The sequence below is a fragment of the Acinetobacter thutiue genome (genome assembly GCF_030385805.1).
Classification (GTDB): Bacteria; Pseudomonadota; Gammaproteobacteria; order Pseudomonadales; family Moraxellaceae; genus Acinetobacter; species Acinetobacter corruptisaponis.
The window spans coordinates 342703-458045 of sequence record NZ_JAUDZE010000002.1 but is presented as its reverse complement, the minus strand read 5'-3'; the positions used below and the strand labels follow the sequence as shown (position 1 = coordinate 458045).

Genomic DNA, 115343 nt, shown 5'->3' with positions numbered 1-115343 from the left:
GTTGTTCCTGTCACATTGACAAAATTCTCAATCTTTCCTGCAATACTTTTATTAATTTTTACCTTAAATTCAATATAACCAATCGAATTTGCAGGAATACTGGTCAATACAGCAGTCACAACATTAGAACTTACATAATAATTAATACCAGTAGGATCATTTGCTCCTGTTGCAGGGTTGACGGTTGTGCCATTCCAGTTTTCACCACTATTGGACTGATACGTTAAGGTCGAATCCAGAGTATCCGTTAAAGTGATATTACCTGTAGCAACATTACTTGGATTTTGATAATCCAAACGTATTGTGACAATGTCTCCATTTGCAGCAGTGGTTTGGGAGAATTTTTTACGTACCATCAACGCGGATTGATCAGTTACAGTTGCCTTATCGACATTGCTGTTTGTTCCAGTTGCACCATTTATTGATGTCACAGCTAAAGTCAAGTTTGCAACTTTTCCTGTGGTAATCGTATTTGGTATGGTTGCCGCAACAACCAGTCCAACTGACTGACCTGCACCCAATGTATAACCTGTGATTGGCGATCCATCTGGGACACCATCATTATTGGCATCCAGATAAACCGTCAGGCTACTATTCACAAAATCAAAATCATCACCAGTGAGATTATTGCTTACAGCGAAAGTATATTGATCTGTATCGTTACTGGTATTGGTTAAGATATGGTTAAAATAAACAGTCTGTCCTGCCACTACTGTTTTGTTATTGGCTGCCACCAAATTTAATGAATACACAGGCAAAATCGTGGTTTGAACAAGATTTGAACGTGCCACCTGTACAACAGTTGAACCCTCTTCACTATATTCACCGACTGCCATGTTACTGATGATCGAGTTGGTTGCAGCCCAGGCCGATTGCTGGACCATCAACACGCACAGCAAGGTCAAGACCCAATTAAACAGTTTTGGGCGGTTATTATTTAATGTATTGATCATCTTCATGCTCTAATATCCGCTCTGTTTATGGGCTTACCCGAATAGAAAAGTACATGGCAGCCTGATCCTGTGGCGCAAGGGTGCCAACATTTCCTGAAATCTGCCCCGCATTGACTGCAACTGAACCCTGACTAATTGACGGTGGTAAACCAACACGCAATTGACTGTAAACAGGTACAACGTCATTGATCACGACATTACTGGCCGAGGTTATTCCCTCATTTTTAATGGTTAAACGGTAAGTCACACATTGATTTGGTTTTATCTGAAGCGGTGTACTTCCGTAAGTTGCATTGGTTACCGTAGCCAAAGTTAAGGCACAATTTTCATCCTTGGTCTGCTCTTTGGTCAAACGTAACTGGGTTGGATCTACCGTGGTCAAGTCAGTGTTTTGTAAATCAGCCAAAGCCAAACCCTGAATAACATTGTTTGTTTTTACAATAATATTGGCTGCACTGGACATACCATTGGTTGCGGTTGTCGGTGCCTGAACTTTTAAGAGAAGTTGAATTGAAGCTTGCGGCGCTAAACCACCCGTAACCGTAGATAAGTCATTAATGAGTGGATCAGTTGCATCAATCACACCATTGTTATTGGCATCATAGTACAACGTATAAATAAAATTATCGGCTGGTTTCTGCGATACAACACTTAGGCTAACCTGACCCGTGGCACTCCCCTCAACAATCGTACCCATGTTTTTCAAAGTATGCAGATAAACAACTGTTCCACCAACATTCACTCGTCCCTGTTGATCATTTGCCAATGTCATTTGTCGTTGAATAAGATCGACTTGATCTTTAATGCTATCTGCCTGAGCATTCATTGGAGATTTTATCGCAAACCAAATTGGCAAATTGGTCAAGTTGGTATTAGGTGGAACAGTGACTACCGCACAATATTGTTTGATTGCACCAGCAGCAACAACCCCTGTATTGCTAATTTCACTTGTTAATGTCTGGCAACTATCATTGGTATCATAAAATTTTACGATCCATTGCGGAGGCAAATTGGTGCTGATGTTATTCACATCAATCTCATTGGCTGAAGCATATAAATTATAATTATTGGCGACACTATTATAATTCTTAACCATTAAGGGAAATACTGCATTTCCGCCCTTAATTGCAACTTGCTTGAATAGTGCCTGTCCACCAGCTGCTGTGACATTTCCTATGCCAGTTCCTGAACCATCATTATTGTACAAGTCACTAGAACCGACAGAATTAGTATTGGTTAGTTGATCACGAGTCGCATTCTTAATTGCTGTATCTGTGGTAGAAATTGCTGTGATGTCAAAATTCAAAGTCTCTGTAGTGACACAATTGGCAGGAAAATAAACACCAAGCACAATTTTTTTCGATGCGCCTGCTGCCATCGAACCTGTATCTACCACACCGTCAGCATTACTATCGGTGAGCAAAGTTTTTCCATCAGAGTGATATAAACGTGTTATCGCACAACTTGGCACATTTACACTTTTATCAATTGTAAGATTATAGCTATCTGTTGCCTGCCCCGTATTCCAGACATAATTTTCAAACTGAACTTCTTTGGCGGCGCCAGTAAATGTGTTTGCTTTGGTGAGCAAGTCATTCGTGCCTCCATCAGTATTTCCAGCAGAAGAGTTATTCAGTATCACCCCTAAGCTTTGCTCTACATTAAAAATAACGGTGTTGGTGTTGGTGTCTTTCAATAAAGTAGTTGTATTGTTTTTATACTGTTTATAGTTCGCAGTGTTATTGATCTTTTCCGCTGCATTCGGATTAACTTTCACCTTAAAGCTCACCGTGCCCTTGCTTAATGCGGCAATCCCTGTCAGTTTAAACTCCACCTCACCATTTACATATTTATAATTCATGACTGATTCAGCAGTACTTCCTGCTTCATTGTCATTATCTATATCTGTCAGTGTAGCCGTGCCATTACTCCAAATTGCAGTTCCTACCTGATATGCAACATTACTCGGCAAGGTATCATGCACCAGCAACTGACCTGATGCAGTCCCTGTATTGCTATAGGTAAATGTATAGGTAACTTCTGTGCCTGTTTTACCTGTACTGATATTTTGAGATTTTGTGACCTGAATGACCGCATCATCAACCACTTTTGCAACATCTGAGACAGTGGCAGACACATTACCTGGATCAAGTTGACTGGTTGAAGTGAAACTAAAGTTTGCCACATTACCTGCGACAACATTTTTAGGAATACTGCCAACTACCACCAAAGCAACTGACTCGTCTGCCTCTAAGTGCAAGATTGCATTATTGAGTAAATTATTATTGTCATCAGGTTCACCATTTTGATCCCGATCCACATAAACTGCGATATTTTCCAGATCAAATTGATCATTTGTGAGCTGTGTCAGAGCAACCTTATAGTTATCTGCGATATTTCCCGTATTGGTGAGTACATGAGGGAAATTGAGTTTACTGCCAATTGTACCAATATTTTGCTGATTGCTTTGTAGACTCAATGAGTAAATGGGCTGAACTGTCAGAATAACAGGGTTGGAGTTAATTGTTTGTAGGTTACCCTGCTCATCATAAAAATCACCACTCGCAATATTGGTGATACTGCTACCTGCCTTAGGCTGAGCAAAAGCAATAGAGCTACAAGAAAAGATAAATAAACCAAGAAAAGAGGTAAACGAAATTTGTGAGATAGCACTTTTCTTGAACCGACCTATCATATCCAACAACCCACTAAAAAAATAAAAAATTATATTGACGATTTTTCAACCAGAATACTACAAAAAACCAACTTTTAACAGAAAAATGTAAAATAATAGTTATTTTTATTAAAAATAATAAATTCAGCAACATTTATTTTCAAATCAGAGACTACAAGCACATTATTTATTATTAGATATGGAATCAAATAAAAATTTAGGAGAACCCTATCACAATAAAAGCAAATATTTTTATGTCTTTCAACACAAAAAAATGACCTAGACGAATACTGTCAGTTTTAAGCATAAAACAAACATTCACTGCATAAAAACGTCATATCAATCATTGGGAAGATTATTTAATTTCTCTGCTATATCAATTTTGACTTCAATAATTCCTAAAAATTCTAAATGGCTTGAATTCTATAATCAGTAAAATTTTTATGTGGGGGTAAGTTGAGGGATAAATCTACAGACAAAAAAATAAGCCCTTGTAAAAACAAGGGCTTATTTAAGTATTTGGCGGAAGCGGTGATAGTCACACTCACAATTCAAGCTACTGAAAAATAATAATAAATAAAACATACATACAGTTTTTTACTACTATTTTTACTGCTTTAAAATTCCACCAATTTGTTTGTTCAATCCTTGTTCATACACACTGAATGCTGTACATCAAGCATCACTATCATCATTAAAGGATACATTTTCAGACAGCTCATGTAATTTTGCCTGAATCAATTTTTTATCAGGCAACTGCAATTCGTATTGAGCTACCATTGTCGGTGACAAATGGCGTGATAGTGCATACTCTACCACATCTTCATCTTTATCCCGACATAACAGCACTCCTATACTTGGGTTCTCATGAGGTTTCCTCACATCACGATCCAGGGCTTCAAGATAGAAACTAAGCTGTCCCAAATGTTCAGGGCTAAATTTGGCAATCTTTAATTCAAACGCAACCAAAGCTGCTAAACCACGATGGAAGAATAATAGATCAATAAAAAAATCCTGATTGCCAACCTGTAAGCGATATTCTTCACCAACAAAAATAAAGTCTTTCCCTAACTCAAGAATAAACTGCTTCATATTTTTAATTAGAGCTTTTTGCAAATGACTTTCATCATGCTGCATGGGCAAGCCTAGAAATTCCAATACATAGTTATCTTTAAACGTATTGTTAATGCTTGGATGCAATTCTCTCAGCACTGCTGAGAGTTTTTGATTACCTAGCATGGTACGTTCAAAATGTGATGTACTGATCTGACGCTCTAGCTCTCGTGTTGAATATCGTTCTTTAATACATAGTTTTAAATAATATTCACGTTCTTCTACAGTCTTGCAGCGTGAAAAAATAATCGTGTTATGTGTCCAAGATAATTCTCTCACCAGTGGTGAGAGTTTTTCATTTCCTTGATATGTCTCAAAAAACTGTTTCATACGCCACAGATTTTTATCACTAAATCCTTTAAGTTCAGGGTCTTGTTGTGCTATGTATTGTGCCAAATCTGTAACGACTTTTTTCCCCCATCCTTGAGAGTTGACTTTATAACTAATAATCTGACCAATGTGCCAATACAGCTCGATAAGAGCTGTATTAATCTGGGCAAAAATCTTCTGACGTGACCGTTGAATGTGTTGTAAAACATCAGAAAAATCTTTTGGGTTATCTACATCAGTCACTTTATTCGCCTCATTACCCTCAATCATCAATTTTAATCCAACGACTCCATTTTTTTAATTCATTGGATACTAAAGTTTGCAGTTTATCTTGAGGTAATAAATAAGAGCTGGTACTCGCTCCCTCATAGGCTTACCCTCATCCTGCAAAGCAATTTCCATATCTAAATAATCTTTATCAGCACAAAGAATACGGCAATTTTGCCACAGGCTGTGGCAAACTTTCATCTTATTGATATTTTTTACAGAAATCTAACATCCTACTCAGGTTTCGTTCTAAAAACCTTTTAGGCTAATCATCCATGATGAGATAAAAGCATAGCATACGTTGAACCAAAGGATTTTTACTGTCGCTTAATTTACAACCAAAGCATCATTTTCAAAAACAGCCTGTAAGACTTGGTATAAATATTCCACAGCAATTACTTTTATAGAATCTATAGGCTGTTTGGGCTGATTCACTTTAGGTACCACTACAGTTTTAAATCCGTTCTTTTGTGCTTCCTTTATACGTTCCTGTGCATTGGGTACAGACCGAATCTCGCCAGACAAGCCTACTTCACCAAACACAGCCATATCGTGAGGTAAGGGTTGATTTTTCAAGCTGGATACACAAGCCAATAGCACGGCTAAATCTGACGCTGTTTCTGTAATTTTCAATCCACCCACAATATTGACATAGACATTATGTTCAAGAATATCCACGTTGGCTTGTTCTTTCATAATGGTCAACAGGAAAGTAAGGCGATTATGCTCCAGACCTAAAATAAGTTGTCTAGGTGTAGTTTTTGTTTCACTCACTAAAGCCTGTACTTCGACTAAAAATGGTCGTACACCATTTCGACTAACCATGACAACAGACCCTGCGACTGCTTCGCCATAACGATCCAAAAAAATCGTTGCTGGGTTTATAACTTCCCTCAGCCCCTGATCAGTCATCTCAAAAACACTTAATTCATTTACAGCCCCAAAGCGGTTTTTAACAGCTCTCATCATTCGATACTGTAAGTCACTTTGTCCCTCAAAATATAATACGCAATCAACCATGTGTTCCAATACACGAGGACCAGCCAATACACCATCTTTAGTCACATGACCAACTATAAGTAAAGATATCCCCCTTTGTTTTGCAAGTCGGGTTAAGATTGCAGCAGATTCTTTAATTTGTGATGTGCTGCCTGATGCAGCAGGAATAGCCTCCGTATATAAGGTTTGAATGGAATCCAAAATTACCATAGAGGTTTTTTGTTCTGATAATATTTCACAAATACGCTCTACCTTTGTTTCTGCCATGACATCTAATTTGTCCAGTGGTAGACCCAATCGTTTAGCTCGCATGGCAACTTGTGACAGTGACTCCTCTCCTGTGATATATAAAACCGATTGATTTTCTGCAATATGAGTAGCTGTTTGTAAAAGTAGGGTTGATTTGCCGATGCCAGGATCACCGCCAATTAATACCACTGATCCAGTGACCAGACCACCACCTAATACACGATCAAATTCTCCTATACCTGTTGAACACCTAAGTTCCTGACTCACCTTAACTGCATTTAATTTAATAATGTGATGTTTCTGCCCTGCATAGCCAGAATGACTTAAACCTGCCGTAGCCCGATGTTTAGCCTTTCGTTCAACTGTTGTTTTGCTGAAACTATTGTATGCTCCACATTGAAGACACTGTCCAACCCAAATATCCTCCTCCTTGCCACAATTATGACATACATAAACTGTAATTTGAGCCATCGTAAAACCTCTATTTTTCCATCATCAAAAGCACCATATCAAGCCAGATTATCAATCTCAAGCAAGGCAGTGAAATAAGGGGAATTGGTTGAGAATAAAGGGAAAAAATATTTTCACTTGACCTGTAGTTGAGTATTTTTCAATCTTTCTTTGAGTAAAGGCATGTATATCATGTTGAATGATTTTTCATCTAAAAAAACGACTAAACTACATTAGAAATACACCTAAAAATATTAGGTACAAAAATAAGTATCTCAATAACTTAGCAATAAACACAATGATAAAGAATGTGATAAATTTTTCCTTTAAAACCCCACTCATTAAAGTAATCGGGTCACCAATTACAGGAATCCAGCTTAATAACAATATTGGTGAACCATATTGCTGATATAGCTTTTGTGCTTGAGACAATTTGGTTTCTGATACAGGAAACCATTTCTTATCTTTGTATTGCTCAATTCGAGTACCCAACCACCAATTTACACATGAACCCAAGACATTTCCAAATGTTGCAACAGCAATCAATAAAACGACTGAATATTTTCCAGTGCTAATAAGACCTACGAGTACAGCTTCTGATTGAAGCGGTAGTAAAGTAGCAGCTCCAAAAGCACTGAGAAATAAACTTAAATAGCCAAGCATTATTTCAACCATTTTTGATGATATTCATCAATGATATATTCATGGACATGCTGCCCATTGATTTGGTGTTCTTTCAAATGCTCATGATCTGATGGTAAATTATCATGGGTATGGACTTTGGCTTCTTCATCTGTTTGTGACCATAATAACGTTGCCATTATTAATGCCAGTACAGCGATAATTGCCATTGGTATAAATGTAAATAATGTTCCAAAGGTTGTACTCAACCAGCCTACCAATGGATATGTGATTAACCAGCAAGCATGAGAAAACGCAAATTGTGCGGCAAATAAAGCTGTTCTATTTTCACTGGATGCTGATTTACGGATTAATCGCCCTGTTGGTGTTTGAGCCACTGAATAGCCCACACCCAAAATAAACCACAATGCCAACAACCAAGCATAGGAATGAATGAAATAGCCTGTGAATAATCCAATTGTCAGTATGGTTGTGCCTGTTAGCATCACTGTTCTATCATTAAATTTATCAAGAACTTTAGGCAATATAAATGCTAAAAGCATAGAGCCAAGACCAAATAGACCAAAAGCCCAAGTCGTTGCATGTTCGGTCAGTTTAAAGGTTGATTGGACCAGTACCACTGTATTGACGATAACGACAGCACTTGCCGAAGCAATCGCTAGATTTAAGGCAAGTAAGGCTTTCAATCGTGGAGTATTAAAATATATTTTCGCCCCCTGTTTGATTCGACTATATATACCTTTAAATTCAGGAATTTTTGCGACAGGTAGTTTTGCACTGACAACAAATAATGCCGAACCAATGAAGCCAATGACTGTACCCAAGAATAAATTGTTATAACTAATCACTGTCAGTAGCAAGCCTGCCAACATCGGGCTGATAATATTTTCTAAATCATAAGCTAGACGAGAGAGTGATAAGGCATTGGTATAATCTTTTTCATCAGGCAATACATCTGGAATCGTTGCCTGAAATGTAGGGGTAAATGCTGCTGATGCGGATTGTAGAATAAAAATTAACAGGTAAATCTGCCAGATTTGGGTTACAAATGGTAAGCAAAGTGCTGTTAATGCCCGAATAATATCCAATCCAACCAAAACCTTTTTTCGGGGTAATCGTTCTGCAAAAGCCGAAGCGACAGGTGCAACAGCAATATAAGCAATCATTTTAATTGCCAGTGCGATGCCGAGAACCTGTGCCGCTTTTTCTCCAGCCATATCATAGGCAAGTAAAGCCAATGCAATCGTAATTAAGCCAGTACCAATTAATGCAATCACTTGTGCAAGAAATAGATGTCTATATGTTGTGTTTTTTAATACTGTAAACATTTTATCGGCTCTCCTGATTCATCTGCTTTATCCATAGGACACTTAAGAGCATTGCCCTTAAATGTCCCTGAATAGATTAAAAAATCCGTTTCATTTCACTAAACTGCCCTTCAACTGTTAAAGTCACAGTTACAGTTTCTTCAGTACGATTTCGCCAGAACCAGCCATGTCTACCATCAAACGCCGCAGTTAAAGTACCTGACTGCTGTGTTTCATTACGCCCTTTAGCGTAGCCATGATAAAAATCTTTAGGGGCATTCACTGGGTCACCATGTGTATCAAAATTCAAACCACCACCTGATGTTTTCCAGTCGAAATTAACACTTGCACCTTTAGGCATTGCCAATTTCACTTCTGTTGCCTGACCAGCCTTGAGGTCAATCGAAATGGATTCTTTGGTCACGGCAGGCATCATTGTGGTTGGTTCACTTAAAGCCGTTGTATTGGCTTCTGTTTGTCCGAGAGCTTGAGTTGCCTCTGAAACACCCGTATCTTGTCCAGAAATATCAAACTCTTCTGCAAAACCACCTGTGTTTTCGCCTAATCCCTGTTCAGCCTCTTCAGCCAAAGACTGTTTAATTTCTCCCATCTCAACCAAACCGATGGCTTTTCCTATACCTGTTGGGTCGATACCGTATTCAGCAGGCATCACACATGTCACCAATACAACTACCGCACTAACGGCTGCGATTGCTGTTGATTTAATCAGCTTCTTGGAAGATGGAAGTTGAATGTCTTTTGGAATTTCAGTGTTGTACATAATTCAATCCTTATTGTGTGATAAAGCCAGTAAGCTGATAGCCGACCAATAAAAAGCCCAGAAACATCAAAAAGACGTTACCTTGATAGGCTGTTTTAAAGAAGTAAGGGGTTTTTCGCCACATGGTCATAAATAGCAAAATAATGCACAGAGCCATGAACTGACCGAGTTCAACACCGACATTAAATGAAATTAAATTTGCCAATAGACCATCTTCAGGAACTTCATACTCCTGAATTTTGACGGCTAAACCAAAACCATGTATCAGACCAAAAATTAAGGTTGCAATTTTGGTATTGGGTTGATACCCAAACCATCTTTGATAAGCACCCAAATTATCTAAGGCTTTATAAACAATAGAGAAACCAATGATTGCATCAATAATGTAGGCATTCATTGAGATGTTGTAGTACACGCCAATCAGCATTGTGATTGAGTGACCAATGGCAAAAAGGCTGACATATAAGCCAATATCTTTCATTCGATATAGGAAGAAAATAATGCCAACCAGAAACAATAGGTGGTCGTATCCTGTGACCATGTGTTTCGCTCCCAAATAGATAAATGGGATGATATGGACACCGTAGATTTCCTGAATGTAACCTTTGTCACCTTCCGAAACGCCATGTGCAAATAACATTGGGCTAAACAGAAATAGACTTAATACTGCAATCAGTTTTAAGCGGCTTCTTGATTTCACCCACTGCAAGAAAGAACTTGTCATATAAATTAAACTCCAAAAATTAAATAATGATTTGATAAATCATTAATTTTTTGGTGGTTTAAAAATGCGACTCATCACAAGAAAGGTATAGTGTTTGATTCTGTCAATAATTTCAGAATTGAAAATCAGTACAGTAAAACTGATATTTTGACTGACATCATAACCAACAAAATGTTCATGATAAGTATCTTGATGATTATGCTTATGCAGTTGATTCACTTCGTGCTGATGTGGATGTGCTTCTGCATAAGGTGCGTTCTGAAATGAACTGGTTTCAGTGACATGTGTATTAGAATGCAGGCACAATGCAAGACTAAGGATGCAGACCAGCCACATCATTATTCCTTTAAACTTTTTATCTTGCACCATGCCCATCATTTCATTATTTCCCTAAACCTGTTGCTCAGAGAAATTTTCTACTTCTGCTTTACGCTTGGCTCTTTGATTGAACCAGACATACAGCGTAGGCAGAATAATCAATGTGAGTAAGGTGGAAGAAATAATCCCGCCAATCACCACTGTGGCGATTGGGCGTTGAACCTCCGAACCAATGCCGACATTTAATGCCATTGGAATAAAGCCCAGAGAAGCAACCAGAGCCGTAATTAAGACAGGTCTTAATCGTTCTACAGCACCATGTTTGACAGCATCAATCAGATTTTGACCTTGAGCTTGCAGGCGTTGAATGGCAGTGACCAGTACCAATCCATTGAGTACGGCTACACCCGATAGAGCAATAAAACCGACAGCAGCAGAAATGGAAAGTGGAATATCCCGTAACGCTAAAGCAATGACACCACCAGTTAATGCAAATGGCACACCCGTAAACACCAGTAAACTATTGCGGATATTACCCAATGCCATGTAAATCATGCTAAAGATTAATAACAATGCTACAGGTACAACCACCATCAAACGATTGGTAGCAGATTGCATCTGTTCAAATGTACCTCCCCAAGACATCCAGTAACCTTCTGGTAATTTGAATTGGGAATCGACTTTCGCTTGAGCTTCAGCAATATAACTACCTATATCTGTTCCACGCACATTCGCAGTGATAACAATTCGGCGTTTACCATTTTCACGAGAAATCTGGTTTGGCCCTTGAATGGTTTTTAGCTCAATCAAATCAGACAACAGTACATTTGAACCATCTGGCAACCGCATTGGAATTTGATAGAGTTTTTCCAGATTGCTCACCGAACTTTCCTCCATTCTGACGACAATGTCGAATTTTCTATCGCCTTCAAATACTTTGCCTGCGGTTTGTCCAGTGATCAAACTAGACACTTTATTTTGAACATCCTCCGCATCTAAACCATAATTAGCAATCATGTCCCTTTTAAGTTCAATCGAAACCATTGGCAAACCAGACATTTGCTCAACTTTTAAGTCGGCAGTTCCATTGACTGTTTCAAGAATATCTGCAACTTCATTGCCCAGCTCCAACAGTTGTTCCAAATCATCGCCTGAGATTTTTACAGCGACATCTGTACGAACACCAGAAATTAACTCATTAAAACGCATTTGAATTGGCTGAGTGAACTCGTAGTTATTGCCATAAACGCCTTTTGAAACTCGTTCAATTTCTGCCACGACATCAGCTTTTTCCTTATTTGGATTTGGCCATTCACTACGGGGTTTTAACATGACATAGTTATCTGCCACGTTTGGCGGTACAGGGTCAGTTGCTATCTCTGCCGTACCAATTTTGGCAAGAATGGTTTTGACCTCTGGAATCTTTTTAATCTCTCGTTCAAGTGCATATTGCATTTCGATTGCCTGAGTTAAAGACGTGCCAGGAATACGCAATGCGTGTAATGCCACATCCCCCTCATCCAGTGATGGAATAAACTCTGAACCAAGACGACTAGATAAGCTGGCACTAAAGACCAAGAAACCTGCGACAAAAGCAACCAGTACCATTCGATGATTAAGTGACCAGTTCAGAACAGGGTTATAAAACTTCTTAATGCCATGAATGATTTTAGATTCTTCATCTTTTACTTTGCCTGTAGTCACCAATGCAATCATGGCAGGAACAAAAGTAATCGAGAGAATCATTGCTGCAAGTAATGCCATCACCACTGTTGCTGCCATTGGCGTGAACATTTTTCCTTCAACACCTGTCAGTGTCATCACAGGTAGATAAACCAGAATAATAATGAGCTGACCATAAAGAATGGCTTTTCTGGATTCTTTGGTGGCATCAAATACTGTGGCAAATCGTTCCTGTCGAGTGAGTACTCTCCCTAACTCTTTCTGTTTTAAAGCAAGTTTTGCCAGAGATGCTTCTACAATCACCACAGCACCATCAACGATAATCCCGAAGTCCAATGCACCAAGACTCATGAGGTTGGCACTGATTTTCTGATTGACCATCCCTGTAATGGTCATCAACATGGATAATGGAATGACCATTGCAGTAATCAGTGCAGCACGGAAATGCCCCAGAAAGATAAATAGAACCACAATCACAAGGATTGCACCCTCTAACAGGTTCTTTTTAACTGTTTCAATCGTGGCATCAACCAGTGTAGTACGGTTATAAACCGCTTTTGCTTCAACACCTTCGGGTAGCGATTTTTGGACTTCCTGTAATTTTTGGTCTACAGCATGGGCAACATTACGGGAGTTCTCGCCAATCAACATGAATGCCGTACCCAGTACAATTTCCTGACCATTCTTGGTCGCTGCACCTGTACGCAATTCGTTTCCAATAGACACTTCTGCAACATCACTTAAACGCAGGATATAGCCGTTACTTGTGGTAATTGGAATATTTCTGATTTGCTCGATGGATGTAATTTGTGAATCCGAACGCAGAAGATATTGCTCACCATTTTTTTCAATATAACCAGAACCTTTGTTCATGCTATTTTTTGAAATGGCTTCAACAATCACCTGTTGGTCTAAGCCGATACTCCGCAGATAAGCATAATTAGGGCGTACCACAAATTGTTTTACATAGCCGCCAATGGTATTGATTTCATTGACGCCCTCAACATTTCGCAGTTGCGGCTTAATCACCCAGTCCTGCAATGTCCTTAAATCCGTAGCTGACATTGGATTTGGATTATTGGGTGCATTCTCAACAGTGTACATAAAGATTTCGCCAAGCCCTGTAGACACAGGTCCCATTGAAGTGGAAATACCACTTGGCAGACTTGGTACAACACCTTGAATCCTTTCATTCACCAATTGGCGGGCAAAATAAATATCTGTACCTTCTTTAAAGATAACAGTGACTTGTGATAATCCATATCTTGATACCGAACGCGTATAGTTAAGATTGGGGATACCTGCTAGGGCTGTTTCAATTGGAAAGGTCACCTGAGTTTCCATTTCCAGTGGCGAGAGTCCCTGAGCCTCGCTGTTAATTTGTACCTGAACATTGGTAATATCAGGGACTGCATCAATTGGCAGTTTGAAATAGTTATAGACACCAAATGCACCGATAAACAAAAATACAATCAATACCAACCAACGGTTCTTGATTGACAGTTTTACAATCTGGTCAAACATGTTCGCTACTCCTGCTTTTAATGGTCATGAGAAGCGCCAGATTTACCCAGCTCTGCTTTTATAAGATAAGAATTACCTGCTGCATATTTTTGTCCAACTTTTAAACCCGATTTGACTTCAACAAAGCCATTGAATTTTTCCCCCAATTCGAGTGGACGAACCTCAAAGTCATCACCAACACGAAGAAAAACTACATCCCAGTCACGATAGGTTTGTAGTGCATCTTCACGCACCACCATCGGTTTCATGGATTGACTTTCAAAGATTTGTGCTGAAATCAACTGACCTGAACGCCAGTTAAACTGATTGGGAATTTCAACAAAGGCTTGAGCGGTACGAGTTTTAGGGTCAATCACATCACTGATATATTTAATACGCCCCAGTGCTTCTTCTGAATCTGCTGTCTGTGACTTGATGGTGACTTTATTGCTTGCTTTCACCACATTCAATTGATCAGCAGGTATATTCACCACTGCCAAAAGCTGTGAGGTATTGGCAATTTTAAACATCGGGGTAGATGGATTAACATTTGTACCAATGGCACTGAGGATTTCCAACACTGTACCTGACATGCCAGCACGTACTTCAATCATTCCATTGCTAGAACCACCATATGAGCTAATCATGTTATTTAACTCATTGACACGGACCTGAGCATTATCAAATTCACGTTTGGCATTAATATAGTCAATTTCAGGGGAAACACGTTTTTGCCATAAAGCCCGTTCTTGCTCCATTTTTTTACGTGTAAATTGCAAGGTATCCTGAGCAATGGTACGTTCCGCATTTAAACGAATCACATCCTGACTTTGTACGGTTGCCAACAAGTCACCCTGACTGACCTTATCACCAATGGTACGATAGGTTTTAACCAGTGTACCGCTTGCTTTTGGGGTAATAAAACTCTCAAAATTGTCTGGAAATTTCAGCTCACCTTTAAGCTGTAAGCTATTTTCAAACATCATCGGTTGAACCGTTAATAATTCCAGTCCGCTACTTTTTAGACTGGCATCGGGAATATTGGCACGACCTTCTTTGGTGTCCCATTGCCATGTATGCTTTTTGCCTTGATATTCAACATTAATCATCATCAAGAATGAATGTGGTTCATAAATCACTTCATTTCCAATCAGATAGTCACTTTCAGGAACAAAGCGAATATTCTGTTCCGCATCAAGACGTTTGATGAAAATATTTGCTGTAAGTTCTTGAGGCTTTAAGGGCTTATCCTTGAAATAGCCATATACACGCAAATGAGGTTCAACACCTTCCTCAAAAATCTTAACTTCCGTAGAGAAATCGCCATCTCGATATAAGCGTCCACCATGTGGGCCTTTTTCATCACCTGCAACCGTAACGCTTTCCTCTACCGCTTCACCTGAACTCGCCTGTGGTTTATTACCTGTCTTATACCAAGCAATCGCACACAGGATAATCAGTAATGCAACAACACCTGTTGCAATTAAAGTATTGGTGGTTTTATTCATGTTGTTCCCCATATTCCTGCTCTAAATTGGTGACGTAGTTTTTTTCAATCTCTGCAATTTGATTTTGCAAAGCCAACCACAGGTCATAACGGGCTAACTGTTTATCCAACCAGATTTGCTTATTGCTATTAAATTCCAATAGAGAAATCTTGCCTGCCTGATAGCCCAGTTCAGCAATACGTAAACTTTCATTGGCTGCGGGTAATACCGTGCTGTCATATTGCTTGATTGCATCAATCAGGTTTGAAATCTCAACCGATTTATTTTCCAATTCAATTTTAGCGTTACGATTTGCCCAGACAGATTGAGTTTCCGCATTGGCTTGGGTTGCTTGAGCAATGGCAATATTGCCTTTATTACGATTGAAGACAGCGAGTGGAATTGAGGTGGAAACTAAAAATACCTTGTCACTGGTTTCCTGATAATTTCGGACACCAACACCCAATGTAATATCAGGTACAGCCTCTTTTTTTGCCAATTCAAGTTGCGTTTTTGCCAACTGTGTTTTTAAGACACTTTCCTGCTCCAATAAACTGACACGATTGGAAAAGTTACTATCCAAAGGCACTTCAATGGCTTGATTTGGCAAATCAGGAAGATACTTAGAGCAAAGATTTTTCTGATATTGAATCTTCTTTAACTCATTTTGATAACGTAAAGCTGATTCTGCTGACAACGCCGAACTTAACTGGACATCAGAGGGAATCACACGACCGTACTTTAACTTTTCAGTGAGTACATTCACTTGTCGTTTATACAAATTACTTTCGGTTGAAAAAATTTCAGCACGTTGAGTTGCAACATACCAGTTTGATAGACAAGTCCTTAATTCTGATTTAAGTTCTGCCTGACGTTTGACAATCTCAAACTGGTTATTGCTACCCTGAAACCCTGCCAGTTGTTTACGTAAATGTAGCTTATTATTCAAGGGAATATCTTGAGAAAGCCCAATCATGGTGGTAGGGCCATCAAGCTCTTTTAGCTTGGAATTTCCTAAATTATCCAACTCCACATTAAAAGTTGGATTGTTCAATCGCCCAGCATATTGTTGATTAACATCATACGCAGACTGCGATTGCTGCAAACTCTGAAGAATTGCATCGTTTGCTAATACCTGTTGTTGTAGTCGGGCATAATCTTGCTTTGCAAAAGCAGGTGCTGCCGTGACTACCAAACCACAGGTAAGAAATATCTGATAAATTTTAGACATGACTTTACCTATACAAAAAAATGAAGAATTATTTTTTGTATAGAAAAATCAATTTGTTAGAACGATAAGAGCTTTTGTATAGGTATAGGAATTACGTAAAATAAATATTCGTTTCCTAAAGTCAAATACCCGAATCCGATGTTCAGATAACTTTAGGAACAGAAAAATAAGAGCAGTGATAAAACTTAGAATAAACACAGGGTCTAAAGCCAATTCATCATCAGCATGAACAGGCTTTACGGAATGATGATAGGTAGGTTCATCATAACTTGTCCAATGATGGTTTTTACTGTCATCAGCGATGGCTTCATCATGGTCATGATGCTCTAACGACCACTGGCTTAAACTCTCTGATTGAACAGAAATATTTAATTGATGCTGATGGTCTATATTTTTAACAATAACAGGCAGCCACGCATACAAGCCCGTTGTTGTAAAAGTAAACAACAACAAGGTAAATGCGAGCATAAGTTTGAAATACTTACCTGTTAGCATGGTCATCAAGCAAAATCTTTGAACAAGGTTAAGATACAAGTAAAAAAATACAAAGCAAGTCCTATTTGTACTTTTTTAATAAATCCAGAAAAACTTCCAATTCAGTTTCATCCTAAATCTCCGATAAAAAATGAGTTATTAAATATTTTTCTAAAAATTGAACCAAGCCACTCTTACATTTACTTGATCATCTATAACCAATAAATCAGTTGCAGTGCCTGCTTTTAATTCTCTACAGCAATAACTTTTAACTACACCTTGTATTTTTTTATTTTTTATGTGTAATATAATTAACAAATATGTTGAGTATATTACATGAAAATATCCTTACTCATTTCTTCATTGCCTACACAAAACACCACGACTCGCATGAGAGTCTGGCGTTCACTTAAAGCAAGCGGTGCAGCAACCCTGAGAGATGGCGTTTATCTACTTCCTATTGCTCATAGTGAAAAGTTTGATTCTATTGCCAATGATGTTATTTCGGAACAAGGGTCAGCTTACGTTTTTCATGCTGAATCACCTTTTAACCTTGAGCTTGCACCTATTTTCAACCGAAAAGAAGAATACGATACCCTCTATAAACAGGTCACTGAGCTAAGAGATCATCAAACTAAAGATGAAAAAAAAGAGCTGCTGAAACAAGTTCGTAAATTAAGAAAAAGTATTGATGCACTGGTAGAAATTGACTATTTCCCTGATGAAACTCAAGCACAGGTTTTAAATGAACTTTCATTATTAGAACTTTCTATTGCTCGACTTGGCGAAGCAAACGAACCACAGGCCATACAGGCTCATGTCCAACTTTTGGATAAAACTCATTACCAAAATAGAACTTGGGCAACTCGTCAAAGACCGTGGATTGATCGTTTAGCCTCTGCATGGCTAATTAAAACTTTCATTGATAACACACCAACCTTTATTTGGTTAGAAACACCCCATGATTGCCCCAAAGAAGCACTAGGATTCGATTTTGATGGAGCAACTTTCAGCCATATCAATCACTGGGTAACATTTGAAGTTCTTTTACATAGCTTTAATTTAGAAACACCAGCACTAAAAAAAATCGCAGAAATTGTTCATTACCTTGATATAGGGGGAATAGAACCTCCTGAAGCTATTGGTATTGAAAAAATCATTCAAGGGCTGCGATGCCAAATAAGTAATGATGATCAGCTCCTTGAATTATCAAGTCACATTTTTGATGGCTTATATACCAACTTTTCAAGAGAATAATTATGGAACAAGAACTTGTTATAAAATCGGAGCAAGAAATACTGCCTATTTCATTTTGGCAAGCATTCTTATTTTGGCTTAAATTGGGATTTATCAGTTTTGGCGGGCCAGCAGGACAAATTGCTGTCATGCACCAAGAACTTGTTGAACAAAAACGCTGGATTTCTGAAAAACGTTTTTTACATGCCCTAAATTATTGCATGCTTTTGCCAGGTCCTGAAGCCCAACAGTTAGCAACCTATATTGGTTGGCTCATGCACAGAACCATTGGCGGAATTGTTGCAGGTGTATTATTTGTATTACCGTCATTATTTATCCTGATAGGTCTGTCATGGGTCTATGTCAAGTTTGGTGATGTGCCAATCATTGCAGGACTTTTTTATGGGATTAAACCAGCCGTTGTTGCGATAGTTTTTCATGCAACGTATCGCATTGGCAGTAAATCATTAAAGAATAAGTTCTTGTGGGTTATCGCTGCACTTGCATTTCTTGCTATTTTTTTCTTCAATTTACCTTTCCCTTTAATCGTTCTGACTGCTGCAATTATTGGTTACTTAGCAAGTAAAAAATATCCAACACTGTTTACAGGTGGTAGTACACATCAGCAAAGTAAAAAAGATTATGGATCAGCAATTATTGATGATGATACGCCTACACCAGCACATGCGGTATTTAGTTGGAAACATTTAGGGAAGATACTTTTTATCGGGGCGATATTATGGTTTGTCCCAATCATCAGTCTAAGTCTAATATTTGGATGGAATCATGCTTATACACAAATGGCATGGTTCTTTACTAAGGCGGCACTTCTGACCTTTGGCGGTGCATATGCAGTGTTACCTTATGTATATCAAGGTGCTGTTAATTTTTATGGTTGGTTAAATCCAACACAAATGATTGATGGTTTAGCTCTTGGGGAAAGTACCCCAGGCCCTCTGATCATGGTTGTCGCATTTGTAGGCTTCTTAGGCGGTTTTAACCATGCTTTATTTGGCAATGAACATTTATTTTTAGCAGGCGTATTCGGTGCTGTAATTGTTACTTGGGTTACATTCCTGTTTTCTTTTATTTTTATTTTAGCAGGTGCGCCAATTATTGAATCTACGCATAATGAATTAAGGTTTACTGCTCCCTTGACAACAATCACTGCTGCTGTTGTCGGTGTAATTTTAAATCTCGCACTCTTCTTTAGCTATCACGTATTATGGCCAAATGGGTTTAATCATCCTTTCAACTATGAAGCTGCCTTTATCGCACTTGCTGCGTTCATTGCCTTATTCCATTTTGAAGTCAAAGTCATATATGTCATTTGTGCCTCGGCATTCTTTGGTTTGATTTTATATATTGGTGCATAAAACCCAAGTAGAGCTTTGCAGCTCTACTTGATGGTAAAAAGAACCTAGAATTAAAAATACAAAGTAAATTCTTATTTGTACTTTTTTAATAAATCCAAAAAAACTTCCAACTCAGTTTCATCATAACTATCAGATAGAACATGATTTTTTAGATGGTCTTCTAATAGCTCGTTCATTAGCCCATGAACAGCCCCACGAATTGCAGCGACTTGCTGCAATACCTCTAGGCATGGTGTTTGACCTTCACTTACCGATTTATAGGTTGCATTCATTTGACCTTGCAAACGACTAATACGGTTCAGGACTTTCCTATTGTGCTGTAAATGCGCCATTGAAAGTTTACTCCAAATGGAAATATACTATATGGGGTATTTTAACATGGTAATAACAATATGCTCAATCTTTTATCAACCCAACACTCTCATCAATTTGATGAGGGTAACCCCTTAGCCCAGAAAAAAATCTTGATTGCAACGATATTTACAGGCGTGATGATGGTTGCCGAAATTTTTGGTGGGATTGTGTTTAACTCTATGGCACTGCTTGCTGATGGCTGGCACATGAGTTCACACATGGTTGCTTTGGGACTGGCATATGTTGCCTACCGTGCTGCTCGACACTATGCCAATGATGAAAGGTTTTGTTTTGGTACATGGAAAATTGAAATTCTTGCAGGCTACAGCAGTGCAATTTTATTGATAGTTGTTGCTGCTATGATGTGTTATAGCTCAATTGAACGATTATTTAACCCAGTACAGATTCATTATAATGAAGCGATCCTAATCGCCATTTTAGGTTTAATCGTGAATCTGATCTGTGCATGGTTACTACATGACAATCACCATCATAGCCACGATCATCATGATCACCACAACCACGACCATCATTCCCACCACCATGAACATGACCTGAATCAAAAGGCTGCTTTTCTGCATGTTATTGCAGATGCAACCACTTCAGTATTGGCAATCATTGCCCTTTTTGCAGCAAAATATTTTGGATGGAATTTCCTTGATGCCGTACTTGGTATTGTGGGGGCAATTTTAGTTTCCAAATGGGCATGGGGTTTAATTAAACAAACCAGTAAAACCCTTTTAGATGCTGAAATGAAAGAACCAGTAGTTGAGGAAATTCAGGAAGTTATTACTGAGTTAAATCCAACGATACAGATTACAGATTTGCATGTCTGGAAAGTAGGTAAAGGTAAATTTTCAAGTATTCTTGCACTTGATACGCAGGATCATAGTTTAACCCCAGAAATCGTAAAACGTGCTTTATCCGTACACGAAGAAATTGTACATGCCAGTGTGGAAATCAATTTTAGATAAATAACTGATAATTACGTTATTCATCATGTTTTTACAAACTAGATAAATGAAAGAAATTTTTTCGGCTAAGATTACATTTAAGAAATAATGTAATCTTAATTATTAAAATCATAAAACCTATCCTTTCCGAAAAAATTCCTTACAGATAAATCACTTATACAACCAATATCTTAGACTATAAAAACACATTTATTCTCAATTGATTTATCAATCTAAAAAAACTATCATTGCCTTGCTGACCCTCATGGTCAGTCGGTTTTAGCAGACCGATCCACACGAGAGCATTAAAGGGCTTATAGCCTTTTTTTGTTTGCCCTGTCGTACCCCTCTGCGGTGGAACGGGAGGGGGACGCATTCGTGCGTGCTGGGTACTTGTGTGACCAGTCTGCTAACCCTCTTTCGTTCTGCCACCATCATTTAGCAGTGATAGGCAGAACTTGTTTAACACGCAAGGACTCTATCATGACTCACTATTCTCTATTACACCCAATCCCCATTTGTTTTTTGATTGAATTTAGGCTTTTAACTTAGCCATCGGTTTTTCATTCAGCCAATCGTTATCATGTCTTAATACTCATCGGTATTGAGATGATTACGTCTGCCTGTTTAATCTGGCTGCATAAATTCGCTGAATCAAAAACATTACAACAATTCCAAAAATTAAATATCGGGGAAAAACATGAACATACTCTCATCTCTTCTTTTGATCAGTATTACTGCAATCACTTTAACAGGCTGTGCCAGCAAAGCTGAACGTGAGTTCGTTAAGGGCTGCAAAATGGGCGGTGCTGATAGCTCTACCTGTGAATGTGTCTATGAAAAAATTGAAGATAAATATGGCACAGATCGACTGGAAGAAAAATTTTACATCATTAGCCAAACAGAAGAATTTCAAAATGAAATTGTTCAATACGGTATGCAATGTATGAAGGAGTAAGCCATGCGAGCAATTGCAGGAATTATTGTTGTCATCATTGCCATTGCATTTCTGGGCTTACCATTTATTGGATTCATGATTTTACTTGGGCTGTTCATGCTACTGGTGAACTTTGCAACTGGGGGAGATAAATAATGAAAGAAAACATTAAGGCGTGGGCTATCGGTGGCTATTTTATTATTGGCTTCTTTTTTACGGTTTACCAGAACTTCTGGGGTCAATACAGCTACAAGTCATTCGCCTATCACATTGGTCGGGGAATTGTCTGGCCTGCGGTCATGTTCCCATCAGTAGGTAAATTTATTGGTGGTGTAATTATTCTGATTATTATTGCACTGATAACGCTTAACTCAAGAAAATAGGACGACTTATGGCAAATATAAAATTATTTTGTATGGGGGCGTTATCTGTTGTCTTGAGCTTAAATGCAGGTTGCAATCAAAAATCATCAACAGATAATCCACCAACTACTGATAAGAATGAACGCAATAAAAAAGTAGAAGTTCCTATCGTCACTGTAGGTCAAGGGGAGGATTTGGAAAAATTCAATGACCAGTTACCGACATCGCAAGGACTTTTATCATTAAAGAAAATTGGTAAGGAGAATTTTGAGCGACCTGACTTATATCTAGGCGATAAAATTATACTCGCTTCCAAAGATGTTGATGATGATCGTATCAGTTTAGTCCGTCGCTTTAAGCTCACTCAGGGAGAAGCAATCTTGGTGAGTACAGATGCAGGTGGTTCAGGCACTTTGCCATCCTACTCAATCTTGTTGCTACTCAAAGGTCAAGCACCTAAATGGCTGAATAAGGATGATTTTTATAGCGAGAATGGCGATATTACTTATGCACAAAAAGGTGATGTCATTACGATTGGCTTGGGAATCAACGATAAGGGCTTAAATAAAAGCATCGTGTTAGAAAATGGGCAGTTATTAACCAACTTATTAGAGACAGCCAAAGGTGGACTTCCTAATAACGACTGTAAATGGTTGCATGATGAGCTATTGCCTAATTGTGAACAACAGCCTCCCGAAGACTGCAATGAAAATGTGATTCCTGAATCTTCTATGTCTATGGCGATCACAAGAAGTTTGGGGCAAATCAGACTCAATCCTAATTTCAATGAACAATCCGTAGCAGAAGCTTGCTATCAGGCATGTATTAAACAACCTATCCCTGATTATAAAGACTTCAAAAAATCGGTATGTGGTGGATAACTTTCACCATCACTTATATTCAAGGAAAGACTTATGAAAAAATTAATCATGGCAATACTTTTAAGTATTGCAGTTCCAGCAATTGCACAAGCCAAACCAGCAACCTGTCAAATCGAAGATAGTGGCAAAACCATATATAAGGGTAAGTGTAATTTTGATCCACAAGGTAACGGCAGCTTTTATATTAGCCACCCTAGTTTTGCTAAAAAATTAAATTTTGAAGGCATCATGGTTTGGATTGAAAGTAAAGATCAAGCTGTTGTTCAAGCAACAAAATTGAGTGGTGGCGCATCTACATGGGGTGAGGCGACTCGCTCACAGAAAGAGAAAGCCTGCTGGGTTGGTGATTGGTTCAAAGTCTGTACTTGGGCGCAATAGCATATTAGCTACTGTCTATAATTATTTAAATTTTAAAGGAATATTAAATGAAAAAATTTATTATCGTTGCTTTAGTCACTGCTTGTACAACTTCTGTTTTTGCAGAAGATTATTTCCTGATTAATGGTAAAAAGATTGGATTACAGGAAAGCCAAAAATCTGTAATTGCCAAGCTAGGTAAACCTAAATTTGTAGATGGTGGTGGTAGTCTTAATTGGGGTAATTATGATGACCCTGAAATTACAGCATCTTTTAGCCAATATGGGCTGAATACCTTATCTACAAGTAAAGGTTCTGCCGTTATTAATGGTAAAACGATTACCATCGGTAAAGATACACCAAATACCAGTAAGTCTAAAGTGCAACATTATTGTGAGGGATTTGATGGTGGGAATAGCTTCCGCCAATATAATCAATCCACTCGTGTAGGAGCAGAAGGTGAAATCTATATTTCTTTTGGTACTTATGGTGATGGGAATACCAGTAATAAAGCCTTGATGAGTAAACCAATCGAATCTATTAGTCTTGGTTATGAAGACCCACTTACAGATTTTTCTTCACCAAAATGCAATCATTAATTAAGAGTAATTTAGTCTAAAAAATAATTGTTGCGTTAAAGTATGGCTACACCTATGACCAAAAAAATAAGGGAATCCATTTTCCCTTATTTTTATATTTCAATAAGTTGTTTTAACTTATCGCCTTAACACTTTGCCTAAGTCCATGTTGAATCTGCATGGCACTGTCTACGGTTTGACAGGTATTTGCTGCATGCTCAGGCTGTGTATCAACAGCATTTTGTTGATCACTATAAAACTCCTCCACAATATCCAGCCCCTCATCACCACCCACCTCAAAACTGGCATTGCCATAGCCTTGCCGTGCCACATGATCCAGAGCTTCCTGATAAAACCCTGCTGCCTTACTCACTTCATCAATCTGCTTGGCTGAAACAATCGCATCCTGTAAATTCACACCGTCACGTAAAGTTAAGTCCACGTAATAGATCGGAGTGCGATAGCTTTGCGTGGTACTTTTTCCTCGTAAGGTCAATTGCAAAGGCAAGCATGACAGTAAATTACCTGATGCCGCATGGTAATAACTCAGCCTTGCTGCCAGTGTCCGAATACTGTTAAAACCCGTGGTTCTAAAAATGAATGTGCCAAACTCATCCGATTCATCTAAATTCACGTAGAGTCTGCCATAGGGCTTACAGAGTCCACCTTGTGCCAGTGGGCATAAATCAGGCGACGGACAAGGATGTTGCTCAACGCCGTTCTGTCCGAGTCGCTGACAGGTTTCCCCATTGCCTGAGCAAATTAAACGTCCAGTCTGTCGATCAAATAAACTGTACTCTGCCCGAAGATTGAGTTCAGGCTCATTAAAGATCATCCGTACTGGAATGGTTCGGAGTTTTCCATTTTGTGCCTTTTCCCGAAGCTGCTCATCCAGTGGATGTTTAACCCAACCATCTTTATTTTGAATCTGGCTGGTAATAGTAAACTGGTCATCCTTTTCAGGTAGCCGCTTGCCATTCTTTTCAACAACCTTGCCAATACTAATACGCCCCAACACAGGTGGGGTAATTGCTAAACCTTTAATCATGGTGATTATCCTTTATTGCATTTATTTACGGATTCCCCAAATCCATTGAAGGCACTGTCTCCTACACCATATTGCTAACCCTCCTGAAAAAAACGACTTCCAATCACAGGTCATGGGAGAAAACATTGTGCGAACATAAAAAAATGCAAAGCTGCTCCACCGTCCTTTCCTTAGTATTGGGGAAAGGACAAGAGGGGCGACTTTGCACAAATTTTAAATTTGGGGAAATAAAATGGTTTGATGTGGTGTGTGATGGAAATAGGTCTCAAACGGTTTAGTCAGGTGATTTAGGTTGTTGCAGAATAAACATTAAACCGTCTGCTGCCCTGACGAGACTGTGGGTACTGTTGCAGGAGTTCAGGCTGTGCCTGTAACAATGCCTTTTGATCCAGTACCACACTGTCCTTTGATTTTTTCCATGTCACACTACCATTGGAAAATATGGCTTTCTCGGCATCTTTCATGAGTGCCTGAATCCGATGCTTGAGATAGTCATATTTGGTTTGATGGTCGGTCAGTTGTTTTTCCTCATGCAATAAGTCAGTAAACAGTTGATCGACTCCCTCCAGCGTAGAGAAATCAACGGATTGTAAAGGGGTATGTTGTGGGTAAAGCAGTTGCAAGGCTTTGGCGGCTGATTCACTGGCATCAACACTAGGCGGCGTGTCACTTTCCACACAGTTCCAGAATATCCGTTCAGAAGCCATGATTCGATTGATCACAATTTCATTGCGTTCGACCTTAAAGATTTTGGCTTCATGCCCACAGATCAATGCACAGATATGCGCTGCCTGTTTACCTGTCACTGCCAGTTGGTGCTGTACCTGAATAATCACGTATAAAGGCACACCATCACGCCAGAGTTTGGTTCCCCACTCACCAACAGATTTACATTCCAAAACCTGTACTTCATCACAGCCTACAACAGCATAGTCCAGATTTGCCAGCATAAAATGCTTGTCGGGATCAGGATGCTGTAACACCGCATTAACCTTACGCACTTTATGACCTGTCTTGTGCTGGTAGTAATTGGCAATCAGAGGTTCAAGCTGATTGCCCCAATATAAGGGTGAATAACTGTTTTGGGTGGGTTGATCAGGCTGTGTCTGCATCCGACCTGTTTTAATCATCCATAGTTCCAGCATCGACATGTGGGGATTAAGCCCACAAGCTGCGGCTGCATCACTGCTGCCAATACCCTGTTTTCTGACTTGTAGCCATTGTTCACGGCTCATGCCTTTGGTTTCAGCAAGCCGTTTGGCACGACTAGGATTAGGTTTAGCTAACGGTAAATGTGGTATGGATTTACTGGTTTGTGGTTCAACGATATGGTTCATGAGATACTCCATGTCTGTAAAAATTAAAATTGCGGCATAAAAAAAGCCACATCAGGGCGATGTGGCAAAAGGGAGTTTTTGGGTAGAGGGAAATAGAGGATTTAAGCAATGGGTATATTCCTTAGGCTAATTTGATTAGCTCAAATCCAATTCAAGTTAGACCACCATTCTGAGTGCCTGTTCCAGTCCTCGCTGTTTCATGGCTGCACCTGTACCAAACCATGCTGAATCCAGTCGGTGATCAGTACTCATGGCTCGACGTTCGTGATCGACAAACTCTGTGATGCTACACAGCAAACCATAGGCTGTCCCTTGGGCTGAACTGAGTTCTGCACCTCGTCCCTGACCATTAAACATATCCATGACTTTCGACATGGCTCGTCCATTCGGTTCGGTCTTATTGGTTGCATTGGCTTCATTTGCCACATTGCGGTAGAACTGGATAATGCTGTCATCCTGTTCAGCAATGCTGAGACTGGTATTGTTAAATACCGCATCAAAATAGGCTGCCGCTTCCTGTTGGGTGACTTTACGCTGACTCAGTTGCTTCATTTCATACATATGCTCATCCCATGCACGAACGGAAATACCCAGTTGCTGTTTGACCTTTTCCGCATCAAATCGGGTACTGTGCGGAACTTTCACTACGCCTGCACTGGTACTGCCATTACGTAAGGCAATCGCCAAAGTGTTATTACACACCACACGGATAGAGGTAAATTGTGCCGTTGTGGCAAGCGTCCCATCACAAGCTGTCGCAAGAAGAATATAGCCATTACTGACATCCTTACCTTTCAATGCTGTAGTCTGTCCTGTACGTGCCAAAGCCCAGAACTTTTTACCACCTTTAAGAACGCCTGCGGTTTCCAGTTCAAAGCCTGATTGTTCAGTCAAGTCCCGATAGAACTCAAGGATTTCTTTGGGCTGAACTTCCTGAAAGCGTTGACTGACTACTGATAAAGGTGCATGGGTATCAGAACGATACAAGACACGCTGTTCCTCATAAGGCAGAATGATGCTTTGTCCCCGATCATTCTTTGCCATGTAACTGACATCGGATGATTCAATACGCCAATCCATGCCTGCCTGCTGTGCCCAGACTTCAATCGGTTGATGTGGACTGAGTTGATTACCTAGACCATGCCACGGGGTTTCACCGACATACGCCATTTGTTCAAGTTGATGTGCCATGATGATTTCCTCCCATCCTTAGTTGAAATTGTGCTGGCAATTGTTGCAATGAAAATAAGCCGTAGGTTGTTGTGGCTGTGAGGGTTGAACCAGACTATCCAGCAAACCACCAACCACTGCACCAGCCAATCCACCGAGTAATGGTGAAAAAGGTGTAGGTAAACTCTTGGCAAGGCTTGCACCAATCCCTGCACCTGCCATCGAAGAAAAACTGTTATTGCCTGATGGCTGTGTAGTTGCACGGCTAACATTGGCTGAATAGCAATATGGACATGTAATATTCATAAGATAATCCTCATTAAATGAAAAAAGGCTTACCAATCGGCAAGCCTGTGTTTTTGAATGTAAGGGATAAAAGAAACATTCAATCTTCATGTTAATGATATATATCTGTGATTTTTTGGGATCAACGTTGTGACATAGCAAAGGTTTTCATCTTCTTGGTGGCTTTAATTCTAAGATATTGTTCCTTTTTAGGTCGTGCTAAATATAATAAAACAGAACGCATTATCTCCACTTGGTACTTTAAATTACTGTAAATGACTCCAATCCCAACCATTCCATTTTCTTCATATTGCTTTAAATAACGACGATCATGGCAGTTAAAATAACATCCATCTCCATCTGTAATATCTTGCCATAATTCACCCATATCATTCGCAATCGTCCATGCCCCTATACGGTCTCGTTCATCAAAAATAAATACAACATGGTAATGATAGCCTTTGCTCTTACTGCCTTGTTCCAAAGCCCATACCAGTAGTAATACATCATCTCCATATTTAGAGCGGTTTACTTTTCTAAGGAAACGCTCCAGATCATCTTGTACTCTCTGGATATTAACATTAGTGATATAACTTAACTCGATACTGACAACCAATAGGGCCTCATAGCTTTTGGTTAATTCAGTTAATCGCTTATCCAGATTTCCAGCATGCTGACTTTCATTGTAACGGTGTTGTCGTCTTTCGTTTAAATGAGCACTTTTCATGGTATTGAAATATCTTTGCCACTCATCAAATGATCTGCGTTTTAAACATCTCAATAAGTCTGTTGGTGAATCTAAATCAAGATGATATTCATATAATAAATTACAAAATAATTGCAATAAACTTGAATAGCTAAAATCAGGATTATACACTTGATCAAAATCAAGGAGTAATTCACAAAAGTTTTTATAAAAAGATCGAGGTTGTCTTTTTGCATGCAAACTGGATTTTATAAAGTCCTCTATTTCAATAGATAGATTTGCTTCACAGATTTTACTTGATGAGGTGTTTTCAAACTTCATGGTCACTTACCTATAGTTTAGAACTATATGAAGTGACAATTATTTTAATAATTAAATTTAAGATTAGAGATTATTGAATTAAGTTCTTTTAATGAATAGTTTAATAGGTTGATTATATATTTATAAACAAAGTCATTACACATAATTAAAAGTCAGATCAAAATATATTAAAGAACTATTCAAACACAATAATATCAAGGCTTTTAGTGTGATCAGCCTTTAAATAAATTAAGATAAATCGAGTTAAAGTTATCCGATGGTAAATATATAAAAAATTTGCTATCATTCATGAGTATTCTTTTATTGTCTCACTGATATTAGATACCTATCATTGTGGTTGTCTACAATATCTGGTGGTGCACTATTGCAGAAACGCCTTTTGTATAACTTCAATTTTGTCACTTCCATCATCTGAATGACAAAGCCAAATGATACAGGATTTCGTGATGTGTCATTGCAGGTAGTGGGTACAAAATTGTGCTTTGGTATACCTTCAATAGGCTATAAAAAAATTATTAAAAAATCACGCTAAATCGTGGCTAAACATAGGGAAAAACTCGTTGAAACTCATACTCACCTTTAATAAAGTTTATATAAATCTTAGTAAAGGAAAGCACCATGAGCTACACATCATGCAACGATGATCTAATCAAACTGGTTAAAGAGTTGAAAGTTGAAGATACTGTCTGGTTACTTCATGTGATCAATAAGGATGCTATTGAGTTTGAATCACGTATAGATATAGAGGATGAACATGATCCACAATTAATGGATAAGGACATTGATAAATTAAACTCAATCAAAGACCTTAATGAGTTGAAAAGCCATTTAATTTATGAGCTAAAGGATAAAACAGAGACTACTTCTGAAATTTTCATGGACTTGATTAACAGTTATAAAGAATCGCTCATGATTAGAAGTCGTGATTTTTCAAAATATAAAACAGATAGGCGATTATTGAGTTTTGCACTTTACAAAATATCATCTGATAATCGTGATATTTATCGCCAAACCCAATCCATCTCGAACACCTACGTTCGATTCCTTTATATTATTTTTACTTATAATCGCTATTACAGAAGTTTTAAAGAACTTGATCGTATAGAAAGAAAGTATAGTGAACTTATTAGTGCAAAGACTTTGCACTTTAAAAACTATGATCATCCTGAGTTCTATAAATGGGCAAAAACCTACATCGACAAAAATACATCAGACTTCAGGCAGTTTAATCAGATCGAATTTACGCCTTTACAAGATGTTGATTTTGGTGTTTGGGTTAATTCAATCTTTGATATTATGTATCATGCAAATCAACATGCTTATATCAACCTAAAAAAACAATTGTCTAATGCTTGGTATCAAAAATCTTATCAAAAAAATAGGAAAGGAAGAGAACATCATTATTTTCTAACAGATGAAGCTAAGAAATTACTAAAAATACTTGCAGCAAAACATAAGAAAACTGAAGATAGAATGATTGAACATTTAATTAATAAATGTGCAATTGAGGAAGGTATTACTATAAATGAAAAATTCTTATATTCCGTTTAACAATTAGTTTTGCATAATTCCACTTAGGGTTGTATTAATATTTTAATACAACCCAACTAATTATTTAAAAGTTTAATGACATTCTCATCCTGTCATAAAAACTATATAAATCAATATAGCGTGAATGTAAAGTTCTGTTCTTTAATTCAAAACCATATTTCAATATTTCTTCTAGTGCCTTATTATCACAAGGCTTCTTATGCGGTGACTTACCATCATATAGCTCATAATACGTTGGGCTATCTAGGTTACGCTCCTTAGTGTGAATTAAATGCCAACAGCCTATAAAACCAATACAATCTGGAATTTTTTTAAAAAATAAAGCTCCATGACCCAAAACCTCACTTAGGTTCAGTATATATTGTTCTACATCTTTTTTATTGTTTATATCAATATCTAAGATGCTGGTAAAATTAAAATTTTCTTTAAGTTGCATTTTTTTTACTGACCGAATAGCTAAAAAGATACGCTCTATTTCTTCTAGCGAACTATTCAAATCTATTTCTATTTTCCTATCTTTAAATTCTTTTTCAGTATCAAACTGTCTTTTTAAAATATCAAACTCAATAAACAACATTGATCGGATAAATGAATTTTTAAGAAAGTTTTCATCTATTGTCGATTTGTAAAATTTGTACTGTTGAGTAGTAAGTATGCCCAAATCTATAAATCTTTTATATGCCACAATAGAAACATTGTCATAATCGAAATAAAGACATTGTCTCACTACTTTATAAATTGTCCCCTTATCTAACCGTAATTTTTCAAAATGGTTAAATAAGTTTTCCATATCATCTAAAAACTCATCTTCACTAAAATCATATTGTGCAAAGTTCTTAATGATTTGACTGAAAATAAAATTTGCTTTATCGAATTGCTCTTGATCAGTTGGGTCTTCAATTTCAAATGGAAGATTTAGTTTCATCTCAAGACCGCATAATACATAGTGTTTATACAGCTCCGCTATTTTTCCCTCATTTCGTCTAACTGAATTGATGTGATCAATTATGGACAATAGATCAACATTGAAAGTATTTTTGGCATGATTAAAAGATGCAAGAGACTCAACATCATTAATGAATAAATAATCCATGATGTTAAGCGCAGCAGTTTGAGGATTGGTTCGTTTTGGCATTTGTAAAAAAAAGTTCCCTTGTTTTCTGCATTTTTACATACCTCATGCCGCATTACAATCCCCTCTGACAAAGCAACACAGAAAAGTGTCAGGCTGCACCTGCTGCATTTTTTCGCCTTGCTTAGGTTTGTCTCAAATCAAATTTAACGGAGTCGTTATGAATCACCTAAACACAATTGATTATTTATTTTTACAGTTCCGATCAATTCACATCAAACTGGAGGACATCAGAGCTGTGTATTACTCACATTTATGCCCAGAGAAAATGAAAGAAAAAGCTCGTCAGCAGCAATTGCCTTTCACATGCTTTCGGATTGATGAAGGCAGTCAAAAAGGTCATTTTTTTGTGGAAATTCATGAATTTTCTAAAGCTATAGATGAAATTTATTTAAAAAATCGTCAGAGCTTTACATCAGCCGTGCAAAAATCAACCAAGCCTAAAGAATAATACACGGACGAGGGAGATTAAAATGTTAGAAGCTCGCTATCGTGTCAAGGATTTGGTGAACTATCCTGAACGCCCAGCAAAGGACTATGTAGATCGTAGTGGTCGCAGACGTCGGCTGTCTCACAAGCCTGCAACCAAAGGCTTGCTGAATGTTGCGGAATCAACTTTCTGGAAGATGATCCGTCGGGGTGATTTTCCTGAACCGACATACTTAACCGCCAGTATGCCAACGTGGACGGAAAGCCAAATCAATGCTTGGCTTGAACAAAAGACATTGAAAGCTGCATAAATTGAAATAGCCTGTCTCACATGACAGGCTTTCTTCTTGCTGATTATCATATAGGCTCAAGCAGGGACTCCAAATAATCAGCCCATTCCTGCATCATCTCTTGGCGTTTATTCAGAAACTTGGTTCGGTTGTAAGCTGTACCATTGTTGTCTTTTACCTTATGCGCCAGTTGATGTTCAATAAAGTCCACACGCTGCTCCAGAATCTCATCCAGCATGGTACGTGCGGTTGCTCTAAAACCATGTGCCGTCTGCTCACCACCATAGCCCAAGCGTTTTAAAGCAGAGTTGATAGTATTGTCAGAAATACAGGTTTTACCATCCCGACCTACAAAAATATATTCACTGTATGGATGTAAATCAATGATTGACTCAATCAACTCAAATGCCTGATCTGACAATGGCACAATATGAAGTTGCTTGGTTTTACTAGCAGTAAATTTAAAACAGCGTTCTTGGGGGTAGTAATACTCTTTTTTAAGCTGACGTATTTCGCCAGGTCGCTGAAAGGTCAGTACAGATATTTTCAAAGCAACCTGTGTGGTGAGCAAACAGCGTGCATGTATCTGTGAGTAATTCCAGACTTTGTTTAGCATTGGTGCTAAATCCTGTTCTTCAGTCACGGCTGCAAAATTACCACCTTGCGGTTTAGGTAGGTCAATATCTTCAATCGGGTTATATTGAATCAGCTTCTTTTTACGTGCCGATTTAAAAATTTGGTTGAGGTCCGACTTAAGGCGTTTGGCAACAGACAAAGCACCACGCTCAATAATGCGCTTAAAGATCTTAATCTCAAGAATTTCTAAGGTAAGTTGTGGAAAGGTTAAATCACCAACGTAGGGATAGACATCATGCTTTAAACGACGGATCGTCTCTTCATCTTGTTTTTGCTCTAGCTCACGTTTATAGAGCCATGCTTCAGCAACGATACGAAAGGTGTTTTCTGCTTCTTTCTGTTTCTGAGACTTGGTTTCAATCCGCTCCATTGCTGGATCAATACCCTGCTTGATAAGTTTCTTATATTCATCACGAATAGTACGAGCATCATCTAACGAAACTTCAGGGTAAGTCCCCAAAGATAAATCATTACGCTTGCCTAAGAATGGACGTGTGTAATTGAAGATCCAGTACTTGCTACCGCTCTGATCAATACGCAGATACAGATTTCCCCCATCTGACAGCTTATACATCTTGTCAGGATCGGGTTTAGCTTTTTTAACCTGTAAAGCACTAAGCTTGTTAATTCCACGAGTCGCCATAATTCAGACATAAAAAAATGCAGTAGAGAATAATCTTACTGCATTTTTTACTACTTTATAACTGCCGATTGGTATAGTGCGTCACGGCTTGTCATATTGTAAATTTCCAACTTTAACCTTACAAATCAGTAACTTATACAGTGTTAAACAGTGTCAGAAACTTGAATTTGGCGGAAGCGGTGTCCGTATAACACCTGTATTATGCGATCCAAACCAATCCATTATAAATTTATTTTTCAACAACTTAAATAAAAACCTTTCCAACCCCATCTTGTCTAATCTGACTATTTCCAATATTCTATGTGGGTTATTATGTGGGACAAAAAAAGCCTATGCCTAAGAAAGCCAAAGAACTCTCTGCACTCAGTGTAGCAAAAATCAAAGGAAATGGCAGGCATGCTGTAGGCGGTGTCAATGGTTTGCACCTGCGTATTGTGAATGGCTCTCGTGCTTGGGTTCTACGTGTTGTTGTAGGTCAGCGCTTTGATGAAAATGGAAAACAGCAACTTCATCGCCGTGATATTGGATTGGGCTCTTACCCAGAGGTGTCACTAGCCGAAGCAAGGGCTAAAGCCCATGAAATGAAAGCCCAAATCCGAAATGGGATTGATCCTATTGCACATAAACAGGAACAGCTTGAAAAGCTTCATATCCAGCAGTTACGGAACAAAACATTCACGGAATGTGCGAAAGTTGTTATTGCCAATAAAACTCGTGAACTCAAAAATGAAAAGCATATTGGGCAATGGTCATCAACACTGGAAACCTATATTTATCCCACTCTGGGTGATCTCACCATTGGCACCATTACCAAAGTCGATATTGCTGAGGCTCTCAAACCTATCTGGATTGAGAAGAATGAAACAGCCAGACGTATTCGTGGTCGTATAGAAACCATTTTTGATTATGCCAAGGCTATGGGATATTTTGAGGGTGACAACCCTGCCGAATGGAAAGGCAATCTTGAACCTATATTAGGTAACTTAAAGCAGGAATCACGTCCACATCCATCCCTGCCTTATGAACAGGTTGCTGAGTTTATCCATCATCTAAGACAAAAAAAGGGAATTTCGCCTAAAGCGCTGGAATTTGCAATTTTAACTGCTTGTCGTTCTGGTGAAATTTTCGGAGCTAAATGGCAGGAAATTGATTTTAAGAATAGGGTTTGGATCATTCCCAAAGAGCGGATGAAAGCGGAAAAGGAACATCGTGTACCATTGTCTCAACAGGCACTTAATTTGCTTGAATCAATCCAAAATCATACTCAAACACAAGATTTCATATTTCCAGCTCCACGTACTGGTGAAATGCTTTCTGATATGTCATTAACCACATTAATCAAACGTATGCATGAACAAAAGCTAAAAGAAAATAGCTTAGGCTATATTGATCCAAAACAGAATCGGGTGGTTACCACACATGGATTTCGATCTACTTTCCGTGACTGGTCGGCTGATAAAACTGATTATCCACGAGAGGTCTGTGAGCATGTACTCGCTCACAAACTACCTGATGAAGTTGAAGCTGCTTACTTACGAGGAGGTTATCTTGAAAAAAGGAAAAGTTTGATGAGCGATTGGGCTGAATTTTGTAATTTTATCGACTTGTAGAAATTTTAATAAATTACATAAAGCTAGACTTTCACTCTATATGAGAAAACATCAGATTAAACAGGATTCAGATTAATTAAAATAGCTTGATCATTCGAATTCCCTTTATGACATTAGTCGTTGGGGACGATTTCAGGATGCAGATGAAAGTGCTTATTATGAACATACTTGTCGTCGTGCTGGAATAGATATCATCTATTGTGCCGAACAATTTGCTAATGATGGTTCAATTGCATCTAATTTATTGAAAAGTACATTAAGAACAATGGCTAGTGCATATAGCAGTCATTTATCCACTAAGGTTTTTGCAGGTCAAAGACGTTTAGTCGAATTAGGATATAGACAAGGAGGAACTACTGGCTTTGGGTTAAAGTCGAAACCCACAGAAAGAACAAAGCGAGTACTATTCAATTAGTAGTCGCTTTTCCACCTATTTTGTCTTATGATGAGTGGGAAGCTATTGCTGTACCAGATCAACAACAATTAGTTGATGATACTAGAACTTAAAATCTATTTCTCCAAATTTAAACTTAGGGAAATCGTGTAAAGATTTCTCTTTATCTAAAACCCTTATAGGTGTTTCATCAACATCAAGTTTCCACCAACTACCATTTTCACTAACGGTTAAGCCCTTAACCAGCTTACCATTAAATCTTTTATAAATAATTGGTTTTGCCACACCTCTATCACCCTCAGAATTACACTTTTCAATAATAGCTTCTATACAATTTAACATCCCTAATGAAATTTTAGATGGCGTAGCAAGAAGTTTTTGATACTCCGCATTTAAATCATTTATATAAGATTTCATACCAATTACTCCAATGCTCCCCTTAGGAATCTGAGTAATTATAGGTACTGCCTTGATACCCGTATCCGTCTGTTCTTCAGTTAATTTAACCTGATAAAGAAAATTTTCTCTTGTATGTGGGCAAGATAAAGCAAATAGATACTCATTATTAATCACTCTTTTCCAACTGTCAGGACCTAAAACATGTTTAGATGCTGAACTAAGAGCTTCTTTTATTGAATATTCAATAATCTGCTTAATATTATCAATAGTTATAGAATTAAAAATATCCCTATCTAAATATACATCATCATCATATTCTGTATATGCAGGTCCATATAATTGGTTATCTCGTGTATTACAATGTCTGATTAATGAATATTTAATACCATTTTCATCGTAATCATGTTTTACCCTTATCTTATCTAAATGCCCAACAACACTATTTATCACATGCTGTGCTATCAATGTACTCCCAGCTAAAGCTATTACACATTCACCTTGATAACCTCTAAAAGGCACATAATTTTTAAATGTTCTTAAGAAATATGGTGCATGAACTACGATAGGAACAGCGTATATTTTTTTAAAACCAGAAAGTAACGTCACATTATCTGAAGTAATTGCAGAATCACCTATAAAAAAGATCTCGTCACTTTCATAACCTGCTACAACTAACGTCATAAATTACCCCAAATTTCCTACGACTAATGCTAAAGCCTTTGCCCCTAATAATTTAACTGCATCAAAAGTTAGCTCTAAACCTTTATCTAAAGCAGTACTCTTAATCTTATCCCACACAGGTTTACTTCTTATTGTATCTAACAACTCATGTCCTTGCCATGTTAAGCATTTCACATGCACATCTTCGTCAGTATCCAAATTACTCAGTATATTTCCATCAATAAAATTAGCATTTATTAAAAGCACAGTATTACCTATTACTATTTTTTGATTTTCGGCATTATCTAGATATTCATCAAATCTATCTTCTTCAACAGCAATAAGAACCTGTCTAATAATTTCCCAATCTCTTTTCATCACTCCCCCTACTTTAGATTACTTTTAATCTTCTCTACTAAATCTGCTTCAATTAACCCTTTTGATAAGCAACTTAGCGTCACATCAAAAGTTGTGCTTCCAACTTTATATTCACCTTGAATATTACTTTTAATACTTAAAGAATTGTCATCAATAATAATATTCTATGCTACTGTGGTTTTTGTTCGCTTATCTTTAAGGTAATCAATACCCATTACCTTACCACAATCAGCATAGCTTGGGTCGATTCTATAATCCTTAGAAGCTGTGGTTATTACACCTGCACCCAAGTCCGAACTTGTAATCTGGTATCCCTCTAAAGCTAAAGCACGTTTAGACGCTTTAAAAATTTCTTCCTTAGTTGCTTGTACTCCCACCGAAACACTCTTACTCTCACCTACTGATGGTTTATAAGCCATTGATAAAGTTGAAATGGAGAAAGTTAAAATACTAACAATTATTTTTTTCATATCATTTTCTTTAGTCTAAGAAATATACAAAGTAAATTACCACAGAGAAGAACTTCAATATACTGATTTAACGAAAGATATTTATTTTTAATTTTGTTTTTTGCTTACTACAGGCTTACGTTGCATAACCCTAGAAATAACAAAGCCCTGAGAATGTCAGGGCTAAGTCGTTGATATCTGGCGGAAGCAATGACAGTCAAATCAAAAACATAAACTAATGACAAATATAAATAAAATATTTTAAATTTAAATTTTTACTACTATTTCTACTACTTAAAAATTCCGAAAATTATTTTTTAAACCATGTTCAAAGTTTTAGGGCTTTAAAGGTAACTATTCAACAAGGCCTTTCGCTCACACCATTGAGGACGACACTGATCCCAAATATAGGCAAAAGACTAGGATTGAGATTTAATTTAATCATAGGAATCTACAACAGCGAATTTAGTGAAAAATGATTTATGAAAGAAGTCTATTGTTTATTATTAATAAATTAGTATAATTACATATAAAATCATTAAAGTTAAAATTATGTTTTCTAAAAACAGATTCGAATCAATAGCACGCCAAAAATCTGCTTCAAATTACACATCAACAATTCTTAATGAAAATAGAAAATTTAGCAGATCAGCTTCTACAACCAGCATTTTTTTGTCACATTCTCATAAGGATAAAGAGTTTGTTAAATTTGCAAAAGTTTTCTTTGAAAATTTAGGAATGAATATTTATGTAGATTGGGCAGATGAAACAATGCCTGAAAGTACAAATGGCATTACAGCTCAAAAAATTAAAAATCAAATCATTTCGGTAAATGATAAATTCATTTTACTCGCTACAAATGAAGCATTAGCATCAAGATGGTGTAACTGGGAGGTTGGTATAGCTGATCCATTCAAGTTACCAAATGATAAAATTGCTTTATTACCATTGATTGAAACTTCAGGAGCCTGGAATGGAAATGAATATCTACAGATTTATCCCTATATTAAGGAAAGTTTAACCTCAACTGGTGAATATTATATTTGGTATCCTAATAGTAATTGTAAAAATTTAAAAACATGGTTAAAAGGTTAATTAGTAATGGGTTTTACCAAAGCAAAAGAAAAATTTATAAGTGAATACGTTAATGCCATTCAAGATGGTAATGCAGCAATTTTTGCTGGAGCTGGTCTATCTGCATCTTTAGGATTTGTTAATTGGAAAGAACTTTTGAGGGATCTAGCTGATGATCTTGATCTTGATATTGATAAAGAAACGGACCTTGTCTCGATAGCTCAATATCATTCCAATAAATTTAACAGAACTCGTATTAACGAGAAAATTATTAATGAATTTACAACTTTAGAAAAAGGTAGTGAAAATCATCAGATTTTAAGCAGATTAGATATAGATACCTATTGGACAACAAATTATGATCAACTTCTTGAAAAAACTTTAGAAAATAATGGAAAGAAAGTTGATAAAAAAGTTACCAATGAAGATTTTTCGAGATATATAAAGAGAAAAGATGCTACAGTTTATAAAATGCATGGCGATAAAGATGCACCACACAATGCGGTTTTAACAAAAAATGATTATGAAGATTACCATGATAGTAGAGAGTTATTTTCAACAGTATTAAGAGGAGACCTACTTTCGAAAGTTTTTTTATTCATAGGCTTTAGTTTTGATGACCCTAACATAGACTACATTTTAAGTAGAATTAGGATTTTGTTAAAAGATAACACTCCTAAACACTATTGTTTTTTTAAAGAGATTGATAAAAATAGCTTTGCAGAAGAACAAGACTACTTATATGCAAAAATAAGACAAGATTTAAAAATCCAAGATCTCATGAGATATGGTATTCATGCTGTCCTAGTAGAAGATTATCCAACTATTACTGAAATACTTAAAGTAATTGAAAATCGTGTAAAGCGGAAAAACATTTTTATTTCAGGTGCTGTGGAAGATTATGAACCATTTGGAAAAGAAAAAGCTGAAAATTTAATTTTTAAACTAAGCTATAAATTAGCGGAGAAAAATTACAAAATTATCTCAGGTTATGGCTTGGGTATAGGAAGCTTAGTGATTAACGGTGCTTTAGAATTTAAAGTAAATTCAGCGTATAGAAAACTTGATGATTTACTTATTTTAAGGCCATTTCCTCAAATCAACCCGACTGCTGAAAAACATACGATATATAGAGAAGAAATGATAGCCCAAGCTGGGATAGCCCTCTTCTTTTTTGGAAATAAAAAAGACAATGTGTCCGATAAAATTGTAGATTCAAAAGGTATGAATGAGGAGTTTAATTTGTGTCTCAAAAATAATGTAATTCCAATACCAATAGGTGTAACTGGCTATGTTGCTAAAAAATTATGGGAAAGAGTTAGTATAAACTATAGTCAATACTATTCTGATAATACTGAATTCAGGAATACTTTAAATAAAATTAATGAAATTGATAATTCAATTGATGATTTAATTTCAAATATTTTAAAAGCAATTAGTTTACTTCAAAAGGTTTGAATATTTATGAAAAGACAGGTTTTTTATAGTTTCCACTATGAAAATGATGTAATGAGAGTCCAACAAATCCGAAATATTGGGAGTTTAGAAGGTAATACACCCGTTTCTGCTAATGACTGGGAAACTCTAAAACGTAGCGGTGATACAGCAATAAAAAATTGGATTGATAATCAATTTAAATACAAAAATTGTTTAATAGTTCTTATCGGCTCTGATACAGCAAATAGAAAATGGGTTAAATATGAAATTGAAAGAGCTTGGCAGTTAGGTAAAGCTGTTTTGGGTATATATATACACAATATCAAATGCCCACGAAGTGGCACATCAGTTAAAGGAAACAATCCATTTTCTGATTTTACAATAAATGGAAATAATTTTTCGAATTACGTAGATTGCTATGATCCTAACCCTTCAGATGCTTATAATGACATTAGATTGAATATTGAAAGTTGGATTGAGAGAGCAATTCAAAGAAGAAAGACTGCATAAGCGGTCTTTTTTTATATTATGTGTACTAGCTCAAACCTGATCTGACAATTACCGATATTTGATTTAGGCCGTCAGGCTAAATTTGAGCTAAATTCTTTTCAGCCCAAATATGTTTTCCATCAAGTAAAGAAAGAGCTTTCCTAATTTGCTCAAATTTAAGTGACAACTTGGGTATGAGGTCGGCCTAATTCTGTAAATATATTTAACACGGCTATTCTAGTTTTAAAGATTAAACCTGTTTTATTAACTCCCGTTGTTCCTTAAGAAATTTTTAATACTTGTATCATGGAAGCTGGTACCCTAGTTGAATAGCTACTAATTTTTATAGATATATTTAAGTTAGATAATCTTAAAAAATAAAATTGCCTCTTGAAATATTGCATCCTATCAGAATTAACTTTATTCCTTATTTTTCAAAATGTTATAATAAAGATAAGTTTAATGTTTCCGTAGAATAAAATGATCAAGAAATATTCAATAGCATTGCTGTGTCTCATCATTACGTTACTGATAATTTTCTATGTGACCTACTTTAATCAGCAACGGTATTACGATATTCAGGAAAAAAATAGGATTGGTGGATTTGAACTTTTACTGGAAGCCAAATCTGAAACAAATAAAGTTTGTCTTAAATATTCCACCCAACAGGACTGTTATCAAAATTTCGTTAAAAGCCTTGAACATCTAAATCCAAGAGGCTCTGTTCAACTTACAAATTCCGAACATCAAGTTATTCAGGTCTGGGACAATGAAAGACATAAAGATGATAGGGAAAATGTCTCTGTGTCCAAAACTTTTACTGAGTTTGATAGCAAGCCTGTAGTTACCCTGTCTAAGCTGACGCGCCACCAGAATCTATATAAGTCTTCCTTTAATGCCATGTTCTTCTCGGTACTTGATTATTCTGAAGCACTCCATGCACGTATTAATGGTCTACCCTCCACCTTTGGTGAAATGACTCCATACACTTTTGCCAAGTATGTGGCATGGGGGCGTTTTTATCCGATACTCCCTATCTGGATAATTGCCTTAGGTTTAATGGGCTATATCCTTACCCTTCTGTTTAAAAATATTGGATTCAACCATTCAATTAAAAATCTTCAAGAGGAAATCATCAATAAAGAAAAAACTCTTAGAAGCATGCATGATGAAAGTGAGTTGATAAAAGCAGACTTCAGCAAACTTCATAAGGAATCCACTGAAAATCTTAAAATTCTTAATAATGAAAAGCTAGAATACACAAACAAGATCAATGCCCTGGGGTTGGAACTAAATGAAATCCATCAAGATAGGATTACTTTGTTAAATAAAATCCAGTCTTTTGAAACGCAAAACAGAATTAACACTGAAGAAAAAGAAAGGCTACAAAAGTCCCTGGAGCATCAAAGAAATATTCTAGAAAAATTAGACCAGCAAAATAAGGACTTAGAGCAGAATATCTCTAACAACAGTAGCTTTATGGAAGAGTTTAACTTAGCAAAAAATGAGTTGGCTGCTTTGGAAAGTCTTTATGCTGCCAGTAAAAATACAGAACGAGACCTTTCTAAAAAACTGGATGGTCTAAATCAGGAAATGTCTAATTTAAACAATAAGCTGGTTACTTCAGAATCCCAGAAAGATGCGATGATGAGTAAGGTGGATAACAAAGAGTCTGAGTTAAAAGATTATCTGGAATATGTTTCAGATATGGAAAACCAATTCAAACTACAACTGGAAACAAAAAATCAGGAAGTGGAAGTGTTAAAGTCTGGAATACTTGATCTACAGTCTCATAAAGCAGATTTGCAATATGAGCTTGATAAACTTTCAGGTACAGATACTTCATCCAGAAAAATCTACAATATCCTGATCAGTAATCCTGATCTGCCTAAAAGCAAAAGTTATGAGTACTCTGAGCCTGAACATCATTCCAAAGCATATCTGAAATCCATACAGAGTTCTTTTAATAGTCAAAAAAATAATAAAATTGGCAACTTAATTACAGATCTACGGGGCACAAAATTTAACTCTAAAACGCCTAATACGCTACGTATCGTTTATAACTACGCTGTCAGTCCTGATATTACCCGTTCTGGATATGGCCTAGTTGCTGTAGAAAAGGAACATGGCTACGCTGCTTACCTGCACTTAACCGCGAGAGATCCATCAGAGGCAATGTTGGCAGCCAAGGCGATTCAAACATACTGTTCTATATTTAAAGGATACCGAATCATTCCTTTAAGTAGCTAACCCCTATTCAGTATCAAAAATGCTAAAAAGAACCCTACTAAAACAGGGTTCTTTTTTAATGCCAACATCTAAAGAATTCGATTTACCCAATACCCAGAATTATTATTTATCCTCAGTTCTTGATGACTCACAGATATTTTTATATTTCTCACCAAAACTCTGAACAGCCTGTTCCTTACCCAAGTCTGTCATTTTCACAGGTTCAGCATAAGCGTCCTCAACTATCATCTGGTACAAAGAACTGATAGGGTTACTCTTAATTTCCTCAGCAATATATTTTTCAAAATACTGCTTGGGCACATTTCTCTGATGTTCCCTCATCACATTCATGGCTAGTTCTTCGACCACGTTACACTCTTGATTAGCATACAGGTTGATTGGGATAAATAATAAAATTAGTATCAGCTTGTTCATTTTAATCACATTGAATCAACAATTTCTTTTTATAGTAATCCGTCACCTTTTTAAAGTCGGCCTTTAAATATTCCTGAGTATAGTCATTAGGTGAAAGCTTAAGTAAAGCTGGCATGTACTGAGTTTCATATAGTTCAGGATAATCCTTACAGAGAATTCTTGTTTTTTCCTCTTTTGCTTTTTTCTCATCATCCAAGATATCCAAATATATTGAAATCTTTTTATCAGCCGCTTCCAATTGATTTCTTACCATATCCTCTTCATTCTTGTTTATCGTTGATGATGTCTCTTGGCATCCATTGATAAGTATAAAAATGATAGCTAAACTCAAAACTCTTATTATCATAACTAATTAATTTTAAATAACATTACGTGATTATAGAATAATTCCCCCTCTTAAATCCATATTTGTAAACCATTATCTCCCTTTCTAATTTGTATAAAAAAATCTTTAAAAAGATTTGAGAGTTTGTTATAGCACCTTTCTATTGCTACTATTCAAGGACAATTCTATATTTCCCAGATTAAATGTCCGAACCTCAGTTTTCCCTCAGCGACTACCTTTCTACTGTACGGGAAGTCATTCACCTGACTTTTGATGAGCCTGTGTGGGTAAAGGCTGAGATACGCAACCTGAGTATCAAGGGTGGACACTATTATCTTGAGCTGGCTGAAAAGGAAGAAAATACAGATAAAGTTATTGCAAGCTGCAAGGCCACCATCTGGAAATCCACCGCCGTAAAAATTGTGCTCAGGTTTGAGCGTGAAAGTGGCATTGAACTTTCAAAAGACTTGAACGTACTCATTAAGGTCAAGGCCCGTTTTGATCCCCAGTATGGCTTTTCAGTCAACATTGAGGACATCGACTCCAGCTTTACACTGGGTGATATCGCCAAACGCTACCAACAAATACTTGCCCGCTTAACTTCTGAGGGTTTGGTCAACCTGAACAAGTCACTTCCTCCCCCTTTTGACATCGAAAATGTGCTGGTCATTGCACCAGAAAATGCTGCTGGCTTGGGTGACTTCAGGAAAGATGCTGATGCCTTGAATAAAGCTGGTGTTTGCCACTTTGTTTACCATACAGCCACCTTTCAGGGTAATACCGCTGCCAACAGTATTATGGAGTCATTAAGCTCAGGGCTACGCCAGTGGGCCAAGGATTATGTTGTTCCACCTGATCTCATTGTGATTATTCGCGGTGGCGGTGCTGTGAACGACCTTGCCTATTTAAATGACTATGACCTTGCCACCCTGCTCTGTAAGCGCAGGGTTCCAATATGGGTGGGCATCGGTCATGAAAAGGATCGAACCATCTTAGATGAAATCGCCCATCGTTCTTTCGACACGCCAAGCAAGGTGATTGCTGGTATCCGCAATGTGATTTCAGAACGGTCTCAGGATGTGATGGGTTACCTGCAAACCATCAAGTTGCTGTCCCAGCATCAAATCACAGCATATCAGGGCCAGAATGACCAGTTGATAAATACCATCAGGACTCATGCCCAGAATCAGGTAAATACTGCCAATAGAAACCTTGACCTGATTAAGTCCACAACCCAGTATTTTGCCCAGCAGCAGCTTAAGCTTGCCTCCACACAGGTTGAGTCCTTAATGCGTGAGACCCTGTTACAGAATCCAAGGAATGTGCTTGCCAAGGGCTATGCTATTGTACGGAGTCAAAACAAGGCAATCCGCTCTGTACAACAGGTCGGTTCAACTGTTTCAATTGAGATGCAGGATGGCTATATTCATGCCAGTGTAAGTGAGGTGACGAATCATGAGTAAAAATGAGTTAAGCTTTAAAGACGGTTATGAACTGCTGAAGAAGAATGCCGCCCTGCTGGAATCTCAGGAAGAACCAGACATCGACAACCTAATGAAGATTGTTGAGGAATCAATGTATGCCTATAAGGCATGTAAGTTACGGGTGGATGCTGTACAACAAGCATTGAATGAAACATTCAAGGAGTAGTTGTGAAAGTAATAAAAACAACTGACTAAAATTTCTGTAAACTTTATAAACAGTTACAAATACGGTTACAAATCTTGAATTATTAAAAAATCATTTTTCATTTTAGGGCAATATGGATATCCGACCAAGTTTACTGAGCTTCATTTTTGCAGGTTCCAGCAAATGGCGACTCAACTATACATTTCCTGAGTTGGTACTTGAACTGGATACCAGAACCATAAGGCTTAATCCTGAACAGGTGCTGGAAACACATATCCAGAAAGGCTGGATATGGTCATCATTGACACTCAAGACACTTGATCAAAACTTTCAGTTCAAGGGTATGTTCAATACACAGGCTGAACAGTTTCAAGCTGAAATCCGTAATGATGCAGAATTCCTGAGTAATAAAAGAAACGCTGAACAGATCAAGGAAACCTTAAAACCGTACTTACGGGAATATCACAGTTTTATCCAGCAAAACATTTACCTATCTCATTGCCTCGGCAAGCTGTTTAGGTCAGATTTATCACAAAGGTCAAAAGCCCCTGTTGAACAGTTTAACAGCCTGATTCAAAGGGATAGTTCTTTTGCATTTGAACCACCCCTACAAAACCTGTTTGAGCAATTGCGACAGTTCATTGAATTGCCAGTTGAGGCAAACTATGCCATCGATGCAAAGAATAAGCGTTTTGTTGAAAGTGAGTTAAAGGTATTTAAGCAGTTCTTTGATCAGGTGGAAAGTAGGCCCCTAACCGATGAACAGCGCATTTCCTCCATCATCTTCGAGGACCGTAACCTACTGGTTGCTGCGGCTGGTTCGGGCAAAACATCCACGATTGTTGGAAAGGTGGGCTATGCCCTGTTGACTGGACTCTACAAACCCGAAGAGATTCTGGTTCTCGCATTTAATAAAAATGCAGGTGAGGAACTCAGTGAACGTATTAACCTTAGACTAAAAGAAATTCTCGCCCAGTTTACCACCCATGTTGAGGCACTTAATTTTCACAAGTTTGGTGTCAAGGTGATTGGTAAGGCAACTGGGAAAAGCCCCTCCGTTTCCAATGATGCAGGAAAACCCCAATCCCTGCTGAATCGCATTATTCAACAACTGATCGAAACAGATCCAGACTTTCAGGCAAAATATCTCTTATTTAAAACGGCCTACCTAAGACCACCCTTATCACCATTTGCATTTAAAACCCAAAGTGAATGGGAAAAGGCACGCAGACGATCATTTGACAGGTTCAAGGATGGCTTTGAAACCTATCAGGGAGAAATCGTTAAGTCACATGGTGAAAAAGCCATAGCAAACTGGTTATACAGTCAGGGGGTTCCCTACCAGTACGAAAGAAACTACGAGCATGACACAGCGAATGAACACCACCGCCAATATAAGCCTGACTTTTACCTGCCTGAAATAAACCTGTATCTGGAACATTATGCTGTAGACCAAAATGGCAAACCGCCTGCACATTTTGGGCAAAAGTATCTTGATGACATGAAGTGGAAGACAGGAATCCATCAACAATATAAAACTGATTTAATCAGTACAACCTTTCATGAATTTATTACAGGTACTATTTTTAAAAAGCTGGAACAGGGGCTTAAATCAAGGGGACAGATATTCAGGCCACGTAGTCTTACTGAGATCAACTCTCAAGCACAGTCCATCCATGAATATGATGCCAATGAGCTTTATGTCAGTTTTTTAAGTCACTACAAATCCAATCAGGCCAACATTGCCAGCCTACTAGCCAGACCCTCACTCAACCTACGGGAGAGCCTTTTTTTACAGCTATTTTCCAAGGTTTACCAACAGTACGACCAGTTATTGAAAAGCAGCAAGGAGCATGACTTTGATGACCTGCTGATTGAGTCTGCCCAGTTAATCAATGAGAACAGATATAAAAGCCCATTCAAGCTTATTATTGTGGATGAGTTTCAGGATACATCACAGGCCAGGGCCAGACTCATCCTTTCCTTACTGAATCAGGTGCCCGAAGCAAAACTGTTTTGTGTTGGGGATGACTGGCAGGCCATATACCGATTTGCAGGTTCAGACATCAGTATTTTTACTCAATTTGAAAAGGTCTTTGGCTATACCAAGCAGACACAGCTTACCCAGACATTCCGTTCCAACCAGGGCATTGCCAATGTCGCCAGTGGCTTTATCCAAAAAAATAAGTCCCAGCTTCAAAAAGTGGTCAATGCCGTTGATAAGACCAGCAGTAAAGTAGTTGAGATAAGCTTTTTAACCAAGACTCAGGAAATTCATGAGTACCTGATGAAAACCATAATGGAAATCAATAATGCCAATTCAGGTTCGGACAAGAAGAAATCCATTTATATTTTGGGCCGCTACAGACACCACAATCCAAACTTGGACAGTATTCGACCCTTTCTTAGAAATTGCAGCGTTGAGTTTAAAACCATCCACTCATCCAAAGGCCTACAGGCAGACTATGTGATTCTTTTAGGCTTAAATACTGGCAGTAGCGCATTCCCCTCTGAAAAAGAAGATGACCCTCTTATCAACTTAGTCTTGCCACAACCAGAAACACATGCCTATGCTGAAGAACGTCGTCTGTTCTATGTAGCCCTGACCCGTGCAAAAGAAAAAGTCTTTCTTATTGGTGAACGTAATTCAGTATTCCTTGAGGAGGTTACCAAGGACCCAAGCCTCAAGGAATTTATCCATATACCGCAGGATGAAAATACATCCATTAACCATGATATTCCAGAAAAATGGCGATGTCCGAAATGTAACCAAGGACGTATGTGGAAAAGAACAGGACCATACGGTGAATTTATGGCCTGTAACCGTTATTCAGAATGCGGATACACTAAAAGTTTAAGAAGAAAAGTTTGATCTATACTGAACCTAAGAAATGCATAAAAATTTAATAGCGCAATCGACAACCAAAATCTTATTAACATATCCTTAAAGAGTTTTATCTGGAAATTCGATTATTCATTATGAATAATTTCCTCAAACTAAAAACCTTATATCTAATCTTTATGTATATTTTAATAAAATTAAAATATACATTTAGGTGATTATAAATTTAACTATATATTTAGCTTATGTTAATTATTAAAATCAACCAATATAGTTCAGATAAATTAATCTAAATTTTTGACTGGATTTTTTCTACAAAAACAATAATGCTTTATAAAACAATAGGGGGAAAAAATGAAAAAATATTATCTTTTGTGCAGATGGAACATGGAATGGTCCAACTGGTAACAATCTTATTTTTGATCCATCTAACGTTCAGTTATATTTTGAATCATTGGTAAACTCAGCGCAATATGATAATACAAAACCAGAGCAAGAAAGTAAAGTTTGGAATGAGTCAGGAGATCCAATTCAAATTGCAAAATACATTAATAGCGTAGTGTAGAAGACTCTATTTTCGAATATAAATTTTTAGGAAATACTCAATGGAAAGCGAACTGATTAGTAACAAAAATTCGAATACATTAATATTATTATTACATGGTTATAGAGGTGATTCAAAGCGACTTATTAGCCTGAAAAAAGCTATAAAAAGTAAATGGCAGAATGCAAAATTCTTAAGCCCTGATATGCCTTTTTCACTTTGGTCAACCGTTAATCCCAACGAAATTATTATTCAACTTATTAAAACACTTAATGAAGAAATTCAAAAAGCTAATAAAACTGAAACTCCTATAGTAAATATAATATTTATTGGGCATAGTTTTGGTGCACTGCTTGCACGAAAACTCTATGTAATTGCAAGTGGGGAAACGAAGCAAGCTCCTTTTGAACCTGCATTTAAAGAACTTGGACCTAGAACTAAAGATGGATTGCTATTACCTCAGCCTTGGGCAACTAATGTTTCAAGACTGATTTTATTGGCTGGCATGAATAGAGGTTGGCATATTACTCACCATCTAGGTATAAGTAAAGCTGCCTTATGGATGACAGGAGCCCTATTTAGTCATATAGCCCGTTTGTTCTTTGGTCAGATATTAGTTATTTCAACAATTCGGCAAGGTGCAGAATTTATTACACAGTTAAGAATCCAATGGGTTCGAATGAGACAAAAATACAAACGAAATATTAATAATAGCCAACTAGGAGGAGCTATAACCATTCAATTGCTTGGTTCAATAGACGATATCGTTGCTCCAGAAGATAATATTGATCTCGTTTCAGGTGGTGATTTTATTTATCTTGATGTTCCCTATAGTGGTCATACAAATATTATTGATCTAGATCATCCAGTTTTGGGTATTGAACGGCAAAGAATCTTTTTATTGGCACTGACAGGCTCTATTGAGGAACTTGAAAAAAATGCAATTATTCCTGCTGATGAACAATTTGGAGCTCCCAATGAAAATATTCAAAACATGGTATTTGTTATTCATGGTATTCGAGATGTAGGTTATTGGACTCACAAAATCGCCAGACAAATTAAGTATGGTGCAAAGCGAACAAATACCCTTAATGAATGGACTACTGAAACATCAAGTTATGGCTATTTTCCTATGCTTCCCTTTCTTTTTTCATGGTATCGACGCAGAAAAGTAGAGTGGTTAATGGATCAATATACGGAAGCATTGGCAAGATATCCAAATGCGTCATTCTCCTATGTTGGGCATAGCAATGGTACATATCTCTTAGCAAAAGCATTAGAGCTATACCCTTGTTGTACTTTTGACAAGGTGGTTTTTGCTGGAAGCGTAGTACGATCATCCTATGATTGGCAACGTTTCATGGATGGAAAAAACCCTCAGGTAAAGGCTGTATTAAACTTTGTGGCAACGCGGGATTGGGTTGTAGCTTTTTTCCCTAAATTCTTCGAGTTTCTAAAATGGCAAGACCTTGGAAGTGCTGGACATGATGGCTTTATGATTACCCAACATACTCCTAATATCTATCAAATTGCTTACATTAAAGGTGGGCATGGGGCTGCAATCCAAGAACCTGTATGGGATACGATTTCTAACTTCGTTCTGACAGGTGATATACAACCTCAACAATTAGAACAAATAAGTCAACGACGAAATTTATTGGTAGAGTTAGGAGGGAAATTTCCTCCATTGGCATGGATAATCATTGGCGGATTAATATTTTACATTTGGACAAGAATCCAGTTACTAATTAATTGGATATTTTCAGATAGCGCGTCACAACAATTCTCTACGGGATTCGCTCTTTCAGCCTACATACTTATACTTTGGTTAATATTAACTCGTGTATAAACATCACCATTTGAACCATTTATCTATATAAAACCTAAAGAAAAATAAATTAAAAAGTTTATTAGGGTCTGTTGACATTTCATAATGGCAACCAAATGTATATACATGCTAAAGCAACGGCATTCTCATAGTTACACTTTAGCTTGTCATATCAAGTTGCTATTCCTCTAAACTGCTTCAATCTCGCAAAGGCATTTTCCACCAAGTGCCTAAGTTTATATAAATTCCAGTCCATATGATTATTGTTGGACCGAGTAGGCGATTACCCACAGCATTGTAGTTGTAGCTGGTTGTGCCTAAATGGTCTGTGCTACTGATGGATTGGACAAGTGAAATTTTATTTATAAATTAAATCAAAAACTTATCAAAAAAATTTAAATTTTTAGGCGTAAAATAGGCGCAAATAACGTCCACATTTTGTCCAATTTTGAGTATCTATTATTCTTATTTTAATTGGTTGTTTTTCACCCAGCCCAGTGGTTTATTTGGAATTTGAGCCACCCAGCTTTATAAACTCAATCTATATCTTTGCTTCGGACTTTTTGGCTTGTCTAAAATAGTACGTTGAATCAGCCCTGCTTCTATTGCTGGATTAAGGAATTTTGTTGGAATGTTGGAATGTTGGAATGTTGGAATGTTGGAATGTTGGAATGTTGGAATGTTGGAATGTTGGAATGTTGGAATGTTGGAATGTTGGAATGTTGGATGATGAAGTAAAGACATTAATTCTATCAAACTATATTCCCTCTGCTCCATAACCGTAATCTAACGTTGAACATGATCGCCAGCTTGTACGGTAGCTTGATCGGTATCATGTACAGTGACTTGATCAGTTGATGATGAATTCTAAAAATGACATCAAAAATCATTTTTCAATCCAAGCCCTTAATAAGGGGCAGAACAACCTGCTCCTTAACCTTATATCAGCTTGTCCAAGCATTCGATAACATTTCAGCCTGCTTCATGACTAACTCAATCGCCTCTGCCGCTTTATCAGGTGGATACTTCCAACGCTGTAAAGTACGACGCACCAAGATTTTAAGCTGAGCCCGTACACTATCTCGAACTTGCCAATCCACAGTTGTCGATTTACGCAATTTCTCAGTGATTTCACGAGCAATTTGTTTCAACGTATCATCACCCAATTCACGCACCGCACTTTCATTATTTGCTAAAGCATCATAGAAAGCGATTTCATCAGAGTTCAAACCTAGCGAAGCTTCACGTTCCATTTCAGCTTGAAACTCTTTCGCCATCTGGATCAACTCCTCAATCACTTGAGAGGTCTCAATCGCACGGTTGTTATATTTCCTTAAAGTTTCCTGCAAACGATCAGAGAAACGTTTTTCCTGTACGAGATTATTCCGTGTTTTTGCCTTGATACCATCATTCAATAATTTTTCTAATAATTCGACCGCCAAGTTACGATATGGCATTTGTCGAACATCTTCTAAAAATTCATCTGACAGTAAACCAATATTTGGTTTATCTAAACCACATAGCGCAAATACATCTGCCACACCATCAGCAACAACAGCATTATCCAGAATTTGTTTAAGCGTACTATCCTTTTCTGCTTGTGATAATTTACGATCCACAGAAGTATGCTTACTAATGACTGCTTTAATGGCTGAATAAAACGCAATTTCCTTATGCAATGTCTTGGCTTCATCCAACGTACCACACAATGAAAAGGCTTTATTGACTGCAAGTACTAAATCCAAGAAGCGTTTTTTGCCATCTTTTAGACTCAGCACATAGTTGGCTGCTGGAATTATCAAGCGATGTGCTTGCGTTTCATAACCACTTAAGTCTAATCCAGTTTGGTCATTGGTCTTGGCAAACATCCCACGAATGGCATCCATTTTTTCAGCAAGCACAGCATAAGCTTCTTCCGCACGTAAAGTTGGCTCGCCTTTTCCTTTGGCATCTGTATAGGTTTTTAATGCCTGCTTTAACTCATTGGCAATCCCAATATAATCAACAACCAAACCACCTTGCTTGTCTTTAAAGACACGGTTCACACGAGCAATCGCCTGCATCAGGTTATGCCCTTTCATTGGTTTGTCGATATACATGGTATGGGTACACGGTGCATCAAAACCTGTCAGCCACATATCACGCACAATCACTAACTGCAAAGGGTCATTCACATCTTTAAAACGTTTCTCTAAGCTTTTCTTCACTTGCTTATTGTAAATATGAGGCTGTAGCAATGGCTTATCCGATGCTGAACCCGTCATCACAATTTTGATTTTTCCTTTTTTCGGGTCATCATCATGCCAATCTGGGCGCAGAGCAATAATTTCATTATACAAATGCACGCAGATTTCACGGCTCATGGTCACAATCATACCTTTGCCTGCCGTGGCTTCAGTACGGTCTTCAAAGTGCGTCACCAAATCCGCAGCAATCTGTTTCAGGCGTGGGGTCGCACCCACTAATTTTTCTAAGCGACTCCATTCCCCTTTGGTCTTTTCACGACTACCGACATCTTCCTCATCTTCTACCACTTCATCAACTTGATCAGATAGTTCTTCGATTTCAGCCTTATTGATGTCCAATTTTGCCAAACGGGATTCATAATAGATCGGCACGGTTGCGCCGTCCTCTACTGCATCTTGAATATCGTAAATCGAAACATAATCACCAAAGACAGCTCGAGTGTCTTTGTCTTCACTGGAAATAGGCGTACCTGTAAAACCAATAAAAGCTGCCTTCTTTAAAGCATCACGCATGTGCTTAGCATAGCCAAATTTATAAGTACCATCATTAGACAGTTTGGCTTTGAGTCCATATTGGCTACGGTGTGCTTCATCTGACATCACCACAATATTGTGCCGACCATTCAATAATGGATGCTCAGCTTCTCCATCGAGTAAAGCAAACTTTTGTACTGTGGTAAAAATAATACCGCCCGACTCACGTTCTGCAAGGAGTTGTCTCAGCTCATCACGATTATTGGCTTGTACTGGCGTTTGTTTTAATAATTCTTGTGCCTGACTAAAGGTTTCAAATAGTTGTCCATCTAAGTCATTACGGTCAGTTACTATCAATAATGTAGGATTCTGCATTGCAGGTTGTTGTAAAAGTTTACCTGCATAGCAACACATCGAAATACTTTTACCTGAACCTTGAGTATGCCAAACCACGCCTGCTTTTTTATTACCAGTCGGATTAGCTGCGGCAATGGTTGCTTGCACCGCTTCACGCACAGCATGAAACTGATGATAGCCTGCTATTTTCTTAATGGTCTTTTCGCCATCGGTTTCAAACAACACAAAGAAACGGATGTAATCTAAAAATAATTCACGGTCAAAAAAGCCTCGAATAAGTGTTTCAAGCTCCCATTCTAACAGAGGCTTATCATTTTCATTTTTAATGGTACGCCACGGCAAGAAACGTTCTTGGCTTGCTGTTAATGAACCAACCCGAGCTGTAATGCCATCACTCACTACCAAAGCTTCATTAAAAACAAACAGATCAGAAACTTCTTCTTTGTAGGTTTGTAGTTGATTAAAGGCATCCCAAATATCAGCATTTTCATCAGTTGGGCTTTTTAGCTCAAGTACAGCAAAAGGAATACCATTAATAAAGCAGATAATGTCAGGTCGTCTTGGTTGCTTTGTACCTTGGATGGTAAATTGATTAATTGCGACAAAACGATTTTGATACACATGATTAAAATCGACCAAAAACGCATGGTCATTCACCCAGTCATCTTCTTTTTTATAACTGACAGGTACACCTTCCAGTAACATATGGTGAAAAGCACGGTTATTGGTGATTAAATCCAGACTTTCAGGTTTACTCAGTTTCTGTAAAACCTGCTCAAAACAACTCACTGGCAAATGTGGATTTAATCTTTCAAAAGCGGTCAGTAAGTCCGCTTCAATTAAAATCTGTTTATAGTCTTTACGCAAAGGATTGCTACTATCAGGCGCAATATCGACACCATGAACAACTTCCCAGCCATTTTCAGAGAACCAGTCCAGGCATAGGTTTTCAAGTTGGGTTTCGTTCATGAGTTAGTCCTTGTACCTGTAACATTTTACCTTGTGCAGTTAAACGATATTGTTGCAAACGGCTATTCGGTTTGTCTGGAATGGTCATTTCTATTAAACCTACTTGTAATGCAGGTTGTAAATATCTATTATTAAATGACTTTCTGTCTTTTAAATCTAATTTTTGCTGAATTTGCTCTCGGCTCATTTCCCCAATCATACACTGTAATAAAGCCTCGACTTGGGGGCTGACTTGATGTGTGACTTGGGGGCTAACCTGATGACGAACTGCCTGTTGAATCATGGATAACATAAACTGGATAAATGGGGCAATATCTGTTTGCTGTGTACTCTCTTGAATAGCTTGATAATATTGTTGTTGGTGTTGATGAATCAGACTTTCCACAGGAATATAACGAAAAATCGGTTGCCATTCCGATAAAATCAGCGTTTGCCATAACCGTCCCATACGCCCATTACCATCGGCAAAAGGGTGAATAAATTCAAATTCATAATGGAATACACAGCTTTTAATTAATGGGTGGTCGGGACTATGTTTCAGCCAATGTAATAAATCATTCATTAAACGTGGAACTTGAGATGCAGGTGGTGCAACATGAATTACTTGTTCGCCTGACATCACCCCAATACCGCCTTGTCGATATTGTCCGACTTCTGTAATTAACCCTATCATTAAGGTGTGATGTGCCTGTAATAAATCCTGTTCGGCATCACTTTTCCAGTTCGGCAACTGCTCGTAGGTTTGTAAAGCATTATGTGCTTCCTGTATTTCTCTTGGTGGAGCAAGCACTCGTTTACCATCTAAAATTGCTGTGATTTGTGTTTCGTCTAAAGTGTTTCCCTCAATCGCAAGTGAACCCGTAATGGTGCGAATGCGGTTAATTCGTCTTAATCGTAAATCCTGTTGCTGGGTTTGTGCCGTTATCCGCCCGATTTGCTCACTAATCGTAGCAACTTCATTTAAAATTGGTGTGGTTAAAGTATAAGGCGGTTGGTATGGCATGATTAGTCCTTTTAATATACCTACAACTTCTGAATTGAGTTGGCAAGTCGCTTTTCTTTCCCACAAACAGTTGTATAAAATCTCTGTTCAATTCCATACAATAAAAATTTCATATCTTCTTCGGATGATATTTCAAAGTTTTTAGCAGATTTATCAAATTTTAGATTTGCACAATATTCTTGGACATAATCAAAGATTGTGTCTTTATCAGCATTACTCATAGCCGTAAATGTAGCTAAAGCCAAAGCTATACGTTTCCTATTTTGTTTACCAACTTTTTGAGCATCATAGTCATTCGATACTTTTATAAAATCCAAATCAATAAATTGTTGTACCTCTTCTTGGGTAGCTTCTTTATACAGCATATCTATTCCCTTAAAAATGCTGGAAATAGTAGCTAAATTTCTAAAAATCAACCTATCTTCTTTTTTTAAATATATAGCATCAGGAAAATAGTTAATAACAACTCGGTCGACTTTATCTTCAATAACTAGCTCATCACCTAAAGCAAGGAATGTTTTGGTCACATAAGATGATGGTGTAACCTTTTGAAAGAAGTAATCTTCATTTTGGATTGAACAAAGGTAGACTATATCTTTATACTTGGATTTTGGAATACTGTTATATTCTGAAGAAACGAACTGTTTTCCTAAAAAATCTAGAAAAAATTCTTGTTTACTGAAATTATCAACCTTAAACCAGCTATCCTCATCAAGAAGATGGTCAGAAGAATACTCAACTAGACTGACACTACTAACATCAAAACAATATATTTCTGTATCAGAAAGTAACTTATAGAAAAAAGGTTTCTTCCTGCCTTTTACACGTGCCATTAATTGATTCATTCATTTCCTCCTTCGACATAAGTGTAACTATTAATTCGGTATGCTACGTCAATTTCAACATCTTCTGGGATTTTATAATCAAATTTTGTGATTAAAAATATAGATGCACCATGTTTAGTTTTGACATTATAAAAATTAAACCCAAACAACAAAAATAATGGATTAAAATATAAAGCTTGAGATAAAAATGTAAATACGAACAATATTACATAAACACACACCAATGTTTCTATATTACTAACACTCAATGCAACAAAAAAATAACCTAGATAACTGGGTAAAAAACTATTATTTGCATACTCAATTTCTTGTATTGGGTAACTTTTAATAGCTCCAGTTTCATCTAATTCGCACTTAAAACTATCTTTACTAAGTTTAGAACATAAAAGAATACTAAGATATGTCATCAAAATTGGTGGAATAACATATACAATATATGATAAATATTCAGACACTCCTTGCCACAAAACATACTTTTCTTTAATCAGAAAAATTATCAACAATAATGATGTCGAATTTAAAGTGAGTAGGAATCTGAATATTATATTCATAATTAATCCCCCTCACCCTGCAAATCCGATACATCCAACTCACCCGATAGTAACTTTGGCAATAAAGAATCTCTCGTATCTACTAGATATTCATTTTCCCTAGTCTTAGCTGCTAATAAATTATAAAGTTCATTAACATTTTGATGAAATAAACCTAGAATCCTGTCTCTGTCTTTTGTTTCAATAGGTAAAATACAAGGTGTAGTTAAAACAGTATCATAACTCACGGCAGGATAAGCCCCACCATCAGCCAAATGAGCTAAACGCTTAATATTTTCTTTATCAGTTGCCACAATATAAATAAATTCAGCATAATTTTCATGTTTAGGCGAAAGAACAGCAAAACCTGTACTACCTGTTAAATTTTCTCGTTGAATAAAAGCATAAGAACCATTTGCAGGTCGAACTGTACCAACAATTGTATCCCCTATTTTCAATACACGTCTTGCTCGACTCGGTGCATTTTCAAAAATAAATTCTTCCGTTTGCTGAATAACACCCCATTTTGTATTTGATAAATCTACATAAGTTACTTTTTCAGGACAATTTTTCTTAGTCCATGATTGAACATTCAAATCAGCAAGAATACTTAAATCTGTTTTAAACCACCCTTTCGGCACTTCCCCTAACTCACTCTCCACCAACTCATCAGGAAATAGCGCAGCAGTCGCTTGCAACTCTGCAAAATCTTCTTTTGCCATTTGCTCAAGCTCAGCTTCATTTTTCCCACTAATCGCACACATCGCAGCAAGTTCAGAGTCTTGTCCTGTTTGTTTTGCTGCAATTTTGGCACGTACAGGATTAAAGTCGATAAACCAACTTCTAAAAATCGCTTGAGCAATGGATTCTAGGGTTTGGTTGATTTGGTTATTGAGATGGATTTTGTCATCTAGTAATTTTAAAATTTCACCTATTTTTTTCCGTTTACATTTCTCTGGTAATCGTAAATTAAATTCTGCCAATGCTTGCCAAGAAACTCTTTGTCGCCCAGAAGTTCCTTCCATTCTTGAAATTGCGTAACTTCTAAAATCAGGTAATCGTGCGAGATAGTAAACAAAATCTTCGTCGTCTTTTGACTTTGCTGACAAAACTATAAATTCTGTTGAACCGTGGGCAATACAACCTACTGGCAAATTTTCGACTTTAGCTGTTTTACCATTTTCTAAACATGGAGTGATTCGTGCAAATAGGGTATCACCATTTTTAAATTTTGCTCCGCCACCATTAAAAACTTTATGTGAAATTTCAGTAACGTCTCTACCATTTATAGGTAAAGATGCCATATCAATAAAAGGAAATTCCTTACCTTTGGATAAAGGACGACTAGGATTAAAATTCACAATATCCTTTATTGTCTCAAAACTCACACCTCACCCCCAAACTCTTTTTTAATCATCCAATAACCACGAGTTCCACCTACACGCTCAATCCAGCCAGCCTCTTTTAAATGATTCAGATGCTTTTGTAAGGCAGACTGATTAATACCAAGTTGCTCTGCCAAAGAGCGATAAGAAACTTTCGGATTACGCTGAATTAAAACTAAAATTTCCTGTTGGCGTTCGGTTAATTGATTTGCTTCGATTGCACCACCTAAGTCTTCGATTACACCACTTGAATGATCAATTGCACCACTTATTGCACCACCCTCATACTCAATCACAGGACGATATAACTTCACATCAAAAAAATCATTGGTTTCTAAAAATTCAGGGGTTGCCAGTTTTTCCGCTTCACACATCTGCTTGATCCGTTGCAGACCACTGCCCCAATGCTCAATATAACCTAGCTCTCGAAACACACGAGCCAACACCCGATTCCGAATTTCCGAGCGTCCCTGTAACAAGTCTGCTTCGGTTAAACCATTGGGCAATCCACCTGGGGAGACGATATTGACCAAATCATCATACACAGCCACTTTGATATTTCGCCCAAAGTTACTGTAATCCCTATGTACATAGGCATTAATTAAGGCTTCACGGATGGCATTTTCTGGAATTTCCAAATAGTCATAACGCTTTAAGCCTCGAATTTCAGCACGTAAAGACAAATGATTTTTAATAAAAATTTCTGTTTGTTCAATTTGAGAAAACAAGTCACCTGTGTATTCTTTACGGTCTAAAAACACACTCATATTGGTGCCTTTAAATCGGGCGCATTGGGTCATCACATGCTCATATTGACCGAGCAAGATCAATAAACCATGACTGGCATAACGCTGCCCTTGCTCTTCAATCACCAGTTTCAGATTCAACATTTTTTCTAAAGTCAGTGTTTTATCAGCAGCTTTGAACGCTGCTTCCAAGACCGTTAAATCGAGCTTTTCTAAAGGATATTGATAATTGGCTAAGGCATCAAAACTGATATTCAGCCTTTGCAATTCCAGTTGTTGAATATGCTCAGGCGATGCCACACGGTTACTCGCACCTAGGCGGATATATGTGCCTTGCTCACGTCCTACAGATTTAAGGTAATACGGAAATAAACTACCTCGTGCGACTTCCACAACCAATAGCTCAACATCATCTATATTCTCAATATAGATTTGTGCTGCAAGTTGTGGGGCACATAACTCATAAATCATCGAAGTGATTTTATCTTGCAACTCGAAAATATCATCTTGAATCCCAACCAACTGCCGATCATCAGTGACACCAACGATCAACTTCCCACCACTACTATTGGCAAAGGCAATTAATGTTTTGGCAATTTGTTGTCCTTTCGGCAACTGTTGTTTAAATTCCAGTGTTTTGCTTTCACCTTTTTGAATTTCAAGTAGCAACGGTTGATCAGAACTCATAACCCAAGCCTTTTAAATTCTTTTTGATTTCACTTTCCAGTACAGCACTTTCAGCAAATTGCTGTTTCAATTGTCCTGTTAAGCGTGCCATCTTTTCAGCAAAAGGTTCACCATCATCTTCCTGCTCGACTGCACCCACATAACGCCCAGGGGTCAGTACATAGTCATGCTTTTGAATATCTTTTAATTCAGCCGAGAAACAAAAGCCTTTTTCATCCTGATAAGCTTCGCCCTCAAAATTTTCGCCTTGTTGCCAAGCATGTAAAGCATCGGTAATTTTGGCAATATCTGCATCGGTAAAGTCACGTAGTACACGATCTTTCATATAGCCCAAGTTGCGAGCATCAATAAACAAAGTCTTGCCTTCACGGTTGGCTTTCTTTTTATCTAAGGACAAGCCATTCTTTTTGTCTTTAGTCAAAAACCAAATACAGGCAGGGATTTGGGTATTGGTAAACAGTTGCCCTGGCAATGCCACGATACATTCGACCAAATCTGCTTCAATCAGATTTTTACGGATTTCACCCTCATTATTGGTATTGGAACTCATCGAACCATTGGCAAGCAAAAGTGCCATACTGCCCGTTGGTGATAGATGGTGCAGCATGTGCTGCATCCAAGCAAAGTTGGCATTGCCTTGTGGCGGTGTGCCATATTTCCAACGTACATCGCTTTCCAGTGAAGCATGCCACCAATCTTTGATATTAAACGGTGGATTTGCCATGACGAAATCAGCACGCAAGTCTGGATGCTGATCATCTAAAAATGTATCAGCATTCTTTTTGCCAAAGTTAAAATCAATGCCACGAATTGCCATATTCATGGCAGCAAGTTTCCAAGTAGTTGGATTGCTTTCTTGTCCGTAAATCGAAATATGCTTTTTCTGTTCCGATGCTTTGTAGTGCTTTTCCTGTGCGTGTTGTTCGATGAACTTTTCACTGGAAACGAAGAAACCACCCGAACCCATTGCAGGATCATAAACACGACCTTTATAAGGTTGCAGCATTTCCACAATCAAGGTCACAATACTTTTAGGTGTGTAATATTGCCCACCTTGCTTGCCTTCCGCTAACGCAAACTGCCCTAAAAAGTATTCGTAAACATGCCCGAGAATGTCTTTACTGTGCAAGCTGAGCTTTTCACCATTGTATTCAGGTTTGGTAAAACTCGTGTCCGAAAAAGTATTGATCAAATCCAATAGTTTGTCATTATCAAGCTGGTACTGCCCTATACGATTCAGAATACCTTTTAATTTAGGATTGGCTTTCTCAATTTCATCAAAAGCATTATCAACTAACCAAGAGATAGAACGCAGTTTGACATCTTGCCCATGTTCATCTTGCCAAATAATCGAGCCAATGGCTAAAGCGGCTGTATTTTGTAATGTTGTCCAACGTGCTGCTTTGGGCACCCAAAACACATTTTTTTCTTGATAATAATCAATAATTTCTAATTCATCAGCGATTGCTTGCTGGTATTCCTGTTCTGTGTCGTATTGATCACGAGGCATGTAATAAATGTTGTGATCATCCGCTTGAGCAAATAAATCCTTGAGTTCAGACTGACGTTCATCAAAAGCATCTGATACATATTTTAGGAAAATTAATCCAAGCACAATATGCTTGTAGTTGGCAGCATCTAAGCTACTACGTAATTTATCAGCGGCTTTCCAAAGCTTATCATCTAAGTCATTTAGAAACTTTTGTTCCAATGAGTTCATTCTTTATCCTCGATCAATGGTCAACCGCTGTGGTTTTATACTTAATGTTCAATAGTTTATTACGTTAGCACATCTAAGACGAATGAAAAGTCATGTACTACACAAAAAATAAAGATATATACTATTTTATATTTTAATCCCCTACCAAAGTACAAAGCTAGGCACCCTTGGATAGGTACGACTATATATGTCGCTGGCAAGTATAATAACTTGTAATTAATCAAAAAAATAAGAGAACTATAATTCTCTTATTTTATCTCATTGATATTATTAGCTTGGTACTCATTACAAAACCGAGTTCTGTATTTTTCTGCCAATTGGTTTTGGTTAATTTATAGCCCTTACACTTTGTCTAAGCCTCTGTTTTATCTCCGTGGCATCATTGACCGCTTGAGCAGTCGATGCTGCTGATATGACATCAGAACTCACCTCAACAGTATTTTGCTGATCGCTATAAAACTCCTCAACAATATCCAAGCCCTCTTCCCCTCCCACCTCAAAGCTGGCATTGCCATAGCCCTGCCGTGCCACATGATCCAGCGCCTCCTGATAAAACCCTACTGCCTTACTCTGTTCATCAATCTGCTTGGCTGAGCTAATCGCATCTTTTAGGTTTGTGCCATCACGTAAGGTCAAATCCACGTAATAGATCGGCGTGCGGTAACTTTGCGTGGTGCTTTTGCCTCTTAGCGTTAGTTGCAACGGCAAACATGAAAGCAGGTCACCCGATGCTGCATGGTAGTAACTTAATCGAGCTGCCAAGGTGCGGATACTGTTAAAGCCTGTGGTCCTAAAGATGAATGTGCCAAACTCATCCGATTCATCTAAATTTACATACAATCGTCCATAGGGTTTGCATAGTCCACCCTGTGCCAATGGGCATAAATCAGGTGATGGACATGGATGTTGTTCAATCCCATTTTGTCCGAGTCGCTGACAAGTTTCGCCATTACCTGAGCAGATTAAGCGTCCAGTCTGGCGGTCAAACAGGCTGTACTCTGCCCGTAGGTTCAGTTCAGGATCGTTAAAGATCATACGAACTGGAATGGTTCTAAGTTTCTGGTTCTGTGCCTTGACACGTAGCTGTTCATCCAGTGGGTGCCTCACCCAGCCGTCTTTCCCTTGAATCTGGCTGGTAATGGTAAACTGGTCATCCTTTTCAGGGATGCGCTTACCATTTTTCTCTACGATCTTGCCGATACTGATACGACCCAGTACAGGTGGTGTGATTGCGAGACCTTTAATCATGGTGATGTCCTCTATATAGATGTTTAAATTTGGATAAATAAATTTTGGGCATAAAAAATCCCATACCTCTTGGGGTATGGGATCGGTTGGTTTTGAGTATTGGTTGATACGGTGTTAAGTAGATAAATAATGGATATGGGTAGTCTGCCTTATCCACCATTCGGATAAATCTGGAAACGCCGTGTTCCTGCCCTGGTGTGTGGAAACTGGCTGAGATATTCAGGATACTGTTTCAGCAATGCCTTGCTGTCCAGGCTGACTGAGTCCTGCGCCTTTTTCCATGTCACCGAGCCTCCAATAAACACGGCCCGTTCAGCATCTTTCATCATCATCTGTAGTTGATGCTTCAACTCATCAAAATACTGCTGGTGCTGTTCAACCCTGTGCCTCTCCTCCAGTAACTGGTTAAACAGGTGGTTGGCCTGTTCGTTCTGGGTCAGGTCTTCCACCAGTAACGGCACCTGTTCAGGATAAAGCTGTTGCAGGGCCTTGGCCGCTGACTCAGAGGCATCGACACTGGGTGGAATATCAGATGCCACGCATTGCCAGAAGTGGCGTTCGGCATTGATGATGTGCTGGATCACGGTTTCGCTTCTCGTCACCTTAAAGATTCGGGTTTCATGCCCACAGATCAGGGCACAGATATGTGCCGCCTGTTTGCCTGTCACCGCCAGTTGATGCTGTACCTGACACAGTACATAGAGTGGCACGCCATCTCGCCACAGCCTTGCCCCGTATTCCCCCACGGTTTTACATTCCAGAATCTGCACCTCGTCACTACCCACCACGGCATAGTCCAGGTTTGCCAACATAAAGTGTTTGTCCTCGTCAGGGTGTTGCAGCACCGCATTGACCCGACGCACCCTGTTGTTGGTATGCATGCTGTAGTATTCAGCCACCAAGGGTTCTAGCTGTTTACCCCAGTACAACGGAGCATATCCTGCACTTTCATCCTCGATGTTTTGTTGCATCCGACCTGTCTTGATCATCCACAGTTCCAGCATCGACATATAGGGATTCAGTCCACATGCGGTGGCTGCATCACTACTGCCAATACCCTGTTTTCTGACTTCTAGCCATTGCTGGTAATTCATCTGTTTGGTATTGGCAAGTCGTTTTGCTACAGGTGTTTTGGTCTTTCGTGGCTGCGTATTCGGTCGGTCTCGTTTGGTTCGGGTTCCGACTTCAATCTGCTGAGTCGGTGAATTTTGGGTGGGTTGATTTAAATTTGGTGAATAAGGCTGTAACGGTGAATGATTTAACGTGTTTTGAATTTGAGTATTGCTATTCATTGTAGCTATTCCTGTATGGATAAAATCGTAAAAGCTGAATTTTGGGCATAAAAAAACCACATCGCATGATGTGGTCTTTTCAAATCAATAAAGATTTATCTTTAAAAAATCTCTATTTATAAATTTAATGACTAGATAGGTTGGAATAATTCTGTAGCTAAAGTATTGAAATGCCTATTAAAAACAACAGAATCCATACCTGAAATTTTAAAGAGGTCTTCCAATACCTCACCATTAACATCTTTGATGGGTTTCAGTTCTGCGATATAGCGTCCGAAGATGCCAAAACGCTGTCTTAGTTCTCCAGCTAATTTACGGTCTGTTACTCGCAACAAAAATTCTGTCTCAGAAATTTGTTCGACCGAGAGATTTTTATAATACTGCATGTGCATAGTGATTTTAGTTCCTGCTGTCGCTCAGCTATTTCCTTTATGATTGAGCAAAAATTCATTTTTTCAATCAAGAATTGAAAATTATTTCAGCTCAGAACCAAAATCTATGCATAAAAAAGCCGCATCTGAGGGTGCGGCTAAAGGTGCTGCTGTGCTTGTACGGTGTTACCGTATGCTTAGGCTAAATTGATGAGCTTAAATAAAACTGAATGAATGGTATGCTTTTGTTAAGCCACCATTCTGAGCGCCTGTTCCAGGCCACGCTGCTTGATTACTGCACCTGCCCCAAACCATGCTGAGTCGAGTCGGTGGTCGGTACTCATGGCCCGACGTTCATGGTCACAGAACTCGGTGATGGCACAGAGCAGACCATAGGCGGTGTCCTTGGCTGAACTGAGTTCCGCACCTCGTCCATGTCCGTTAAACATGGTCATCACTTTCGACATGGCACGTCCATTCGGTTCTGTTTTATTGTCAGCCTTGTTGGTTGTGGATGTGACTGGTATGCCCTGATTTGGCATGGCTGCATTACGGTAGTACTGAATGATGCTTTCATCCTGCTCTGCCGTACTCAGGTTGGTATTGTTAAACACCGCGTCAAAATAGGCGGCGGCTTCCTGCTGTGTGACCTTGCGCTGGCTCAGTTGCTTCATCTCGTACATATGTTCATCCCATGCACGAACCGAAATCCCAAGTTGCTGTTTCACTTTCTCCGCATCGAATCGGGTACTGTGTGGAACCTTGACCACTCCCGCACTGGTGTTTTGTCCCTTGAGGGCAATCGCCAGGGTGTTGTTGCACACCACACGGATAGAAGTAAATTGTGCTGTTGTGGCAAGTGTTCCATCACAGGCGGTTGCCAGCAGGATGTAGCCATTGCTGACATCCCTGCCCTTTAAGGCTGCGGTCTGTCCTGTCTTGGCGAGTGCCCAGAATTTCTTGCCGCCTTTGAGTACCCCTGCGGTTTCCAGCTCAAAGCCCGACTGTTCGGTCAGGTCTTTGTAGAAATGCAGGATTTCCATCGGCTGCACCTCCTGAAAGCGCTGGCTGACCACCGACAGGGGTGCATGGCTATCCGAGCGATATAAAACCCGCTGTTCCTCAAACGGCATGATGATGCTCTGCCCCTTTTCATTCTGGGCCATGTAGCTGACATCGGAGGATTCAATCCGCCAGTTCATGCCTGCCTGCTGTGCCCACACCTCCAGCGGCTGGTTTGGGGTCAACTGGTTGCCCAGACCATGCCACGGGGTTTGTCCAGTAAATGCCATGGTTTCGACTAAATGTGCCATAAAGATGATTCCTATATAAAAGGTTAAGCGAAAGGTTTAAAAAGCTGGATCAGCCAGATGGGTGGGCTGACCAGGTATGGAAAATCGGGAAATGGGTCTGCCTGCCTAGGTTTTGTCGGCAACCGCAAAGTCCCATCCACAGTGTGTGCAGTGGTAGTGCTGGGCGGATCGGTAATGGCGGTAGAAATAGTGCTGGCTGACCAGCACCAGTGTTCCACCCACCACCACACCAATCAGCCCACCGACATAGGGGGGAATGCCTGCCTCCCTTGCCAGCCTGATGCCGAGTCTCGCCATGGCCGAGGGGGAAAGCAACTTCAGGATTTCCTCAAAGTGCTTGAAGTCACTGGATTGTGACTCCCCTGGAATCACCTGATCGGAACCACAATAGGGACAGCGTATGATGCTCATGGTTAGGGTCCTGTTAAGGCATAAAAAAACCACACCCCATGGGTGTGGCTAAATATGCTTTTCTATATGTTTGTGGGTTTGTTATGAACAATGCTTATAGCGAACCTCATAGTCTCCAGTATCTGTATCAAGGCTAACCTGATGAAACTCACAGCCCTCACCTGTATTGAATTTATAGACATAAAGGCGATGGGTTGCTGATTCTGTTTCAAGCACCCCTCTCGCCTTTAGGCTAAAGCCCTTGACGGGCCTACCAATGTCCTTTGCCGTTTTCTCAAAAATATAGTTTTGATACTGACGCATACGATCCTGTTCGTATTTTGGTAAATCAGCATACGGAATCATGGACTCAAGGAGGGCATCGCCATCGATTTGATCATCATATTCAAAGCTGAGCAGCTCAGGTGTATGTTTCTGTTGGGGAGGTGTCTCCTGCTTCAACGCCTGTTCATCAATGCCCTGGGCTGAAGCTGTTGCGATGGCTTCCGCTGGTGTCAGTTCTGCATCTGTGAAATCTGGTGTTGTAGACACGGCAGCTTCTGTCATCGCAGTCTGTTCAGTGCTGGTCGCTGGACTAAGTGTATTTGACTTATGTGCATTAAAGTACAAGCCTGCAACGATGATAATCGTAACAGCAATAATTGCGGCTAAGCCCAGTATGGTTTTATTATTCATGCTGAATATCCTGATTCTGGTTTAATCTAAAGAGTGTCAAAGGGGTGGAAAGCTACTGTTGGGTAGCCTGTGTGCTTACTTCATTCTGGTAATATGTAGTTGAAATTTCTTTATTCTTAAACGTGGACAGGGCATGTCAGCCTGATCCCAGCAACGCCTCCAGACAGCTCCGTGCCTGGTTGAGCTGCTGTGCCTGCTGCTCAATCACCTGGCGTACCGCTGGCGGCAGTTGCTGGTACTGGTCAGGATGGAAGTCCGCCATTTTAATGCGGTAGGCGCGGGTCAGCATTTGGCGGTCCAGTTGTTCAGGCGCTATGCCCAGCAGTTCACAGGCTGCCTGCTGTTCCTGGGTCAGCCTGCCTGCGTGCCTTGCACCCGAAGATGTGGAGGCAGTGTCCTGTTTCCCCATTCTGGCATCACCCGCCATAAATGCTGGAAACTGGGCGAGAATCGCCAAAGCGCTTTGTTGGTCGATATTCAGGGCGGTGCTGATCTGGAGGAAATGGTCTCGCGCCACCTGAACCTCAAAGTTCCTTTTCTCCATGAACGCCAGCATTTCCTCAAGTAGTCCATGGCAGAGCTGCCGTGGCAGGCTGTCCTGGATTGAGCTGACCTCATCCAGGATGTCAAAAAAATCAAGCTGCTGGTTCTGCCGCATAAACTGGCTTAGGAATGCCTGATCCTGCGGACTGACAAAGTCGCGGTCAAACAGCCTCCGCATCATCTCACGCACCTGCTCCGTCCACTCTCCCCGCCAGCCCAGCAATAAATATGCATACAGCTTGATGATCGGCTGTAGGTTTGGGATACCGTGGTTGTCATGGTTTTGTTGTTGCTGCGCTGATGTGGATGAATCTGTCCTGGCTTTTTGAATGGCACAGTACTGGTTTAAAAAATCGGCCAGCAACCGTACTCCTGCTTTCTCAGGCTGCGCCAAGGTAACCTTGACCGTGCCACTGATCACAAGCTGCTGATTGATCCAGCCCATTGAATAGCCCACCGATGTAATGGCTTTCATCGCATAGAAGTTTGCGTTCTCAAAAACTTCCTTGAAGTAGATCCCCCTGGCGGTGAGGCACAGTCCATTCTTGCCATGACCAAACACGGTTTCATCCACCAGCACCAACACCTCTTCGGGTCGGGTCTGGGCAGGCAGGTAGCTCATCGCCCCCAGGATCTTGTTCATGGGAATCTGCGGTGCCAGGAAAATGGCGGGGTCGGCCTGCAACAGTTCAAGCTGCGGAAACTGCTGTTTAAACTGGTTAAAGTCCATCATTGTCTTTTACTCTTGATCAGGTCGAGTTTTTTCATGTTCGATATGCCTTTCCCAAATTGTTAAAGCTGTTTCGATGCACAGTGATAGGTGATTTCCATGACCTTTTCGTTATAGTCGTTGGGCAGTTGGCGTTTTCCCGTGGCAATCGCATCAAACCTTTCCTTGCCGTAATGGCCTGAGACCTGTTCATACAGGCAACTACAGAAAGTGCGGTTTCCACCGCCATCACGACAGGCTTTTTTAAATTGTGATTCGACTGAGGTTGAACATCCTGACATCAGCAGCATGCCTGCCAGAAAGCCCAGCGTTGTAAATTGCTTCATTATTGTTTTCTCCCCATGGTTGGGTCAGGGCTTAGTGGGACTCAAGAAGTTGCCAACCCGTTTCTGAGTCATGGGGGCGTAAATCAATGGTTTCTTCCTTGAGAAAGCTCTGTTTGTATTCATCATCAAAGCGCTCAACGGTGACCTGGCAACGGTAGAGGTCCCATTTGGAGCTCGTGCCCTCCTGCCCTGCAAACAGGTTGCCGACCTGGCACTGCTTAAGCTTGATTTGAACAACCGAAGCATCCCTGGCATGGAGTAACTGCAACAAGGCATCCGCCTGGGGAATCTCCCGTTTTGTTTCCCCTGCACATCCATACAGCGTGCCAAGCAGCAACAGGCCACTGAGCAGTCTAATATTCAGGATGGTCTTGGTTTTGAATGGCTTTGACATTTTACAATCCTCCCTCTGTGTCACCTGACGCCGCTTCCAGACTCAGTTGGGTCAACTCTTCCTCAGTCGGTGGCCTGGACTCCAGTTCTGGTTCAGGCTGTTGCTGTTCAGGATTGCGGTAATGCCTGAGTCCAAACTGGAACGGCAGCTTCTGCTTCAGTGGATACTGCTGCCTTGAGTGCAGCTCACGGTTTGACTCATCCTCATTCAGCGGACGTGTGCTCAAATACAGTTCGGATGGATTGATGGTGGCAAGGCGCAGGTAGCGGTCATCATTGTGGTTGTGCTGGTACAGGATGACCTGGTCCAGCACCAGTTGCCCCTGCTGCATACCCAGGATAAAGCCAAGGTAGTTCCGTTTATCCCGTTCATCCCGCAGGTTGCCCAGAATCACTTTGGCATCCCTGGGTGAGGCACTGAAGTCCAGGTTTAACGTGGAGACCACAGAGGAATAGTAGCCCGTGCTGCTGGTGCTGGATGTCTGAATGTGCATGACCTGACGGTCAGCATCATACTGGGCGGAGTCATCGCCTGACGGGTTAAGCACATTGACGGGAATCGGCACTGCAAGGTAGTTCAGGGCATCCTCCAGCCGACCCAGGTCAACGTTGATGTTGGCTGTGACTTTAGCCAGTTTGTCCCGTTCAGCCTGGCTACGCCGCTGGTACTGTTCAGTGGTTTCAAACTCACCCCTGACTTCTCCCGCCACAGGGGTTTTCATCATCCGTGCATGGTTGACCACCAGGTCATTGGCACTGGCAAACAGGTCATTTTTGGGAAACTCCAGCAGGATGTTTTTCTGGTATGACTGCTCGTCTCCCAACAGCAGCACCTGGTTTGGCTTGAGTTGCAGTTTTTGTCGGAACTGTAGGACAGCGGCCCGACTGCCTGTCTGGCCATGAATGTATTCACGGAAACCCGAGACATCGGTTTCAGGCAGTTGCTGTGGGTTCAGAAAAGGTTTTAATGCGTTGGCCTCGACCAGGACAGGCCGATGCGATGGTTCGAGTCGTTGGCTGAGTGCCGCATTTTCGTCAGGACGTAGAACTTCCGTGGAGGCATTCCTGTTTCCACAGCCCATGAGTAAAAATGATCCGAGCACACAGACAAACAGAGGATGCAGATCCCTCATTTGTTTACCCCAGATAAAGTTGTTGTTTTAGTTGTGCTGTTGCTGGTTTAGCTCTGACAGAGCCGTAGACAGCACTGGGGTATAGAAAAGAACGGGAAATTAAAAAGATGTAGACGCATGGGCGACTCCTTGTGTAATTAAAGAAGCACTACCACATCACTGTCATTGATGGTGGTAGGAGCAATCAAGGGTTGACAGACTGGTACACAAGGACCCAGCACGCACAAGGCGTCCCCCAATCGCCCCTACCGCAACGATTGAGGAACGAACGAGTTCGCCACCAAAAAGCTAACTTTTTGGTGTCTTGTGTAAACGGTCTGTCAAAACCGACTGACGATGTAGGTCAGCATACAAAGGATAATCAGCAAATTTTAGAGTGTCAATGTTCTAACACAAGTGAATGTTTAGGTTATTCATATTTATTCACAAGTAATCATAATCACAGAGACTTAATGATGGTCGCAGCAGAGTGCTCATTTTAGTAAAAAGACACTAAGCTTAGCTGAGAGTTTCAGGGCTTCTATCTTGGTTGTGGCGAAATGATGGGGTAACAAGCTAATACATTGAATAAACCTCAAATTGCGGTGATTCCACGTTCACTGATCTTTTGATCAATCCACGTATTCACTTCATGCGCAATCCAACCAACTCGATTGCTCGTTAAATTAATCTGCTGCGGAAAACTGGCATCGTAATATTTTGATTTAGGGTCTAGAAGTGAATAAATTGTGGCACGACTCAGCCCTGTGATTTCAACTAGTTGCTTGATGTTTAAAATTTGATTGATCTGAAATGTTTGTGAATTTAACGCGTTCATCTGATGTACTCCGATGTGGTATGAAAGCGTGCTTTCTGCACATATCATGTCCATCACCGTAAAAAAATATATGCCCTCAAATTCCTCCGTATCTATTTGATTAGATACGGAGGTCAATTGTTTTACATTTGATTTGTTAAATCACCATTTTTTGCCATGAAAGGCTTTAAACCCACGTGTTAGGATACAAATCTTATTCATCTTTTCCGATACACTAGAAGCAGCTTCAGGCACATTATCTAAATCATCTAATGGGTCCTGTGGCTCAGGAAATGCCAGAACATCATCACGGCCCAAACCAAAAGGATTAGCTGCTGGCTGCTTAGATCGCTCCTCATCTATAATCAATAACATTCCTAATCCATCAGTTGCTTCCTGCCATAAACGCAGTATCAAAGCTGAATAGTTCATATCAATAGAATAAAAAACTTTTTGAAAGGTTAAGTAAAAACGAATCACATAGCAGTTTCTATAGCCATCACGAATTAAGTGATAGTAAGTAAATATGACCTGCCCTCTAAACCAAGGTTGGCATTTCAAGTTTTTTTCAAATACTCGAAAAGATCGAATCACCCAATCAATTGATTGCAGTTGCTCTGTTCCTGAAGGAAAACTCAGATAAAACTTAAGATCTGGTGCATCAATATTTCTCTTACTCACCTCAATATAAGCATCTCGAATTTGATTAATGTGCTTCTCATATTGCTCATTGCACTGATGTAAAGACTCAATAAAGCCTGTCGTCCTAAATAGTGTTTTTAGTTTTTCAAGAATCTGCCAAACCATCCATTTCGTAGTATGCGTCGTATCAGGTACAAAGTAACGTGCATACGGATTTACCTGTGATAACACACAAAAATAAGCTTTTCGAAATAGAGTAATCCAGAAGCCAAGCTCAGCCTCTCGATGCGAATACATCAAAAAATTCCAATCGCCAAAATAATCTAAAAAAACCTGTGACCATTCCTGTTTCAGATTCTTTTCATTTTCAACATCGCTTTTCTTGGGACCTGAAGCCCCATAACGCGCCTGAGTAAAAAAGTCATGCACATCTTTCTCTAGACGTGGTGCTGTTTGGTGCTCAATGTATGTAATATCCATGGAGGTTGTTCTACAAAGTTGTGGATTTCATAGAACTGTTTCATCCATATTTTTTTACAGGCACTTAACCAGATACAAGCTGATAGTTACGACCATGCACTCGGTAAACACCTTTAAAGAATGTTCTTTTCCCAATCGGTTTGACTAACAGCCGTTGCAAATACTTTTCTGGATGCGTCAAATAACGAGCAACATTCAACGCATTTTGAAGTTCTTTTGGATGCTTACGGTGAATCCTGCCAATACCCAGTAAGCCTTTATTGGCAAACTGATCTTTATTTTCTTTGGTATTGCCATTCCTCCCATAACCCCAACCATGAGTAATGGCCTGCCACTTTAAAATAACCAGATCCCCTAGATACCGATCCTGACAACGTTCTGAGCCGTTATAGACCAGCATTAGATGCGCATGATAACCCTTTTTATACCCCTGCTCTAAAGCTAAACCATAACCCAATAAATGCTTAAAACAGCCATTCTTATCTTTTAGGTACCTGCATAAAGACTGAATATGGAGATAGAAGTCATGAACTGTGACATTCGACATATAGTCTTTTAAATAGACCAAATCCACACGGACAATTAGAACCTGATAATGATCTTGAATCATTTGCTGAACATAAGTTAAAAAGCTGGTTTGATTATCTGATTCCTGCTGCCTGAATAAGCGAATCTCATCTAGAATCAAACTACGGTGACCTCTCAATCTTCGCATTAACTTTAATATCTCAACAGAAGATAGCCGTATCAAGTAATCCTCAAGACATAGAGCCCCTCTTAGTTCTTCAATGGCTAGAGTCATATCTTTAAAAGCCTGAATGGATGCACTGTACTCAATACCATTTTGATCAAAAATCTGAAATGCAGGGATCAATGAACAAAGGTGCGTGATAAAGGAAGATTGATTTAGCTCCAGATTCAGCACCCAGTCAACGAAGCCATTTACGGCTGTCATGACGCCTGCCTGATGAGATAGGTCATATTGCATTGAGATACTCCTTGGTTATGTTTGGTACATAACTAAGGAGACAACTTTATTTTTTTATGTATGAAGATGCCTACATGGTGAACCCTATTCCAAGACCCAGATCGATCTCAGGACTGATCGTTATAAGTTGCATTTAGGAATAGTAGCGTATTAATTGACTGTATCAAGATTCAGTAGACATCACGGTTAAGTCTCTAATTTCACTATGAGTATATTAGTGAGGTGTTTATGATTGAATATTAATTAATATTAAGTATTTAATTAATAATATTATTTACCGACTTATCACAAGACTTAGTAGTTGCAAAATCAATCGGTTCATAGGTCAATCCAATTCCCCCCACCCTATAAATCCTGTATTTTTAGAAACAATCTCATTTACGAGAGTTACGGCAGAAATTAGCTTTTATTGCAAACCTAAGTCGTGCCACGTTCTACAGCTTGTTAGACTATAAATCCGATTACCATGATCCCCTTTCCACAAACAGGTTCACTTAATCACAAATCTTTTTGGCAGGGGTCCACCTTTGAAATTAATGAGTGGATTACAATAAACTTGCTCAACGCTAAGGCCAACTATTTTTTAAGTATCACACCTTTAATAAAAGCTTTGGGGACTATCTGACTGAACGGAGCGTGAAATACATTCCAATAAGCGAAATAGGGTATGACATGTTCAATGACTCTTTTTTTCATTTTACGATCATGAGCTTCAAGACAGACATAATACGTACTCTGAGTCTTATCTTCTGTATTCAATCCATCAACCGAACGCATTAATATTTTCGGTTTAATTGCGCCATGGTACTTTATATCTTCTGCATCTTGCAGCTTTAAAGTCTGAGCAGCTTTAATATCAAGAAATTTGTTCCAGCGCTGATCTAGATCATAGACTAGAGTTTGTAATTGCGCCTGACAACGATCATTAAAAAACAATACAACATCTAATGTAAATTCTGAAGCAATCTGCCAGTTCGTCTCTTGCCAAATACCTACGTAGCCATGCAACCAATAACAAGGTTTAGCTCGCTTTGCTAAGCGCATGAACTCAGTAAATAATTTTGATAGTTCAGACTGTTTCAAATACCCCTTTGATGAACTCGCATTGACAGTAATACGATAAGCCCAACAATTCTGCTCTAATACACTATTAAGGTATTCTCGTGTATCTGTATGCCTCCGTACACCTTGAGCATAATGCTTTTCTAGAAGTTCACGTTTATTTACTTCTGATTGTTGTTTTGCAAGAAAATAATTCCTTACAGCTTGGAGTTTTGTATTTAACTGGCCTAACACAGCGGAGTCTACTGGCTGATCAAATATAAGGTCTGTAAAAATCTGTTGAAAAACCATCCGCAAGCTCAAATTGTCTTCATGCCCAAACCACCATGTACGTAGACCGTAATTTTGAATTAAATGATCAATCTGCCCAAAAAAGTTAAAATCACCTACAATCTGCTTCACAAGCGATAAATACTGCTGGCCAAGCTGTGTAGCGGATGCTTGCATATCTCTAGCATTCAAAAAGTAGGTCTGATGTGCTGATCTCACCTCATTAAAAGCTGGTTGTTGATTGTGTAACAAAGTCTCAATAAATACTTCAATTTGGAATAACCACTCACCATGTTGTTTTGACATACCTTGTTCAGCACAAAATTCTTTGTAGTAAATCTGGCTAACGAGCAGACGATCGGCTACACGCTTCGCAAGATGTTTAACATCCCATATACCCTTGGGTACTTTGTATTCCTGCACTACCTGCGCAAGATTTTTAGGTGGAGGGCTTATCTTGGATGACACAGCCTGCTTCTTTATTTCAGGCTGTTGCCAATTCTGATGCACATAAACCTCATTCACCTTAAAAGATATTTCAGGATGTATGAGCTTAGCAAATGAATCCCTTTTAAAAAAATAGCTGAGTACCCAATACTTAAATTGTTCAACCCGAACAGGTGTATTTATTCCGATACGACCAACAGCATGTTTCCTACCATGTGTTCGTACAAACTCATTTCCATTAACGACATCAATCGCATCGTAGTGACTAAAACTATTCCTCAATAATGCTTGTAGACGGGCAACAATAACGTCTTCCTGATCAATGCTGTAACTTCTTAGTATAAAAATACATGAAAGCTTTAAACCATTTTGATAATCATGTTCAAGCTTAGTATGTAAATGAAGCCAATCAGGGATCAATTGAAAAATCACATTCTGTAGATCAGCCCGATCTTTAAGTACTTGTTTAATCAATTGCCCTAACGATTCATTCTCAGCTTGACCTACTGTCCGCACAAACCGAACATCAATCACCAAGGTATACACTTCCTGCTGTATTGATAAAAGCGTATCAAAATCCGCAAAAGCACGATTGATATCGTCTTCAACCTGCTGAGCCTGTCTATTTGTTTCTTCAATATATGATGGATTTTTCTGTAAGTCAGAAAAGAAATTTATCAATTTCCATGCTTTTAAATATGTGAATTTTGAAGGTGACCATTGTTGCTTTCGTTCCTGCAAACCATCAGAACCCAACAGAACCTGTTCAATACAAGCAGTATTACTTGGTAGCTTAACTGCATCTTCTTCCAAAAACTTTTGAAAATAAATCCAATTTAAGCCAAGTTCAAGATAGGTCATATCGAACATTTTGCGCTCAAATTGAAGGGTCTTAAAATAAACAAGAAACAAAGGGTCAAATTCAGCATGCCCAGTCACACTAATTCCCAACTGAGTCGCCCGAGGCAAACTTCCAGACTTCAAATCATCCACAAACTTATCGACTGCGCGAATAACTTGAACAGACTCTTTATATAAACAAGCGGGTTGATACACCTGATCTTGCTTCACGGAGCGATCTACGGCTTGCCAGATATAAGGGACTTGATTAAAAAATAAATCAAATAGATCTTTATCTTTAATTATTAGCTTATAATTATCCATTAACATACTCAAAACCAATGAATACCCTTTATATTAGCTGGATTGAGTCAAACTATACAATAAATTCCACCACATTAAGCATAGTTATTTTCACTATTATTCACATCAAATTTTACTATTGCTTACAGTAAATAAAAATATTATTCACTGCGAATAATATAAATGCATTTTTCTAAAGCGCTAACACACTCTAAGAGTTAAGTTTATTATGGCAAAATAGTCAATTTTTATATAAAATTATGTATAATTATACTTATTTTAGACATAACCAATCATGAAAGAAGTGACTGTTATTGAACTGAGCGAACTGACAGGTCTCTCTAGATCAAAGATTTACTATCTCAATAAAATAGGCAAATTAATGATTTTAAATGGTAAAATAAATTACGAAGATGCCCTACAGATTATTACTTCATTAGCAATCAAGAAAACAAAAATAACTAATCAAGAAAATTTTAGACATATTTTAAACATGCTACATTTGCAAAATATCACCTTGCAGAAACAACTAGATTTAGCTTATGAGCGTGAAAAAACCTATTTATCAGAGCTCGCAAGCTATCGGCAGAGTTTACTCCTGAAACCTGCTCTCCCCCCATTTCTAGATAAGACTGATTCACAAGAAGGACTAGGAAATGATTTAGACAATATTGATAAAAATTCTCTAAATCTAATGCAACTTGAGAACGAAAATCACCCCCCTACAGAATCATGTCAAGGCATCAATGAAGAAACACAATCTACAAATGAGGCTGGTCCCAACGTCCTCCCTACACCCCCCTTTCAAAATGAAATGACCTTATGCGAGACAGAACGTGGAAAGACTGCATCTACTGAACAGAAAAAAGAAGCTATTGAGCAAAAAGACAATGCTCGTGGCACGCAATCACCCACCCAAGGTAAAATAGGTCAACCTCGAATTAGACATACAACAGCTACAATCAAAGTAGACTCAGAAAAGTTAAAAAAAAGCCTGATCATAATCCCCCCAATAAAAAGATCAAAATGATCATTAGCAATAAAAACAGGATTAAGAATCAAATGTGTAGTACATCTACAAATCGCTTATTCTGCAAGAGATCAACTTAAACTCAATTTATCTATTATCCAAAGCCCTCTGAATTATTCTTATGTAGACTATTCAAATCCAAAATTTTATGTGGGTTTTTATGTGGGATAAAAGTACATATAAAAAATAAGCCCTTGTAAAAACAAGGGCTTATTTAAATATTTGGCGGAAGCGGTGAGATTCGAACTCACGGAGGACTCACACCCTCGTCGGTTTTCAAGACCGGTGCATTAAACCGCTCTGCCACGCTTCCAATGGCGACTATCATATAAATAAAAGCTCAACTTGGCAAATATTTTATTTAAAAGCCCATATCAAGTGCTCAAAATAAAAGCAAAACACTGTTATTTTAAGCATTTTCAGGTTTTTCATATTGAATTGAGTTGATATACCAGACTTTTTTACCTAATGGCGTGTGCACCTCAACCTCATCATCCACCTGTTTGCTCAACAGTGCCCGCGCCATAGGAGATTCAATTGAGATATGCTGAGGATGATGGTCGTAGATTTCATCCACCCCCACGATACGCAAGGTTTTCTGTTCACCATCATCATTCTCGATTTCAACCCAGGCACCAAAATAGACTTTTCCCTCCTGCTCAGGCACAAAGTCAACAATTTTCAACTCCTCTAAACGCTTACCCAAATAGCGAACACGACGATCTATTTTTCTAAGTAATTGTTTATTATATTGATAATCTGCATTTTCTGAACGGTCTCCCAAACTTGCGGCCCAGTTTACCTTTTTGGTGATTTCTGGACGTTCGTCATGCCATAGTTTTTTTAATTCAGCAACCAGCAAGTCATGTCCATTACGTGTGATCAAGTTCGATTTCATATTTAAAAACGCTACAACAACAATCCATTTACAAGTTTTTGCATTGTATTCCTTATTTCAACACGACTAAAGTGTATAAATTTTATTCTTTTTCAAATCATGTGTTTGTGATGTATTTCTCATATTTTTACTGATCAAAATTTGACAAGCTCCTTTTTGACGCTTAAGATGCGCCCCTAAGTTAGTTTTTTGTTTACTTTTTATACACTTTGTAAGTGATGTGAAACATTTTCATCATTTTTCCATTAACCCAATGTCATTTTGAATGACGTTCATGACTTGCCCACCCCGATTTAATTTATCAACTTTTAGAAGTTGTGGTGAAGTTTTGCCTCAATTTTTAGGGCATAAATTACCTGTAGCGGAGACAACATGCACAGTAATTCAAGTTCTGGGTCTAGGCCTGGCCTTAACTCTTTATCTTCCAAGCTACCATTCCAGGCCCTTGCTTTAGGCATCGTCATTATGCCATTCAATAGCTTGAATGCAGAAAAATCACATCAATACAACACGGTTGTGACAACCAATGTTTTAACAGTGGTTGCAGTTGAAAACCCAACCACTGTTTTTAAAGACGGTCAGTTTCTGCATGGTTTCGGCTATGATTTAGCCCGCAACTATGCACAGAGCCTCAACGTAAAACTTGACTTTAAAACTGTTCCAGACAATGCAACCGCATTGAAATGGGTTGCCCAAGGTAAGGCAAACCTGGCCATGACCACGGCAGCACTGGCGGCAATTGAGAGCAAACAACTGGTTTCTTTCTCGGCAAGCTGTGGTGATCAAGCAAGTTTGAGTCGTAACGGACTAAATCCCCAGCTTAACTGGGTGTTTAAACAGGCTGATGATCCCCTTACCCTGACAGCCAGTGGTTTTGTCTGTCAGAGCAAGCAATCAGGCACCACTCAACAACTCGCTTCTTTCTATAATCGGAATGTGGTCAAACCTGAATCCTGGTCAACTATTCAGAAAGACCTGAATCAACGTTTACCTATTTATAAGGCGAGCTTTAAGCAAAGTGCCGCAAAATACAATCTGGATTGGCACCTGTTGGCAGCAATTGGCTATCAGGAGTCTTACCTAAAGCCTAGCTCGGTGTCTCCCACGGGTGTCCGCGGCTTAATGATGCTGACCAACAGTACAGCGCAGGCAATGGGTGTCAGTAACCGATCTGATCCAATACAGAGTATTCAGGGTGGTGCGAAGTATTATGACCTGATGCTGGATCAATATGCCAATGTAGCCTACCCAGACCGTAACTGGTATGCGCTGGTGGCATACAACATGGGACCTGGTGCAGTGAACCAGATTCAGAAACGGATCAAGGCTCAGGGCAAGGACCCAAATCAGTGGGTGAACCTATATGACTATTTACAGCGCAATCAAGCTAGAAATGGTCGCTATAAGCAAGCGGTTCAATACGTCACCCGTATCCGCACCTATCTAGAGCACATCAAAACCAGTAACCGCATTGATGTCTGAATCCAGACAGGCATAAAAAAAGCTTACCGTTGGGTAAGCTTTTTTGTTCAGAAAACAATTAAGCAGTTTGCTCAAGCACTTTCTTGAATAGGTCTTTTTGTTCCTGGCTTGGTTTAGCTGTCTGTAAAGCCATAAGCTGGGACATATCGCCTTGAACCTTGATTTTACCTGTCATGAATGCCTGCATCGCAGCAGCCATGTCAAACTCAAGGAATACTTTACGTAAAGTTTCCGCATCCATGTTCAAAGTGGTTTTAGCGTTTGGAGATAAACCCTTTTGGATTTTACCCGCATCTAAAGCCAACTCTGTATTACCAGCCGCATCTGTAACAACCAAGTTAATCGCTAAATTCGCAAGTGCTGGTGGTAAGTTTAAATCACCCGCCTCAGCAGTAAGTTTTTCAACAGTTGCAAACCAATCATCAGTTAAAAATGCAGCCATGATTCTTCCTCAAATGTATTTGTTCAATTTCTTGTGCCATCTATCCAGACGACATCACATGAAGCAATTTGCTTGTGCCCTGTTATAGCATGTAATTTTTAGTTTAGGCTATGCTTTTTTGTACCTCGAACTGAATTTTTTAGATGCTTATTGCTACCTTTATCGCTTATTGATCAAAATTTGAATTTTTTTAGTGCAAATTGTTTGTAAATAAAATCATAAAAAACCGCAATACAGATTTCATCATGTATTGCGGTCAAGTTATTTGATTATGGCAGAAGATTATATGGATTATTCCGCAGCAAAGCTGAGGTTCACCACATCCAGACGATTCTTCATCTCCTCAGGATCTTTCATATCAAACTCACGTTGCCCGTCCAGCGCCTCAAAGTCGAATAACTCACGGTCAGCCAGTTGTGATGGAGAAACGTTCTGCAATGCACCAAAGATGCTGTGCAGGCGTTTCGGATATTGTCTATCCCACTCACGCAGCATGTCATTGATGATGGCTCGCTGTAAGTTTTCCTGTGAACCACACAGGTTACAAGGAATGATGGGAAACTTACGCAATTCTGCATACTTGATAATGTCTTTTTCCTCGACATAGGCCAAAGGACGAATCAGGATATTCTTTTTATCTGAAGACAGTAATTTCGGTGGCATTGCCTTTAGGCTACCGCCATGGAATAGGTTCAGGAAGAACGTGGCCATGATATCATCACGATGGTGTCCCAACGCGACCTTGGTTGCACCAATCTCCTGGGCAAAACCATAGAGGGAACCACGGCGCAGGCGTGAGCACACAGCGCAATAGGTCTTGCCCTCAGGTGTTAAACGCTTGGTGATGGTATAGGTGTCTTTTTCAAGGATGTAGTAGGGAATGTTGTTCTCTTCCATATAACGTGGCAAAACGTCCTCTGGGAAGCCAGGCTGTTTCTGGTCCAGATTCACCGCAACAATATCGAAATTGATTGGTGCAATACGCTTGAACTGCAACAGGATGTCCAGCAAGGTGTAGCTGTCCTTACCGCCCGAAACACAGACCATGACCTTGTCGCCATCCTCGATCATGTTGTAATCACGAATCGCATGTCCAACTTGACGACGCAGCTTTTTCAACAGGCGATAATATGCCGAACTGGTCGGAAGTTCAGGCTTGAAATTAAATCCTTGGTTGGACTCGACTGGCGCGTACATAGACGTGATTTACCCATAAACAAAAATACCGCAAGATTTTATATGATTCCGAAAAAATGCGCACCTAAAGAATTTTTTCAATTTCTTTGAATCGTCATATTAGAGTTTCATACTGGTAAAATTCTGCCAAAATAAGTAAAAATTGTCTGGATTGCTTATATTTCAAACTTTTCCACAGTTTTCCACAAAACCTGTGGATAAAATTGTGGATTTCTACGCTATTGACAAACTGTTTTTATCTTAAAATAAGGCGTTCGATTAGATTGATCATTTTTTAACCAATGTTTTTATTAAAATAAAATCAATAGGTTATATAAGTCAATACTTCGATTTTAAAAAAAATATTTTAATTTTTTTTGCTGAACATTCGCACAAAATGACTTGATTTTTGTCAGACAGTGAAAAATAAAAAAATTGTAGCCAAAGTACTTTTTATGCTTTTTTTTGTTAAACTGCTGTGAAGAACTTAAGCTCATCTTTTGTGAATATTATAACGATGGACAAAACAACTTATTTTTTTGCTCTTTGTTTGGGGTCAATCGGTTTTTTTCATAGCACAGTATCGACCGCGTATGCTGGGCAGACCATTTATCAATTTAAAGACACCAATGGCACCACCCTGCTGACCAATCGCAAGAAAGCAGAATATAATCATTTAAAAGTGGTGAAAGCCACCTATTATCCTGACAGTAACATTCACAGTTATAGTAACTGGGGCGCGAGTGAAGCCTCTGTTCTGCCAAGCTACAGCCGTAACAAAAATGCATTTGACCAACTGATTCGGCAGGCCGCCCAGCAACATGGCGTTTCAGAAGGTTTGGTTAAGGCCATCATGCACACCGAATCGGGCTTTAACATTAATGCACGCTCACCTGTAGGGGCTCAGGGCCTGATGCAACTCATGCCTGCAACAGCCCGTCGCTTTAATGTCAGTAATGCCTACGACCCACAGCAGAATATTTTTGGTGGGGTCAAATATCTAAGCTGGCTATTAAAACGTTTTAACGGTGACACCCGTCTTGCAATTGCCGCTTATAATGCGGGTGAAGGCAATGTGGACAAATACGGCGGTATTCCCCCGTTCCGTGAAACTCAGGACTATGTACGCCGTGTTACCAGCCGCCTGCAAAACCTTTATTCATCAGGTCTGGGCACCCCGCTTTCTGACTCAAACAACAATACTCCAAACGGACAAGTGCTGGCGCAATCCGCCAATTATTCCACGAATTCCAGCAACCCTACCGAACCCGCACCAACGGCCAAACAGTACAGCCGTCAAATTATCACCCTGTCGGATGGTACTTTCACTGATGCACCGATGGGAACATATACCACCAGCAATGCCACTGCATCTGCCCGAATTCGCCTGAGTGACTAGCAATTTACTTCATCTATTCTCACCTGATGATTTTAGCTGTTTTTTATAAAAATTTGCTTTTAAGTCCCTGTTTAACCGTCAGTTCATTGTTTTATTGATTAAATGTATCAATCCCCATTTTTTTCTTGAATTTTTGGGGTTCACCCTGCATATTAACGGTATGGTTTATAATTTATAAATCAGATCACTTTTTCTTTATAAGAGGGTTTTCTCAATGATGCGGATTGGTTTGTTTTTGCTAACCAACCTCGCGGTACTGGTTGTAGCTGGCATAATTTTGTCACTCTTCGGTGTCGGTAGTTACCGTGGTGCGGGTGGCTTAAATCTAGGCAACCTGATGGTCATCTGTTTTGTCTTTGGTATGGTGGGCTCTTTTATTTCCCTGTTCATGTCAAAGTGGATGGCTAAAAAAACCACTGGGACTGAATTAATCGACCCAAATGCACCTCGTAACCAGGCGGAAGCATGGTTATTGCAGGAAGTTGCTCAATTAGCCCAACGTGCAGGAATCAACATGCCTGAGGTTGGTATTTTCCCGTCTTACCAATCCAATGCGTTTGCAACAGGTTGGAATAAAAATGATGCGCTGGTTGCCGTTTCCACGGGTCTACTTGAGCGCATGAACAAAGATGAACTTCGTGCTGTGCTGGCCCACGAAATCGGACACGTTGCCAATGGTGACATGGTGACACTGGCCTTGATTCAAGGTGTGGTCAACGCTTTCGTGATGTTCTTTGCACGTGTCGCAGGTGACTTTATCGACCGTAACGTGTTTGGTCGTGAAGATGGTGAAGCTCCAGGCCTGGCCTATTTTGCCATTACCATTGTACTTGACATTGTGTTCGGTATTTTGGCCTCTGCCATTGTGATGTGGTTCTCCCGTCAACGTGAATACCGCGCAGACGAGGCTGGAGCACGTTTGGCTGGTAAACAGGCGATGATTTCTGCCCTGCTTCGTTTACAGGCGGAATCTGAAATGCCAGACCAAATGCCGAAAGAAATGAAAGCATTTGCGATTGCGGAAGGTAAGGAACAAGGCTTTAGCTTAGCTGCTTTATTTCAAACCCACCCAACCATTGAACAACGTGTTGCCGCCTTACAGCAATTAAATGTTCAATAATCTAAACCAGATAAACGATAAAGCCTCCAAAATGGAGGCTTTATTTTACTTGGTTAATCTAACCAGCCTTGAAAGACTGATACAGTTGCCATAAATAGCTAAAACCAGCCCACATGGCAATCACCAATAGAATAAGTACCGCAATACCCAGCAAGTCAGGAATTCTTAACCAAATCCAGCTTACGATTGGATTACGCCAAAATGCCGAGGTTTTCTGCTTTTGCTCAAGGGATTCATGCAGGAATGGATGCACCACATGGATGTCACTGTATACCTGATATTCCTCACGAATATGCTCATGCACAATATCCAGTGTCTTGCGGCTTGGACGAATAAATACATCAAATAAAGTACCAATAATTGGGATAAAACCCACCAGCATATCCATAATCGCCAGTCTGACCACACCATTCAGTTTATGTTGTGGAACACCCACTTCCCTTGCCTTTTTAAAGGCATAGAGTGTAAGTACAAACCCCACAATATCACCTGCAAAGGGAATGGTACTGAGTGCTGCATCAGCACCAACCCCTTGTTTAGTAAATGGAATCCTGACCAGACTATCCATGGTATTGGCAAATTTTGCCAGATCACGTTCCACCGCAATTGCCTGCTGCTGGGTTAATTTTTTTTGTGTTGGACCAGTCATTCACTCAACCTAAAAACGTTGTTTATGCTTGAGAATAAAGTAGTTTTTAAGCTTTGTCGGTACAATTATTATTACAGTTCAGAATAAAATCATTGAAGCAATAAACAAATACACGATTACACCTGTGGCATCACAGATTGAAGTGACCAAAGGTGCCGAAGCACTTGCTGGATCAAGTCCTGCCTTATTCAAGATAAAGGGCAAGCTCATCCCAATCAGACACCCCATCAACACAATACCCATCATACTGATTGCCAACACCAAGGCGACCATTTCGTCACCACGGAAATAGCCCAACAACGACACTGCAACAGCCATAGTTCCACCAAGGCACAAAGCCACCAGACTTTCCCGTCCCAATAAATGAAACCAATCCCTAAACTGTACATCCCCCGTAGCCAAGGCACGTACCATGAGGGTTGAGGACTGGGAACCCGCATTTCCCCCACTTCCCACCAGCAATGGCAAGAAGAACACCAGCACCAGATTTTGCGAAATCACGTCTTCATAATGGGCAATCCCAATACCCGAAAGCAAACTGCCAAAAACCAAGAAAACCAGCCAAAACACCCGTTTCTGGTAGAGCTGCAAAATCGGTGCCGACTTGATACTGAGTTTAGATGAGGCATTCACCGCCCCCACTTTCAGGAAGTCCTCCGTCGCCTCCTCACTGGCAACATCCATTGCATCATCATAAGTGACTATTCCCACCATCATGTCCTGATGGTCAATGATCGGCAGGGCCAACAGGTCATAACGGGCAATGGTTTTCGCGACCTCATCCTGATCTGTATCGACATAGGCTTTCAGGACATTAGTTTCCATCAGCTCATTAATGTTCTGTTCCTCAGGCGCAAGAATCAGTTGCTTTAAGGATAGAACACCCAAAATCTTTCGTGCCTGATCCAACACATAGGCAAAGTAAATTGTCTCGGTATCAGGTGCTTCCAGACGCAACATCTTAATCGCATCGTTCACCATCATGTTGGGTTTTAAGGTCGCATACTCGGAACTCATGATCGCTCCAGCGGTTCCCTCAACATAGGAGGAAAGTTGGCGAATATCCTCCCTTTCAGCCTGTGCCAATGCGGGTAGCAGCGCATTCTGCTGTTCTTGGTCCAGACATTTAAATACATCAGCCCGTTTATCCGATGACATCTCGCCAATAATTTCAGCCAGAATATTTCTTGGCATGACTTTCGCCAGATTGACCTGTTCAGTGGGGGGAAGATAAGAAAACACATAGGCCCGTTTGGGCAAATGTGTTAACAGCAATTGCCCCTGTTCCACAGGTAACTGGGTCAACACATCCGCAATGTCAACGGCACGGAATGTTTTTACCGAATCAAGTGCAAGTTCAATCTGATTATTCTTTAGTGCATCATTTAATAAATATAAGAAATTGTTGGAGCTCATATCCGCCTCTTCACCAATGATCTGTCATGAAGAGTCAATCAGCCTTTTATTTTACTGGCTGATCAGCGCTTCATTCAGAACTTGGTCAATATAAAAATGTTTAATTCTTGAAAAACGACAACTCTGCGTGTCCATTTAGGCAATTAATCCTCATTGGGCCGTTTATACGGCACGGCAATACTACAAATAATTTTTTTCATTCTCAAATGAGCTAACAAAAATGAACAATTCAGGTCTATGGACTTAACTCATAGACCTGATTATTCATTTGCATTGAATTTTAAAGACTGTCTTATTCAATGGTTTCCAGTTTATGTTGAGGCTTAAACATATTGGCAACCAGTACAAACATAAATGGAATAAAGATCAGCACCAAGACCGTTCCAAAGAACACTCCACCCAAAACACTGATCCCGATTTCCTGACGACTGACCGCACCTGCACCAAAAGCAAAAACCAAGGGAATCACCCCTGCACCAAAGGCAAAGGATGTCATCAGAATCGGGCGTAAACGCAAGCCTGCACCCTGCAATGCGGCCTGAATGGCATTTTTCCCCTGAGCCTGTGCCATTGCCGCAAACTCAACAATCAGAATCGCATTTTTACAGGACAAACCAATGGTGGTAAGCAAGGCAATCTGGAAATACACATCATTCGGCAAACCAAAACTATGCGCAAAGATAATACTGCCTCCAATCCCCAAGGGAATTGCAGTCATCACCGCCATTGGGATACGCAAGCTCTCATATAGGGCGGCCAAACACAGGAAAATAAACGCAATGGAGATTAAATATAGCCAGATTGCCTGATTGGTTGACTGCTTTTCCTGATAGGAAAGCCCTGTCCACAATAATCCCAGTCCCTGTTGCTGGCCCACCAACTGCTCAATATCTTTCATGGCCTGTCCAGAGGATTGGCCACTGCCCACATTGGCCTGTAGTTGCAGGGCGCTATAGCCCATATAACGCTGCACAATACTTGGATTCCCTGCCCAGGACGTATTTGAGAATGAGCTGAATGGCACCATCTGGTTTTGACTGTTACGGACTGACCATTGATATAAATCTTCTGGTTTGGAACGGAATGGCGCATCACCTTGCAGAATCACCTGCTTAATCCGTCCCCGATCAATAAAGTCATTTACATAAGTCCCACCCCATGCCGTTGACAGGGTGCTATTGATATCATTCAGATTTAGGCCATTTGCCAACGCCTGTTTATGGTCAATCTTCACATTCAGGGTGGCTTTACTGTCGGTTGACTGCTTGTCCAGATTTTCAAAGCTCGAAAATTTCTGACTGAGTTGCTGTAGCTGCTTAAAGCTTTGATCAAGGAATTGATCGCCCTGACCATTCAGGTCCTGAATCCAGAAATCAAGTCCATCGGTTGAACCCAGACCATTTACCGAAGCGGGTAAGGTCACGTTAATCTGGGCATTGGGAAATTGGCTAAAATATTTAAGTGCCCGTTTACGAATGGCTTCGGCAGAATTTTTCTGTCCCGTGCGTTCATCCCAATGATTCAGTGCAATGAAACCCTGTCCTAAGTTTTGCCCTGTACCTGAGTTATTGCGTCCATACCGAATCAGTACCAGCTTGACGTTGTGTTGTTCATTCTGGAGAAAATATTGTCGAATCGACTCACCCACTTCCTGACTTTTGGACAGTGGTGCGCTATCCACCAGCCTAAATTGCACACTTAAGATTCCTTGATCCTCTTTCGGCAGGAAACTGCTTTGCAAGCCTTTATAGAACAAGGCAAATACCGCAATCAATGCAATAAACACCACCAGAACAGGGGCTTTATAGCGCAATGTGGTCTGGACTAAATTCAGGTATTTGGTTTTTAAACTTTCAATCCCGTTATTGAAGTGAACAGCCCATTTTTTAGGTTGATGGTTCGGTTTTAGAATCAAGGCACACAAAGCAGGCGTCAGTACCAAAGCCACCAACAGTGACAATATCATGGCAGCAACCAGGGTAATGGAAAACTGGCGATAGATCACACCGATTGAACCTGCAAAGAAAGACATTGGAATAAAGACCGCAGTCAGCACCAACGTAATCCCAATCAGTGCGCCACTAATTTCCTGCATTGATTCAGTGGCAGCCTGTTTGGGAGAGAGATGCTGCTCATGCATCAATCTTTCCACGTTTTCCACCACCACAATGGCATCATCCACCAACAGACCAATGGCAAGGACCAAAGCAAATAAGGTTAAAGTATTGATACTAAACCCAAGCAACTCCAGCACAGCAAAAGTACCGAGAATCACAATCGGTACAGTAATACTTGGAATCAGCGTGGCACGCCAGCTTTGCAGGAACAGGAACATCACCAGAATCACCAAACCAATGGCCTCAACCAATGTCTTGATTACTTCCTTGATGGATTCCTGAACAAAAGGTGTGTTGTCACGTGGATAAACGATTTTATAGCCAGCAGGCAATTTGCTGGATAACTCATCCAGCGTCTGGTGAATCAGTTTAGAGGTCTGGATGGCATTGGCACCCGAAGAAAGTGAAATTCCCAAACCTGCCGCTGGATAACCATTAATGGTGTTAAAAGACTGGTAATTTTCTGCACCAAGTTCAATACGGGCAATGTCCTTGAGTAAAACAAAACTGCCTGAGACATTGGATTTAACCACGATTTGCTCAAAGTCCTGAATGGTTTTTAATCGGGAACCTGAAGTCACTTTGGCATTGAGATATTGACCATCCACCACAGGCAAGTCACCAATTGCACCCGCGGCAACCTGCGTATTTTGGGTACTAATCGCTGCAACAATATCATTGGGGATCAGGTGGTACTGGATCAGTTTATTGGGGTTCAGCCAAATTCGCATGGCATACTGTGAACCAAACACATCAGTTTCACCCACCCCATCAATACGATTTAAATTATCCAGTACATGGGTTGAAAGATAATCGGATAAGGTGATGTTGGTTGATTTTCCTGTACTGTCATATAACCCCACCACCATAAAGGTATCACCAAGTGACTTGGTCACATTGACACCCTGACGCTGTACTGCATCGGGTAAACGTCGAATCACACCACTGATTTTATTTTGTACCTGAACCTGTGCGGTATCTGGATTGGTGCCATTTTCAAAACTGATGGTAATACGGCTACGGCCTGAGGCATCACTGGTTGAACTAAAATACAGTAAATGGTCAAGCCCCTGGATTTGCTGCTCCAATAACTGAGTAACACTCTGCTCAACAGTTTTGGCATCTGCGCCACTATAATTTGTTGAGACAGTAATTTTAGGCGGTGCAATATCAGGATAGCGTTCCACAGGTAAGTTGAGAATCGCGAGTATTCCTAAAGCCATGACGATAATGGCAAGTACACCTGCAAAAATGGGTCGCTCAATAAAAAACTTAGATAGCACGGCTGTTCATTCCATAGTTGAAACAGTCAATTTTTCAAAAACATAAACAAATATGGTGACTTTCAGCATATGATCATTACCGAGCTTTCCAGCAAACACCATCTCTATTAACATATCATTGCAAAAAGCGGAAATTGCGGAGAAATAATGGATTTTGGAGATTTAAGTGAAATAATTTCAATGTTCATTTCCATGAGAAATTAAAGCTTTGCTAAACAATTTAATTTGCTGTGCAATCAAATACTTCTCAATTTTGAATTGACACATCTTCCACTTAAACCGATATTAGCACGCTTATTACTCTCTCCCACTGTATTAGAACCATATGAAAGCCAGCTTAAAAAATTTTAATATTTTGCTGCTTATTGTGCTGCCCGCATTAATCACGGGTGGTCTGTTGATTTCTGCTGGAAATTTAACCGATGGTTTACGACTGGGCTTCCTATCCTTGCCTGGAACAATTTTTCTTATTCTCGCCATCATTAAACAGAAAAAATATTGGCATGTGCTCACCGTCATATGGTGGTTTATTTTCTGGCTTGATGCACTGTTACGTTCCAGCACATGGTTTCTATTTAACAGTGACAATGAGGCCTATTTTATTATCGAGGCGGTTGCCAATACCAATCAGCAGGAAATTCTGGAATTTTTTGAATTACATCTCGCCTCTCTTATTCTCGTTTTGTCAAGCTTAACTTTTCTTACAGTGAGCTATAGCTATGCAGTATTTAAGTATTTAAGTGCAAATGACCTTTTGCAAGTCTGGAATCAACGTTTTTACCGCATTTTTATTATTTTTTTGATCTTATTAACAATCACCAGCTATTTAATGAAGCCCTCGCGCAAAGTTCACCCTGTGGTATTTTGGCAAGATTATTACAGCAAAATCCAGAATTTTAAAGACAGGATCAAGCAACATAAAGCTGTACATCAGCAATGGGATCTCAGCGCAAAACAGAATCTAGTCTTAACTGAGCAGGCAAAAGGCAAACAAACCCATGTTCTGGTACTTTCAGAAAGTATCACCAGCCTGAATTATGGTGTATGTGGCTATCCACGAGATACCACACCAGAACTCAGTAAACGACTGGATCAGCTTAAAGTGTTTTGTAACGCCTTTTCACCTGCTCCATCCACCATCAATGCCTTACGGGTTTTATTGACGGAAAGTCCCGCATCGGAACATGATAAATATTCCCCTGAGAGTGTGCTGGCCTATGCCCGAGCGGCAGGCTATAAAATTTACTGGATCAGTAATCAGGACGATGTTTATCTCTCCTCCCTTTTTGGTTCCTATACAGATAAAGCCATTTATAAAAACAGGCGTTCAGGACGTAGCAGCAGTTCTCTGGATGAGAACCTGCTCCCTGATTATCAGCAGGCACTGGCTGATCCTGAACCGAAAAAATTGATTATCCTGCATTTGATCGGTGCCCATCCCAACTATCAGGAACGTTATCCAGCAGCATTTAACCGCTTTACCAGCACCAGTAATGATGCGGTGGAAACTGACCTTAAAAACAGGGATATTGACCCGTGGATTCGTTCGCTACGCAATGATTATGACAACGCCGTGTTATATGAAGATTCCTTGTTGGCCAAATTTCTGGATGAGTTACAGGCCGATCATGTACCAGACTTCAGGTCATTCATGGTGGTATCGGATCATGGCAATGAAGTCGGGCATGAAATCGATTATGCAGGCCACAGCCCAAATACCAAGGCGGGTTATCAGGTTCCCGTGATCATGTGGTATGACCATATCCCCTCAACTGGTGTGGATAAAACCAGGACACTGAACACGGCAGAACTTGATGACAACCTGATGCATATCATGGGACTTAAGGAAAAGTCAGCGCCAAAACGGACATACTGGCTGGATGGCAATTATCAGTTTAGTCCTGAGGAAAATTGGCCTTATTGGAAACACAGGCCATCCTGATATTCAAAGTTAAGAACGAATCCTGAGTCTTACGATACTCCACATTTGCGGATATGCAGTTAAATAAAATCTCTCTATGCTGAATATAAAGCAACATAGAGAGAAAAATGCCATGAAAAAAACTTTTTTAGTCATTACCTTAGCGGGTCTTTTAACAGCATGTGGCGGTTCTGACAATGATCATGATTCTGCAACCCCAGAAAATCCTAATCCCCCTACCCAACCAAATGAGTCAAAGGTCGGTGTATTTAGAAATGGCGAGATTGTTTCAGGTGTTCACTATCAAACCAGTGGCGGCACACAGGGTGATACCAATGACAAGGGCGAATTTAATTACAAAACTGGAGAAAAAATTCGTTTTAGTTTAGGCAATGTCCAACTGGGGGATGAGGTGAGTGCCAAAGCAGTCCTCACTCCTGTAGATCTATCTGAAAAAACCAATGTTAAGGAAAATCTGGTTGCATTTATTCAGTCTCTGGACAGTAATACAGCATTAGCAGGTATTCAGGTCAGTGATCAAACCAAAAATGTTTTAGCGGGGACACCCATCAATTTTGATCAAGCTTCAACAGCGTTTGTACAGGACAGCAATGTTAAAAAGACGATAGCAGAATCAGGAACAACCCTAGTGGATTCTGAAACAGCCAAGGTCAATTTAAGAAAGGCATTTTATAGTGATATTGCAGGCGTATGGCAACTATCCTCAACCAAGGCCAAAGAAAAAACCCTGGTTTATGTGGATGCAAATGGCAACTATGTGATGGGACAGGCCTCTGCTAAAGATGCGTATGGACAAGCTGGTATCGAGATCGGTAATTTTAATATTGATCCAATTACTTCACATATAAAAGCCACCGCGAGTATTGATAAAAATGGTGAATGGGGCTTTGCAGGTTCTGACACTGATATTTATCTTTCCTATGGTGAGCAGAAAGACACCTTGCTAATACGGGAACCGAGTGACAACAATGCCCGTTATACCCTGACTAAGGTTCCAAATCAGGAAAACAGTTTGGTCGGTTCATGGCAGATGCCGAACCACATCTTTACGTTCTTTAGCGATAATAGCTATTTCCTACTGCACACTACAGAAGAAGATTGTGCATTCAATGGCTTAGAATATGGTAAATACAGTGCCACCAATAACACGCTGAAAGTTTCTGAGATTTATTATGACACCACAGGCTGTGCTGGTTTAGTTGATTCCTATCATCCAGAGCTGGTTCCTGGACAATATGATCTAGACAGCTACACATTCACCATTAAGCAAAATGACTCACTTGCAGTTCAATATGAAAATGAAGAACCCGCAATTTTCAAACGAATAAAATAATCCAACACATGCCCTTTCATTCAAACCGATGAAAGGGCCCAAACTAAACGATATGCTCAAAATCCAGTGTAAACCCTGCCAGCAATTTTAATAATTCAGCTTGTGAATTACACTGCGTTTTCGCATAAATCGTTTTAAAATAAGTCCGTACTGAGTGATAAGTCAGACCTAGATGTGTTGAGATTTCCTCAGTCTTCAACCCCTTAAAAAATAGCACACAGATTTGTACTTCACGATGTGACAGCCCATACAACTGCTGCACAAACTGTTCCGCCAACTGGCACTTTTCATGAACTTCTGTAATAAACAGCGCAACCCGTTGTCGCTGATCAATCTGGAAGATATGTGACTGGTCAGATAATGGCATGACTGTCAGCATAATCGGATGTTCTCCCTGTTGCCCATAAATTCCCAGAACACCGCCAACATCTTCTGCATTAACGGTATTGTCCTTAAACAAGGCACTTTGAATCAAACGGTGCAACTGTGCCTGAAACTGGGCAGGAGCATATAAATGGTTATATTGATCAATGCTCAATAAGGCAGAATGTTCTAAAATATGTTTGGCCTGAAGATTACTGTAGGCAATATTCATCTGTTCATCTAAAATGATTACGCCTGTCCTTAGCCCATCAATCAACTGATACAGTTCACTGTTTTCCTGCCTTACAATACTTAACTGCCGATGAATTTGTAGGGCACGACGCAAATGCTTGCCTAATCGGGCCAACAGTTGCAGTTCCTCCACAGTATAGGGCGGTGCTTTTGGGTTACGGTGTACTGCAAATACCGACCATTGATATTTCCCCTGTTCAAGCAGAACAGCACCAAAACGGCTAATCCCAGCAGTTCTTAAACATCGGTCATGAAAAATATATTCATCTGAATATTCAGGCATATCTGCATAATGACTCAAATCTGCATGCACCACCCCGCCAATGCCAGCCTGCTGCCATAAAGGGACATGCAGTTTCATATCAATCACATTGATACATTCATCCTGATAGGCTTCTAAAGCTGATTCAGGAATGTTGTAGGTATAGACAAAATCAAAACTGGGATTCAGCTGATCAACCGCAGTAAAAATAGCAGTATTACTCTGTGTATATTCAACAATGGACTGTAAAACCCGTGTCCAAAGCTGATGATCCAAGGCAGCATCATAAATCATCCCAACAATATGATTCTCCAGTTGTTGCATACGCTCTGGCCCCATAAAAATCCTTTTAAATGCACCTTTAATTTTTATATAAAAAAATTAATAACTTAAGGAATTATTCACTCATTTTGTAACGCTATATTTTTTAAGGGCAGATCACCTGCCCCTATTTTATGGATGAGCCAATTGCTTGCGTTTAACCTGTTGCCATTGCCACCAGCCATAAGCCGCCAGTAACACAAAGGCAGCATATAAACCTGCGGTCAGGAACAGTTCCTTGTAGATAAACATGCCCACATAGACAATATCCACAAATACCCACAGCACCCAGGTCGCAATATGCTTACGGCTGGTCCAGTAAGTCGCCAGCAGGCTAAATGCAGCCAGTTGTGAATCCAGCATTGGTATGGCGGCATCGGTAAAATGCTTTAGGATCAAGCCAAACAACAAGCCACCGATTGCAGCCAGACACATTTGTAGCAAAACCGTTTTAATGGCAATCGGTTCAATCCGAATCTCATGATCCTGACGCTTGCCTTTTAGCCAATAATAGAAACCATAGAAATTAACCACCATAAAGAAAAATTGCAGAATGGTTTCGCCATACAGCTTAAAGGTAAAGAAAAGATAGGCATATAAAATAAAAGCCAGAAAGTTAAACCACCAGCACCACATATTGCGTTGAATGGTTAAGGCAACCCCAATCACACTAATAATGACGGCTATTATTTCTAGAGGAGACAATAGAAAACTTCTTATAAAAACTGGATGACATCATTATGGAAAAATTCTCATTTTAAGCAATCACAAATTCTTTATTTTATTCACTGATATTTTTATCATGATTTGAGATTATAACTATTTTTCAACCCAAGCTTATGTTATAAAAATCTATCGTTTATTTTTAAATCATGCTCATGTTGGCAAAGCAAGTTTCCTCTACACGCCTGATTATGATTCCGCACAGCATTCCCGCCAGTGCGGCATGGCGACGTGTCTGCATTTTAATGCGGGGGACTTTGCAAATATTCAGCCGATGACAATTTAAAAGCATCATTTGAACAGCAAGGTCGCCTCAGTAGCGACCTTTTTTATTGCCCTATTTTTTTAAATCTAAAAAAACACACCGTTGCTATTGCAACAATAACAGGAGATTTCTCATGTCACAGTTTCAGCAAAAGAATTTTATACAGACCACACAGGTACAACCGACTGTAGTCCCTGCCAACCCTCGCCTTGCTACAGTCGGTCAATTCATTGCTGTGGTGCTGATCTGGTCATTGACCCCATTGGCAGCCGTCTGGACAGTGCATGAAATTCATTGGGCGTGGGGCTTGTTTCTACGATTCAGCATTGCCATTCCTCTGGCCTTGATCTGTCTGTTTTATTTTCGTCTAAAACTCATCATCAATAAAAAATCCCTGATGAGTTATGCCGCAGGTGCACTGGGCTTGTTTGGTTCAATGACTTTTTGCTATATCGGCGCAACCCGAATTTCATCTGGCATGATCTCGATTATTTTTGGTACCGCCCCATTATGGTCAGGCTTGATTGCGGTGTTTATCTTAAAACGTGAACATTTTTTAAAACGCCAATGGTATGGACTGAGTCTTGCCATATTCGGTTTAGCGCTCACGATGGGAATTGGCGCTGATCATATTCAGATGGATATGCTGGGCGTTGGCTATGTGATGCTGGCCGTATTTCTTTATGTCATTTCAATGTTTGCCGTGGCGAAAGTTGGTGCTGACATCCATCCAATCATTCAGACCACAGGTTCAACCTTGGTGTCATGGTTGGGCTATGTGTGCCTGTTGCCCTTTTTTATGAATGAGATGCCAACGCAATTGCCGAGTTTACAGGCAAGTCTAGCTATACTTTATAGTGCGTTTTTTTCTTCCATACTCGCGATGATTTTTTATTTTCACCTCATCCAGAAGTTGAATCCAACCACAGTGATGCTGATCACGATCCTTACCCCTGTATTGGCCACTTTTTGGGGTGTATTTTTTAACCATGAACCCCTTAGCTCACACTTGATTATGGGTTTAATTTTCCTATGCTTAGGCCTGTCTTTATATGCCTATCGCAACAAAGCCCGTGTGTTGTAACGATTAAAACTGATAGGTCAGCCAAAATGATCTATCAGTGGATGGTATCCATTGATGAGCCACAGTAAACTATAGCCACTCACATTGTGAGCTCCCAAAGATTTGCTCAAGGATGAAAAAATCGATGCGTACCTACCTTTTATGGCTATGGTTTGGCTTAGTTCTGACATTACAGGGTTGTATGCATGCCGCCGTTCAACCTATCCCTACCCAACTCAAGACCAGTGAATTAAAACAGCGCTATTATCAGGCAAAAACCATCGCTCCCGATGGCACGATACTGGCTTTTACTGTTTATCAGCCACATTTAAAGGTCGGGCAAACTGCGCCTTTGTTATTGCATACGCATGGTTTTGGCTTGTCCCGTATGAAACGTCCTAGCCTGAGCCTGTATGGTTTTCTGCTACCGACTGGACAAGTGGCAAAAACAGCCTGGCAAAATGGTTATTGGGTGATTAGTTATGACCAGCGTGGGCATGGCAACAGTCAGGGTAAAATTCGCCTTGCCGATCCTGAAAAGGAAGCTCAGGACGTGATCAGCATCATGAACTGGGCTGAACAGAATCTTCCTCAATTGGCAAAAAATCAGAAAGGTGTCCGTGCAGGTATGATTGGTGAGTCCTATGCAGGCGGCATACAATATCTGGTTTCCGCTTTAGATCCGCGTCTACAGGCGATTGTACCGATCACAACATGGTATGACATTGTGAATAGCCTTGCCCCGAATGGGATTCCCAAAAGTGACTGGATTACATTCCTCAACCTGATTGGTGACTGGTGGAACTGGAACAAGTTTGATCCTGAATTGAAACAGGCCTATGTCGATACCCAGCAAGGTCAATTAAAGGATTCTACCTATAACTTCCTTAAAACCCATCAGGCTAGCTGGTTTTGTGAACATGCCCAGGCACCAAAAGCAGATGCCCTGATTATTCAGGGATTTCGGGATGTATTGTTTCCATTTAATGAGGGAGTCAAGGCTGCACAATGTATTCAGAATGCACAGCATGAGGTACATTTAATCGGTGTTCAAGGTGGTCATTTACAGCCTTTTGCCCAACATTCACCGTTGGGCAATACACCATTTTGGTATATTGGCAAGTCAGTCAGTTGTGGCAATAAACAACACTATAATTTGCAAGATACGATTATGGCGTGGTTTAACCAGAAACTTAAAGATCAGGCACCTATAACGTTGCCTGAATTATGTATTGATCATAGCCCTGTGAATCATCTGAGTGATTTAACGCCTAGCACACACTACAGCATTGCCAAAACATGGATTACAGCAACAGCGAAACAGGCAGTGTTTATTCCCATTCATAGCGCAACCCAAACCACTTATATGACGGGTTCACCACAGTTGACACTCAACATTGAGCCAAAGTCTGGGCAAATGGATCCAACCCTGTTTATTTCCGTTGCAGTAAAATCAGCCAGGACGGGCAAATACCAGATTCTAAATGAACAGACTACGCCATTGAATCCAGCAAAAAAACGCCTTTATGATCAGGTGATACAGGGTTCATCACAGCAAGATGGAGAGAGTCAAAATATTGAACTTCCAAGTGTCAATGCAAAATTGCATAAAAATGATACCTTGGGTTTATTGATCAATAGTGAAAGTATCTATTATCAAAAAATCAGACAGCCTAAAATCGAGGCAGGGATTTCAGGGCAAATTGTTTTACCCAAACTTTGGAGTGAAACAGCGCAATAATTATTTTTTAAAGAGAAATCTTAGCTCGGGAGTGCAGCTTACCACTCCCGATTGGCAATCAACTCTTCCATTTCAATCTCCAAATATCCCGCCTCCTGCACAATCATCATCATGGCTTCAGCAATATAATCGGCAGCCGTATCATCCAGGCTTGAATCCAGATCATCAAACTGCGGTTTCATTTCATTGATTTCAATCAGGGTTTGATGGGCGAAACGATAAATATCCGACTCAGACACGCCTGAACCCGCTACTTTTTTTGAGAACTGCTGAATATGCTGTTTGACTTCGGCCACCAGAATATCGGGATAATATTCATCGTCAAACATGGGGAGGAGTAAATCTTCAAACATACACAATAAGATGTCAATAAAACGCCATGCTTATAGCATAATCTGCTGCAAATCACGAGATTTAGGCATTAAAAAAGCGGTTTTTCCGACCGCTTTTCATCAATTTAATCTCTAGTCCTTTTTAGCACTGAGATTTTTTGCGATTTTTGCCAATTCAACAAATTCCTCTCGCATTAAATAAGGATCAGGTTTGGCTGACTGCTGCGCCAGTTGAATAATCTGATCCCAGCCCATTGCACCATTATATTCTCCACCTTTTAACTGCTGGGCATAGGAAGCTACCGCAATGGCAAAACGGGTATCGTTACTGGCTTGGGATAAAGATTTATGACCTGCTGGCACAGGCTGATTCAATAAAATACTTTTGTCCTGATTCGGTAATTTATAACGCACATTGACAAAGGCATATTCCGAGGTATTTCCTGCATTGGTTTTTGTCGGGGTTTGGTAGCGTGAATCATTGAGCCAGCCTTGCTGCCCGACTGGAATGATCTCATAAATGGCAGTGACATTATGCCCCGCCCCAATATCACCTGCATCAACCTTGTCGTTATTAAAATCTTCCTGTTTCAGCATCCGATTTTCATAGCCAACCAAACGGTATTCTTTTACAGTCGCTGGATTAAACTCGACCTGAATCTTGACATCCTGCGCCACTGTCGCAAGTGTGGATGAAAGCTGACGCTGCACCACTTTTTTGGCTTCATTCTTATTGTCGATATAGCTGTAATTACCATCGCCTGCATCGGCAAGCTGCTCCATCAGTTGCTCATTATAGTTGCCTGTTCCAAAACCCAGTGTAGTGAGCGAAATACCACTTTTTCGTTTTTCCGCCACCATGCCTTTTAGGGTGCTAAAATCGGTGATCCCGACATTAAAGTCACCATCCGTTGCCAGTAAAATTCGATTGATGCCATTTTTCAGCATGGCTTTTTCAGCCTGTTGATAGGCCAGTTGAATCGCCTGCTCACCTGCGGTTGCACCACTCGCCTGCAAAGCATCAATCACACGTAGAATCTTGTCCTTTTGATCACCCGAAGTGGGTTCCAAAACCAGTTTTTCACCACTGGCATAGGTAATGATGGTGACTTTGTCCTGAGCACGTAATTGCTCAGTCAATAAACGTAGAGTTTGCTTAACCAAGGGCAATTTATCTGGGGCATCCATACTGCCTGAGACATCGACAAGGAAAACCAGATTGGCTGGTGGTAACTGTTTAGTTGCCAAGTCTTTGGCTTGAATACCAATTTTGATTAACTTGGCATTTTCTTTCCAAGGTGAATCAACAGTTTCAGTCGTGACCGAGAATGGATGAATACTATTTGGCTGTGGATATTGATAATCAAAATAATTGATCATTTCCTCAGCACGAACTGCATCAACTGGCGGTAAACGTCCATCATTCAGGAAACGGCGAGTATTGCTATAACTGCCTGTATCGACATCAATGCTAAAGGTTGAAACTGCCTGATCTGCAACCCGATGTACAGGATTCACATCATTTTTCTGATATTTTTCGGTGTCTTGCTCTAAACGCTGGCGTTCCATTGCAGGTGCGGGCATGGCTGCAATTGCCAATACAGGACGTGGTGCCGCCATCGCTTTCATACTTGCAGACATGGCCTGATCATGGGCTTCCATTGCAATTTGGCGATGCTGTGGTTCAACTGATTGACAGGCGGCAATCATGCTGCCAAGTACGGTTAAAGCAAATATTTTTGCAAAATGATGCATTTTCAATTTCCCCAATTTTATTTATCTTTTCAAATGTATGGCTAGATCAAAATCATTGTATGCAAAAAAAGAAAGATACACCGTATTTGAATGTATCTTGATTTTTGGGATTTCTTTTAATATTTTATAATGATTAAAAAATAATCCTCACTATTCAATCGCATAATTAATGGTAACGACCACACGAGCAATTTTATTAATGGTGGCTTTATCATAAGCTCCACCATAATCACTATCTTCATCCGAACCACTTTCAGGCAAAATGTAGAATGCACCCTGACTGGCTGAACGCATCGTACCCACTTTCGCACCTCCCACCTTGGCAAATTCATTGGCACGGCTATAGGCATTTTTGGTGGCATTGGCAATCAATGACATTTTAATTTCTTCTAAATTAGACACCAGATAATCAGGTTTTTGGGCAATTGCAATGCCCTTTTCATCCAGCAAATACGCATCTTTGGCTGCCTTTTCAATCTTTTGAATATCACGACTGTTGATCACCAAAGACTGCATTGCAATATAGCCTTTAAACTCACGTCGGGTTCGTCCCTCATCCGTCTCCACCTCTTCATAATAAGACTGGGAACTCTTATTGCCCAATTGCATATCAGCGGCTTTAAACCCATGCTCAACAAAGAAATCCTGCAAGGTTTTCATTTGCTGATCAAGTAACTGGTAGGCTTGTGAAATACTGTCTGAAGTATGGCTGGTTTGCAGGTTAATTTCCCAACGGGCCGAATCTGCCTGAATCGGTTTTTCTGCCAATCCCTTGACAGTAATTGAATTACTGCTGTTATTAAATTGCTTCACGGCATAGCCAATCACCGCAGCCGAAACAATAAATCCTAGACTGAGAATGAGTGCAAACACCCACAGGCTTTTATATGTAATTGTTTTATTTTCCATTTTTTAAAATTACTCATCTGATGTATTTATGGAGCAAGCCAATAGAATCTTACGGTTCTATCAATACCCTAAACTATTATTGATTTAACATCATTTTCCAGACGTTAATGGCATCACTGGTCGCTTTGACATCGTGCGCACGGACAATACTGGCACCTTGCTGAATACTCATTAGATGTCCTACAACACTGCCCACCGCACGTTCTTGTGCAGGTACACCATTTAAGGCTTCCCCAATAAAACGCTTACGTGACAAGCCTGACAAGATCGGATAGCCCATCTGGTTCAGCTTCCAGAATTCATTCAATAATTGAAAATTCTGTTGAGCATTTTTAGCAAAACCAAAACCAGGATCAAGGATGATATTGTGTTTTTTGATTCCCATTTCGAATGCCTGATCCAAGCGTTGCTGTAACTCATACATCACATCTTCTGTGACATTTGTATATTGATCAAGCTGGTTCATATTGGTCGGCTCACCACGCATATGCATCAGGATCACAGGAATATTCAACTCAGCAGCCGTTTCCAATGCTTTCGGACGGGTTAAGGCACGAACATCATTCCAGATATGTGCGCCCGCTTTTACAGCAGCACGAATTACTTCTGGCTGACTGGTATCTATTGAAATAACCACATCATATTTTGCCAATGCTTCAACCACAGGAATTACACGCTGAATTTCCTCCTCAAGCTCAACGGGTGACGCATTGGGGCGTGTGGATTCTCCACCAATATCAATGATACTTGCGCCCTCTTCCATCATCTGTAAGGCACGTTGAACTGCCTGTTCTTTATGATGATGCTGTCCACCATCACTAAACGAATCAGGCGTGACATTGAGAATACCCATAATCTGGGGTTGGGATAAATCCAGTGTAAAACGACCACAGTGTAACTGGTGCTGTGGTAAGGACATCAATTGCATAATTTAAATGTTCCAATAGTTAATATTAACTATATTAATCTTAGTTCGACTTAAATATTTCTTTCACTTATTGAAAGATAATCATCTTGACGGAGTCTTGCCGAGTTCTCATCCAGCTTCAGGATAAGCCTGCGGCTGGCCTTACTTTGGTTTTGCCCAAAGTAAGCAAAAGCATTGTCATCCGCAAAACTCGTTACATACCAGCAGCTAGTCTAATAAATCGCAGAAACAATACGCTATTAATGAAGTCCTGCCTCGAACAGTTGCGGATGACGTTTCCGAGTATCATATTTTTGCCGAACTCAGGTTAGTTAATCTTAACAATTTATATAAATCAACAATGTTGATTTATTTTCAGCTTAGCCAAAATAAGGACAAAAAAAGAGTCGCTTTTAGCGACTCTCCATGATTTTAACCATTAGCCCATTGCTGGTAATGGTGGTGGTGTAGATGGACCATCTTTCGGTGGTTCAAATGCAGCCACTGGATTTTCAGGAATATAGACCTTAGGTGGTTGTGGTTCACGACCTTCCATGATGTCACGGATTTGATCACGATCAATCGTTTCCCAATCCATCAGTGCTTTCACCATTGCATGGGCGATATCTTTATTATTTTCCAAGATATTACGTGCAACGGTATATTGCTCATCCAGAATACGACGTACTTCTTCATCTACTTTTTGTTGAGTCGCTTCTGAAATAGTACGACTACCAACATTGCCGAAGAAACCACTCTGATTTTCGTCTTCGTAAACCATGACACCAAGTGCATCTGACATACCATATTTGGTGACCATTGCACGTGCCATTTTGGTTGCACGTTCAAAGTCATTGGATGCACCAGTTGACATGCGGTTGATGAAGATTTCTTCCGCAATACGACCACCAAACAGGATTGAAAGTTCATTCAACATCTTGTCTTTATAATGGCTGGTCTGGTCTTGTTCAGGAAGCTGCCAAGTCACGCCCAATGCCCAACCACGTGGCATAATCGTTACCTTATGCACAGGATCTGTACCTGGTAGGATTTCAGCAACAATCGCATGTCCAGCTTCATGGTAAGCCGTTGCGCGACGCTCTTCTTCACGGATCACCATCGACTTACGCTCAGGACCCATGTAGATCTTGTCTTTTGCATCTTCAAAGTCATGCATGTCAACCGTATTTTTATTACGACGGGCAGCAAACAATGCAGCTTCATTCACCAGATTGGCAAGTTGCGCACCAGAGAAACCAGGCGTACCACGGGCAAGGACCTTAACATCCACACCAGTCACTGAAGGAAGTTTCTTCAAGTGAACATTCAGGATTTGCTCACGACCACGGATGTCTGGCAAACCAACCATCACCTGACGGTCAAAACGACCTGGACGAAGCAAGGCTTTATCAAGCACATCGACACGGTTGGTTGCGGCAATGACGATCACGCCCTCATTACCCTCAAAACCATCCATCTCAACAAGCATCTGGTTCAGGGTTTGTTCACGCTCATCATGCCCCCCCCCTGTACCTGAACCACGGTGACGACCCACCGCATCAATCTCATCAATAAAGATGATACATGGTGCATGGCGTTTTGCTTGTTCAAACATATCACGGACACGTGATGCACCCACACCAACAAACATCTCAACAAAGTCAGAACCAGAGATACTGAAGAAAGGAACCTTGGCTTCACCCGCAATGGCTTTTGCCAATAATGTTTTACCTGTACCTGGAGGCCCCACCATCAATACACCACGAGGAATGGTCGCACCAAGACGTTTAAATTTAGCAGGGTCTTTCAGGAAATCTACAATTTCAACCACTTCCTGTTTTGCTTCGTCACAGCCCGCAACATCAGTAAACGTGACCTTGATCTGGTCTTCAGACAGCATTTTTGCCTTTGACTTGCCAAAGCTCATCGGACCGTTTTTACCACCAGCACCCCCCCCCATATTACGCATGAAGAACATGAACAGCAGGATGATCAGCAATACAGGGAAACTCGCAATGAGAAGTTGCATCAAAATGCCCTGGCGTTGTGGCGCTGTGCCCTCAACCACCACATTTTGTTTGTTCAAGCTTGGTAGCAACTCAGTGTCTTCTACTTGTGGGCGAACCGTCTCAAATGAAGAACCATTGGTTTTCTCACCACTAATATTCAAGCCATCAATGGTGACCTGTTTAATTTGCCCAGCATTCACCGCTGCAACGAAATCTGAATATTTCATCGCTGCAGGCTTATTGCGGTCACTGACGTTGCTAAAAATCAAAATCAGAACACCGAGTATGATGAGCCACAATACGGCATTCTTGAAGTAATCGCTCAAGGCTTTATTCCCATATCAATCTAATTTGATCATACCTAATCTTGGCTGACCTTCACAAAAACAGCAATGAATTTGCGTTGCAAAAAACTTAAAAGGTACAAAATGCACAATTTTTAACATCTTGGCAAGTACACTTTTTATTGCAATGCCTTTTTACGACCCTGTCCAATCAAAAAAACCTCTTTTGACCGAGCGCGTGACGCCGCAGGTTTGGCTGTTTTTAATACATCAAAACCATCAACCACCTGTTTTCTAAACTCATCAAATCCTGAACCCTGGAACACCTTAACCACAAACTGTCCATTTGGTCCCAAAACTTTCTGAGCAAAATCCAGTGCCAACTCACACAAATAAATTTGGCGTGGCTGGTCGACAGCCCTATTACCTGATGTATTGGGGGCCATATCAGAAATTACAATGTCTACCTGACGACCATTTAAAATATTTAACAATTTTTCGAAGACTTCCTCTTCCCTAAAATCACCCTGTAAAAAGGTCACATCTGGAAGCGCATCCATTGGCAGGATATCGGATGCAATCACCAAACCATTGGCACCGACCAGCTTACCTGCGATCTGTGACCAGCTACCAGGCGCCGCGCCCAAATCGACAACCGTCATGCCAGGTTTAATCAGTTTATATTTTTCTTGGATTTCGAGTAACTTATATGCTGCGCGTGCGCGATACCCCTCTTTCTGCGCCTTTTTAACAAAAGGATCATCAAGATGCTCTCTCATCCACGCACGACTGCTTTTAGACAATTTTTGATTGGTAATGCGTGTCGCCATAACTCACTAAATTTCAAAACACTTCTGATTGGTCATTGTACGTGAAAATTACTCTCATTACAGTACGGATGTAGCGTAATCACACGAACTTTTACAGATTTTTTTCGATCAACATCATTGGTTATTTCAACAGTTTCTTGAATATTTATGATCAGTCTGCCTACTGAATCTATCTTAGGTTTGGGATGCAGGCTATACTAGGTCGTTTTTCAAATCAGGTATTTTTAATGGCGGCTTTATCTATCCATGAACGTAAGCGTTTACGTCAAATTGGTCATGCACTTAACCCAGTTGTAATGGTTGGTAGCCAAGGTCTTACAGAAAACGTCATTGAAGAAACGAATCGTGCGCTAAATGACCATGAACTGATTAAGGTGAAAGTTGCAGGTGAAGACCGTGATGCGCGTGCGGCAGTGATTGACGCCCTTGTTGAGGCGACTGGTGCGGAATCTGTACAGAAAATTGGTAAAATTGTTTTGCTTTATAAAAAGGCAGCCAAACAAAACCAGCATCTTTCCAACCTCGTTCGTTTTGCTCACCTCAGTAATAAGTAAGCAATGGCAAGTTATGAATTGTCGGCTTTTGATCGCTTTAACGCCATTACGGTGGTTGGGGCGATTGAGCAGCAAACACCAGCAACTGTGAATGTTGGTTTCTGGGTGCGTGACCCAAATCAGTTTCTGATTTATCCCGATCAGGTTTCGGCACATCCCCGCCGTGACTTTTTATGGAAACAGACCTGCTTTGAGATTTTTATTGGTGTGAAAGATGAGGATTTCTATCGTGAAATCAATCTCTCCCCCTCTCAGGCATGGCAGGCCTATCAATTTGAAGAATATCGCTTTCCAGAAAATATACCGCCCATAGCTGCCTATGATATTGAGTTGAACCATTTACAACGTACCCACTATGGCTTAAATGTCAGTCTGGATTTGTCCCAGTTTATGCAGCAAAATAAATTGAAATGGGCTGACCTGTATCTTGGTTTAACCGCAGTGTTAAATACCACTCAAGGCATGCATTACTTTGCAATGCAGCATAGCAGCCCTCAGGCCGATTTCCATAACAAACGGGATTGGCTGCATCAGTTTTAAATTTTTTAATAAGTCTAAAAAACAAAAAAGCGAGAACTCAATTCTCGCTTTTTTATTGGCAAGCGATGACTTAGCTTGCACGCACCTTGTTCCAAGCTTCAACTGCTTGTTCTTTGGTACGTTTAAAGCTCTCAGTCAAAGTGTCTTTGTGTTTTACGGAAATCTGGCTAATGTCATCTTTCAGTTCTTTGCTGACTTTGCTTAAGTCTTCAACCAAAGCGTTTAACTCAGTTTTCAAGGCATTCTTAAATTCAACCAAGTCTTCTTGAGACAAGTTAAACTGGGCCTTGATCACTTCAATACGCTGTAAAATGTCTTGCTTGATTTGTGCAAACTGATTTTGAACAGCATCATTGAGTTCTTTTGCTTCAGCTTCAATTTTTTCCTGTGTTTCAGCAATGACTTCTTTCGCCTGTTCCTGAGTCTCAGCAATCACCTCTTTCGCTTTTGCTGTCTGCTCTGCAACCACTTCTTTCACTTCAGCGGTTTTTTCAGCAACGACTTCTTTCGCCTTTGCCGTTTTCTCAGCAACAGCCTCTTTTACCTCAGCCGTTTTTTCTGCTACAACTTCTTTTGCCTTCGCAGTTTTTGCCACGACTGTTCCTTTCACTTCTTCAGTTACAGTTGTTGCAGTTTGATTTTCAGCCATTTTGATTCCCCTCTATATTGATTGTTGCTTTTTTGGCTATATATAAGATAAAGCCCTTTCTACCTAAAGCCCTAAAAAATTGTTAGACAATTTGCATAATATCTCATGATATATTTATAAGAATGACTGATTTTGCAATAGACACCTGTCCATTTAAACTTATAAAAGAAAAACACCAATTCCTGACTTTAATAGACAAAACACATAGACTTTTCACCTACTCATGCGTATAATGCGCTGTTAAGTTACAAGCGAGCAGACCAGAAGGAGGGCATGTTTTTTTAAGACAGCCTGCCTTTTTTTATGTCTACTCGCTTTTTTACAGCCCTATTTTTGTGGTTTTAGTTCAGGAGCTTTGGTTTGAGCACCCCCGCCATTTTAGCCCTCGCAGATGGAACGGTCTTTAAAGGAACGTCTATCGGTGCATCGGGTAGTACGACTGGTGAAGTCGTTTTTAATACCGCCATGACTGGTTATCAGGAAATTTTGACTGATCCAAGTTACGCACAACAACTTGTGACGCTGACTTATCCTCATATTGGAAATACTGGCTGTAATAGTGAAGACGTTGAATCAGGTCGCATCCATAAGGTATGGGCGAATGGTTTGATTATTCGTGATCTCCCTTTATTACACAGCAACTTCCGTTCTGAACAATCGCTGAGCGAATATCTGGAACAACACAATGTTGTTGCCATCGCTGATATTGATACACGTAAATTGACCCGTATCTTACGTGACAAGGGCGCGCAAAATGGCTGTATCCTTGCTGGCGAAAATATTACAGAAGAAGAAGCCATTGCAAAAGCGCGTGCATTCGGCGGCTTAAATGGTTTAGACCTCGCAAAAGAATGCTGTGATCCTGAAGGTTTTGAATGGACCGAGGGTTCCTGGGCTTTAGGTCAGGGCTTTACCCAACCTGAATTAAAATATCATGTTGTGGCATACGATTATGGTGTCAAAACCAACATCTTACGTATGCTGACAGACCGTGGTTGTAAATTGACTGTTGTTCCTGCACAAACCCCTGCTGAAAAAGTGCTTGCCTTGAATCCAGATGGCGTATTCCTGTCAAATGGTCCTGGTGATCCAGCGGCATGTGACTATGCGATTGCAGCGGTGAAAACCCTTGTTGAAACCACAAACCTGCCAGTATTTGGCATTTGTTTGGGTCACCAGATTTTGGCACTCGCTTCTGGTGCAAAGACCATGAAAATGAATCATGGACATCATGGTGCGAACCATCCTGTACAAAACCTTGAGAATGGTACAGTGATGATCACCTCACAAAACCACGGCTTTGCTGTCGATGAAAGCACTTTACCTACAAACTTAAAGGTGACACACCGTTCACTGTTTGATGGTACAAACCAAGGTATTCATCGTACTGACAAACCAGCATTCAGCTTCCAGGGTCACCCTGAAGCCAGCCCTGGTCCACATGACTGTGCGCAATTGTTCGATCATTTCATCGAACTGATTGAAGCAGCTAAGAAGTAATTAAGGAGCGAATAATGCCTAAACGTACGGATATTAAAAGCATCTTAATTATTGGTGCTGGCCCTATTGTCATTGGTCAGGCGTGTGAGTTTGACTACTCAGGTGCGCAAGCATGTAAAGCGCTTCGTGAAGAAGGCTACCGTGTTATTTTGGTCAACTCGAATCCAGCGACCATCATGACTGACCCTTCAATGGCGGATGCAACCTATATCGAGCCAATCACTTGGCAGACGGTTGCACAGATCATTGAAAAAGAGCGTCCAGATGCGGTTCTCCCAACCATGGGCGGTCAAACAGCATTAAACTGCGCACTTGCACTCGATGCCAACGGTATTTTAGAAAAATACAATGTTGAATTGATTGGTGCATCTAAAGAAGCGATTGAAAAAGCAGAAGATCGTAAACTGTTTGATATCGCAATGCGTAAGATCGGTCTGGAATGTCCACGTGCTGATGTTGCTGAAAGCATGGAACATGCGCTGGAAATCCAGTCCCGTTTCGGTTTTCCAGTGATCATCCGTCCATCATTCACCATGGGTGGTTCTGGTGGCGGTATCGCATACAATAAAGAAGAATTTATTGAAATCTGTGAACGTGGTTTTGATCTTTCGCCAACCAAACAATTATTGATTGATGAATCTTTGATTGGCTGGAAAGAGTACGAGATGGAAGTTGTTCGTGACAAAAACGACAACTGTATCATCGTCTGTGCGATTGAAAACTTCGACCCAATGGGTGTACACACAGGTGACTCTATCACGGTTGCCCCTGCACAAACATTGACCGACAAAGAATACCAGATCATGCGTAATGCATCGGTTGCGGTTCTTCGTGAAATCGGTGTGGAAACAGGTGGTTCGAACGTTCAGTTCGGTATCAACCCGAAAGATGGCCGTATGGTCGTAATCGAGATGAACCCACGTGTTTCTCGTTCATCTGCACTTGCATCCAAGGCAACAGGTTTCCCAATTGCCAAAATCGCTGCGAAACTTGCGGTGGGTTATACCCTTGATGAATTGAAAAATGACATCACAGGTGGCATTACCCCTGCATCTTTTGAGCCATCCATTGACTATGTTGTAACGAAAATCCCTCGTTTTAACTTCGAGAAATTCCCACAAGCTGAGCCTGTATTAACAACTCAGATGAAATCTGTGGGTGAAGTCATGGCAATTGGTCGTAACTTCCAGGAATCGGTTCAAAAAGCACTTCGTGGTCTAGAAGTGGGTGTAAGTGGCTTTGATGAAAAAGTTGAAGCGGGTACAGCCAATGCCAAAGACATTATCTTAAAAGAACTTAAAGTGCCAGGTCCAGAGCGTATCTGGTATGTGGCAGATGCATTCCGCCACGGTTTCTCTTTAGATGACGTATTTGAAGCAACCAAGATTGACCGCTGGTTCCTGATCCAGATCGAAGACATCGTAAAAACTGAAAATCAAATCAAAACTTTAGGTTTTGGCGATTTAAATGTCGATAATATTCGTGCGTTTAAACGCAAAGGTTTATCTGACCTGCGTATTGCCGATTTGATGGGCATTTCACAAAAGCAATTCCGTAAGCATCGCTGGAACTTGGGTGTATATCCAGTTTACAAACGTGTTGATACCTGTGCTGCCGAGTTTGAATCTGGTACGGCATATATGTACTCAACTTATGATGAGGAATGTGAAGCAAATCCATCGAACCGTGACAAGATCATGGTGATTGGTGGTGGCCCTAACCGTATTGGTCAAGGCATTGAGTTTGACTACTGCTGTGTACACGCTGCCCTTGCAATGCGTGAAGATGGTTATGAAACCATCATGGTCAACTGTAACCCTGAAACGGTTTCAACTGACTACGACACATCTGACCGTTTGTACTTCGAGCCTGTAACACTTGAAGATGTCCTTGAAATCGTACGTACTGAGAAGCCTAAAGGCGTAATCGTACAATACGGTGGTCAAACTCCTTTGAAATTGGCGCGTGCCTTGGAAGAAGCAGGCACACCAATTATTGGAACTTCACCTGATGCGATTGACCGTGCAGAAGACCGTGAACGTTTCCAGCAAATGATTCAACGTCTACAGCTTCGCCAACCAAACAACAGTATTGTAAAATCTGCTGAAGAAGGTATTTCAGAAGCGGCTAAAGTGGGCTATCCACTGGTTGTCCGCCCATCTTATGTATTGGGTGGCCGTGCAATGGAAATCGTGTATAACGAAGATGAGTTAAAACGTTATCTTCGTGAAGCAGTTCAGGCATCGAATGAAGCCCCTGTCCTGCTGGATCGTTTCCTTGACGATGCAACTGAAGTTGACGTTGACTGCGTATCTGACGGTAAAGACGTGGTAATCGGCGGTATCATGCAGCACATTGAACAAGCAGGGATTCACTCTGGTGACTCAGCATGTTCAATTCCACCGTACTCACTTTCACAGGAAGTTCAGGACGAAATGCGCCGTCAGACTGTTGCCATGGCAAAAGAGCTTGGCGTTGTCGGCTTGATGAACGTTCAGTTTGCTGTAAAGGGTGATGATATTTACATCCTTGAAGTGAACCCACGTGCATCCCGTACTGTACCTTTCGTATCGAAATGTATTGGTGAGTCTTTGGCGAAAGTGGCTGCACGCTGTATGGCGGGCCAATCCCTTGAGTCACAAGGTTTCACCAAGGAAATCATTCCGACTCACTTTGCAGTGAAAGAAGCGGTGTTCCCGTTTGCTAAATTCCAGGGTGTTGACCCAATGCTTGGGCCTGAGATGAAGTCTACAGGTGAAGTGATGGGTGTTGGTACAACATTTGGTGAAGCTTTCTATAAGGCTGTACTTGGCTCAAATGAACGTTTACCAGGCTTGCCGACTGAAGGTGAAGTGAAGCATGCATTCCTGTCAGTTCGTGAATCAGACAAGAAATACATTGCAAACATTGCCAAGCAGTTAATCCAGTATGGCTTTAAACTGGTTGCAACAGGTGGTACCTATCGCGTGCTTAAAGAAGCAGGTTTGGAATGTGAATCTGTGAATAAAGTAACCGAAGGCCGTCCACATATTGTTGACCGCTTGAAAAATGGTGAAATTCATCTTATTGTCAACACCACTGAAGGCAAACAGGCTCAATATGATTCTGCAATGATTCGTCGTGCTGCCCTACAAGGCAAAGTGTACTACACCACGACCATCAATGGCGCAGAGGCAGTTTGCCAAGCATTTGCCGTGAAATTGCCAATGGATGTTTACCGCTTGCAAGATTTACAAACTGTAGGTTAATTCTGTACCGATAAGCCCCGCCACCTTATCGGTGGCGGGCTTTTTCTTTTTTTAATCCTGTATTTTCCCAACCAATTTAGAGGGGACTAAAATGCAACGTTATCCAATGACTCCTGAAGGCAAGGCTGCCTTAGAGAAAGAATTACAACAGTTAAAAACAGTGGACCGCCCTCGCATCACACAAGCGATTGCTGAGGCCCGTGAACACGGTGACCTCAAGGAAAATGCTGAATACCACGCAGCCCGTGAACAGCAGGGTTTCTGTGAAGGCCGTATCCAGGACATCGAAGGAAAGCTTGGCGCTTGTCAGGTGATTGATGTTAAGGAACTTGAGCAAACAGGCCGTGTGGTTTTTGGTGTGACGGTTACCATCGAGAATCTGGATACGGAAGAGCGTAAAACCTATAAGATCGTAGGTGATGACGAAGCAGATTTTAAAATTAATAAAATCTCCGTTAACTCCCCAATCGCCCGTGGCCTGTTAGGCAAAAACGAGGGTGATGAGGCAAAAATTCAGACACCGCAAGGTGAAGTTGAATACGAAATTATCAGTGTGGAATACCTGTAATATTCCTACATAAGCTTAACCCCTCAAATCTGAGGGGTTTTGTTTTTTATATTTTACAAATATCGCTTTAATTATAAAGTCTTATTCCAACCTGCATAACTGCCTGAGTCGCTGAATATCCAGAATATGGATCTGGCTATAATTCCATTCCAGTATGCCCTGCCTTAAAAATGGTTGCAGTTTTTTTGCCAAGGTCTGTCTTGAAATACCAAATAACTCAGCAAAATCCTGTTGCGTCATCCGTAGGTGAATGGAACAGCCATTGTTACTTTCCTTACCATATTGTCTGGCAAGCTGCTCAAGATAATACGCAATATGCTGGGTGGAATTGGCAGTATGGGTATATCTGGACTGTTCAAACAGGCTATACATACGCTGACTGAGGAGTTGTAGAATCTGCCACATTGCCTGTGGCTGCTGTTGTAACTGTTCTAAAAAAATCTGTCCCGACAAGACCGCAATATCGACCTGTCCCACTGCAAAAAAATCATAATTGACAGGTTTGTTCTGCAAAAATGACACCAGATTAAAAGCTGAATAATTGGCTGTATAATTCACTACCTTAAGCTGTCCATTATTCTGTAACCAGCCAACCTGTAAAGAACCATTTAGCAAGACATAGATATCCGCCACCGTCTGCTGATGACTCAGAATCAACTGTCCAGATCGGAAACGGCGAAAAGAGACCTGCTGCAATAGTAATTGTTGGGTATCAGAAGCAAATGCCTTAAAGACATCATCCTGCTCCAGAATCAATTCCAGCCTTTGTCTAGTGTTGGAGACATGACCAATGGCAAGCATATTTATTCAAAAGGGACCTAATATCTACAAAATACTAGGTCCATTGCTTATACAAACAAACGATTATTTTTCACTAATTTTATCCGTTTTTCTGGATTTCCCAAGACAAGACTGCCTTATGACTAAGAAACTTTTTTATAAATCCGTCCCTCATCTTTTCTTAGTTCACTAATATCCTGATTGACCACATTTTTAATGATTTTACTTGGACGACCATCCACGCCAACAGGAATATCACCCTCCAAGGTAACGCGTGAAGCAATTCTCAACTCACTGCCATAGTCATCAATTGCGCGGTGTTGTGTGGCGCGATTATCCCAAATTGCCACATCACCCACCGCCCAGCGCCAACGCACGACATTTTCCCAGCGTACAATATGGTTCTGGAATAAAGTAAACAGCAGACGTGAATCTTCATTGCTCAAGCCACTAAACTGTTTAAAGAAATGCCCCAGCACTAAGGTTTTTTCACCCGTTTCAGGATGTACACGTACCAACGGATGTTCAGTTTCAATTTCAACAGCAGTAGTAAACAGTTTGCGCCCCTCTGACTCTGCCGCTGAAGCTGCCTTATTGGCATAATCATAAACATTGGTATGAACTGCACGCAGGCTTTCTGCCAGCGTTTTCAGTTCTGGTGTCAGGTCTTCATAAGCTGCGGTGGTATTTGCCCAAACGGTATCACCACCAACATCAGGTGCGACCACGTTTTTTAAAATGGTGTATTTCGGATAGTTTGGCAGAAAGGTAATGTCAGTATGCCATGATGAGGCACGCCCATCACGCGAATCAATCGCCAGGGTGTGTTCAGTACCACCCTTGATTGGCACACTTGGATGATTCAGGGGTTCTCCCAACAATCGGGCAAAGGCCTCCTGCCCTAAATCGTCCAGATGCTGCTGTCCACGAAAAAACACCACTTTATAATCCAGCAATGCCTGATTGATTTCGCTTACAACGTCCTGATCTAATGCTACACTGAGTGCCACACCCGAAATTTCCGCACCGATTCTTCCTGTGACAGGTTTTACCTGAATATGGCGATAATCATATTTCGGCTTTTTCTGGCTGGTAATGTCTAACTGGCTCATATCGTTATTTCCTCTATGGAGATAAATTCAAATAAATATTTTTATGAGATAAAATCACCAGCCAAGTATGTTTTAATACAGAGGAAGCAGTCTGTAAAAGAGTTAACACTTTTACGGAATATTAATGCTAAACTTTATCGTTTTTTTCATAACCCTATTCAAACCTGAATCAGGTAAATTTTGTCCCTGCTTTCATTATTTTTGAATCTAGACCTAAAATTTTAATGATCAGCATCCAGCCCTTTCATTTTTCTAATGCTCTATGCCCAACACGATTAACTCTCCTGTCAAACACTGGTGTGAATTCGAATTTATTGCCAAAACAGTGAAGAATCCCAATATTCATATCAAGGGTAATTATTCTTATTATTCAGCCTATTGGGATCAGGGTTTTGAACGTTGCGTGGTGCGTTATCTACATGACAAAGCCTCCACACCAGATAAACCAATTGACCAGCTTTATATTGGCAACTTTGTCTGCTTTGGGGCCGAATGTGTGGTCATGATGGGTGGCAATCAGTTGCATCGACCAGACTGGATTTCAACCTTTCCCTTTGATACACGTAGTTTTTTGCCTGCTGGAGATACCATCATTGGAGATGGTTGCTGGATTGGCAGTCGCGCCATGATTATGCAGGGAGTAAAACTTGGTGAGGGAGCAGTGGTCGCAACAGGTGCTGTGGTTACCCAGGATGTGCCACCCTATGCGATTGTTGCTGGTGTTCCCGCCAAAGTAATGAAGTACCGCTTTTCCCCACAAGATATAGAAAAACTGCTTGCACTCAAACTTTATGATTTAGATGAAAGGCAATTTTTAAAAATACGTGAACTGTTACAAACAGATAATATTGATCATCTAAAGAGTTTTCTTCAAGAAAACTTATAAATGATGAAGATAACTTATTGATATCCTGTACTTCTCATATTCATAGAAATTTCACATAATTTTATTTTAGCCATTTTTCCTAAATACAGATAAGTAAATTCTCTATCCTTATAAAAATACTAGGTTTTATTCTTTCAAGAATAGGGTTACCATAAAAATATAGATCTTATTTTATACAAATATTTATAAACCTGCTGAATCTTAAAATGGAATAATAAGGAGTAGTAAACATGACTTATCAAAAAATCCTCGTTGCGATTGATGACTCAGAAATTTCGGTCAATGTCATTCAGCAAGCTGCACAACTTGCCAAAGCGCTCAACAGTGAAATTACTGTGGTTGAGGTGATGGCATTGGACCCATATTTAGCCGATACCTATGTTCGATTTGGTCAGAGCAATGATTTAATTGAGCGTGTTCGTGGCTATGTCGAAGAAAATCTGGCAAAAGCCGAGCAGAAATTTGAAGAGCTGGGCTTAACGGTTGCCACCCAGGTTCTGGAGGGTTTTTCTGTCCCTCAGGAAATTATTGGGGCTGCACAAAATTTGGGAGCAGACCTGATCATTATGGGTTCACATGGTAGAACAGGTTTTAAAAAATTTATTCTGGGAAGTGTGGCGCAAAAAGTATTGGGTGAAAGCCATGTTCCAGTGTTGATTGTTCGTTAAGTTGTACAATTAACAAACTTGCAAATCAGCATATTGAGATAATAGATCAATTACATATTGAATATCATCATTTTGGTCAAATTTTTCTTTTGAATAATCAAAATTTTTCCATACGATGCGTAAAGGATATTGAATTGGTCTAAAACTTCCATCTAAACAATCCCTCATTGCTGAAAAGTTAGCTCCCATATAACCCAACACACCACAGACTTCTTCACCGATATAACAATATAAATCCAACCTAGATTGAATGTAAAACCCATCCAATATAATTTCTTTGACTTTTTCAGACTCATCATTTTCTAATCTAGTAAGCAAGAAAGCAATATGTAACCAACATGTTTTCTCAAATAGATTTAAATTAAACCAATATTTTTCACCACATTCGTGGTTTAAATATTTAAAAATCAACTCTTTTCTTTTAAAAAAACAATCTAAATCAGAATATTCCTGATCGCTATAAAGTTCTTGTGATTCTTCTTTATCATTATAAATAATAAGATTATTTTCTTTATAAGCAAAATCAAAAGAAAAATATAGGTGATCGCTAATTAACTGATTTCTACTTTCCTGATGACAAATCAGAAAAATACCTAAAAAATCTTGTTTTTTATGTCGAGTTAAGAGTTTCAGCTCCATCATTTCTTGCAAAATAGGTTCAGATAAACAATTTTTAAAAACAATCTGCTCACTATCATAATAACAATCATTAACAGCTAAGGAATAGATCACATGATCTATTTCATTTTCAAAATCATGCTGTACAAACTCAATTTTCATTTGTGTGTTAATCATTATAGATGACTCAATATTAAGGCTGC

Annotated in this window: 102 protein-coding genes, 1 tRNA gene and 2 pseudogenes (2 of these 105 only partly in view); 36 read left to right on the top strand and 69 right to left on the bottom strand. The window is 39.9% G+C overall.

All coding sequences use genetic code 11. The annotated features are described in order from the left end of the window. From QTA56_RS08195 to QTA56_RS08135, 13 genes are all read right to left on the bottom strand, one after another. Positions 1–959: the 5' portion of a hypothetical protein gene (locus tag QTA56_RS08195; RefSeq protein ID WP_267980437.1), read on the bottom strand. Its footprint begins 1690 nt before the window's first position; only the first 959 of its 2649 coding nucleotides appear in the window; the start codon lies at positions 957–959; its stop codon lies beyond the left edge, outside the window. Positions 960–978: 19 nt separating this feature from the next. Then, positions 979–3648: a COG1361 family protein gene (locus QTA56_RS08190; RefSeq protein WP_267980435.1), complete on the bottom strand. Its 2670-nt coding sequence runs from the start codon at positions 3646–3648 to the stop codon at positions 979–981. A 654-nt stretch (positions 3649–4302) separates the two neighbouring features. Beyond that, on the bottom strand, positions 4303–5340 hold the full coding sequence (locus QTA56_RS08185) for a PDDEXK nuclease domain-containing protein (protein WP_118901335.1): 1038 nt from the start codon (positions 5338–5340) through the stop codon (positions 4303–4305). A 324-nt stretch (positions 5341–5664) separates the two neighbouring features. Beyond that, on the bottom strand, positions 5665–7056 hold the full coding sequence (radA, locus tag QTA56_RS08180; protein WP_267980433.1) for a DNA repair protein RadA: 1392 nt from the start codon (positions 7054–7056) through the stop codon (positions 5665–5667). Between the two features lie 207 nt (positions 7057–7263). Continuing rightward, entirely contained in the window at positions 7264–7698 is a 435-nt protein-coding gene (locus tag QTA56_RS08175) for a YqaA family protein (RefSeq protein WP_004677547.1), read from the bottom strand. After that, on the bottom strand, positions 7698–9005 hold the full coding sequence (locus QTA56_RS08170; protein WP_267980430.1) for an MFS transporter: 1308 nt from the start codon (positions 9003–9005) through the stop codon (positions 7698–7700). Before QTA56_RS08170 ends, QTA56_RS08175 begins: the two co-directional genes overlap by 1 nt. A 76-nt stretch (positions 9006–9081) precedes the next feature. After that, the gene (locus QTA56_RS08165; RefSeq protein WP_046127801.1) at positions 9082–9765 is read right to left on the bottom strand and encodes a hypothetical protein; all 684 of its coding nucleotides are present in this window, start codon (positions 9763–9765) and stop codon (positions 9082–9084) included. A gap of 10 nt (positions 9766–9775) precedes the next feature. After that, positions 9776–10489, bottom strand: coding sequence for a HupE/UreJ family protein (locus tag QTA56_RS08160; protein WP_004677554.1), 714 nt, complete (start codon positions 10487–10489; stop codon positions 9776–9778). A gap of 42 nt (positions 10490–10531) precedes the next feature. After that, positions 10532–10867 (bottom strand): hypothetical protein, encoded by a 336-nt coding sequence (locus QTA56_RS08155; protein ID WP_004677556.1) that lies wholly within the window; start codon positions 10865–10867, stop codon positions 10532–10534. 12 nt (positions 10868–10879) lie between these two features. Beyond that, a complete protein-coding gene (locus QTA56_RS08150; RefSeq protein WP_118901339.1) occupies positions 10880–14014 on the bottom strand; it encodes an efflux RND transporter permease subunit in 3135 nt (1044 codons plus the stop codon). A gap of 17 nt (positions 14015–14031) precedes the next feature. Then, positions 14032–15501 carry an efflux RND transporter periplasmic adaptor subunit gene (locus tag QTA56_RS08145; protein ID WP_078390278.1) on the bottom strand — a complete coding sequence of 490 codons (1470 nt, stop codon included), beginning with the start codon at positions 15499–15501 and terminating at the stop codon, positions 14032–14034. Then, positions 15494–16711, bottom strand: a complete 1218-nt coding sequence (locus QTA56_RS08140) for a TolC family protein (RefSeq protein WP_125316980.1) — start codon at positions 16709–16711, stop codon at positions 15494–15496. Before QTA56_RS08140 ends, QTA56_RS08145 begins: the two co-directional genes overlap by 8 nt. 48 nt (positions 16712–16759) lie before the next feature. Beyond that, positions 16760–17206, bottom strand: a complete 447-nt coding sequence (locus tag QTA56_RS08135; RefSeq protein ID WP_035328354.1) for a hypothetical protein — start codon at positions 17204–17206, stop codon at positions 16760–16762. Positions 17207–17521: 315 nt separating this feature from the next. On the opposite strand from QTA56_RS08135, the gene QTA56_RS08130 reads away from it, so the two are divergent. Both QTA56_RS08130 and chrA read left to right on the top strand, forming a co-directional pair. Next, positions 17522–18442: a chromate resistance protein ChrB domain-containing protein gene (locus QTA56_RS08130; RefSeq protein ID WP_004677565.1), complete on the top strand. Its 921-nt coding sequence runs from the start codon at positions 17522–17524 to the stop codon at positions 18440–18442. Positions 18443–18444: 2 nt separating this feature from the next. Continuing rightward, on the top strand, positions 18445–19797 hold the full coding sequence (gene chrA / locus QTA56_RS08125) for a chromate efflux transporter (protein WP_004677567.1): 1353 nt from the start codon (positions 18445–18447) through the stop codon (positions 19795–19797). Between the two features lie 71 nt (positions 19798–19868). Here the strand turns inward: chrA and QTA56_RS08120 are convergent, their stop codons facing one another. Further along, a complete protein-coding gene (locus QTA56_RS08120) occupies positions 19869–20129 on the bottom strand; it encodes a metal/formaldehyde-sensitive transcriptional repressor (protein ID WP_004677569.1) in 261 nt (86 codons plus the stop codon). Between the two features lie 60 nt (positions 20130–20189). Between QTA56_RS08120 and dmeF the strand changes: the two genes are divergently transcribed. The 7 genes from dmeF (at position 20190) to QTA56_RS08085 (ending at position 24240) form a co-directional block, all read left to right on the top strand. Continuing rightward, positions 20190–21125 (top strand): CDF family Co(II)/Ni(II) efflux transporter DmeF, encoded by a 936-nt coding sequence (gene dmeF / locus QTA56_RS08115; protein WP_267980421.1) that lies wholly within the window; start codon positions 20190–20192, stop codon positions 21123–21125. A gap of 679 nt (positions 21126–21804) precedes the next feature. Beyond that, complete coding sequence (locus QTA56_RS08110) at positions 21805–22062, top strand: hypothetical protein (RefSeq protein ID WP_125316979.1); 258 nt, start codon at positions 21805–21807, stop codon at positions 22060–22062. Between the two features lie 3 nt (positions 22063–22065). Beyond that, on the top strand, positions 22066–22197 hold the full coding sequence (locus QTA56_RS08105) for a hypothetical protein (RefSeq protein ID WP_004677576.1): 132 nt from the start codon (positions 22066–22068) through the stop codon (positions 22195–22197). Next, positions 22197–22424, top strand: a complete 228-nt coding sequence (locus QTA56_RS08100) for a hypothetical protein (protein WP_118901354.1) — start codon at positions 22197–22199, stop codon at positions 22422–22424. Before QTA56_RS08105 ends, QTA56_RS08100 begins: the two co-directional genes overlap by 1 nt. A gap of 8 nt (positions 22425–22432) precedes the next feature. Then, positions 22433–23284: a hypothetical protein gene (locus QTA56_RS08095; protein ID WP_125316978.1), complete on the top strand. Its 852-nt coding sequence runs from the start codon at positions 22433–22435 to the stop codon at positions 23282–23284. Positions 23285–23317: 33 nt separating this feature from the next. After that, positions 23318–23662, top strand: a complete 345-nt coding sequence (locus tag QTA56_RS08090) for a hypothetical protein (RefSeq protein ID WP_023274801.1) — start codon at positions 23318–23320, stop codon at positions 23660–23662. Between the two features lie 47 nt (positions 23663–23709). After that, positions 23710–24240, top strand: a complete 531-nt coding sequence (locus QTA56_RS08085) for a hypothetical protein (RefSeq protein ID WP_118901364.1) — start codon at positions 23710–23712, stop codon at positions 24238–24240. A gap of 112 nt (positions 24241–24352) precedes the next feature. Here the strand turns inward: QTA56_RS08085 and QTA56_RS08080 are convergent, their stop codons facing one another. The 5 genes from QTA56_RS08080 to QTA56_RS08060 all read right to left on the bottom strand — a co-directional run bounded on the left by QTA56_RS08080 (position 24353) and on the right by QTA56_RS08060 (position 29086). Next, entirely contained in the window at positions 24353–25267 is a 915-nt protein-coding gene (locus tag QTA56_RS08080) for a recombination directionality factor (RefSeq protein WP_118901367.1), read from the bottom strand. 287 nt (positions 25268–25554) lie between these two features. Beyond that, positions 25555–26604 (bottom strand): YqaJ viral recombinase family nuclease, encoded by a 1050-nt coding sequence (locus QTA56_RS08075; protein WP_267980412.1) that lies wholly within the window; start codon positions 26602–26604, stop codon positions 25555–25557. Between the two features lie 156 nt (positions 26605–26760). Beyond that, entirely contained in the window at positions 26761–27795 is a 1035-nt protein-coding gene (locus QTA56_RS08070; RefSeq protein ID WP_267980410.1) for a DUF932 domain-containing protein, read from the bottom strand. 18 nt (positions 27796–27813) lie between these two features. Next, positions 27814–28080, bottom strand: a complete 267-nt coding sequence (locus QTA56_RS08065) for a hypothetical protein (protein WP_267980409.1) — start codon at positions 28078–28080, stop codon at positions 27814–27816. Positions 28081–28201: 121 nt separating this feature from the next. Further along, positions 28202–29086, bottom strand: a complete 885-nt coding sequence (locus QTA56_RS08060) for a YagK/YfjJ domain-containing protein (protein ID WP_267980408.1) — start codon at positions 29084–29086, stop codon at positions 28202–28204. 618 nt (positions 29087–29704) lie between these two features. On the opposite strand from QTA56_RS08060, the gene QTA56_RS08055 reads away from it, so the two are divergent. Further along, complete coding sequence (locus tag QTA56_RS08055; RefSeq protein ID WP_267980407.1) at positions 29705–30637, top strand: hypothetical protein; 933 nt, start codon at positions 29705–29707, stop codon at positions 30635–30637. 64 nt (positions 30638–30701) lie between these two features. Here QTA56_RS08055 and QTA56_RS08050 read toward each other — a convergent pair whose 3' ends face one another. Next, the gene (locus tag QTA56_RS08050; RefSeq protein WP_244015346.1) at positions 30702–31772 is read right to left on the bottom strand and encodes a hypothetical protein; all 1071 of its coding nucleotides are present in this window, start codon (positions 31770–31772) and stop codon (positions 30702–30704) included. Positions 31773–31929: 157 nt separating this feature from the next. Between QTA56_RS08050 and QTA56_RS08045 the strand changes: the two genes are divergently transcribed. After that, complete coding sequence (locus tag QTA56_RS08045) at positions 31930–32220, top strand: pyocin activator PrtN family protein (RefSeq protein WP_004677589.1); 291 nt, start codon at positions 31930–31932, stop codon at positions 32218–32220. Positions 32221–32242: 22 nt separating this feature from the next. Next, positions 32243–32509, top strand: coding sequence for a helix-turn-helix transcriptional regulator (locus QTA56_RS08040; RefSeq protein ID WP_018679527.1), 267 nt, complete (start codon positions 32243–32245; stop codon positions 32507–32509). A 46-nt stretch (positions 32510–32555) separates the two neighbouring features. Here the strand turns inward: QTA56_RS08040 and QTA56_RS08035 are convergent, their stop codons facing one another. Further along, positions 32556–33767 (bottom strand): tyrosine-type recombinase/integrase, encoded by a 1212-nt coding sequence (locus QTA56_RS08035; protein WP_004677591.1) that lies wholly within the window; start codon positions 33765–33767, stop codon positions 32556–32558. A gap of 332 nt (positions 33768–34099) precedes the next feature. Between QTA56_RS08035 and QTA56_RS08030 the strand changes: the two genes are divergently transcribed. Further along, positions 34100–35377 carry a tyrosine-type recombinase/integrase gene (locus tag QTA56_RS08030; protein WP_267980406.1) on the top strand — a complete coding sequence of 426 codons (1278 nt, stop codon included), beginning with the start codon at positions 34100–34102 and terminating at the stop codon, positions 35375–35377. 496 nt (positions 35378–35873) lie between these two features. Here the strand turns inward: QTA56_RS08030 and QTA56_RS08025 are convergent, their stop codons facing one another. From QTA56_RS08025 to QTA56_RS08015, 3 genes are all read right to left on the bottom strand, one after another. After that, positions 35874–36851, bottom strand: a complete 978-nt coding sequence (locus tag QTA56_RS08025) for a hypothetical protein (protein ID WP_267980405.1) — start codon at positions 36849–36851, stop codon at positions 35874–35876. Between the two features lie 3 nt (positions 36852–36854). Continuing rightward, positions 36855–37208 carry a DUF2513 domain-containing protein gene (locus tag QTA56_RS08020; RefSeq protein ID WP_267980404.1) on the bottom strand — a complete coding sequence of 118 codons (354 nt, stop codon included), beginning with the start codon at positions 37206–37208 and terminating at the stop codon, positions 36855–36857. 164 nt (positions 37209–37372) lie between these two features. Continuing rightward, positions 37373–37678, bottom strand: coding sequence for a hypothetical protein (locus QTA56_RS08015; protein WP_267980403.1), 306 nt, complete (start codon positions 37676–37678; stop codon positions 37373–37375). Positions 37679–38209: 531 nt separating this feature from the next. Between QTA56_RS08015 and QTA56_RS08010 the strand changes: the two genes are divergently transcribed. The 4 genes from QTA56_RS08010 to QTA56_RS07995 all read left to right on the top strand — a co-directional run bounded on the left by QTA56_RS08010 (position 38210) and on the right by QTA56_RS07995 (position 42907). After that, entirely contained in the window at positions 38210–38752 is a 543-nt protein-coding gene (locus QTA56_RS08010; RefSeq protein ID WP_267980402.1) for a toll/interleukin-1 receptor domain-containing protein, read from the top strand. Between the two features lie 6 nt (positions 38753–38758). After that, on the top strand, positions 38759–40189 hold the full coding sequence (locus QTA56_RS08005; RefSeq protein ID WP_267980401.1) for an SIR2 family protein: 1431 nt from the start codon (positions 38759–38761) through the stop codon (positions 40187–40189). A gap of 6 nt (positions 40190–40195) precedes the next feature. Beyond that, positions 40196–40678: a TIR domain-containing protein gene (locus tag QTA56_RS08000; protein WP_267980400.1), complete on the top strand. Its 483-nt coding sequence runs from the start codon at positions 40196–40198 to the stop codon at positions 40676–40678. Positions 40679–41137: 459 nt separating this feature from the next. Then, positions 41138–42907 (top strand): hypothetical protein, encoded by a 1770-nt coding sequence (locus tag QTA56_RS07995; RefSeq protein ID WP_267980399.1) that lies wholly within the window; start codon positions 41138–41140, stop codon positions 42905–42907. A 102-nt stretch (positions 42908–43009) separates the two neighbouring features. Here QTA56_RS07995 and QTA56_RS07990 read toward each other — a convergent pair whose 3' ends face one another. After that, positions 43010–43321 (bottom strand): hypothetical protein, encoded by a 312-nt coding sequence (locus QTA56_RS07990; RefSeq protein WP_267980398.1) that lies wholly within the window; start codon positions 43319–43321, stop codon positions 43010–43012. A 1-nt stretch (position 43322) separates the two neighbouring features. Then, positions 43323–43574, bottom strand: coding sequence for a hypothetical protein (locus QTA56_RS07985; protein WP_267980397.1), 252 nt, complete (start codon positions 43572–43574; stop codon positions 43323–43325). Between the two features lie 275 nt (positions 43575–43849). Here QTA56_RS07985 and xseA point away from each other — a divergent pair, with 275 nt between their 5' ends. From xseA to QTA56_RS07965, 4 genes are all read left to right on the top strand, one after another. Next, positions 43850–45109 carry an exodeoxyribonuclease VII large subunit gene (gene xseA, locus QTA56_RS07980; protein ID WP_267980396.1) on the top strand — a complete coding sequence of 420 codons (1260 nt, stop codon included), beginning with the start codon at positions 43850–43852 and terminating at the stop codon, positions 45107–45109. Continuing rightward, complete coding sequence (gene xseB, locus QTA56_RS07975) at positions 45102–45296, top strand: exodeoxyribonuclease VII small subunit (RefSeq protein ID WP_267980395.1); 195 nt, start codon at positions 45102–45104, stop codon at positions 45294–45296. The genes xseA and xseB overlap by 8 nt, the downstream gene beginning before the upstream one ends. A gap of 112 nt (positions 45297–45408) precedes the next feature. Then, on the top strand, positions 45409–48147 hold the full coding sequence (locus QTA56_RS07970; protein ID WP_267980394.1) for a UvrD-helicase domain-containing protein: 2739 nt from the start codon (positions 45409–45411) through the stop codon (positions 48145–48147). 575 nt (positions 48148–48722) lie between these two features. Beyond that, positions 48723–50510, top strand: coding sequence for a hypothetical protein (locus QTA56_RS07965; protein ID WP_267980393.1), 1788 nt, complete (start codon positions 48723–48725; stop codon positions 50508–50510). A gap of 79 nt (positions 50511–50589) precedes the next feature. Here QTA56_RS07965 and QTA56_RS07960 read toward each other — a convergent pair. The 23 genes and pseudogenes from QTA56_RS07960 to QTA56_RS07850 all read right to left on the bottom strand — a co-directional run. After that, positions 50590–50766 (bottom strand): annotated as a pseudogene (locus QTA56_RS07960) (transposase); the annotation flags it as partial. A gap of 251 nt (positions 50767–51017) precedes the next feature. After that, positions 51018–51356, bottom strand: a pseudogene (locus QTA56_RS07955) (Fic family protein); the annotation flags it as partial. Positions 51357–51433: 77 nt separating this feature from the next. Beyond that, positions 51434–54535 (bottom strand): type I restriction endonuclease subunit R, encoded by a 3102-nt coding sequence (locus tag QTA56_RS07950; RefSeq protein WP_267980392.1) that lies wholly within the window; start codon positions 54533–54535, stop codon positions 51434–51436. Further along, positions 54516–55538 carry a Fic family protein gene (locus QTA56_RS07945; protein ID WP_267980391.1) on the bottom strand — a complete coding sequence of 341 codons (1023 nt, stop codon included), beginning with the start codon at positions 55536–55538 and terminating at the stop codon, positions 54516–54518. The genes QTA56_RS07950 and QTA56_RS07945 overlap by 20 nt, the downstream gene beginning before the upstream one ends. 20 nt (positions 55539–55558) lie before the next feature. Beyond that, positions 55559–56383, bottom strand: coding sequence for an ATP F0F1 synthase synthase (locus tag QTA56_RS07940; protein WP_267980390.1), 825 nt, complete (start codon positions 56381–56383; stop codon positions 55559–55561). Then, complete coding sequence (locus tag QTA56_RS07935) at positions 56380–56934, bottom strand: KwaA family protein (RefSeq protein WP_267980389.1); 555 nt, start codon at positions 56932–56934, stop codon at positions 56380–56382. The genes QTA56_RS07940 and QTA56_RS07935 overlap by 4 nt, the downstream gene beginning before the upstream one ends. A 2-nt stretch (positions 56935–56936) precedes the next feature. After that, positions 56937–58301, bottom strand: a complete 1365-nt coding sequence (locus QTA56_RS07930) for a restriction endonuclease subunit S (protein WP_267980388.1) — start codon at positions 58299–58301, stop codon at positions 56937–56939. Beyond that, complete coding sequence (locus tag QTA56_RS07925) at positions 58298–59731, bottom strand: AlbA family DNA-binding domain-containing protein (RefSeq protein WP_267980387.1); 1434 nt, start codon at positions 59729–59731, stop codon at positions 58298–58300. Before QTA56_RS07925 ends, QTA56_RS07930 begins: the two co-directional genes overlap by 4 nt. After that, positions 59721–61451 (bottom strand): class I SAM-dependent DNA methyltransferase, encoded by a 1731-nt coding sequence (locus tag QTA56_RS07920; protein ID WP_267980386.1) that lies wholly within the window; start codon positions 61449–61451, stop codon positions 59721–59723. The genes QTA56_RS07925 and QTA56_RS07920 overlap by 11 nt, the downstream gene beginning before the upstream one ends. A gap of 327 nt (positions 61452–61778) precedes the next feature. Beyond that, positions 61779–62699 carry a recombination directionality factor gene (locus tag QTA56_RS07915; RefSeq protein ID WP_267980385.1) on the bottom strand — a complete coding sequence of 307 codons (921 nt, stop codon included), beginning with the start codon at positions 62697–62699 and terminating at the stop codon, positions 61779–61781. A gap of 149 nt (positions 62700–62848) precedes the next feature. After that, positions 62849–63991, bottom strand: coding sequence for a YqaJ viral recombinase family nuclease (locus QTA56_RS07910; RefSeq protein WP_267980384.1), 1143 nt, complete (start codon positions 63989–63991; stop codon positions 62849–62851). A gap of 131 nt (positions 63992–64122) precedes the next feature. After that, positions 64123–64383: a hypothetical protein gene (locus tag QTA56_RS07905; RefSeq protein ID WP_267980383.1), complete on the bottom strand. Its 261-nt coding sequence runs from the start codon at positions 64381–64383 to the stop codon at positions 64123–64125. A gap of 227 nt (positions 64384–64610) precedes the next feature. Further along, complete coding sequence (locus QTA56_RS07900) at positions 64611–65675, bottom strand: DUF932 domain-containing protein (RefSeq protein ID WP_267980382.1); 1065 nt, start codon at positions 65673–65675, stop codon at positions 64611–64613. A 105-nt stretch (positions 65676–65780) separates the two neighbouring features. Continuing rightward, entirely contained in the window at positions 65781–66086 is a 306-nt protein-coding gene (locus tag QTA56_RS07895) for a hypothetical protein (protein WP_267980381.1), read from the bottom strand. A gap of 81 nt (positions 66087–66167) precedes the next feature. Then, a complete protein-coding gene (locus tag QTA56_RS07890; RefSeq protein ID WP_267980380.1) occupies positions 66168–66761 on the bottom strand; it encodes a hypothetical protein in 594 nt (197 codons plus the stop codon). A gap of 136 nt (positions 66762–66897) precedes the next feature. Then, positions 66898–68037: a J domain-containing protein gene (locus QTA56_RS07885; protein ID WP_267980379.1), complete on the bottom strand. Its 1140-nt coding sequence runs from the start codon at positions 68035–68037 to the stop codon at positions 66898–66900. Between the two features lie 59 nt (positions 68038–68096). Further along, complete coding sequence (locus QTA56_RS07880; RefSeq protein ID WP_267980378.1) at positions 68097–68360, bottom strand: hypothetical protein; 264 nt, start codon at positions 68358–68360, stop codon at positions 68097–68099. Between the two features lie 31 nt (positions 68361–68391). Beyond that, positions 68392–68754 carry a hypothetical protein gene (locus QTA56_RS07875; RefSeq protein ID WP_267980377.1) on the bottom strand — a complete coding sequence of 121 codons (363 nt, stop codon included), beginning with the start codon at positions 68752–68754 and terminating at the stop codon, positions 68392–68394. A gap of 1 nt (position 68755) precedes the next feature. Next, a complete protein-coding gene (locus tag QTA56_RS07870; RefSeq protein ID WP_267980376.1) occupies positions 68756–69886 on the bottom strand; it encodes a hypothetical protein in 1131 nt (376 codons plus the stop codon). A gap of 574 nt (positions 69887–70460) precedes the next feature. Next, positions 70461–70703, bottom strand: a complete 243-nt coding sequence (locus QTA56_RS07865) for a helix-turn-helix transcriptional regulator (RefSeq protein WP_267980375.1) — start codon at positions 70701–70703, stop codon at positions 70461–70463. Positions 70704–70844: 141 nt separating this feature from the next. Further along, the gene (locus QTA56_RS07860; RefSeq protein WP_267980374.1) at positions 70845–71804 is read right to left on the bottom strand and encodes a hypothetical protein; all 960 of its coding nucleotides are present in this window, start codon (positions 71802–71804) and stop codon (positions 70845–70847) included. 64 nt (positions 71805–71868) lie between these two features. Next, a complete protein-coding gene (locus QTA56_RS07855; RefSeq protein WP_267980373.1) occupies positions 71869–72792 on the bottom strand; it encodes a YagK/YfjJ domain-containing protein in 924 nt (307 codons plus the stop codon). 576 nt (positions 72793–73368) lie between these two features. Then, on the bottom strand, positions 73369–75735 hold the full coding sequence (locus tag QTA56_RS07850) for a hypothetical protein (RefSeq protein WP_326498148.1): 2367 nt from the start codon (positions 75733–75735) through the stop codon (positions 73369–73371). Between the two features lie 274 nt (positions 75736–76009). Here QTA56_RS07850 and QTA56_RS07845 point away from each other — a divergent pair, with 274 nt between their 5' ends. Beyond that, on the top strand, positions 76010–76744 hold the full coding sequence (locus QTA56_RS07845; RefSeq protein WP_267980371.1) for a hypothetical protein: 735 nt from the start codon (positions 76010–76012) through the stop codon (positions 76742–76744). A gap of 223 nt (positions 76745–76967) precedes the next feature. On the opposite strand, the gene QTA56_RS07840 is transcribed toward QTA56_RS07845, so the two are convergent. Further along, positions 76968–77057 (bottom strand) — tRNA-Ser (locus QTA56_RS07840). A gap of 96 nt (positions 77058–77153) precedes the next feature. Beyond that, positions 77154–77642 (bottom strand): transcription elongation factor GreB, encoded by a 489-nt coding sequence (gene greB, locus QTA56_RS07835; protein WP_267980370.1) that lies wholly within the window; start codon positions 77640–77642, stop codon positions 77154–77156. Between the two features lie 372 nt (positions 77643–78014). Between greB and QTA56_RS07830 the strand changes: the two genes are divergently transcribed. Then, on the top strand, positions 78015–79124 hold the full coding sequence (locus QTA56_RS07830; protein WP_267980369.1) for a transglycosylase SLT domain-containing protein: 1110 nt from the start codon (positions 78015–78017) through the stop codon (positions 79122–79124). 58 nt (positions 79125–79182) lie between these two features. On the opposite strand, the gene QTA56_RS07825 is transcribed toward QTA56_RS07830, so the two are convergent. Then, entirely contained in the window at positions 79183–79566 is a 384-nt protein-coding gene (locus tag QTA56_RS07825; protein WP_004676693.1) for an SCP2 sterol-binding domain-containing protein, read from the bottom strand. A 291-nt stretch (positions 79567–79857) separates the two neighbouring features. Continuing rightward, on the bottom strand, positions 79858–80763 hold the full coding sequence (gene ttcA / locus QTA56_RS07820) for a tRNA 2-thiocytidine(32) synthetase TtcA (protein WP_267980368.1): 906 nt from the start codon (positions 80761–80763) through the stop codon (positions 79858–79860). Between the two features lie 496 nt (positions 80764–81259). On the opposite strand from ttcA, the gene QTA56_RS07815 reads away from it, so the two are divergent. Further along, a complete protein-coding gene (locus QTA56_RS07815; protein ID WP_267980367.1) occupies positions 81260–82141 on the top strand; it encodes a lytic transglycosylase domain-containing protein in 882 nt (293 codons plus the stop codon). A gap of 214 nt (positions 82142–82355) precedes the next feature. Beyond that, positions 82356–83261 (top strand): protease HtpX, encoded by a 906-nt coding sequence (htpX, locus tag QTA56_RS07810; protein ID WP_267980366.1) that lies wholly within the window; start codon positions 82356–82358, stop codon positions 83259–83261. Positions 83262–83319: 58 nt separating this feature from the next. On the opposite strand, the gene QTA56_RS07805 is transcribed toward htpX, so the two are convergent. From QTA56_RS07805 to QTA56_RS07795, 3 genes are all read right to left on the bottom strand, one after another. Then, positions 83320–83910, bottom strand: a complete 591-nt coding sequence (locus QTA56_RS07805) for a DUF4112 domain-containing protein (protein WP_267980365.1) — start codon at positions 83908–83910, stop codon at positions 83320–83322. Positions 83911–83988: 78 nt separating this feature from the next. Further along, positions 83989–85326, bottom strand: a complete 1338-nt coding sequence (gene mgtE / locus QTA56_RS07800; RefSeq protein ID WP_267980364.1) for a magnesium transporter — start codon at positions 85324–85326, stop codon at positions 83989–83991. A gap of 292 nt (positions 85327–85618) precedes the next feature. Continuing rightward, a complete protein-coding gene (locus tag QTA56_RS07795) occupies positions 85619–88726 on the bottom strand; it encodes a multidrug efflux RND transporter permease subunit (protein ID WP_267980363.1) in 3108 nt (1035 codons plus the stop codon). A 325-nt stretch (positions 88727–89051) separates the two neighbouring features. Between QTA56_RS07795 and QTA56_RS07790 the strand changes: the two genes are divergently transcribed. Together QTA56_RS07790 and QTA56_RS07785 are read left to right on the top strand one after the other, a co-directional pair. Further along, positions 89052–90668 (top strand): phosphoethanolamine transferase, encoded by a 1617-nt coding sequence (locus tag QTA56_RS07790; RefSeq protein ID WP_267980362.1) that lies wholly within the window; start codon positions 89052–89054, stop codon positions 90666–90668. Between the two features lie 112 nt (positions 90669–90780). Then, positions 90781–92001, top strand: a complete 1221-nt coding sequence (locus QTA56_RS07785) for a hypothetical protein (protein ID WP_267980361.1) — start codon at positions 90781–90783, stop codon at positions 91999–92001. 43 nt (positions 92002–92044) lie between these two features. Here the strand turns inward: QTA56_RS07785 and QTA56_RS07780 are convergent, their stop codons facing one another. Continuing rightward, positions 92045–93217, bottom strand: a complete 1173-nt coding sequence (locus QTA56_RS07780) for a LuxR family transcriptional regulator (protein ID WP_267980360.1) — start codon at positions 93215–93217, stop codon at positions 92045–92047. A 114-nt stretch (positions 93218–93331) separates the two neighbouring features. After that, a complete protein-coding gene (gene pnuC / locus QTA56_RS07775; protein ID WP_267980359.1) occupies positions 93332–93904 on the bottom strand; it encodes a nicotinamide riboside transporter PnuC in 573 nt (190 codons plus the stop codon). Between the two features lie 416 nt (positions 93905–94320). Between pnuC and QTA56_RS07770 the strand changes: the two genes are divergently transcribed. Both QTA56_RS07770 and QTA56_RS07765 read left to right on the top strand, forming a co-directional pair. Beyond that, positions 94321–95271, top strand: a complete 951-nt coding sequence (locus QTA56_RS07770) for a DMT family transporter (RefSeq protein ID WP_267980358.1) — start codon at positions 94321–94323, stop codon at positions 95269–95271. Between the two features lie 124 nt (positions 95272–95395). Continuing rightward, a complete protein-coding gene (locus QTA56_RS07765; RefSeq protein WP_267980357.1) occupies positions 95396–96991 on the top strand; it encodes an alpha/beta hydrolase family protein in 1596 nt (531 codons plus the stop codon). A 38-nt stretch (positions 96992–97029) separates the two neighbouring features. On the opposite strand, the gene QTA56_RS07760 is transcribed toward QTA56_RS07765, so the two are convergent. The 6 genes from QTA56_RS07760 to rlmE all read right to left on the bottom strand — a co-directional run bounded on the left by QTA56_RS07760 (position 97030) and on the right by rlmE (position 104017). Next, positions 97030–97344, bottom strand: coding sequence for a DUF5713 family protein (locus QTA56_RS07760; RefSeq protein WP_004676667.1), 315 nt, complete (start codon positions 97342–97344; stop codon positions 97030–97032). Positions 97345–97455: 111 nt separating this feature from the next. Then, a complete protein-coding gene (locus QTA56_RS07755) occupies positions 97456–99078 on the bottom strand; it encodes a vWA domain-containing protein (RefSeq protein WP_267980356.1) in 1623 nt (540 codons plus the stop codon). Between the two features lie 150 nt (positions 99079–99228). Continuing rightward, entirely contained in the window at positions 99229–99987 is a 759-nt protein-coding gene (locus tag QTA56_RS07750) for an SIMPL domain-containing protein (RefSeq protein ID WP_267980355.1), read from the bottom strand. A gap of 76 nt (positions 99988–100063) precedes the next feature. Continuing rightward, entirely contained in the window at positions 100064–100915 is an 852-nt protein-coding gene (gene folP / locus QTA56_RS07745; protein ID WP_267980354.1) for a dihydropteroate synthase, read from the bottom strand. A gap of 418 nt (positions 100916–101333) precedes the next feature. Next, positions 101334–103229: an ATP-dependent zinc metalloprotease FtsH gene (ftsH, locus tag QTA56_RS07740; RefSeq protein ID WP_249570579.1), complete on the bottom strand. Its 1896-nt coding sequence runs from the start codon at positions 103227–103229 to the stop codon at positions 101334–101336. A gap of 137 nt (positions 103230–103366) precedes the next feature. Beyond that, entirely contained in the window at positions 103367–104017 is a 651-nt protein-coding gene (gene rlmE, locus QTA56_RS07735) for a 23S rRNA (uridine(2552)-2'-O)-methyltransferase RlmE (protein ID WP_004676658.1), read from the bottom strand. Between the two features lie 227 nt (positions 104018–104244). Here rlmE and yhbY point away from each other — a divergent pair, with 227 nt between their 5' ends. Together yhbY and QTA56_RS07725 are read left to right on the top strand one after the other, a co-directional pair. Further along, a complete protein-coding gene (gene yhbY, locus QTA56_RS07730; RefSeq protein WP_034423105.1) occupies positions 104245–104571 on the top strand; it encodes a ribosome assembly RNA-binding protein YhbY in 327 nt (108 codons plus the stop codon). Between the two features lie 3 nt (positions 104572–104574). Continuing rightward, positions 104575–105111 carry a DOMON-like domain-containing protein gene (locus QTA56_RS07725; protein ID WP_267980353.1) on the top strand — a complete coding sequence of 179 codons (537 nt, stop codon included), beginning with the start codon at positions 104575–104577 and terminating at the stop codon, positions 105109–105111. 70 nt (positions 105112–105181) lie between these two features. On the opposite strand, the gene QTA56_RS07720 is transcribed toward QTA56_RS07725, so the two are convergent. Further along, positions 105182–105760 (bottom strand): hypothetical protein, encoded by a 579-nt coding sequence (locus QTA56_RS07720; RefSeq protein ID WP_267980352.1) that lies wholly within the window; start codon positions 105758–105760, stop codon positions 105182–105184. Between the two features lie 360 nt (positions 105761–106120). On the opposite strand from QTA56_RS07720, the gene carA reads away from it, so the two are divergent. From carA to greA, 3 genes are all read left to right on the top strand, one after another. Next, positions 106121–107260 carry a glutamine-hydrolyzing carbamoyl-phosphate synthase small subunit gene (gene carA, locus QTA56_RS07715; RefSeq protein ID WP_267980351.1) on the top strand — a complete coding sequence of 380 codons (1140 nt, stop codon included), beginning with the start codon at positions 106121–106123 and terminating at the stop codon, positions 107258–107260. A gap of 14 nt (positions 107261–107274) precedes the next feature. After that, complete coding sequence (carB, locus tag QTA56_RS07710) at positions 107275–110508, top strand: carbamoyl-phosphate synthase large subunit (protein ID WP_267980350.1); 3234 nt, start codon at positions 107275–107277, stop codon at positions 110506–110508. A gap of 91 nt (positions 110509–110599) precedes the next feature. Continuing rightward, on the top strand, positions 110600–111076 hold the full coding sequence (gene greA / locus QTA56_RS07705; RefSeq protein ID WP_267980349.1) for a transcription elongation factor GreA: 477 nt from the start codon (positions 110600–110602) through the stop codon (positions 111074–111076). An 81-nt stretch (positions 111077–111157) separates the two neighbouring features. Here the strand turns inward: greA and QTA56_RS07700 are convergent, their stop codons facing one another. Together QTA56_RS07700 and QTA56_RS07695 are read right to left on the bottom strand one after the other, a co-directional pair. Continuing rightward, positions 111158–111877: a Crp/Fnr family transcriptional regulator gene (locus QTA56_RS07700; protein ID WP_267980348.1), complete on the bottom strand. Its 720-nt coding sequence runs from the start codon at positions 111875–111877 to the stop codon at positions 111158–111160. Positions 111878–111999: 122 nt separating this feature from the next. Further along, positions 112000–112968 carry a TauD/TfdA dioxygenase family protein gene (locus tag QTA56_RS07695; RefSeq protein ID WP_267980347.1) on the bottom strand — a complete coding sequence of 323 codons (969 nt, stop codon included), beginning with the start codon at positions 112966–112968 and terminating at the stop codon, positions 112000–112002. A gap of 262 nt (positions 112969–113230) precedes the next feature. On the opposite strand from QTA56_RS07695, the gene QTA56_RS07690 reads away from it, so the two are divergent. After that, a complete protein-coding gene (locus QTA56_RS07690) occupies positions 113231–113854 on the top strand; it encodes a CatB-related O-acetyltransferase (RefSeq protein WP_267980346.1) in 624 nt (207 codons plus the stop codon). A gap of 230 nt (positions 113855–114084) precedes the next feature. Continuing rightward, on the top strand, positions 114085–114522 hold the full coding sequence (locus QTA56_RS07685; RefSeq protein ID WP_267980345.1) for a universal stress protein: 438 nt from the start codon (positions 114085–114087) through the stop codon (positions 114520–114522). 9 nt (positions 114523–114531) lie between these two features. Here the strand turns inward: QTA56_RS07685 and QTA56_RS07680 are convergent, their stop codons facing one another. Continuing rightward, complete coding sequence (locus QTA56_RS07680) at positions 114532–115302, bottom strand: barstar family protein (RefSeq protein WP_267980344.1); 771 nt, start codon at positions 115300–115302, stop codon at positions 114532–114534. Between the two features lie 31 nt (positions 115303–115333). Then, positions 115334–115343, bottom strand: partial view of an MGMT family protein gene (locus QTA56_RS07675; RefSeq protein WP_267980343.1) — the 3' end only. It continues 308 nt past the right edge of the window; the window shows 10 of its 318 coding nt (coding positions 309–318); its start codon lies beyond the right edge, outside the window; the stop codon is at positions 115334–115336.

Coding starts and splice junctions, on each gene's coding strand:
- QTA56_RS08140 (WP_125316980.1), bottom strand. CDS start 16,711: ATGTCTAAAATTTATCAGATATTTCTTACCTGTGGTTTGGTAGTCACG.
- QTA56_RS07990 (WP_267980398.1), bottom strand. CDS start 43,321: ATGAACAAGCTGATACTAATTTTATTATTTATCCCAATCAACCTGTAT.
- QTA56_RS08150 (WP_118901339.1), bottom strand. CDS start 14,014: ATGTTTGACCAGATTGTAAAACTGTCAATCAAGAACCGTTGGTTGGTA.
- QTA56_RS07770 (WP_267980358.1), top strand. CDS start 94,321: ATGTCACAGTTTCAGCAAAAGAATTTTATACAGACCACACAGGTACAA.
- QTA56_RS07885 (WP_267980379.1), bottom strand. CDS start 68,037: ATGATGGACTTTAACCAGTTTAAACAGCAGTTTCCGCAGCTTGAACTG.
- QTA56_RS07970 (WP_267980394.1), top strand. CDS start 45,409: ATGGATATCCGACCAAGTTTACTGAGCTTCATTTTTGCAGGTTCCAGC.
- QTA56_RS08155 (WP_004677556.1), bottom strand. CDS start 10,867: ATGATGGGCATGGTGCAAGATAAAAAGTTTAAAGGAATAATGATGTGG.
- QTA56_RS07865 (WP_267980375.1), bottom strand. CDS start 70,703: ATGAACGCGTTAAATTCACAAACATTTCAGATCAATCAAATTTTAAAC.
- QTA56_RS07760 (WP_004676667.1), bottom strand. CDS start 97,344: ATGTTTGAAGATTTACTCCTCCCCATGTTTGACGATGAATATTATCCC.
- QTA56_RS07725 (WP_267980353.1), top strand. CDS start 104,575: ATGGCAAGTTATGAATTGTCGGCTTTTGATCGCTTTAACGCCATTACG.
- QTA56_RS07950 (WP_267980392.1), bottom strand. CDS start 54,535: ATGAACGAAACCCAACTTGAAAACCTATGCCTGGACTGGTTCTCTGAA.
- QTA56_RS07685 (WP_267980345.1), top strand. CDS start 114,085: ATGACTTATCAAAAAATCCTCGTTGCGATTGATGACTCAGAAATTTCG.
- greA (WP_267980349.1), top strand. CDS start 110,600: ATGCAACGTTATCCAATGACTCCTGAAGGCAAGGCTGCCTTAGAGAAA.
- QTA56_RS08035 (WP_004677591.1), bottom strand. CDS start 33,767: ATGGCGACTCGTGGAATTAACAAGCTTAGTGCTTTACAGGTTAAAAAA.
- QTA56_RS08055 (WP_267980407.1), top strand. CDS start 29,705: ATGAGCTACACATCATGCAACGATGATCTAATCAAACTGGTTAAAGAG.
- QTA56_RS08100 (WP_118901354.1), top strand. CDS start 22,197: ATGAAAGAAAACATTAAGGCGTGGGCTATCGGTGGCTATTTTATTATT.
- QTA56_RS07690 (WP_267980346.1), top strand. CDS start 113,231: ATGCCCAACACGATTAACTCTCCTGTCAAACACTGGTGTGAATTCGAA.
- QTA56_RS08165 (WP_046127801.1), bottom strand. CDS start 9,765: ATGTACAACACTGAAATTCCAAAAGACATTCAACTTCCATCTTCCAAG.
- QTA56_RS07755 (WP_267980356.1), bottom strand. CDS start 99,078: ATGCATCATTTTGCAAAAATATTTGCTTTAACCGTACTTGGCAGCATG.
- carB (WP_267980350.1), top strand. CDS start 107,275: ATGCCTAAACGTACGGATATTAAAAGCATCTTAATTATTGGTGCTGGC.
- xseA (WP_267980396.1), top strand. CDS start 43,850: ATGTCCGAACCTCAGTTTTCCCTCAGCGACTACCTTTCTACTGTACGG.
- QTA56_RS08075 (WP_267980412.1), bottom strand. CDS start 26,604: ATGAACCATATCGTTGAACCACAAACCAGTAAATCCATACCACATTTA.
- QTA56_RS07750 (WP_267980355.1), bottom strand. CDS start 99,987: ATGGAAAATAAAACAATTACATATAAAAGCCTGTGGGTGTTTGCACTC.
- QTA56_RS08175 (WP_004677547.1), bottom strand. CDS start 7,698: ATGCTTGGCTATTTAAGTTTATTTCTCAGTGCTTTTGGAGCTGCTACT.
- rlmE (WP_004676658.1), bottom strand. CDS start 104,017: ATGGCGACACGCATTACCAATCAAAAATTGTCTAAAAGCAGTCGTGCG.
- QTA56_RS07785 (WP_267980361.1), top strand. CDS start 90,781: ATGAAAAAAACTTTTTTAGTCATTACCTTAGCGGGTCTTTTAACAGCA.
- QTA56_RS08000 (WP_267980400.1), top strand. CDS start 40,196: ATGAAAAGACAGGTTTTTTATAGTTTCCACTATGAAAATGATGTAATG.
- ttcA (WP_267980368.1), bottom strand. CDS start 80,763: ATGTACGCGCCAGTCGAGTCCAACCAAGGATTTAATTTCAAGCCTGAA.
- QTA56_RS07815 (WP_267980367.1), top strand. CDS start 81,260: ATGGACAAAACAACTTATTTTTTTGCTCTTTGTTTGGGGTCAATCGGT.
- QTA56_RS07790 (WP_267980362.1), top strand. CDS start 89,052: ATGAAAGCCAGCTTAAAAAATTTTAATATTTTGCTGCTTATTGTGCTG.
- htpX (WP_267980366.1), top strand. CDS start 82,356: ATGATGCGGATTGGTTTGTTTTTGCTAACCAACCTCGCGGTACTGGTT.
- QTA56_RS08145 (WP_078390278.1), bottom strand. CDS start 15,501: ATGAATAAAACCACCAATACTTTAATTGCAACAGGTGTTGTTGCATTA.
- QTA56_RS08085 (WP_118901364.1), top strand. CDS start 23,710: ATGAAAAAATTTATTATCGTTGCTTTAGTCACTGCTTGTACAACTTCT.
- QTA56_RS08065 (WP_267980409.1), bottom strand. CDS start 28,080: ATGAATATTACATGTCCATATTGCTATTCAGCCAATGTTAGCCGTGCA.
- QTA56_RS08070 (WP_267980410.1), bottom strand. CDS start 27,795: ATGGCACATCAACTTGAACAAATGGCGTATGTCGGTGAAACCCCGTGG.
- QTA56_RS08025 (WP_267980405.1), bottom strand. CDS start 36,851: ATGACGTTAGTTGTAGCAGGTTATGAAAGTGACGAGATCTTTTTTATA.
- QTA56_RS07695 (WP_267980347.1), bottom strand. CDS start 112,968: ATGAGCCAGTTAGACATTACCAGCCAGAAAAAGCCGAAATATGATTAT.
- QTA56_RS08120 (WP_004677569.1), bottom strand. CDS start 20,129: ATGGCGCATTTACAGCACAATAGGAAAGTCCTGAACCGTATTAGTCGT.
- QTA56_RS08090 (WP_023274801.1), top strand. CDS start 23,318: ATGAAAAAATTAATCATGGCAATACTTTTAAGTATTGCAGTTCCAGCA.
- QTA56_RS08015 (WP_267980403.1), bottom strand. CDS start 37,678: ATGAAAAAAATAATTGTTAGTATTTTAACTTTCTCCATTTCAACTTTA.
- QTA56_RS08185 (WP_118901335.1), bottom strand. CDS start 5,340: ATGATTGAGGGTAATGAGGCGAATAAAGTGACTGATGTAGATAACCCA.
- QTA56_RS07965 (WP_267980393.1), top strand. CDS start 48,723: ATGGAAAGCGAACTGATTAGTAACAAAAATTCGAATACATTAATATTA.
- QTA56_RS07680 (WP_267980344.1), bottom strand. CDS start 115,302: ATGAAAATTGAGTTTGTACAGCATGATTTTGAAAATGAAATAGATCAT.
- QTA56_RS07845 (WP_267980371.1), top strand. CDS start 76,010: ATGAAAGAAGTGACTGTTATTGAACTGAGCGAACTGACAGGTCTCTCT.
- dmeF (WP_267980421.1), top strand. CDS start 20,190: ATGCTCAATCTTTTATCAACCCAACACTCTCATCAATTTGATGAGGGT.
- QTA56_RS08095 (WP_125316978.1), top strand. CDS start 22,433: ATGGCAAATATAAAATTATTTTGTATGGGGGCGTTATCTGTTGTCTTG.
- greB (WP_267980370.1), bottom strand. CDS start 77,642: ATGAAATCGAACTTGATCACACGTAATGGACATGACTTGCTGGTTGCT.
- QTA56_RS07880 (WP_267980378.1), bottom strand. CDS start 68,360: ATGAAGCAATTTACAACGCTGGGCTTTCTGGCAGGCATGCTGCTGATG.
- QTA56_RS08105 (WP_004677576.1), top strand. CDS start 22,066: ATGCGAGCAATTGCAGGAATTATTGTTGTCATCATTGCCATTGCATTT.
- QTA56_RS07855 (WP_267980373.1), bottom strand. CDS start 72,792: ATGCAATATGACCTATCTCATCAGGCAGGCGTCATGACAGCCGTAAAT.
- QTA56_RS07720 (WP_267980352.1), bottom strand. CDS start 105,760: ATGGCTGAAAATCAAACTGCAACAACTGTAACTGAAGAAGTGAAAGGA.
- QTA56_RS07895 (WP_267980381.1), bottom strand. CDS start 66,086: ATGAGCATCATACGCTGTCCCTATTGTGGTTCCGATCAGGTGATTCCA.
- QTA56_RS08010 (WP_267980402.1), top strand. CDS start 38,210: ATGTTTTCTAAAAACAGATTCGAATCAATAGCACGCCAAAAATCTGCT.
- QTA56_RS07830 (WP_267980369.1), top strand. CDS start 78,015: ATGCACAGTAATTCAAGTTCTGGGTCTAGGCCTGGCCTTAACTCTTTA.
- QTA56_RS07870 (WP_267980376.1), bottom strand. CDS start 69,886: ATGAGGGATCTGCATCCTCTGTTTGTCTGTGTGCTCGGATCATTTTTA.
- QTA56_RS07900 (WP_267980382.1), bottom strand. CDS start 65,675: ATGGCACATTTAGTCGAAACCATGGCATTTACTGGACAAACCCCGTGG.
- QTA56_RS08030 (WP_267980406.1), top strand. CDS start 34,100: ATGCCTAAGAAAGCCAAAGAACTCTCTGCACTCAGTGTAGCAAAAATC.
- QTA56_RS08020 (WP_267980404.1), bottom strand. CDS start 37,208: ATGAAAAGAGATTGGGAAATTATTAGACAGGTTCTTATTGCTGTTGAA.
- QTA56_RS08190 (WP_267980435.1), bottom strand. CDS start 3,648: ATGATAGGTCGGTTCAAGAAAAGTGCTATCTCACAAATTTCGTTTACC.
- QTA56_RS08080 (WP_118901367.1), bottom strand. CDS start 25,267: ATGATTAAAGGTTTAGCAATTACCCCACCTGTGTTGGGGCGTATTAGT.
- QTA56_RS08040 (WP_018679527.1), top strand. CDS start 32,243: ATGTTAGAAGCTCGCTATCGTGTCAAGGATTTGGTGAACTATCCTGAA.
- QTA56_RS08160 (WP_004677554.1), bottom strand. CDS start 10,489: ATGACAAGTTCTTTCTTGCAGTGGGTGAAATCAAGAAGCCGCTTAAAA.
- QTA56_RS08130 (WP_004677565.1), top strand. CDS start 17,522: ATGAAAATATCCTTACTCATTTCTTCATTGCCTACACAAAACACCACG.
- QTA56_RS07985 (WP_267980397.1), bottom strand. CDS start 43,574: ATGGTAAGAAATCAATTGGAAGCGGCTGATAAAAAGATTTCAATATAT.
- QTA56_RS07920 (WP_267980386.1), bottom strand. CDS start 61,451: ATGAACTCATTGGAACAAAAGTTTCTAAATGACTTAGATGATAAGCTT.
- QTA56_RS08170 (WP_267980430.1), bottom strand. CDS start 9,005: ATGTTTACAGTATTAAAAAACACAACATATAGACATCTATTTCTTGCA.
- QTA56_RS07860 (WP_267980374.1), bottom strand. CDS start 71,804: ATGGATATTACATACATTGAGCACCAAACAGCACCACGTCTAGAGAAA.
- QTA56_RS08135 (WP_035328354.1), bottom strand. CDS start 17,206: ATGCTAACAGGTAAGTATTTCAAACTTATGCTCGCATTTACCTTGTTG.
- QTA56_RS07850 (WP_326498148.1), bottom strand. CDS start 75,735: ATGGATAATTATAAGCTAATAATTAAAGATAAAGATCTATTTGATTTA.
- QTA56_RS07780 (WP_267980360.1), bottom strand. CDS start 93,217: ATGGGGCCAGAGCGTATGCAACAACTGGAGAATCATATTGTTGGGATG.
- QTA56_RS08050 (WP_244015346.1), bottom strand. CDS start 31,772: ATGCCAAAACGAACCAATCCTCAAACTGCTGCGCTTAACATCATGGAT.
- QTA56_RS07905 (WP_267980383.1), bottom strand. CDS start 64,383: ATGCACATGCAGTATTATAAAAATCTCTCGGTCGAACAAATTTCTGAG.
- mgtE (WP_267980364.1), bottom strand. CDS start 85,326: ATGAGCTCCAACAATTTCTTATATTTATTAAATGATGCACTAAAGAAT.
- QTA56_RS07875 (WP_267980377.1), bottom strand. CDS start 68,754: ATGTCAAAGCCATTCAAAACCAAGACCATCCTGAATATTAGACTGCTC.
- QTA56_RS07995 (WP_267980399.1), top strand. CDS start 41,138: ATGATCAAGAAATATTCAATAGCATTGCTGTGTCTCATCATTACGTTA.
- QTA56_RS07890 (WP_267980380.1), bottom strand. CDS start 66,761: ATGAATAATAAAACCATACTGGGCTTAGCCGCAATTATTGCTGTTACG.
- radA (WP_267980433.1), bottom strand. CDS start 7,056: ATGGCTCAAATTACAGTTTATGTATGTCATAATTGTGGCAAGGAGGAG.
- QTA56_RS07925 (WP_267980387.1), bottom strand. CDS start 59,731: ATGAGTTCTGATCAACCGTTGCTACTTGAAATTCAAAAAGGTGAAAGC.
- QTA56_RS07805 (WP_267980365.1), bottom strand. CDS start 83,910: ATGACTGGTCCAACACAAAAAAAATTAACCCAGCAGCAGGCAATTGCG.
- folP (WP_267980354.1), bottom strand. CDS start 100,915: ATGCAATTGATGTCCTTACCACAGCACCAGTTACACTGTGGTCGTTTT.
- QTA56_RS07945 (WP_267980391.1), bottom strand. CDS start 55,538: ATGCCATACCAACCGCCTTATACTTTAACCACACCAATTTTAAATGAA.
- QTA56_RS08110 (WP_125316979.1), top strand. CDS start 21,805: ATGAACATACTCTCATCTCTTCTTTTGATCAGTATTACTGCAATCACT.
- QTA56_RS08005 (WP_267980401.1), top strand. CDS start 38,759: ATGGGTTTTACCAAAGCAAAAGAAAAATTTATAAGTGAATACGTTAAT.
- QTA56_RS07935 (WP_267980389.1), bottom strand. CDS start 56,934: ATGAATATAATATTCAGATTCCTACTCACTTTAAATTCGACATCATTA.
- chrA (WP_004677567.1), top strand. CDS start 18,445: ATGGAACAAGAACTTGTTATAAAATCGGAGCAAGAAATACTGCCTATT.
- QTA56_RS07910 (WP_267980384.1), bottom strand. CDS start 63,991: ATGAATAGCAATACTCAAATTCAAAACACGTTAAATCATTCACCGTTA.
- QTA56_RS07765 (WP_267980357.1), top strand. CDS start 95,396: ATGCGTACCTACCTTTTATGGCTATGGTTTGGCTTAGTTCTGACATTA.
- QTA56_RS07700 (WP_267980348.1), bottom strand. CDS start 111,877: ATGCTTGCCATTGGTCATGTCTCCAACACTAGACAAAGGCTGGAATTG.
- QTA56_RS08045 (WP_004677589.1), top strand. CDS start 31,930: ATGAATCACCTAAACACAATTGATTATTTATTTTTACAGTTCCGATCA.
- QTA56_RS08060 (WP_267980408.1), bottom strand. CDS start 29,086: ATGAAGTTTGAAAACACCTCATCAAGTAAAATCTGTGAAGCAAATCTA.
- QTA56_RS07825 (WP_004676693.1), bottom strand. CDS start 79,566: ATGGCTGCATTTTTAACTGATGATTGGTTTGCAACTGTTGAAAAACTT.
- xseB (WP_267980395.1), top strand. CDS start 45,102: ATGAGTAAAAATGAGTTAAGCTTTAAAGACGGTTATGAACTGCTGAAG.
- yhbY (WP_034423105.1), top strand. CDS start 104,245: ATGGCGGCTTTATCTATCCATGAACGTAAGCGTTTACGTCAAATTGGT.
- QTA56_RS07940 (WP_267980390.1), bottom strand. CDS start 56,383: ATGAATCAATTAATGGCACGTGTAAAAGGCAGGAAGAAACCTTTTTTC.
- QTA56_RS07915 (WP_267980385.1), bottom strand. CDS start 62,699: ATGATTAAAGGTCTCGCAATCACACCACCTGTACTGGGTCGTATCAGT.